The following is a 113273-nucleotide window of genomic DNA, read 5'->3' as shown; positions in this document are numbered from 1 at the left end:
TTCTTCTGGCCCGGGCCTATGATTGTTGTAGGACAAGATTTCTTTCACCCAAGAATGATTGCCAGCTCACTACAAGAAATTCACAAGATCGAGCGTAGAATCCATGACCCAAGCGTATGAACCGCTGCGTCTGCACGTCCCTGAACCCTCGGGCCGCCCAGGCTGCAAAACCGACTTCTCCTACCTGCATCTGACCGATGCCGGCACGGTGCGCAAACCTTCCATCGACGTCGAACCTGCCGACACCGCCGACCTGGCGCGTGGGCTGATTCGGGTGCTCGACGATCAGGGCAACGCCCTCGGCCCCTGGGCTGAAAACGTGCCGGTCGAGATCCTGCGCAAGGGCATGCGCGCCATGCTCAAGACGCGGATCTACGACAACCGCATGGTGGTCGCCCAGCGCCAGAAAAAAATGTCGTTCTACATGCAGAGCCTTGGCGAAGAAGCCATCGGCAGTGCTCAGGCCCTGGCCTTGAATATCGACGACATGTGCTTCCCGACCTACCGCCAGCAAAGCATCCTGATGGCCCGCGAAGTGCCGCTGGTCGACCTGATCTGCCAACTGCTGTCCAACGAGCGCGATCCGCTCAAGGGCCGGCAGTTGCCGATCATGTACTCGGTCAAGGACGCCGGTTTCTTCACCATCTCCGGCAACCTCGCGACTCAATTCATTCAGGCCGTCGGCTGGGGCATGGCCTCGGCGATCAAGGGCGACACGAAAATCGCCTCGGCCTGGATCGGTGACGGCGCCACCGCCGAATCGGACTTCCACACCGCCCTCACCTTCGCCCACGTTTACCGCGCGCCGGTGATCCTCAACGTGGTCAACAACCAGTGGGCGATCTCGACCTTCCAGGCCATCGCCGGGGGTGAAGCCACCACTTTCGCCGGACGCGGCGTCGGTTGCGGCATCGCCTCGCTGCGGGTCGATGGCAACGACTTCTACGCGGTCTACGCCGCTTCCGCCTGGGCTGCCGAGCGCGCCCGGCGCAACCTCGGCCCGACCATGATCGAATGGGTCACCTACCGCGCCGGCCCGCACTCGACCTCCGACGATCCATCCAAGTACCGTCCTGCCGACGACTGGAGCCACTTCCCGCTGGGCGACCCGATTGCCCGCCTGAAGCAGCACCTGATCAAGGTCGGCCACTGGTCGGAAGAAGAGCACGCCGCCGTCAGCGCCGAGCTCGAAGCCGAAGTGATTGCCGCGCAGAAACAGGCCGAACAGTACGGCACCCTCGCCGGCGGCCAGATTCCAAGCGCCGCGACCATGTTCGAAGACGTCTACAAAGAGATGCCGGAGCACTTGAAGCGCCAGCGTCAGCAGTTGGGGATCTGACATGAACGATCACAACAACAATATTCAGTTGGAAACCGCCATGACCACGACCACCATGACCATGATCCAGGCCCTGCGCTCGGCCATGGATGTGATGCTTGAGCGTGACGACAATGTGGTGGTGTTCGGTCAGGACGTCGGCTACTTCGGCGGCGTGTTCCGTTGCACCGAAGGCCTGCAGACCAAGTACGGCACCTCGCGGGTATTCGACGCGCCGATCTCCGAAAGCGGCATTGTCGGTGTTGCGGTGGGCATGGGCGCTTACGGCCTGCGCCCGGTGGCAGAGATTCAGTTCGCCGACTACGTCTACCCGGCTTCCGACCAGATCATTTCCGAAGCGGCGCGCCTGCGTTATCGCTCGGCCGGCGAGTTCACCGCGCCGATGACCCTGCGCATGCCGTGCGGCGGCGGGATCTATGGCGGCCAGACCCACAGCCAGAGCATTGAGGCGATGTTCACTCAGGTCTGCGGTCTGCGCACCGTCATGCCATCCAACCCTTACGATGCCAAAGGCCTGCTGATCGCCTCCATCGAAAACGATGACCCGGTGATCTTCCTTGAGCCGAAACGCCTGTACAACGGCCCGTTCGACGGCCACCACGACCGCCCCGTAACCCCGTGGTCGAAACACCCGCAAGCCCAGGTGCCGGACGGTTACTACACCGTGCCGCTGGACGTCGCCGCGATCACCCGTCCTGGCAAGGACGTGACCGTATTGACCTACGGCACCACCGTGTACGTGTCGCAAGTTGCCGCTGAAGAATCCGGCGTCGACGCCGAAGTCATCGACCTGCGCAGCCTGTGGCCGCTGGACCTGGAAACCATCGTCAAGTCGGTGAAGAAAACCGGCCGCTGCGTGGTGGTACACGAAGCCACCCGCACCTGCGGTTTCGGCGCCGAACTGGTGTCGCTGGTGCAAGAGCATTGCTTCCATCACCTGGAAGCGCCGATCGAACGCGTCACCGGTTGGGACACCCCCTACCCGCACGCGCAAGAGTGGGCGTATTTCCCAGGGCCGTCCCGAGTGGGCGCGGCGTTGAAACGGGTCATGGAGGTCTGAATGGGCACGCACGTTATCAAGATGCCGGACATCGGCGAAGGCATCGCAGAAGTCGAACTGTCGCAGTGGCACGTCAAGGTTGGCGATCTGGTGGTTGAAGACCAGGTGCTGGCGGACGTGATGACCGACAAGGCAATGGTCGATATTCCATCGCCGGTCCACGGCAAGGTGATTGCGCTCGGCGGTCAGCCGGGTGAAGTGATGGCGGTCGGCAGTGTGCTGATCAGCATCGAAGTTGAAGGCGCCGGGAACCTGAAAGAGTCCGCCGCGCCAGCACCGGTTGCTGCGCAAGAGCCGCCTGCTGCGCCGAAAGTTGAAGCCGCAGTCGAGAGCAAACCTGCCGCAGCTGCTGCACCGCGTTCCGCACCGGTTTGCCAAGGCCCGATGGTTGCCCGCGAGGCTGATGAACGTCCGCTGGCCTCGCCGGCCGTGCGCAAACATGCGCTGGATCTGGGCATTCAATTGCGTCTGGTACGTGGCACCGGCCCGGCCGGTCGTGTGCTGCACGAAGACCTCGACGCCTATCTGGCGCAAGGTCAGTCGAACGCTTCGGCGCCGGCAGCTGCCGCGTACGCCCAGCGTCACGATGAAGAACAGATTCAGGTTATCGGCATGCGCCGCAAGATTGCCCAGCGCATGCAGGACGCCACCCAGCGTGCCGCACACTTCAGCTACGTCGAGGAAATCGACGTTACCGCGATTGAAGAACTGCGCTCGCATCTGAATGAAAAACACGGCGCCAGCCGTGGCAAGTTGACCTTGCTGCCGTTCCTGGTCCGCGCATTGGTCGTCGCCCTGCGTGACTTCCCGCAGATGAACGCCCGTTACGACGACGAAGCCCAGGTCATCACCCGCCTCGGCGCAGTGCATGTCGGTGTCGCCACGCAAAGCGATGTCGGCCTGATGGTGCCGGTGGTGCGTCACGCCGAAGCGCGCAGCCTGTGGGACAGCGCCGCGGAAATCTCGCGTCTGGCCAATGCCGCACGCAATGGCAAGGCCAGCCGCGACGAATTGTCCGGCTCGACCATCACCCTGACCAGCCTCGGTGCGCTGGGCGGCATCGTCAGCACGCCGGTGCTGAACCTGCCGGAAGTGGCGATCGTCGGCGTGAACAAAATCGTCGAACGGCCAATGGTCGTCAAAGGCCAAGTGGTGATCCGCAAGATGATGAACCTCTCCAGCTCCTTCGATCACCGCGTGGTCGACGGCATGGACGCGGCGCTCTTCATCCAGGCCATTCGTGGCTTGATCGAACAACCCGCAACCCTGTTTGTGGAGTGACGCCATGCAAACCTTGAACACCACGCTGCTGATTATCGGCGGCGGCCCCGGCGGCTACGTCACGGCGATTCGCGCCGGGCAACTGGGCATTTCGACGATTCTGGTCGAAGGCCAATCGCTGGGTGGCACTTGCCTGAACATCGGCTGCATTCCGTCCAAAGCGTTGATTCACGTGGCCGAGCAGTTCCACCAGACACAACATCACAGTCAGCATTCGGCGCTGGGTATCAGTGTCTCGGCGCCGACCCTCGACATCAGCAAAAGCGTAGAGTGGAAGGACGGCATCGTCGATCGCCTGACCACCGGCGTCGCCGCACTGCTGAAAAAGAACAAGGTCCAGGTCATCAATGGCTGGGCCAAAGTCATCGACGGCAAAACCGTGGAAGTCGGCGATACGCGGATCCAGTGCGAACATCTGGTGCTGGCCACCGGTTCGACCAGCGTCAACCTGCCGATCCTGCCAATCGGCGGGCCGATCATCTCCTCCACCGAAGCGCTGGCACCGAAGTCCGTGCCCAAACGTCTGGTGGTGGTCGGCGGCGGTTACATCGGACTGGAGCTGGGCATTGCTTACCGCAAGCTCGGCGCCGAGGTCAGCGTGGTCGAGGCGCAGGATCGTATCCTGCCGGCCTACGATGCCGAGCTGACCCAACCGGTCCACGAAGCACTGAAGCAACTGGGCGTGAAGCTTTATCTCAAGCACAGCGTGCTGGGTTTCGATGGCACCTTGCAGGTGCGTGACCCGAACGGCGACACCCTCAATCTGGAAACCGATCAGGTGCTGGTGGCAGTCGGGCGCAAGCCAAATACTCACGGCTGGAATCTCGAAGCGCTGAACCTGGACATGAACGGCTCGGCGATCAAGATCGACAGCCGCTGCCAGACCAGCATGCGCAACGTCTACGCCATCGGCGACCTGAGCGGCGAGCCGATGCTCGCGCATCGCGCCATGGCTCAGGGCGAAATGGTTGCCGAGCTGATCAGCGGCAAACCCCGCGAATTCAACCCGACCGCCATCGCCGCCGTGTGCTTTACCGACCCGGAACTGGTGGTGGTCGGCCAGACCCCGGACGAAGCCAAGGCTGCCGGGCTGGACTGCATCGTTTCCAGCTTCCCGTTCGCTGCCAATGGCCGGGCGATGACCCTGGAATCAAAAAGCGGCTTCGTGCGGGTGGTAGCGCGGCGCGACAATCATCTGATTGTCGGCTGGCAGGCGGTCGGGGCAGGCGTTTCCGAGTTGTCGACCGCATTCGCGCAAAGCCTGGAAATGGGTGCGCGCCTCGAAGACATCGGCGGCACCATTCATGCGCATCCGACCCTGGGTGAAGCGGTGCAGGAAGCGGCGTTGCGGGCGTTGGGGCATGCGTTGCACCTGTGATGGTGGGTGGCTGTAATGGCCCCTTCGCGAGCAGGCTCGCTCCCACAATGGGAATGCATTTCAAATGTGGGAGCGAGCCTGCTCGCGAATTCTCAGGCGCAACCGGAATTATCTGTCTGTCATCCGATAGTCCGGGCTGCGAAACCGCTCAAGAATGAAGTATTGTTGTGCCCATCCAAAAAAACGTCAGAAGCCTTGAACCGTTTCGACGGTTGTTCAGTGATAGAGGGTGTCATGGGTAACGAAAGCATCAATTGGGACAAGCTGGGTTTTGACTACATCAAGACCGACAAACGCTATCTGTCGTACTTTCGCAATGGCGAGTGGGACAAAGGCACCCTGACCGAAGACAACGTGCTGCACATCAGCGAAGGCTCGACTGCCCTTCACTATGGCCAGCAGTGCTTCGAAGGCCTGAAGGCTTATCGTTGCAAGGACGGCTCGATCAACCTGTTCCGTCCTGACCAGAACGCCGCGCGCATGCAGCGCAGCTGCGCCCGCCTGCTGATGCCGCACGTGTCGACCGAGCAGTTCATCGAAGCGTGCAAGGAAGTGGTTCGCGCCAACGAGCGCTTCATCCCGCCATACGGCACCGGCGGCGCGCTGTACCTGCGTCCGTTCGTGATCGGCGTGGGTGACAACATCGGCGTGCGTACCGCGCCGGAGTTCATCTTCTCGGTATTCGCGATCCCGGTCGGCGCCTACTTCAAGGGCGGCCTGACTCCGCACAACTTCCAGATCTCCAGCTTCGACCGCGCCGCCCCACAAGGCACCGGTGCGGCCAAGGTCGGTGGCAACTACGCCGCCAGCCTGATGCCGGGCTCGCAGGCCAAGAAAGCGCACTTCGCTGACGCCATCTACCTGGATCCGCTGACTCACAAGAAGATCGAGGAAGTCGGTTCGGCCAACTTCTTCGGGATCACCCACGACAACAAGTTCATCACCCCGAACTCGCCATCCGTGCTGCCAGGCATCACCCGTCTGTCGCTGATCGAACTGGCGAAAACCCGTCTGGGTCTGGAAGTGATTGAAGGCGACGTGCTGATCGACAAACTGTCGGACTTCAAGGAAGCCGGCGCCTGCGGTACCGCGGCTGTGATCACCCCGATCGGCGGGATCAGTTACAACGACCACCTGCACGTGTTCCACAGCGAAACCGAAGTCGGCCCGGTCACCCAGAAGCTCTACAAAGAGCTGACTGGCGTGCAGACCGGCGACATCGAAGCGCCAGCGGGCTGGATCGTCAAGGTTTGATCTGACGGCTGCTTAGGCACAAAAGCCCCCATCGAGTGATCGATGGGGGCTTTTTCATGGGCGCTGTTGCTGTAGCCACTCAATCAACACTTCGGTGTGCGCCGACGCTTGCGGGGCAACACCGTAGTAATAGCGTGGCAGCGGCATGCGCAGATCCGGCAACGGACAGATCAGGCGACCACTCGACAAATGCGTGCCGAGCAAAGTGGTTGGACACAGCGCGATGCCCTCGCCCGCCACGGCCGCTTCCAGCACCCGGTGCATGTAATCAAACTGACGGATCACCTGGCTACTGCTCTGGCTCTGGCCGAAATGCATGGCCCAGTGGTGCCAGTCTTCACGCCGCGCCCTGACGGTCAGCAAGGTATGCGCACTGAGGCCGGCGAGATTTGTCAGCGGCAGTCGCTCAATCAATGCCGGCGCCGCGACCATGACCAATTCATCTTCGAACAACGCGTGCGCCTCCAGCGTCGGCGCCCAATCGTCACGGCCCCGGCGGATGACAATGTCGAAATCGTCGCGGGCCGGATCCGGCGATTGGGTCTGCGTGACGACCTGGGTGTCGATGTGCGGATGCTGCACCGAAAAGTCCGCCAAACGAGGCGTCAGCCATAACAGGGCGAAGGACGGCCGGACATTGATCGTGATCGTCGGCCGCGCTGCCTGTCGCCTCAACTCGGCAGCGGCGTCGGCAATCTGCGCCAGACCGGCGCTGACTTGCTGATAAAAAAGCTCACCCGCCGGCGTCAGCAGCGACTGCCTGATGCGCCGTTCAAACAACAAAACGCCCAGATGTTCTTCAAGCAATTTGACGTGGCGGCTGACCGCACTATGGCTGACATGCAGCTCGTCGGCCGCCAGGCTGAAACTCTGATGACGAGCAGCCACAGCGAAGGCGCGAACCGCATTGAGCGGGGGAAGTGAATTTTTCATGGGTCTAATTTAGTCACATATGCACTGCATTTAAAGCGTTTGTCAGCGCGTTGCCGCCACGCCAATCTGCCCGCACGCAGATACGCGATTCGACGGAGCAACATCATGCACAGCTACGGACTCTTTGTATTGTTCGCCGCCCTGACCATTTTGAGCCCCGGCCCGGGCGTGGTGCTGACCCTGTCCAACGCCGTGCGCCTGGGCTGGACCGGCGCAGTACCCGGCATTCTAGGGATCGCCTCGGGCGCGTTCGTGGTGGCTGCCCTCAGCGCCACCAGCGTCGGCTTGATCCTCAGCGCCTCGGCCGAGGCGTTTACCGTGCTGAAATACGCCGGAGCTGCATACCTGTTGTACTTGGGCTTCAAGAGCTGGCGTTCAGATCGTTTCCGTAGCCTGCAGCAGGTTCGCCCTTCTCGTCCGGGCTACCGTTTTCTCGAAGCCGCGTCCCTGCAGTTTCTCAATCCGAAAGCGATCTTCTTCTTTCTGGCCGTATTCCCGCAGTTCATCGACACTGAACAGGCTTTTTACCCGCAGTTCTTCAAACTGGTGGCCTCTTACGCGGTGCTGGTAATTCTGGTGCACGGCAGCTACGCCCTGCTCGCCAATGCGGCCAAAGGCTGGCTGTCGAGCCCGAAAGGATCCTGGCTGGCGGCAAAAGTCTCGGGGGCGACCTTTGCCGGTTTTGGTCTGCTGATGGCGTCGGCAACCCGCTGATCGACCTGCTCAGGCTCATCCTGTTTCAAGGCAATTCGCTTGCCGGCTCGCGCGGCAATCCCGCTGGCCTGACCATTTTGCTGTTTGCCCATCCGTGCCTGAGTGATCAACCCGGGGATCAACTCCCCTTCCGGCAGATTCTTCCAGAACCGCACCGGCAAATGCCCTTGCATGACCTTCTCGTTCAATCGCGCCGGGTTGAAGATGTGGCTGTAGTACGTCAGCCATAACACGCCGTGCGGATCATCGACGTTCTGCGCCAGTTGCTGCCATTCCACCGGGCACTGGCGCTGATGAATCAACTGTTCGCCATCGTAATAAACCCCGTCACGCGGCGTGGCGATCAACCAGCGATGCCGGCCCATGCGCCTGACGAAATGTTCGCTGGCGCTGCGCAGGATGTCGTGGGCCGGTTCGTGCCACGCGACGTATTGCGGGCCTGGCTGATCCTGCGGGCGTTCGATGAAACGCACGAACGCATGCAAATGGTGGGCTTCGCGCTGCACCTGCTTAATCCGCCGCTGCAACTCGCTGCCGAGCTTGTCGCCGGCCATCATCGCCGTGCGATCGCCATGGCTGACTCGCCACAGCACTTCATACAACAGACTCCAGCGCTGGTCGCCCCGGTAGCGCGCGGCTTGCTCCAGGGTGTCGAGCAGTGCACGGGGGATGCGTGCCTGAAACGGCCCCTGCCCTTCGGGTACCGAGACGTCACTGGCAAACAGATCGCTCACCCCTTCCGACGCCCAGCTCACCAGACTCGGGTCGACTTCATGGCTGAGCAGCCAGCGTGCCTGCTGGCGCCAGGTGTCGAACAGGTCGTCGCAATCGAGATTGATCATCCCCACAACCCCATCTGCTGCGGCTGCGGCCGGTCGCGCAGTTGCTGATAGAGCATGTGGCTGGTGACTTCGGCCTGTTGCGGGTGGTAGTCGCTGGTGATGATGAACGGCTTGGCCTTGGCCAGCACACAACGCATGCGCGCCACATCTTCGTAGCGAATGCGCCGTTGCTGGCGCAATTGCACCAGACGTTCGGTGGTGCGCAGACCGATGCCGGGGATTCGTGCGATCAGCGACGGCTCGGCGCGATTCAGGTCCAGCGGAAACACTTCGCGATTCTGCAGCGCCCAAGCCAGTTTCGGGTCGATGTCCAGCGCCAGATTACCCGGGCCCTTGAGCAACTCATCGGCGCTGTAGCCGTAACTGCGCAAGAGGAAATCGGCCTGATACAAACGGTGTTCACGCATCAGCGGTGGCGCGGCCAATGGCACGCTTTTCGGGCTATCGGGAATCGGGCTGAAGGCCGAATAGTAAACCCGCCGCAAGCGGTAGTTGCCATACAGCGACTGGGCGCTGTGCAGGATCGTGCTGTCGTCGGTGTCATCGGCGCCGACGATCATTTGCGTACTTTGCCCGGCCGGGGCGAACTTCGCCGAACGCGGTTCGTTGAGCACCGTTTGCACGCCGGTGTAAATGGTGTTCATCGCCTGCTTGATCGAACCGATCTGCTTCTCCGGCGCCAGGGTTTGCAGGCTGGCGTCGGTGGGCAGTTCAATGTTGACGCTGAGGCGGTCGGCGTAACGCCCGGCCTCTTCGATCAATGCCGGATCGGCCTCGGGAATGGTCTTGAGGTGAATGTAGCCGCGAAACTCGTGCTCTTCGCGCAACAGCTTTGCCACGCGTACCAGTTGCTCCATGGTGTAATCCGCCGAGCGGATGATCCCGGAGCTGAGAAACAGCCCGCTGACGCAGTTGCGCCGGTAGAAATCCAGAGTCAGCGTGACCACTTCCTCGGGGGTGAAACGTGCACGCGGCACATCGCTGGAGCGGCGGTTGACGCAGTACTGGCAGTCGTAGAGACAGAAATTGGTCAGGAGGATTTTCAGCAGCGACACGCAACGGCCGTCCGGCGTGTAGCTATGGCAGATACCCATGCCATCGGTCGAGCCCAACCCGCTCTTGCCTTCGGAGCTGCGCTTGGGCGCACCGCTGCTGGCGCAGGAGGCGTCGTACTTGGCGGCGTCGGCGAGAATGCTGAGCTTGTCGATGATTTGCATGGCGCGGGCTCTTTACTGTGTGGATATACAGTATAGGTCCGAGCACGGGGTTACAAGGTGGTAGAAGCGCACCTCGTCGGGCAGAAGCTCAAGATCAAAGAATCGCAGCCTTCGGCAGCTCCTACAGGGATTGGGCAGGGTCGAGAATTAGCGGGTGTACGCGATTACTGTAGGAGCTGCCGCAGGCTGCGATCTTTTGATCTTTGCGTCTAAAGGCAACTCAAGACCAAACCGCTTACCCATTTCCTTTCGCCCCGCCACGGTGAGCGCCAACGCCCGACTATCAAGATCCTGCGTCACCCACTTGCGTTTCAACGCCATCTGCAACAACGCCGCGCCCAGCGAACCGCCCAGATGCGGCCGGCGCATGCTCCAGTCCAGGCACGGGCAGGCAAACTTGCGGCGCAAGGTACTCAAGTCCTGCACCTCAATCCCCAAGCTCGCAAACAACGCGTCGCCGGTGCCGCTCAAGCGATAAGCGCGCTCATCGGTTTCCACCAGCCACCCCGCCTCGAGCAAACGGTCGTGGAGCAACACCGCCAGCGTGCCGGCCATGTGGTCGTAGCAGGTGCGGGCGAATTGCAGGCGATCCGGGGTGTGCGGCTTGAAGCTAGGTGCGGCGTTCTGGCCGATCACCATCAGCGCTTCCAGCGCCTGAGCCACGCGCTGATCGGCGAGGCTGTAATAACGATGGCGGCCCTGCACGTGCAGGCGCACCAGTGCCAGATCCTTGAGCTTGGCCAGATGTGCACTGGCGGTGGAGGCGCTGACTTCCGCCACGGCCGCTAATTCAGTGCTGGTGCGGGCGTGGCCGTCCATCAGCGAGCAGAGAATTTTCGTGCGTGCCGGTTCGGCGATGGCGGCCGCCACCTGCGAAACGCCGATGTCTTGATGTTCTGCGTGCATATTTCGTTCCCCGACGAATCGTCGTCGCTGCGGACTGAAGATACTCGCATCACTTTCCCGACCACAAGGCTGTGCACCATGGACCCGATCATCGCTGCGACGCATGCCGATCCCTACCCCTACTACGCCAAACTGCGCGCCGAGGGCGGACTGACCTTTGATCATGGATTGAAGCTGTGGGTCGCCAGCAGCGCCCGAGCGGTGCGTGGGGTGCTGACGCATGCCGATTGTCGGGTGCGACCGTTGCAGGAACCGGTGCCCAAGGCGATTGCCTCGGGGCTGGCCGGCAAGGTGTTCGGGCAGTTGATGCGGATGAACGATGGCGAACGTCAGCGCTGTCCGCGTGCGGCAATCGAGCCGTCACTGCAGTTGATAGATGACGAGCAAGTACGCGCACTGGTGGCCGCGCGTCTGATTACAGCGGACGCCGACGGCTTGTATAAGGCGATGTTTCGCGGCCCGGTGTGCGTGGTCGCGGCGCTGCTCGGCTTCACCCCGGCGCAAGGCCGGGCGATCAGTGAACTGACCGCGGATTTCGTCGCCTGCCTGTCGCCGCTGAGCAATGACCTGCAACTGGCGGCGGCGCATGCGGCGGCGGAGCAATTGCACGGCTATTTCATCGAGTTGCTGGCCGAAGCCGATAGCGAGTTGCTCAAGGCTATCGAGCAGCGATTTACAGGAGACGAAGAAACCCTGATCGCCAACCTGATCGGTCTCTGTTCGCAGACGTTCGAGGCCAGTGCGGGACTGATCGGCAATGCACTGATTGCGCTGCGACGTCAGCCCGAATTGCGCCATGCCTCAGTGGACGCACTGCTGGCCGAGGTTCAGCGATTTGATCCATCGGTACAGAACACTCGGCGCTTTGTCGCACAGACTTGCGAGATCGATGGCGTGCGGCTCGAGGCTGGCGAGGTGATTCTGGTGCTGCTGGCCTCGGCCAACCGCGATCCTTCGTTAAATGCAGAGCCCGAGCGGTTTCTGCTGGATCGTCCTGACCGGCGCAGTTTCAGCTTTGGCAGCGGCCGGCATCAGTGTCCGGGGGCAGACGCTGGCGTTGAACATTGCCGCTGCGACTGTCAGAGAAACCCTTGATCAGGGTATGAATCTGCAACAACTGACGTGGCATTACCGCCCATCGCTCAATGGGCGGATTCCACTGTTCAGCGCGGCACAGCCTTAGTCGCTGTGGCTCAGCGCTTGGGGTTGAGGCTCATGATGCGCGTGCCCTGCTCTAATCCCCTGTAGGAGCAAACTGGCGATGTCGATACCGAATATCAGATAAAGAAAATCAAGCTTGATTTATATCGGTTTCGATATAGCCTGCTGATAGGTGACCTCTGCCACTCTTTGCAACACACCGCCGCAACGCATTTTCGTCGGAGCCATTACGCTTATCCTTTCAACAAAGGAGAAGTCGATGCCAAGACACAAGGATGTGGTGTTTGTCGCAAGTGCACTCAAGGATCTGAGAGCTTTTCCTTTGGATGCTCGCAGAGCTGCGGGATTTCAATTGGATCTGTTGCAACAGGGCGACGAGCCTTTTGATTGGCGCCCCATGAAAACCGTAGGACGGGGTGTCAATGAAATCAGAATCACCGAAGACTCAGGAGCGTTTCGAGTGTTTTATGTGGTCAATCGGCCTGACGCGATTTATGTGCTGCACGCCATGCAAAAGACCACTCGCAAAACTGAAACGCGAGATATAGAACTGGCACGCGCCAGATACCAGGAAATAGGTTAAGCCATGAAGGATCATCAACACCCTTCCCAGCATTTCTCAAGCATCTGGGACGCGCTGGAAGACACGCCGCAGGACGCGGCCAACATGCGCCTGCGGGCCAAACTCATGCGCACGCTTTGCGAGACGGTTCGTGCCTGGGAGCTTCCTCAGAAGGAAGCCGCCAAGCGCTTGGGGATTACTCAGCCACGCCTCAATGACGTACTCAACGGTAAAATCGACAAATTTTCTCTGGATGCGCTGGTCAATCTGTCGGCCGCAGCGAAACTGGAAGTAGACATCTGTTTCCCCCAGGCCGCACCGCTGCACTGGGCTTGAAGGCAGCTCGGATTCTTAGGCCAAGAGGCGATGTCGTTACTGCATCCGCCTCAATCCTCCCGCGTCAAAACCTCCAACAATTCAATCTCAAACACCAGATTCGAATTCGGCGGAATCTTGCCCATCGTCCGCTCGCCGTACCCCAAATGCGCCGGCACCAGCAGTCTGCGCTTGCCGCCCACTTGCATGCCCATCAGCCCCTGATCCCAACCCTTGATCACCCGGCCCGTGCCAATCACGCACTGGAAAGGTTTGCCACGGCTGTGAGAAGAATCGAACTCGCTGCCGTCTTCCAGCCAGCCGGTGTAATGGGTGGTAATCAGCGCGCCTTTGACGGCAGCCTTGCCCTCGCCCACCCGGAGATCGATTACCTGCAGTTCATCATTCATGACATCCACTCAATCGCTTAACTGGCGGCCGTTTTCCCAGAATTGCCGGTGATTGGCAAGCCGATTGCGCAGAGCAACGCTATCACTCCTCGGATTGTGGATCTGGCGATGCAGGAGGTCAGACGCAGCAGGATTTTGAGGTGGGAAGCCCTGCACGAGTGCATGCGCAGGGCCTTTGAGTCGGGGGGTATTAACGCTCGACAGGTTGCATTTCGACAATGGTGCCGTTGGTGATCATGACCATCACGTACTTGTCATTGATCTGCACCCACTGCGCCTGATCGACCGGTGCTTTCAAGCCTTTCTGTTTCCAGTTTTTCAACGCTTTGTCGCTGCGCTGATAAATGTCTGGAGCCCGGTCGTTGACCTTCAATTCGCGGTCGCTGGTCGGCGACTGGACCGTGGGTTCGCTTGAGGTTTGCGCCGCTTGAACAAGTGGGCTGATCCCGGCAATGCCGGCGACCAGGGCCAGGCTGGCGATTAGGGTTTTGCTGTTCATCGGTGAACCTCCTTCAGATGTGTGATACCTGAACTCCGACTGCGGAGGACTGGAATCATTCCTTGTTTTTGCGTGGACTGGCCAGGGATTGTAGTTGCCTGTGAGGCCGCTATCGCTGGCAAGTCAGCTCCCACAGGTTTGCTTGGTGTTGCAGGGACAGCGGGTACACCGCAAAAACTGTGGGAGCTGGCTTGCCAGCGATGACATCGGTACATGCAGCATCTTCATTACCTGAACCACCGCTTTCGCGAGCAGGCTCGCTCCCACAGGAAGTGGTGTTTCAGGGAATTGATCCGTTTTGCACATCAATCCATGCCAACAATGCAATTAACATCCTGTTACAGCTGCGCGACCATCCGCCGCAATAACAACCGTGCGCCGCTTCCACGTCGCGCACGTCATAAAAGCGGTGGAGATTTTTCTATGACAGCCTCAATCCCACACGGCGGCTCGCGGGCCGGCGCCATTTTCCGGGTCACCTCGGGCAACTTCCTCGAACAGTTCGACTTCTTTCTGTTCGGCTTCTACGCCACGCAGATCGCGGCGGTGTTCTTCCCGGCGAGCAGTGAGTTCGCTTCCCTGATGATGACCTTTGCCGTATTCGGCGCAGGCTTTCTGATGCGTCCACTGGGCGCCATCGTGCTGGGTGCGTACATCGATGACGTCGGTCGGCGCAAAGGGTTGATCGTCACCCTGTCGATCATGGCCAGCGGCACGATCCTGATTGTGCTGGTGCCCGGATACGAGACCATCGGTCTGTTTGCGCCAGCGCTGGTGTTGATCGGACGGCTGTTGCAGGGCTTCTCCGCCGGTGCGGAACTGGGCGGTGTTTCGGTGTACTTGTCGGAAATCGCCACCCCTGGCCGCAAGGGCTTTTTCACCGCTTGGCAGTCCGCCAGTCAGCAAGTGGCGATCATCGTCGCGGCAGCCTTGGGCTATGCGCTGAACGCGTGGATGGCGCCGGATGTGGTTGCCGATTGGGGCTGGCGCATTCCGTTTTTCGTCGGTTGCATGATCGTGCCCTTCATCTTTTTCCTGCGGCGTAACCTGGCGGAAACTGAAGAGTTCGCCGCACGCAAACACCGCCCGAGCATGAAGGAAGTGTTCCGCACGCTTGGCCAGAACTGGGGCGTGGTGCTCGGTGGCATGTTGATGGTCGCGCTGACCACCACCGCGTTCTACCTGATCACCGTGTACGCGCCGACCTTCGGCAAGACCGTGCTGCACCTGAGCACTTCCGATGCGTTGCTGGTGACCTTGCTGGTTGGCGTGTCGAACTTCTTCTGGCTGCCGATTGGCGGCATGTTGTCCGACCGTGTCGGCCGGCGCCCGGTGCTGATCGCCATGGCGCTGCTGGCACTGGCCACCACCTATCCGGCCCTGTCGTACCTGGTGCAGGCGCCGAGCTTCAGTCACATGTTGCTGTCGCTGCTGTGGCTGTCGTTCATCTACGGCATGTACAACGGCGCGATGATTCCGGCGCTGACCGAGATCATGCCGGTGGAAGTGCGAGTAGCCGGTTTCTCCCTCGCCTACAGCCTGGCGACCGCGATTTTTGGCGGTTTCACCCCGGCGATGTCGACCTTCCTGATCCAGTACACCGGCGACAAAGCGGCGCCGGGTTACTGGATGAGCGTCGGCGCACTGTGCGCGTTGTGCGCCACGTTGTACCTCTATCGCCGCGCAGGCGGCCGTTTGCAACCGGTTGCCGCATAAGGAGCAATCACCTTGAAAAAACTGATCAATCTCAGCGCCATCGCCCTCTTCGCTTTCAGCGCCCTGGCCCATGCTGAACAGCTGAATGTGATGACGTCGGGCGGCTTCACCGCCGCCTACAAAATCCTCGGCCCGAAATTCGCGGCCGCCACCGGCAACACCCTCGACACCCAACTCGGCCCGTCTATGGGCAAGGCGCCGGAAGCCATCCCTAATCGCCTCGCTCGCGGTGAGCACGCCGACGTGGTGATCATGGTCGGCTACGCCCTCGATGACCTGATCAAACAGGGCAAGGTCGACCCGGCCTCGCGGGTCGAACTGGCGGATTCACGGATCGGTCTGGTGGTGCGTGAAGGCGCGCCGAAGCCGGACATCAGCAGCGTCGAAAGCCTGAAGAAAACCCTCCTCGACGCAAAATCGGTGGCCTACTCCGACAGCGCCAGCGGCGTGTACATCGAGAAGGAGTTGTTCAACAAACTCGGTGTCGAGGATCAACTGAAACCGAAAGCGAAAATGGTCCCGAAAGTCCCGGTCGGCTCGGTGGTTGCCACCGGCGATTACCAACTGGGCTTCCAGCAGGTCAGCGAATTGCTGCCGGTGCCGGGGGTGACGTTTGTCGGGAAGATTCCGGAGTCGGTGCAGTCGGTGACGCGCTTCGCCGCCGGCATCCCGGTCGGCGCACAGCATCCAAAAGAGGCCAAGGCCCTGCTCGACTATCTTGCCGCGCCTGCCGCCCAGGCTGACGTGCAAGCCACCGGGCTGGATTCGGTCAAGCGCTAAGCGTTGGTGGCTGGACTTTCATTTCCACTACCAGCCGCTCCAGTTCCAATGCCGCCGGGGTCAACGTGCGACCCCGGCGCTTGAGGATGCCGACACTGCGCATCACTTGCGGATCTGTCAGCGGCACCCGCGTCAGGATCGGATGATCCGGCCCGGGCATCGCCATCAGCGGCACCGCCGCCACCCCCAGCCCCGCCTCCACCAGACCAATCATGGTCGTCACATGCCGCGTCTCGCAGATGCTCGGGCGCTGCGGCACCACGCTGCTCAAGGCCTGATCGAGCAGAAAACGGTTGCCCGACGTCTTGTCCAGCGAGATGTAATCCTGCTGATAGAACTCGTCCCAGGTCACGCTGCTGCGTCCGGCCAACGGGTGATCGCGCCGGCAAGCGACGACATAGCACTCCTGCACAAGCGGTTCGAAATCGACCTTGGCATCCTGCGTGCCCAGAAAACTCAACCCGAAATCCGCCTCGCCGTTGACCACTGCGCTCAACACGTCGTGGGCGCTGGAGTCGAGGACTTTGACCTTGATTCGCGGAAACTGCTGGTGATAGCGAGCGACCACCCGCGGCATGAAGTAGTACGCCGCCGAGGGTACGCAAGCCACGGTGACATGACCGAGTCGGGTCGATGCGACTTCACTGATGCCCAGCAGCGCCACGTCCAGATCATCCAGCAAACGCTCGACGCTGGGCATGAAGCCACGCCCGGCCTGGGTCAGGCTGACTTTGCGCGTGGTGCGCTCGAACAGCTTTACGCCGAGGGCGTCTTCAAGCTTCTCGATGCGTCGGCTCAGGGCCGGTTGTGACAGGCGCACGATGTCGGCGGCCTTGCGGAAACTGCCCTGCTCGACCACGGCGCGAAAGGCTTGCAGGTCGTTGAGGTCGAAGTTGATGGCCATGGCGGACTCGAAAAGATTGATTCGTGAAGGCTATCAATGTAACCAAATGATGCAATTTATTACAGATTTGATGATATCGCCCTTGCGGGAGCGGGCTTGCTCGCGAATGCGGTGTCACAGTCGCCATCAACATGGACTGAACCAGCGCTTTCGCGAGCAAGCCCGCTCCCACAGGGTTTTGTGGTGGATTGACGAGCGGCGCAGCCCTTATCCTTGTCACCCCCCGCCGTACCGCTGTCAGGAGTCAACCCATGCCCCACGAAGGCAACCTGTTACAAGCCGCTGTCGTGTTTCTCTTCGCAGCCGTGCTCACCGTGCCACTGGCCAAGCGTCTGCAACTGGGTGCGGTGCTCGGTTATCTGTTGGCGGGGGTGATCATCGGCCCGTCGGTGCTCGGCCTGATCGGCAATCCGCAGAGCGTTGCGCATATCTCGGAACTGGGCGTGGTGTTGCTGTTGTTCATCATCGGCCTTGAGCTGTCACCCCGTCGCTTGTGGGTGATGCGCAAGTCGGTGTTCGGCGTAGGTCTGGCGCAGGTGCTGCTGACGGCGGCGGTGATCGGCGTGCTGGCGTTGTACGTGTTCGGACAGCCGCTGAACAGTGCGATTGTGCTCGGCCTTGGTCTGGCGCTGTCGTCCACCGCATTCGGCCTGCAAAGCCTGGCCGAGCGCAAGGAGCTGACCAGCCCCCACGGGCGACTGGCGTTTGCGATTCTGCTGTTTCAGGACATCGCCGCGATCCCGTTGATCGCGCTGGTGCCGATGCTCGCCGGCAGCGCCCACGCCAGCAGCAACGCGGAAAGCCTGAACCACGGTCTGCAGGTACTCGGCGGAATCGCCGTGGTGGTAGTCGGTGGACGTTATCTGCTACGCCCGGTGTTTCGCGTGGTGGCGAAAACCGGTCTGCCGGAGGTCTCCACCGCCACCGCATTGCTGGTGGTGATCGGTACGGCGTGGCTGATGGATCTGGTCGGCGTGTCGATGGCGCTCGGGGCTTTCCTCGCCGGCCTGCTGCTGGCGGACTCGGAGTATCGCCATGAACTGGAAGCGCAGATCGAGCCGTTCAAAGGCCTGCTGCTCGGGCTGTTTTTCATCAGCGTCGGCATGGGCGCCAACCTGAGTCTGCTGCTGAGTGCGCCGATCACCGTGCTGGGCCTGACGCTGCTGCTGATCGGCTTGAAGTTGCCGCTGCTGTTTGTGGTCGGGCGTCTGGCCGGTGGGCTGACCAAAGTCAGTGCGATTCGCTTGGGTATCGTGCTCGCCGCCGGCGGTGAATTTGCCTTTGTGGTGTTCAAGATCGGGCGCGATCAGGGCCTGTTCGAACCGCGCCTGTATGACTTGCTGGTGCTGACCATCACCTTGTCGATGGCCTTGACGCCGTTGCTGCTGTTGATCTGTGCGCGACTGGTCAGCCCGAAAGTGCAGCCGGTGGAGGTGCCGGAGAAATTCCGCGAAATCGACACCGAGGCACCGCGCGTGGTGATTGCCGGCATGGGGCGAATGGGCCAGATCGTGGCGCGGATTCTGCGTGCGCAGAACATCAAGTTCGTGGCGCTGGACACCTCGGTGGAAACCATCGAACTGTCGCGCAGTTTTGGCGGCGTGCCGGTGTTCTACGGCGACCCGATGCGCCCGGAAATCCTCAATGCGGCGAAGGTTGGCGAGGCGGAGTATTTCGTGATTGCCACGGATGATCCGGAGACCAACATCAAGACCGCCGAGATCGTGCGCAAGCTGTATCCGCACATGAAGATCATCGCTCGCGCACGTAACCGTCAGCACGTGCACCGCCTGGTCGATGTCGGCGCCGAAGCGATTCGCGAGACCTATTACTCCAGCCTGGAAATGAGCCGCCGTACCCTGGTCGGCCTCGGTCTGACCCAGGCCCAGGCCGATGCGCGGATCAAGCGTTTCAAACACCATGACGAACAGGTGCTGGAAGCCCAGCACGCGGTCTACGACGACGCCGCCAAAGTCCTGCAAACCGCCCAGGAAGCCCGAGCGGAACTGGCGCGGTTGTTCGAGTCGGATCAACTGGAAGAGGAAGCGCGCAAGGTCTGAATTCACCACAATTCCAATTGTAGGAGTGAGCCTGCTCGCGATTGCAATCTATCAGTAGCCATCTCTGTTACTGACACACCGCCATCGCGAGCAGGCTCACTCCTACAGGAATTGTGGATGGACTTAGGCCATTTCCAATTCACGTTCTTGCTTGACCGGCGCCACCTCAAACCGATCCGCCAGGAACGGTGTGATATCCAGCGGCAGCGCCTCCTGATTGACCAGTTTGTCCAGCAGCACGCCAGTGATCGCTGAGGTCAGAATACCGGTGCGGAAATGTCCGCAGGCATTCAGGTAACCCTCCACCCCACGCATCGGCCCGAGGATCGGCAGCTCATCCGGCGAGCCCGGACGCAATCCGGCCCAGGTGCGCTTTAGATTGACGTCCTTGAGTTCCGGCAGGCACCGCACCGCGCCCTGCACCAGTCCGGCGATTTCCGGGTAGGTGGTGGTGACGTCGAAGCCTTTGTCTTCGGTGGTGCTGCCGATCAGGATTTCGCCGTTGTCCTTCTGCGCCACATAACAATCGCTGGTAGTCAGGCAACCGTTGAGGATTTTCGGCATGCGTTCGGTCAGCAGGATCTGGCCTTTCACCGGTTTCACCGGAATCCGCACACCGGTGGCCCACTCACTCAAGTCCGCCGCCCAGGCACCAGCGGCGTTGATCAGGGTCTTGCAGTGGAACACGCCCTCCTCGGCCGTCTGCACGCCAGTCACGCGGCTGCCGTGGTGCAACACACCGGTGACGTTGGTGTTGACGAAGATGTCGACGCCATTCTGCCGCGCGCCTTCCATGTAGGCGTCGGCGAGACGGAACGGGCTGACCTGGTGATCGCAAAGAAACTCCAGCGCGCCACGGGCCTCATGGCTGACGCTCGGTTCCGCTTCACGCAGCGCCGCCTGATCGAGCCAGCGTACCTGATCGGCCAGATGCGGAATGCAACTGACGATGTGCTCGGCGTAGAGGCGGTCTTCGTCGTCATAGATGACGAACTTCAGCCCGGTCTTTTCGAACTTGAAATCCATCCCGTGCCTGTCCTTCAGCTCGCGATGCAGCGCCGGGTACAGCGCATTGGACTGCAAGGCGAAATCGAAGAACGACTCCGGCAGGATGTGCGGCGTAGTGGCGTCCACCGCGACCGCCGCGCCCTGGGTTTCGCGCTTGCGGTTGGCCGACATCATGCGGAAGAAAATCACCCCGCAGCCCAGCCCCACCGACTCACCGATGGCCCACAAGCCTCCGGCCGAAGCGCGGGTCGCGTTGCCCGGGCGCTTGGCGTCGATCACCGCCACCTTGAGGCCCTGGCGCTTGGACAATTGATAGGCGCAGGACGCCCCGATCACGCCGCCACCGGCAATGATCACGTCATAGAACTTACTCATGGGATGCGGCCTCCGTGCCGACGGACTGGAACGCGGAAAAAGGGATCGGATCAATCGGGAAGCGCGGACGCAGCCAGCCGACGTCCTTGCGCCCGGTGGCCTGACGCAAGCGGTCGCTGCAGTAGCCGACACACATCCGCCCCTGACAATCGCCCATGCTGACGCGGGTGCGCATTTTCAGGCTGGCGATGTCTTGCACGCCCTGCTCCAGCGCCAGATCGATGTCCGCGCGGGTGGCGTGTTCGCAGCGGCAGATCACGGTGTCGGCGGCCGGCAAAGCGGTCTGGCCGACACCGCGTTCGGTGTAGCGATCAACAGCCGCGCGGAAGCGCACGATGGATTTGAGTTTGCCCAGATAACGATCGCGGCGAACCCGCGCCAGCTCTTCTTCGATCACCCCGCGTTGCAGGAGGATCGAGGTGGCGGCGATCTTGCCGGCAAGCATCGCCGCTTCACCGCCGCGAATCCCGCCCATGTCACCGGCCAGATGCACGTGCGGCTCGTTGCTTTGCTGCCAGTTGTTCGAATTGGCGCGCAGGTAACCGTCGTCGCTGAAACCGTGATCGAGGCCCATCTGCTGACTGAGCTGGGTGCGCGGAATGAAGCCGTAACCGACCGCCAGGGTCTGCGCTTCGAAGCGCTCGATGCGCGTCAGGTCCGGCTCCCAGCTGGCCGAGTAAGGTGCCACGGTGACGCTTTTCAGCTCGCCGTCGCCGTGGGCTTCGACCACGCCCCAGCCGTAGTTCATCGGGATGCCGTGCAGTTTAAGGTAAGCAAGCATGCTCAAACCGTCGAGGAACAGCTGCGGCTTGTTCAGCAACGCCAGGCTTTCGCGGGCGATCTTGCCGAAGGCGCAGGCTTCGTACACGCCCGCGACCTTGACGCCGGACGCGTGCAGCTGCGTTGCCACCAGTGGCAGCAACGGCCCGGTACCGGCGATGACCACCGGCCCCTGCGGCTTGACCACGCCACTTTTGATTTGCAGTTGCAGGCCGCCGAGCATGATCACCCCCGGCAGGGTCCAGCCGGGAAACGGCACGCTGCGTTCGTGGCAGCCGGCGGCCAGCAGCAATTGCGGATATTCGATCTCGTGCAGCTGCTCGTCGCCGTCGAGCACCACCAGCGCGCGGGTGCCTTCGGCGCCGACCACGCGATGATTGAGGCGCACGTCGATCAACCCGGACTGTTCCTGGAAATCACCGTGCAGTTTGCTCAGGGCTTCGGAATAGCGCGGCCCCAGATAATCCAGTTGCACGCCGTCGCGCAGCGGCCCGCGATAGACCACGCCACCAAGACGCGAGGCCTCTTCGAGCAAGGTGCAGCGCACCCCATGACGCGCCAGCTCGATGGCCGCCGCCATTCCCGCCGGACCACCGCCGACGATCACCGGTTGCAGGCTCATACGACCTCCTGCTCGTTGATGCGGTTGACCTGGGTTTCGATCTGCATGCCGTCGCGCACCACGGTCTGACAGGCACGGCGCTTGTGGCGGCCGTTGATCTTCACCAGGCAGCACTGGCACACACCCATGCCGCAGTAGGCGCCGCTGATCTGGCCATGGTCGTTGCGTGCGACCTGGCGCACGCCAAGGGACTGGATAACGCTCAGGACGGTTTCGCCAATGGCCGCCGTCACCGGTTGACCATTGATGTGGACGGTCATATCCGCCTGGGTCAGGGGCTGGATATCGAAAGTGCGTTCTAGGCAGTGCATTACGAAGTTCATCCGTGAAAAGGTTCAGGGGGAAGGTATTGCGTCAGCTCCTTGCTGCTCTACACCGTGCGGCCCGTTTAATTGTTCGATTACAGGCGGGCTCGCGGGTACTTCGTCAGCGCAGCAAAGTGCGCGTGAAGCACTGTAGTTCAAACCTCAGCGAAGGCCTGGAACATTTACGTTAGGGGAAGTTACAAACGCGAATATTGATCCAGGCCAGTGAAAGCGGTCGGATTGTTCAACGATTCGGTTGAAGAAGACGAATGGTGCACGCCAGAAAGCAAAAAGCCGCTTTCACCGTGAAGTGAAAGCGGCCGAGGCATGGGCCTCAATGGAGCATTGGAATCAGTGTACGAACAGGGCGATCAGGATGATGATCGGGATTGGCACACCGAGGAAAAACAGTAATAGAGAGCGCATGGTGATTCTCCTTGTTAACGGACTGGAGGCAGAGTGGTCGTGGTGGCGTAGGTCTCGACTTCAACGTACTCGACCGCATCCCGGCGACGACCGCCGAAGGTGGCTGCGAGACTGGCGAAGAACGCACCGGCCAGCAACGCGATGAACATCCACAGCGAGGTCCAGGCAGCAACTTTCGCAGCGGTGTCGGCAGCCTGTTGGGCTTTGACTTTGGCGTTGGCGATGGCCTTCTGAGTGCGGGCATACACTTCATCGACACGCTTCTCGGCGTCGGCCTGGCTCAGATTGGTTCGTTGTGCGACCAGTTGCGCGAGGTAGGTACGGTCTTCCGGACTGAGTTGGCCGTTGGCCAGGCTCTGGGCGAAGATCCGCGCTACGGCGCCATGGGCGGCATCATCACTGACCGATGCTGGACGGTCATCGCGGAACAGATTGTCGATGTAGTAACCGTACTGATTGCTGTCGGTGTTGGCCGCTGCGCTACCGGCAGCCTGAGTCGCGGCTGCCGCTGCGCCACCGGCGACACTGGCACCGGCCTGCACACCGCCACTGATCACACTGCTGACCGAGCCGACTACCAATACTGCGGTGACCAGCGTGGCCACACACCAGGCGAGGAAGCCATGGGCAGTATCACGAAAATACACTTCATCCCCGTGCATGTTGGCCCACTTCACCCGCAGCCGACCGGCGATGTAGCCACCCAGACCGGAGGCGATGATTTGCGTCGCCGCCAGCCAGACAATCGTCGAAATTCCCAGACCCTTGGCGCTGATGCCCTCCCCGGCCCAAGGTGAAACGGCAGAGAATCCCAAACCGAAGCCAAGCAGCACTAAAATCATCGACAGTGCTGCGGCCGCCGCTGCGCCCGCGAAAATCGCGCCCCAGGACACGCCTGACACGTTGCTCGACTCTCCTTCGAAGGCAGGATAAAACCCATCAGAGGATCTATTCATTGTTGTAGTGCTCCAGGCATGAAAAATGGTGTTACAACTCGTCACGAGATGAATTGCAGCGACCGTGCCAGTCGAGAGCACGAAATAAATCTTTCAATTTCAACGATTTAAAAAGACTGAACTTCTACATTCATTGCAATTTGCAACAATGGACGGAAAGCAGCGGGTTTTATGCATTGACGCCAACGCCGCAAAGCGCCCCGAATTGACGTTTGTGACAGGCTATACATGAAAGTTAATTTAAAGCGCGACGCAAAATACTTGGCAAAATGCAGCCATTCCGTTTGAACCGATCAAGGCCTGCCCTATGACGCGTATTTTGACCATCGAAGACGACGCCGTGACTGCTCGTGAAATCGTCGCCGAACTCAGCAGCCACGGCCTGCAAGTGGATTGGGTCGACAATGGCCGCGAAGGCCTCGACCGCGCCGTCAGCGGCAACTACGACCTGATCACCCTCGACCGCATGCTGCCGGAACTCGATGGCCTGGCGATCGTCACCACTCTGCGCACCATGGGCGTGGCCACGCCGATTCTGATGATCAGCGCCCTCTCCGATGTCGATGAGCGCGTGCGCGGCTTGCGCGCCGGCGGCGATGATTACCTGACCAAACCGTTCGCCACCGACGAGATGGCCGCACGTGTGGAAGTGCTGCTGCGCCGGCAGAACAGCGTCGCCACCCAGGCCACCACGTTGCAGGTCGCCGACCTCGAACTGGATTTGATCAGCCACGAAGCACGCCGCGCCGGGCAGGTCCTGACGCTGCTCCCCACCGAATACAAGCTGCTGGAATTTCTCATGCGCAACAGCGGGCAGATCCTGTCGCGGATGATGATTTTCGAAGAAGTCTGGGGCTATCACTTTGACCCGGGCACCAACTTGATCGACGTACACATCGGTCGTCTGCGCAAGAAGATCGACGCGGCGGGCAATGTTCCGCTGATTCGCACGGTACGGGGCTCGGGTTATGTCATTGCCGAACCCGTCTGACGGCTGGCGCTCCTCCAGCAGTCGACTGCTGGCGCTGTACAGTTCACTGTTCGTGGCCTGGAGCGCGATCCTCATGGGGGTCATGTATTTCGAGGTCTCCAGCTATCTCGATAACCTCGCCAAACATTCGCTGATGCAACGTCAGCATCTGTTTTCGCACTTTCGCGGTGAGCAGCTGGAAGAAGCGCTCGCCGCCAGCATGACCTTTGATATACGCGGCATCGACGCCTATGGCCTGTTCGACGCCCAGGGAGTTTACCTCGGCGGTGCTTTGCAGCAACTGCCCGAAGGCCTGCCGCTGGATGGCAAGATCCACACCCTGGATGACTGCGCCGATTCCGATGACCCAACCCTGCCCGCCGACAGCTGCGACGCGGTGGCGACTCAGACCCGCGACGGCCGCTGGCTGGTGTTGTTGCGCGATAACGGTTCGTTGTTCGCTGTGACGCGGATCATTCTGCACGCGTTGTTCTGGGGGGTATCACTGACGATTCTGCCGGGGATTGCCGGTTGGCATCTGCTGCGCCGCCGACCAATGCGCCGCATCCGCGCGATTCAAGACAGCGCCCAGGCGATTGTTGCCGGCGACCTGACCCACCGTTTGCCGCTGTCCAACCGCCGCGACGAACTGGACATGCTCGCCGCCATCGTCAACGCCATGCTCGATCGCATCGAACGGCTGATGCATGAAGTCAAAGGTGTGTGCGACAACATCGCCCACGATTTGCGCACGCCGCTGACGCGTTTGCGCGCGCAGTTGTATCGCATGCAACAGCAGGCTGGTGAGGGTTCGCAGGAAGCGGCGCAACTGGATCTGGTGCTGGCCGAGGCCGATACGCTGATGGCGCGGTTCCGTGGGTTGCTGCGGATTTCCGAGCTGGAAGACCGTCAGCGGCGCTCAGGTTTTGTCGAGCTCGATCCGGTGCAATTGCTCGAAGAACTGCATGAGTTTTACCTGCCGCTGGCCGAGGAAGGCGAGCTGCTGTTCGTGCTGAACATGCCGGAAACCCTGCCGCCGCTCAATGGCGACCGAGCGTTGCTGTTCGAGGCGCTGGCGAATCTGTTGAGCAACTCGATCAAGTTCACCCCGGCAGGCGGTACGGTGATTTTGCGCGGAGTGAATGACGGTGGGCATACGCGGATCGAAGTCCACGACTCCGGCCCCGGGATTCCCGAAGCCGAGCGTGAGGCGGTGTTCCAGCGTTTCTATCGTGCCGAGGGCGGGCAACCGCAGAGTGGCTTTGGCCTGGGTCTATCGATTGTCGCGGCGATTGTCAGCCTGCATGGCTTCAATCTTGAGGTGGGCAGCAGTGAGCTGGGGGGCGCGAAGCTGGTGCTGGATTGTCGACAGAGTTTGATCGCCAACTCCTGATCCCCTGTGGGAGCGAGCCTGCTCGCGAATGCGGTGTGACAGTCAATGCAGATGTTGACCGATCCGACGCCTTCGCGAGCAGGCTCGCTCCCACAGTTTTTGCGTTTTGCCTGTCAGGTCGGGTAATTGGCCCGCAGCGCCTCAAGGCCACCCTGATAGATGCCGGTGAACAGCGCCACCACTTCTTCCTCGCTCACGCCTTTGGCGTTGAAGCGTCCCGACCACGTTACCCGGGCGCCCTGCCCCTGAGCTTCAACCTTGATCGTCGCCAAATAGTCAGTCGCCGGGAACGGTGCCTGTTCGATCGAGTAGCTGTAGGTCCTGGCAGCGTTGTCGAACGCTTGCAGACGCTCGATCACCACCGCGCCGTCGGCGGTTTGCAGGGTGCGCACGCGTCCGCCTTCGCTCAGCTCACTCTTGGGAATCAACGGCAGCCAGTCCGGCAGCGTGTTGAAGCCGCCGATCAATTGCCAGACCTGATCGGCCGAAGCCGGGATGTCGATCGTTGCTGATGCAGTTGCCATAAATAAACGCTTCTCCAGAGTGTTCGCGGTTCAGATCGCCATACTGTCGACTACACCGCCATCCACGCGCAAGGCCGCGCCAGTGGTGGCGGAGGAAAACGGCGAAGCGATGTACGTGACCAGATGCGCCACCTCGGCAACATCGGCCACTCGCTGGATGATCGACGTCGGCCGCGCTCGGCGCACAAACACATCAGCCTCTTCACGCAGATTACGGCCGGACTCGGCCGCAGCATCCTTGAGCATGTGTTCCACGCCACCGGTAAAGGTCGGCCCCGGAAGGACTGCATTGACCGTCACGCCAGTGCCCGCCAGACGTTTGGCCAGGCCATGGGACACCGCAAGGTTGGCGCTTTTGGTCACGCCGTAATTAAGCATGTCGGCCGGGGTCGCCACACCGGATTCCGAGGACAGGAAAATCACCCGTCCCCAGCCCTGCTCGACCATCGCCGGCACGTAATGCCGCGACAGGCGCACGCCGGAAATCACGTTGACCTCGTAGAAACGCGTCCACTCGCTGTCCGGGGTGTCAAAGAAATCCACGGCGTCGAAGATGCCGAGGTTGTTCACCAGAATGTCTGCGCGCGGTTCAGCGGCGAACAGTTTTTCCGCACCTTCGGCAGTGCCCAGGTCGGCCGTCAGTCCGCGCAGTTGCGCACCCGGCACCTGCTTGCGAATGCTCGCCAGCGCTTGCTCGACCTTGGCCGTTTCACGCCCGATCACCACAACCGTGGCTCCGGCCTCGGCCAGTGACTGACTGATGCCCAGACCAATGCCACCCGTGCTGCCGCTGACGATGGCCAGTTTTCCACTCAAGTCGATTTTCATGGGTTCACCTCTTCGATGGGCAATACACGGACAAATAGAAGGAATGGATCAGCGTAGACGCGATGTTGGCCGGATGAAGGCGTTGCCGACCAAAGACTGGTCACGACCGATCCGACGCCTCTGCGAGCAAGCCCGCTCCCACTTGGGATTGTCGGTGGATGGAGATTCTCGGGCTGGCGGGCATCAAGGGTGGGAGGGGGCTTGCTCACGACGGGGCCGGGACATCCGGCATCAATGGTCACTGACCCGACACCTTCACGGGTTCAGCGGCGTCCTACACTGAAAGGATCAGCCGCTTTTCAAGAGATGACCATGAAAATGTCTGCGCAAATGACCGTGGTTGCGGTGCTCGCCACCCTCGCCTACCTGGGCCTGGCGGTGTGGGGCATTGGCGGGCCGGCGGTGTTCTTTTCGCATGGGGCGCTGGTGCTGGTGGCGCTGGCCACGGTGCTGATGGTGGTGGCCTCGCTGTTCACCGATGTAAACATGAGTTCGGGCGAGCGCGAGGACCGCGCCAATCGCTGGGTGATTCCGGCGTTCGGCGTGATCGGTCTGGTCAGCGGATTTCTCCCGGCGTACTGCGATCGCATCGACTTCTGGACCTTCGGCGCTGAAGACGTGCGCTGGCTCGGCGCGCTGTTGTTTATCGTCGGTGGCACGCTGCGACTGTGGCCGGTGTTTGTGCTGGGCCGACGGTTCAGCGGCCTGGTGGCGATTCAGCCGGGGCATCGGCTGGTCACCGACGGCATTTACACACGCCTGCGCAATCCGAGCTATCTGGGGTTGGTGGTCAACGCGATGGGCTGGGCGCTGGCGTTTCGTTCCAGTGTCGGTTTGATTCTGGCGGCGCTGACGCTGATTCCACTGATCGCGCGTATTCACTCGGAAGAGGCGCTGCTGCGCGGGCAGTTTGGTGCAGAGTACGAGGCTTATTGCGCGCGTAGCTGGCGATTGTTGCCGGGGGTTTACTGACGCCATCGCCAGCAGACTGAACTGGCTCCTGCAGTGTTGGATAGCGGGCAACATTTACGGCCCGACATTGATCGAATGTGGGAGCGGGCTTGCTCGCGAATGCGCTGAATCAGTCGACATCGCATGCAACTGAAAGACCGCATTCGCGAGCAAGCCCGCTGCCACAGGGGACTTTGTAGTGTCAGGCCTTTTGCAGGTGCAGTTGACCTTGGCTATCGACGACAACGCTCAGCGGCTCATAACTGTCGATAGTCGCGTGGCGGGTTTCGAGGGGATGCTGGTGCGTCGTGGTGATGATCATCAGCGCTGCACCTGCCGCTTCAGCAGCCTGGATGCCGACGGTGGCATCTTCGAAAATCAGGCAGTCGCCAACCTCAAGCCCCAGGCGCTTTGCGGCCAGAAGATAACCCGCCGGATCAGGTTTGCCAGCCGTCACATCCTCCGCCGTGATCATCACTGCAGGCTCGCAAATCCCCGCCGCAGCCATCCGCCGCAACGCCAGAGCCCGTGGCGCCGAGGTCACCATGGCCCAGCGTTCGACAGGCAGGCTGGCGAGAAACGCCGCGGCCCCAGGTATCTGCACAATCCCTTCGACATCATCGATTTCCGCCTGCGCGATAAACGCCGCTTGCGCCTCGGCGTCCACTTCCGGCAGGTTCAGCCGGCGGATGGTGTCGATGGCACGAGCACCGTGGATGGTCGGCAGGAAACTCTCGACATCAACCCCGTGGCGCTCAGCCCACGCTGCCCAGACTCGCTCGGCAGCAGCGATGGAATTGAGGACGGTGCCGTCCATGTCGAACAGGAACGCGCCGAACGCGCGATCAAAGACGTTATCGTGAGCAGACAAAAGGTCGCATCCTTTGACAGAACTGGGCGGATTGGCCGGGCAATGTAGCATTTTTACCCGGCAGTTCGACCCGCCACCTCAGTGCAGACGTGGCGCCTTGGACTTGAAAGCGCTGTCGACACAGTCAAGCAACTGGCCGATCGCCCAGGGCTTTTTGATGAACGCCACCGGATGCTTGACCCCGGAAGTTTCCGGGGTTTCATAACCGGACATGACCATCACCGGCTTTTCCGGCCAGCGGTCGCCAACCAGATTGGCCAGCCCGGCGCCGTTGATTTCACCGGGCATGGTGATGTCGGTCAGCAGCAACGCGACATCCGACGCGTGCTTTTCCAGATACAGCTTGGCGGCATCCGCGCTGGTTTGCGGCTCGACCTTGAAACCTTCCTCCTGAAGAATTTCGCAGAGAAACTCCAGAATCAACGGGTCGTCCTCAACCACCAGAATCAACCCGCCAGGAAGGAGCGCGCTCGGTGTCGGTGTTGGACTCATGAACTGGCACTCCCTGAATTGCATTAACGACTTAGCGGCTCGAATCCGCTGCTTATCTGGTATGAGCAGCGCGCCCTGCATAAATTCATTTTTGATACAGGTCTTTTCTTAACAGTGGTCAATCGCCTTGGCTGACCGGCGTTCGCCAAGCGGTTTTTGTGGTTAAAATGCCGGCCCTTTTGCTTGCCGACCGTGACTGATGAACCCTGAAGCCCTCGCCACCCTCCGCGCCCATCTGCTGCCTGCACTCGCCACGGCGCCGAGCGAAACCCGCCGCCTGTTCCATGGCCGTGGGCGTTGCTGGCCGGGGCTGGAACAGTTGACGGTGGACTGGCTGCAAGGCGTGGTGCTGGTGTCGCTGTTCAAGGAGCCGCAGCCCGAACAGCTCGAAGCGCTCAAGCAATCGCTGCTCGACCTCAGCACCTCGGCCGAGTGGCAACAGTCCGGCGCCCACACCTTGCTGGTACAACATCGTTACCTGCCGCAGAGCACCGCCGAATGGCTGCTGGGCAATGAAATCGACGAGATGAGCATCGTCGAGGGCGGCTTGCAGTACCGCGTCGACCTGGGCCGCAAGCAAAACGCCGGGCTATTTCTCGACATGCGCTACGGGCGCAACTGGGTGCGTGAGCAGGCCGCAGACAAACGCGTGCTGAACCTGTTCGCCTACACCTGCGGGTTTTCCGTGGCAGCAATCGAAGGCGGCGCCAGCCATGTGGTCAACCTCGACATGTCCCGCGCCGCACTGAGCCGCGGTCGTGACAATCACCGGCTGAACGGGCATGACCTGAGCAAGGTGAGTTTCCTTGGCCACGACCTGTTCAAGTCGTGGGGCAAGGTGATCAACAGCGGCCCGTACGACCTGGTCATCATCGACCCGCCATCGTTCCAGAAAGGCAGTTTTCTGCTGACCAAGGATTACCAGCGCGTATTGCGTCGTTTACCGGAATTGCTCACGGCAGACGGCACGGTGCTGGCGTGCATGAATGATCCGTCATTTGGTTCGGACTTTCTGATTGATGGCGTGACGCAAGAGGCGCCAAGCTTGCGCTTTGAGCAGCGGCTGGAGAATCCGCCGGAGTTTCCGGATATTGATCCTGAGAGCGGTCTGAAGGCGCTCGTCTTCAAACGCCTCGACTGACCCGACATCCCGCGAACCCCGCTCATCCCTGTAGGAGTGAGCCTGCTCGCGAAGACTGACTCACCGGCAACCCATTTCTTCAGAAGGACAAAACCCGCCGCCCCGATCAACCGGGGCGGCGGGTTTTGTCGTTCAGGCCGAGATCAACCGTCCCCACCTACAATGCGTGCTCACTGAGCATGCCGCTGACGACTTTCGCCCTGTCCTGCCCGCGAACAATCACCCCGGCGCCTCACGACCGTTCATCGCAAATACCTCCTCACCTGTAATTTCTGACAGTAGCCAACCCTCAGTCACCCGCCTTAAATGACTCCGTCACTCAAACTCGTGCCGGAGTACCTGCCATGCTGACCCACCCCGTTAACGGCATTGCCCCACAGGCCTTGCGAGCTCCGGACATCCCCGGACGTACCGAGCCGCCATTGCCATCCGGTGAATGGGGCATCAATCGTGCAGCCGCACTGGACAACTTCCCGCTCAAGGGCCTGAAAGTTTTCATCCTGCCATGGGCCGACATGAGGAAGAGCGACTGGGTCGAGTTGTACTACGATGGCGCCAGCGTCGATCAGCACACGATCACCGAGGACATCGAGATCGACGAGCGCGTGACCTTGTGGGTGCAACCGGGTCGCATCAACAGCGGCCCTCATACACTGGGCTATACCGTGCATCGCGCCAACCAGGTCGCTGAACCTTACGAGCCGCCAGTCAGGATCTATATCAAGCTCGAACTGCCCGGTGGCCAGGATGTGAACCCCAGGCCCGGTGAGCATTCGGAGCTGTACCAATACATCGATCCGCAAATCGTCGCCGACGGCGTGGACAGTGACAGCGCCAAAAATGGCGTGCAGGTCATCATCCAGGCCAAACCCGGCAGCCCTTCGAAACTGCCTTATCCGAACTGCGCAGCCGGTGATGTGATCACGCTCAGTTGGGGCGGCGTGCGGGTTTACTCCATACCGGTCACGCAGCCCCAGGTCGACGACCCGGACGCCCATCCCATCGTTGTCCTGGTCACTGAAGCGGACATTCTCGAGGCTGGGGACTCAGGTCCCGACGGACTGGCCGTGACCTTCACCGTCCACGACCTTGTAAACAACGCGGCCGAAGACTGGTGCACGGAAACCCGCATCGTCGTCGACACCGGCAACTCGCGACTGGATGCACCGATCCTTGATCAGGCCAACGGTCACGTCCTGGACCTCGATTTGCTCAATGACGAGGAACTGCTGCTGAAGGTCTGGGCTGACCCAGAGGGGGTGTACCAGGAAAACGATGTGATCATCATGTACATCAAGGGCACTTCCGAAAGCGGCGAGCCAGTGAAGCGCCAGTCTCGTCAAACCATCAGCAAACGACCGCCGGTGGTGGTCGAAATCCTTTTGCCCAACAGCGCCGCTCGGGCACTGGCCAACACCCAGGCGCTGTTCTTCTACGAGCTGGAACGGGGCGGCGCGGTCATTCAGCACTCCAGAGGTCGCTTCATCAGCATCATCGGTGAACCTTATCGTCTCGCAGCGCCGATCGCCGTGGATGCCGTCGGTGGTGCGCTCCACCCAGACCTGGCGCCGATTCGCGTCCGTATCCCTAACGACGAGCGTATCGAAGAAGGCATGGCCATTGAACTCAAATGGCTGGGCACCCGGGCCGACCTGAGCACCTATGAGCCGGAGCTGCCGTGGCATTTCCCCGACGCGGACGAGGCCACACATCCGGCAGGGTTCATCGTCAGCGTAGATGATAACCGGCACCTCAAGACCCTCGAGGGCGGTACTCTGGATCTGTCCTACAACGTGCTCAGCGACGAGGACGATGAGATCGTCATTCGGGCATCCTTGCATGCGCCACTGCTGACGGTGGGCGAAGCAAAACCGGAACTGGTGCCACCGATCGTCCTTGGTGAACAGGACGGCGCACTGGAACCCAAGGACCTGCCCAACGGCACGAGCAAAATCACCTGTCCGAACCCGATCGCCAACCCGACCAAAGCCAAAGATGTGGTCATCTGGCAATTGCGTGATGCCTATAACGTGCTGCTTGACGAAGGCAGCAAAATCCTCAACGCCCTCAATGCCGGCAAACCTGTGGATTTCACCCTTGATGCGGCATTTGTCCAGCAGTATTTCGAAGCCCGACGAGGGGAAACACTCAGTGTCAGCTACAGCATTCTGCGGTTCGAAACAGGCAATACCAGTCATTCGAACCCGTTGGTTTTTGTGGTGGGTAATTCACACTCCGGAAAGCTCACTGTTGTAGGCAACCGGTCACAGACCTCCCCACGCTACCATTCGAACTTGAGCCGTCTGACCGCCTCTTTTCTAATAAATGGAAGAATCAATACCCCAACTGAAGCTGTATGGATGTACGCGGGCGATACCGAAGGTGCCCTAGCCCAGTCGTTTCTTGATACCGAACCAGAGAAACCCTTGATCGTTTCCCTGCTGGACGGTGAGAACATCATTGCTCGCACAGTGCTGCGTCCCGGCAACGTCAGCGGGATATTCAATCTCGCAAACCGTCACAGCGGCTGCATTATCAAAGACGACGGAAGTGTTTTTGGATGGAGTGATAACACTGAAATGTTGCCGCCATCCGAGTTGAAAGATGTGCGTTATGTGGCAGCTGGCGGCCACGCATTTGCTGCACTGAAAAAAGACGACACCGTCGTTGCCTGGGGAGCTACTTCTCTTGGAGGCTACATTGCGCCAGAAATCGAGAAAGAACTTACGAATGTAGGAAAACTGGCAGCGACCGATGGCGCTTTCGTCGCCCTCCGTAAAGACGGCCAACTTGTCGCATGGGGCAACCCTGAATATGGAGGCTCGATCCCTGTATCTGCTATCTCTGAGCTCGGTCCTGCCAAAAAAGTCATCGGCAACACCGCAGACTTCACAGTGCTATTAATTGACGGTCGCGTATTCAGTTGGGGAGCCAGTTGGCCTGAGGGATTTTGGGTATCCGGTGCGCGCGGAGCTATCCAACTGTCTGCAAGTGACCGCGCCTTTTGTGCGCTGAACGCTGATCGCAGTGTCGTCGCATGGGGATCGCCCGAGCACGGGGGCGTGATGCCTGGCAGAACACATAATTGTGCAGAAGAAGTCGTTCTTGTCACCTCCACCAGTGCCGCATTCGCCGCCCTGAGATCTGACGGGACGGTCATCGCGTGGGGAAACCAACGGTTTGGTGGCGAGACGCCCAGCGGTCTTCAAAGCGTGTCACATCTATCGGGGTCGACGACGGCTTTTTGTGCGCTCAAAACCGACGGTTCATTATTCGCATGGGGGGTGTCCGAGGAGGGTGGACAGATTCCCGAAGGACTTGCCCCTGCCCTTTCAATCGCCAGTTCCTATGGCTCATTCAGTGCAGTGCTCACCACACATCGCGCCGTTTCCTGGGGCGTAAACACCTCATCTACGCAACTTCAAGCCGTTGCTTGTGCCTACGCAGCCGGCCCGCATCTGGTGCTACTGAGCGCGGACAGGCAACTGCAGTCGGCAGGCCCGAACGCGCCTGATCTGAAGGCATTGTCAGGGCTGGTTTCTTACACCGAGTGAGTTCATCTCGCTCACATTGCCTGCCCGCGAACAGGGCACTCGTCGAATGGAGTTACAGGTATGAACACCAACACCAAAGCAATTCCGATCGTCAAACAAGTAGCAATCATGGGGGAACCTGAAATAGGTGGAACCCTGACTGGCAGCTACATATATGAAAACCCAGATGAAAATCCCGAAGGGAAATCCACCTTTTGCTGGTATGACGAGGCAAGCGGCGGAACCGTTATCGCGACCTCAATCGACCTGACCTTGGTCACTGCGCATGCAGGGATGAAACTTACGTTTTCGGTGACTCCCGTTGCGGCATCGGGAGAAACAGGCATCGAATCATTTTCCAGTCCCGTTCAAGTAGTCCAGGATGGTTTTCAAAACATTTCAGATGAAGAAAGTGAAAACAGTTTTTTGAAACAGAGAGGCCAGTTCGCTTTTCATGCGAACGGACCAAAGGACGGAGTATTCACCTCCACCGCAGGAGCATTTGCCCTGAAGAGCAGAGTCACACAAAACGTCACTGTTGTAGGCACGCAGAGCTTTGGTGGCGTAGTCCCTCCAGAGATTGCGACATACCTGAGAAACAACCCTGCTATCAGAATGTTCACCACCACAACGAATTTTGGTGCCCTGGTGCCCATAGGTGAACACAATCAGTTGCTCGTCTGGGGGCCTGGAATACCGGCGACGTTACCTAACCTTCAAGACATCAAGTCGGTCTACAGCAACGGCTCCTCGCTAGCGTTCATATATGAAAATCCGCCCTCCGGGGAAAACACCATCGGCGCTGTCGGTACGGCAGCAACGGGCGGTGTGGTGCCGGTCGAAGTACAAAACAAACTGATGTTTGATCGCCCGAAAGCCATCTACGCCACTCTCGATGCTTTCACCGTGCTCACAAACAGTGGACGCGTATATGCCTGGGGTAACGCAGCGAATGGCGGGACAATTCCGATCGATGTACAGACTCAATTGAATTCCATGACAGTCGATCGCATTGTTGCTTCCCGAACAGCATTTTGTGCCCTGACGGAATCCGGAGAAATTATTGCCTGGGGCGCTAACGGCGCTATTCCCGCAGCAACTCTTGAGAAAATTTATGACGATGGCGGAGCGCTGAATGTCATTGCCAATGACAGCGCATTCATCGCCATAACCAGAGGCCGCAGAAAAGCCGCTACATGGGGATTGGCTGCATACGGCGGAACCATGTCAGAGGCCGCCGCCAGCCTTGCAGCCAGAGGAAATCTCGCGCTTTGCGCAGCTGCGCCTTGGGCCATGTGCTTCATCAACGAAAGCGGACAAGCGGCTGCATGGGGATCGGCAGGCCACGGTGGTGGAGCCATTCCGGCCCAAGGCGCCGGGGAAGAAACCTCGACTTTGCCCTTGAATGCACAGCCGTTATTGGAGCAAGGCGAAACCCAGGCGCAGATCGAGAGCATGTTCAGCAATGCCAGATTCTCAAAAAGCCTAAATAGTCGCGTGTCTGCCAGTGTCACCCTGACCAACGGTGAGGCGATCGAACTGACGCGCAACGATGGCAGCTTTGTCTTGCTCAACCGGCATCCCGACGGACGCACAAAGAATCTGGTCTCTTGGGGTTTGGCTGCGACGGGAGGCACGATACCCAGCGATATCAAGCAAACACTGATGGCCAGTCGCATTAGAAAAATCTACTGCAGCAATGGTGCTTACGCAGCTCTGGTTGACCAAGGCACAACCGAAGGTGTGGTCGTCACCTGGGGACGTGCCTCACAGGATGGCGGAACAATTCCGGCCGCTCTTCGAGACGCATTGAGTAGCGGTGTTGTCGAAATTTATACCATCCAGGGCGCTCCAGCACCTTCGACCGCGACGGTTCCAGCCGCCTTCGCGGCACGCAAATCTAACAACAATTATGTGACGTGGGGTGCCCACGTCAAACAAGAAGAATTCGAACCAGGGCGCAACTGAGTTAGCGACTACAGCAGTTCACCTGAACGCAAAGGAGCATCGCAATGAGTACGATAGCCGAACCGATTGCGCGGGACGTGATCATCATCGGGGAACCAGTCATTGGTGGTTTTGTACGCGGCAGTTATCGCTATGACAATGCTGATGAAAATCCTGAAGGAGTTTCCCGCTATCAGTGGTATCTCGATAACGTAAAAATCGAAGCGCCGGAAGGTGTAGCCATCGATTTGCGGATAAAGTCTGAGTACAGCGGACGAGCAATCATATTCGCTGTCACTCCGGTGGCCGCTAATGGTGAGACCGGTAAGGAAACCCGCTCTGTCGCCAAAACTGTAGACCCTGATTTTCAAGGCATCACCCGGGAGGAAAATGAGAACAGTTTTTTAAAGCAATGGGGAAATTTCTCCGCCCATGTTCCTGAGCCGCCTGATCGAGTATTTGTCTCGACGGGAGGCGCTTTTGGCCTGATTGATCCGGATACGCAGGATATTTACTTCGAGGGGCAGACGGGTTGGGGATTGCCGGTTCCACCCGACATCATCAATTTTCTGAAAAACAATCCGGCTACTCGATTGTTTTCAACTGAAAAGGATTTTGCCGCACTGGTAACCAACGGTTCGAGCAATCAGCTACTGGTCTGGGGAGCCAATATTCCGGCCGGCCACTCCGTGAAGCTGACTGATATCGAGTCGGTTTACAGCAACCGAGTGTGTTTCGCTTTCATCTATAAAGATCCGACAGGTGATCAAAACAGAATAGGCGCTATTGGTTTGAAAGGCTCCGGCGGTACCATTCCGGAACTGATCCAGCGAGCCCTCTGGTTTGATGCACCGGTCGCCATCCACGCGACGGAAAACGCGTTCGCCGTTCGTACGCAAAAAGGCAAAGTCTATGCGTGGGGCAATACTAATAATGGCGGAGCAATTAACGCCGATGCACAAGTGCAACTCGACAATATATTCGTCGAACGAATTATTGCAGCGGCGGCGGCGTTTTGTGCAATTGGGCGTAATGGCGAAATCGTGACGTGGGGAAAGGCAGCCGATGGCGGTGCAATTCCGTCTGGCAAGCTGGAGACGATCATCAATGACGGTGGCGTTAATTCAGTCACGGCATCTACCACAGCATTTTGCGCAATCACCCGTGACAGACGTAAGGCTGTCAGTTGGGGGCTCAATGGTGAGGGCGGATTGATGTCTGAATCGGCTTCCCTGATCGCAGCGCGTGGCGGTGTACTGTTATGCAAGGCAACTCGTTGGGCGTTTTGCATTATCACCGAACGCGGAGAGGCAGAAGCTTGGGGAGCGCAGCGTTATGGAGGAGCCTCCATCACTGCAGCCACTCGTAACGAGATTGAAGCAGCCATCAAGGATATGCAGCCAAAGCCCGAAGATGCTCACGGTCATGTTGGTAGTCGAGCCATTACAGTTCCAGGAATACTCAGCCTTTATTCCAATGATTTGAGCTTCTTTCTTTTGAGTCAGCACGACGACGGCAGGACCCGAGCCGTGGTGGTCTGGGGAATGAATACTCACGGGGGAGCAATCTCGCTAGGCGTTCGCCAGGCACTGATGGCCAGCAGGATTACTGGCGTTTACTGTACAAATGGCGCGTATGGCGTTGTGGCGACTCAAGGGAGTGTGTACGGCGCGGTCATCGTCTGGGGAGCAACTTTGGCGATGGAAGATGCTGGGGAAATTCCACCAGAATTGGCCCAGTACCTCAGCGATGAGGTCGTGGAGCTCTACTCAATCAAACGTTATCCGTTTTACCAGGCACCGCCTCCCAATCCACCGCCTATTGATCCATCTTTCGCGGCAAGACGTCGAGACGGGAGTTACGTGCTTTGGGGTGGGAATGTTAAGAATCAGTACTATAAGCCGCAACCTGGGCTGAGAAATGGGACGCTGAAGTAGATATACCGTAATGAAAGAAACTTCCCGACATCGTGCCTGTTCAATCACTGATCCGGCACGATGTAGCTCATGGATGTTTAAGCGATCTCTAAACAAACAAGAACACTTGCGTCATTGCCTTCAGACACCAAAAGTCGCTGACTTTCGTGCCTCGAAGGCGGGATCTATTGTGGGGCTGTCGCTATCAGTGATCGGGATAAGGGTCGGTTATTTATTTGATGGCAATTGCGAGCAGGCTCACGCCTACAAGGCATCTTTGCCGGGCACTTAACCAGTGACCAACGCAGATCCACTGTAGGAGCGAGCCTGCTCGCGATGATGCCGTTACTGCTGTCGACTATTCCTATGGCACCACATTATCCAGCGCCTGACTCACCGCCAACTCCCCCAGCATCACCACCTGCGCAATGCCCAACACCGTATTACGACTCGGCCCCTCCAGCGTGCCGGCGAAATCGCCGAGCATGACCGTGGCTGAGGCCAGGGATTCGCGGGCTTCGACGAGCAAGGTTTCTTCGTCCACGGTGGGGTCGATGAGGAAGATTCTGTTCGCTCTGCATGACGAGGTTGAAGGGATCGAGATCTTCAGGGCGCCGGGGTTGAGGTAGAAGTTGATGGCGCGGTCGGTCGCCGCTTTTATCTTCTGCGGGTCGAGGGCTGGGTCGTACGGGATCGAAGTGTCCGGGGGATTGGGTGTGGCTTTGAACATCGATGTACTCCTATTGCAGTTATTCAGGAGCCATCACTCTCGCTACCAAACGAGGGGTGGTGGCCATACGCGGGTTGGTAGACCGGCTGCAATAGGAACCCGGCGCTCACGAGTGAGCCCCACGCATGACCACCATAAAAACGAGCCCCACAAAGGGACTGCAAAGGTGTTGCCATACAGCTATTACAGACGGGCTACCAAACCCGATCACTGATTTTCAGTGACAGGGAAACGATAAGCCCGTCGCACAGCCGTGTAAGCCCGCGGATTCTGGCGTACGCGTCGGTAACGGCGCAAGGCGTTGTAGCCGGTATGGCGTAACGGTTCATGTACTTTAAACGTGGTTGCGGGGTTATGTTTATTTGCGGGGTTTGCTCTGTTGTTTTGATTTTGTCTGATAGGCCGCTTTCGCGAGCAAGCCCGCTCCCACAGTTGGAATGAGTGCATTCAGGTGGGAGGTTGGTCGGTTGGCAGGCCGCCATCGCTGGCAAGCCAGCTCCCAAAATTTGACTGAGTGCATTCAGTTTGGGATTGGTTGGCTGGTGAGCCGCCTTCGCCAGCAGGCTGGCCCTTACAGTTGTATTGGGTGTATTCATTTGGGGATTGGTTGGCTGTAAGGGCGTCATTGCTGACAAGCCAGTTCCCACAGGTTCAGGCAGTGGGTGGGCGCAGCACCAGTGCGAACAGTTCGCCATGCCCGGTCACATTGAGCTTGTGATAGAGATTGCGCCGATGCACCTTCACCGTCTCCGGCGAGATGCCCATCTGCTGGGCGATGGCCTTGCTGGAGAAGCCCTGCAGAATCAGCCGCGCGGTGTCGACTTCGCGGGTGGTCAGGCGCGCATCGAAGCGATCGAGCAGCGTTGCCAGATCCCCCGCCACCGGCTCGCTGCCGGTCCCTTGTGGCGGCAACAGCTGCACGTGTCGGCGCATCGCCGCCAACACCCAGTCGCGCACACACAGCAGACGGCCCTGCTCGGCCAGATCGAAAGCCGTCGAGCGCCCGAGTGACAGGCCAAGCACCCCGCCCTCGACGTTGATCATGAACTGCAACTCGTCCTCACCGACCACCGAACGAAAGTAGCTCTGGTAATACTCGCTGTGCAGAAACTGGTCCGGCGCCACCGAAGCCAGGCTGTGCAGGCCGTCGGCGATGCCGGTCGAGGCGGTTTGGTAGAACGGATCGAGCAGGTACATGCCAGCGGTGTAGCTGGCCAGTTCTTCCTGCTCGTCGGCGCGGCCCTTGCTGTCGAAGTCGATCAGCAATTGCGGTGCCTGCCCCGCCTTCATCAGCGCCACCAGCGCGTTGTCCAGCGGCACCAGCAGGCGCAGCGTGTCGACCAGCGCGCGCCAGAAAGCGTCCTGGCCGACGGCGGCAAATACCCGCGCCAGACTTTGGTGCACCGGCAACTCCTGCAACAACGCGTCCACGCACTACCCCTTTTGTGTAACCCATGATGGGAATGGGTCAGGCGCGCCCGCCCCGATAGGCTGAGCACTCCTGTCAATCACCGGCCTGCCGCAGGCCAGGAGTGCCGCATCATGCGTTGTCGTCGTGGCTATATCAACCGGGGCATCAACCTTGGCCTGCTCGCCTGTTTTGGCGTCACATTCGCCGCCAGTGCCGCGGATGCGCCGAGCGTGCACGTCTACAACTGGTACGACTACATCGGCCCCACGACCCTGGCTGACTTCAAGCGCGACAGCGGCATTCAGCCGGTTTACGACACGTTCGACAGCGCCGAAGTGCTCGAAGGCAAACTGCTGACCAGCCGCAGCGGTTACGACGTGGTGGTGGCGAGCAACTTCAGCCTGCCGACGCTGATCAAGGCCGGCGCCCTCGCCCCGCTGCCTCGCGATCAACTGGCGGGCTGGAACAATCTGGACAGCGATCTGCTGAGCAAACTGGCCAACAACGATCCCGGCAATCAATACGCCGTGCCTTATCTGTGGGGCACCAACGGCATCGGCTACAACGTCGACAAAGTGCGCGCCGCGCTCGGCGACAACGCGCCGCTGGATTCGTGGGATCTGGTGTTCAAGGAAGAGAACCTCGCCAAGCTCGGCCAGTGCGGGGTGGCGATGCTCGACTCGCCGTCGGAGATGCTCCCGGTGGCCCTGCACTACCTGGGATTGCCGCCCAACAGCACCAACCCCGAGGACTATCAGAAAGCCGAAGCGCTGCTGCTCAAATTGCGCCCGCACATCGCGTACTTCAACTCGTCGAAATTCATCAGTGACCTGTCCAACGGCAACATTTGTGTGGCGGTGGGCTGGTCCGGGGCGATGCTCGAAGCCAAGACCAACGCCGAGCAGGCGCACAACGGCGTGAAGATCGCCTACAGCCTGCCCAAGGAAGGCGCGCCGGTGTGGTTCGACACGCTGGTGCTGCTCAAGGACGCGCCGAACCGCGCTCAGGGTCTGGCGTTCATCGACTACCTGCTGCGCCCGGAAGTGATCGCTCCGGTCAGTGATCACCTGTCGTACCCCAACGGCAACCGCGCCGCGACGCCACTGGTGGCTGCGGCCACGCGGGATAACCCGGCGGTGTATCCGTCGGCCGCGGCGATGGCCACGTTGTACACCCTGGAACCGCTGCCCAAAGCCACCGAACGCGTGCGCACGCGGGTGTGGAGCAAGGTCAAGAACGGCCAGTAACCCCAACACATTTCCCTGTGGGAGCGAGCTTGCTCGCGAATGCGTCGGGTCAGTCAACATCTCCTTTGAATGACACACCGCCTTCGCGGGCAAGCCGCGCTCCCACAGGGTTTCGCGTTCAGTCCCGCTCATTCATTTCTGCCTTTTTATAGAGAGACATCCCATGAAACCCCGTGCCCGTGACCTCAACATCCGTATCGGCCAACTGCAACCCGGCCCGCTCAACGCCATCACCGACGTCCCCGGCGTGCGCGTCGGCCACAGTAACGCGCGTGGCCGCAGCGACAGCGGACGTGACATCTGCACCGGCGTCACAGTGATCGAACCGCGCCGCGGCTCGACCAACCAGCAACCGTGCTTCGCCGGGGTGCATGTGCTCAACGGCAATGGCGATGCCACCGGCCTTGAGTGGATTCGCGAGGCCGGGCTGCTGACCAGTCCCATCGCCTTCACCAACACCCACAGCCTCGGCGTGGTGCGCGATGCGTTGATTGCGCTGGATCGCCAACAGCAACCTGACGACGGGCGCCTCTACTGGAACATGCCGGTGGTGCTGGAAACCTTCGATGGCTTGCTCAACGACATCAATGGTTTTCACGTCAAACCCGAACATGTCGCCGAGGCGCTGAATTGCGCGCATGCCGGTGCCGTTGAAGAAGGCGCCGTTGGTGGCGGCAGCGGCATGATCTGCCATGAATTCAAGGGCGGCATCGGCAGCGCGTCACGCCGTTTGAGCAGCGCTCAGGGCGGCTGGACGGTGGGCGCGATCGTCCAGGCCAACCACGGCATTCGCAGCGAGTTGCGGGTCGACGGTTATCCGGTGGGTCGCTACATGGAGCAGGTGGATTCGCCGTTCCTGCGGGCTTCGCTGCCGCATCCTGGCATGGGTTCGATCGTGGTCTGCCTGGCCACCGACGCACCGCTGCTGCCGCATCAATGCACGCGCCTGGCACAGCGCGCCAGCCTCGGTCTGGCGCGCAGCGGCGGCGGTAACGAAGACCACAGCGGCGACATTTTCATTGCCTTTGCCACCGGCAACGAGCAGGTGCCATCCGCCGCTTACGAGGGTAAAGGCGCGCCAACCTGCGACGGCTTGCGCATGGTCAACAACGACCACATCAGCGAGCTGTTCCTCGCGGCTACCGAGGCGGTCGAAGAAGCGATCATCAACGCCCTGCTCGCCAGCGAGAGCACTGCGGGCAACGGGCATGCGGTACCGGGGCTGGATAAGGAAACACTGCTCGCCGCCCTCGCCAAGGCTGGCTGGCCCGGCGCCCGCTGACCTGTAGGAGCTGCGGCACGCTGCGATCTTTTGACCTTGCTTTCATAAATCAAAAGATCGCAGCCTTCGGCAGCTGCTGCAGGAGGTGAGATTCAGATGAACATCTGGGCGCCGATATGTCGCGCCGTTTGCAGATGCTCCTGCGGATCACGCACCTCCGACTCCACCATCAGCGTCGAGCTGACCACCGTCGCCCCGCTGTAATCGAAAATCCCGTGTTCGATCTGCGCCTTCATCGCCGGGCCATAACCGTGACGTTCGTAGGCGCGTTCATCGGCCCCCGCAAGGCCGACCAGATGCACGCGCAGGCGCTGCAGCTTCTTCACATGCTTGAGGTCGCCAGCGAAATCGAACGCCCAGCCATTGCTGAACACCCGATCAATCCAACCCTTGAGCAACGCCGGGATCGACCACCAGTACACCGGGAACACCAGCACCAGAGCGTCGGCCCGATCAATCCGTGCCTGTTCCGCCAATACGTCGGCTGGCGGCCGCGCCTCACGGTGATGCACGGCGAAATCCGCTGCGCCGAACACCGGCTGAAATCCCTCGGCGTAAAGATCGGCGATTTCCCGGGTATTGGCGGGGTTGGCGCGGGTCAAGCTCTCGGCAATCTGCGTTGCCACGCTGTGGGTCAGCGAACGCGGTTCGTGATGCGCCACAACAATCAATGCGTGCATGGTCATTCTCCTGTAAGTTTGCGCTGACCAAGGGCTATATACTCTTGGTAAGTTACGAACAGTAAGTTACGTTTGGTATATAAACAATGTCAACCACAGAAATGACCGAAGCCGATTCCCCTGCCCAGCCGCGACGTCGCCTGTCGCGCGAAGATCGCAACCGCCAGTTGCTCGACGTCGCCTGGCAGATCATTCGGGCCGAGGGCACCGATGCCCTGACCCTGGGTTATCTGGCGGACAAGGCCGGGGTGACCAAACCGGTGGTCTACGACCACTTCACCACTCGCTCGGGCTTGCTCGCGGCGCTGTATCGCGACTTCGATACTCGCCAGACTGCGGTGATGGATGCAGCGATCGACCAGTGTCCGCCAACGCTGATCGACACCGCGACGGTGATCGCCACGGCGTACGTCGATTGCGTGTTATTGCAGGGCAATGAGATTCCTGGAGTGATTGCCGCGCTGGGCAGCACGCCGGAGCTGGAAAAGATCAAGCGCGACTACGAGGCAATCTTCCTCGAAAAGTGCCGCAGTGTGCTGCAACCGCTGGCTGCTGGCGGGGAAATCACCCAGGCCGGTTTGCGCGCGATGCTCGGTGCCGCCGAGGCGTTGTCGAATGCTGCCGCCAGTGCTGAAATCAGTGCCGGGCAAGCGAAGGACGAGTTGTTCGCGACCATCATCGCGATGGTGGAACGGGCCGCCGCCCGTGCGACTAGCGGTACTTGAGTCGGCCCCCGCGCGTTCCCATGATGAAGGTACGCAGGCGCTTGACTCCTGAGCGACTGCGTAGGGAACGGGTGTTCTGAACCCCAAATCAAGCCTGTTCCCTGTTTCATGCGCAGCTTGAGCCTCATGGGCTCTACTTCTCCCCATCAAAGAGCCTTGAGGCTCTTTTTTTGTCCGTTTTTTGCGCCGGACTCAGGACTCAGTGCAGCGTCAGGCGCTGACGGACAAATTCTTCGACGTGACGGGTAGTTTGATCCAGATGCCGGTCGCGCTGTTTTTCGGCATCGAGCATTGCGCGCTTGCCGTTTTTCTGCAGCAGGTAGGTGTGGATCTGCTGCACTTCCAGCGAACGATAGATCGGTGTGGTGTCGATGAAACCGCGCAGGCCATTGCTGCGGTAATGCCGGGTGCTCATCAGCACCTGGGTTTCGCGCGCGCCGATCACCTCGAAACCCAGCGCCTCGAAGTACGGCACTTTGCCGACACTGCAGGTCAGCTCGGCGTGCGGATAACGGCTGACCATCTCGCCGATCATCGCTCGCGCCACGCCCTGGCGCCGATAGCCTTCGCGCACGGCCATGTAGGCGACGCTGCACGCTTCCCAATCGCCTTGCACCGGCAGGTACAAGAGGAAACCTATGACCCGCTCCGGGTCGTCCTCGGCCGTCGCCACCAGCAATTCCACCTCGGTGCCCTTCTCGCCATTCAGCGCCTCCAGATACAGATGCACCTCATAGCCGACCGCGTACTGATAGACGTTGTACAGCAGATTGCTCGGGCCAAGACCGACCGCGCTGATGTCGGTCAGGTAATCGACCACCAGTTGCAGAATCTGGCTGTTGACGCTTTCGGGGCATGGGGATTTGTAGTGGGTGATGCGTGGCATGACAACTGAACTCCGGCGGAAAACCGCGACATCATACCGTGTCCCGCCACCTGCTTTATGTAGGAGCTCGCGGTTGACCTGAAGAAAATTTCATCCTCCGTGGAGCGGATCTTTCGTCGATTTGGCGTCCAATTCTTCAGCTGCGTTCACTTTTTTCACGCAGGCCTTGAGGAGTTGTCATGAGCGTTTTGCGTTCACTGTTCAAATGGCGAAAAACCCTGTTGCTGGTGCCTGTGACACTGGCGGCGCTGGCCAGTGCGCCAGCGTTTGCCCAGCAGGTGGTGATCGTTCAGCAAGCCCCGCCGCCGATGCGCATGGAAGTGATGCCCGGCCCGCGCCCCGGTTATGTCTGGGATCAGGGCCATTGGCGCTGGGAAGGACGCGGCTACGTGTGGATGCCCGGTCATTGGCAACCGGTGAGGTACGGCGCGCACTGGCGACCAGGCCACTGGCAGGCGCGCGGTCCTAACTGGTACTGGGTCGAAGGCCACTGGGCCCGTTGAGCCCGCTCGGCAACAACAACTTATCTACCGGGAAGACCACCATGTCGCGAAACCTGAAAACCCTGCTCGCCGCCTCACTGGTCGCGATCACCCTGTCGGGCTGCATTGTCGAACCGGTACGGCCGCATCGGCCACCGCCGCCGGTGGAAGTCGTGCCGGTCATGCCAGCGCCCGGTTATCACTGGGTCGCCGGTCACTATCGTTGGGATGGACGTGAGTGGCGCTGGGCACCGGGACACTGGCGCGCCTATTGACCTGAGCGGCTGGCGTCACTGCTGTGGCGCCACCACCTTGAACTTGATCGCGATGTCGTTGGACACCACAGTGTCCGCCCACTCCCCCGCCCCGAGTCCGAACTGGTCACGCTTGAGCACCAGCTCACCGTCGAAAATGCCGATCGAACTGTCCGGTTTCAGCTCGACCGGCACCTGCACCTCGCGGGTGATGCCCTTGAGGGTGAGCTGGCCGGCGATCAGATAATGATTGCCCGTGACCCGGGTAAAACGGCTGGACTCGAACACCGCCACGGGAAAGCGCTGCGTATCGAACCACGCCGGTTTCACCAGTTCGGTGTTGGCGTCGGTGCTGCCGGCGTCGATGCTGTTGAGGTCGATGTGCAATGTGGTGTGGGCGCCGGCGAGGTTGTCGCTGTCGAACTGCAGTGTCGCGTCGAACTTGCCGAAGGTGCCGTACATCAGCGAGCCCATCTGGTTGTAGGTAAAGCTGATCTGGCTGGCGGTGGTGTTGACGCGGTTGTATTCAGCGGCCTGCGCCGCGCTCGTGACGCACAGGCAGGCAAACAGTGCCACAGCGGTGAATCGGGCACGCATGGGATTCTCCGGACAGGGCAAACCTTCGAGGCCTCGACTGACTTAAGCAAACAACCGGCGAATGCGCCATGTCATTTGTCTGCAGATGTGGCTCGGGCTCAGACCAGCCGCTCGATCTTCTGATGCTGCCAGACCAGTTTGTAATACAGCGTCTGCAACACCAGCATGCCCAGATACGCCACCGGGAACGCCATCCAAACGCCCTGCAAACCGTACTGACCGTCCAGCCAGTAAGCCGCCGGCAACTGCACGCCGACCACACAGACAATCGCAATAATCACCGGCACCAGCACCGTTCCGCTGGCGCGCATGATGCCGCCGATGATCGCCTGGAAGCCGAACACCAACAGGCTCCACAACATGATGTGCAGCAAGTGCTCAGCCATCGCCCGGGTCGAATCTTCGGTCAGGAACAGTCCCAGCAACCAGTGCGACAACAGGTAACCGAGCACAATCAAACCGCCGGTCAGGCACACGTTGATCAACAGCCCGGTGCGCAGGATCGCTGCCAGGCGTTGCAGTTGCCCGGCACCAATGGCCTGGGCGCCAAGGATCGAGGCGGTGATGGCAATCGACAGCGCCGGAAACTGTACGTAGTTGACGATCTGCGTCACCGCGCCATAGGCCGCTGTCGCCTGCGAGCCGTGCTGGTTGACCAGCGCCAGAATCACCAGCTCCGACAGCGACAACACGATCATCTGCACCCCGGTCGGCAGGCCGATGCGCAGCACCTTGCCGAGAATCGCCGCGTCCAGCCGCAGTGCCGCGAAGAACTCGCGGTCCGGCGCCAGCGGATGGTCCTTGCGAATCAGCCGCCACGCCAGCCACGTCATGGCCGACAGGTTACCGGCCAGGCCGGCGAAGGCGGCACTTTGAATGCCCAACTGTGGCAGACCGAACCAGCCACGAATCAACGCCGGGGTCAGCGCCAGCCCGACCGAGGTCGACACGATCAGCGCCAACAATGGCGACACGGTGTCGCTGACTCCGCGCAGCAATTGCGTGAACAGCACAAACACCAGCATCGACGGCAGAATCCACATCATCACATGCGCATACGCCACTGCGTCGTCCAGTACATCCGCCGGCGTCCCCAGCCCCTGCAAGGCCTGCCGCGCAAACACGCTGCCGAGTACCGCCGCCAGCAAACCGATCAACACCCCCAGCAACAGCGTTGCCCCGGCGATCGCCTTGACCATGTGTGCCTCGCGCGCGCCCCACGCCTGGCCAATCAACACCCCGGCGCCCGCGCCCAGGCCGATCACCAGCGCGATAAAGAAAAAGATCACCGGAAACATCCCCGACACCGCCGCCAGCGCTTGCGTACCGAGCATCTGCCCAATGTAAATGCTGTTGACCGTGCCCGACATCGATTGCAGGAAGTTGGACAACACCATCGGCGCAAGGAACAGCAGGTAGGTTTGCCAGAGCGGTTTGATGGTGCTGGGGGTTTGCATTGAGGATCGTTCTCGGGGTGGGAGATGCGAGGGATATTACGCTAGATGGGCGGGATAAAGTCGGTCGACATCGCCGCTGCTCAAGGCTTAAATGTCGGCACTATTTTTTGTGGAACGCGCCTGCCCATGACTCCGTTGCGAAATGCTCTGACCTGTTCCCTGCTGGTTCTGTTCAGCCACGCTGCCGGCGCCGCCGAGCCCCCGGTTTCCTCCGAATCGTTGCGTCCGTTGCTGACAACCTTGAACGAACGCCTGAACATCGGCGACCTCGTCGCCCTGACCAAATGGGACAGTGGCAAGCCGATTCAGGACAGCCCGCGCGAAGCCCAGGTGATCGCCAATGCCCGCACCCTGGCGACCGAACACCAGCTCGACCCCGAAGAAGTCGCCCAGTTGATCGCTGCACAAATGGAGGCAAACAAACTGGTGCAGTACGGATTGCTCGCGCAATGGCAGGCGGCTGGTGCGGCGCCGGACACGCCGCGACCGGATCTGGCCGGGCAGATTCGTCCGCGCCTGGACGAGCTGCAAACCCGCCTGCTGCGCCAGTACGCCGACTTCGCGCCGCATCGCCGCGACCCGGATTGCCCGGTCTGGCTGGCCAAGGCCCGGCAGGGCCTGACACACGACGCACTGCATGATCTGGCCCTGACCCGCGCCACCGGAGAACTATGCATTCGGGCGCAGAAGCTCTGAATCCGGACTTGCGGCATACATCGCTGGCGTCGATAGTCACCATCACGCCAATGAAGTTCTCATAAAAAATCCGCGGCGTAACATCAGCTCCATACCAACCCAATACACCCCGGAGCACACGATCATGAAACACCAAACCATCCTCGGCATCGCTTTCTCGGTTCTTGCAGTTAACGCTTTTGCAGCAACACCCGTTCAAACCTTGGTCGCTGAAGGCGGCTCGGACAAGTTGATTGAAAGCCGTCTGGCTGAAGGTGGTTCTGATCGTTTGCTGGAGCGCCGTGTTGCCGAAGGTGGCTCGGATCGTCTGCTGGAGCGCCGCGTCGCTGAAGGTGGTTCGGATCGTCTGCTGGAGCGCCGTGTCGCTGAAGGTGGCTCGGATCGTCTGCAAGAACGCCGTGTCGCTGAAGGCGGTTCGGATCGTCTGCAGGAACGCCGCGTCGCTGAAGGTGGCTCGGATCGTCTGCAGGAACGCCGTGTCGCTGAAGGTGGCTCGGATCGTCTGATCGAAAGCCGAAATGCATAAAACAACGGCTCTAAAGCAGTCAAAGAAGCCCGGCCTGATCAGCCGGGCTTTTGCATTTCGTCGTTTGCTGGCGTGGTTCTTTTCAACAACCCGCGTCAGAAAGGATCTTGCCTTGTAGGGCATTGGCGAAACTTCCGACGGTGCTTATCCGAAGCGACCGACTGGCAGCCCGACGCTTAATGCGCATACCATGCGGCCACAACGTCCAAACAGAATTTGCCTGCCCATGCTCAAAGCCAGTCTGCGAAGTCACCTGACCCTCTGGTTCGCCGGTTTGTCCCTGCTGACCCTGGCGAGCGTCGGCTTCTATGTCGGGCATATCGCCACCGAACAGATGAAACAGGTCAGCGGCAATTCACTGCTCAATACCGCGCGTTCTGCGGCAACGTTGCTCGGTGACCAATTACGCGAGCGCCAGCTGGAGGTCTACCTGCTCAGCCGTGCGCCGCATCTGGAACGCGGCGACCTCGACAACCCGGCGATTCTCAAATCGATGCAACTGCGCACCCAGGCCCGGGCCGAGTATGCGTGGATGGGCGTGACCGATGCCGATGGCCATGTGCATCAAGCGGTGAATAATTTGCTGGTCGGGCAATCGGTGCAGCAACGGCCATGGTTCCAGGCTGGCCTGCGCGGTGAGTACACCGGTGACCCGCACGAAGCGGTGTTGCTGGCCAAACTGCTGCCGGGAACGCCCAACGGCGAACCGCTGCGTTTCATCGACTTCGCCGCCCCGATCCGCAACGCCGACGGCCAGGTGATTGGCGTGCTGGGCGCGCACGCGCACTGGAGCTGGGTGACGCGTATCGTCGAATCGGCAGCGTTCTCGCATAAAAATGCGTCGCCAGATATCGAAGCGCTGATCATCGATCACGACGGCAAGGTGCTGTACCCGGAAGCCCTGATGGGCCAGCAACTGGCGGTGAATGATTCGAAGTCGCCGGGCTGGTCGGTCGGCAACGGTTACCTGACCAGCATGGTCACCGTACCGACGCCTTCGAGTACGGCGTTGTCCTGGTCGATTGCCGTGCGCCAGCCACTGGACACCGCTCTGGAGCCGGCGCGCCTGCTGCTCTATAAATTGTTGCTGCTGGGTGTGGCCGCCGCCGTGGCATTCGGGCTGGTGGCGTACTATCTGGCGCAGTATCTGAGCCGGCCGATCGAGCAACTCGCGCACTCGGCCAAACAGGTGCAGAACCAGCAGCCCGGCGCACACTTCCCGCTGCAGCACCCGGTGCGGGAGATCGCCCAGCTTGGGCAGTCGATCGACGCCATGACCCGGTCGCTGCTGGCCAAGGAGCGCGAACTGCAGGAAGCCAACGCCTCGCTGGAAGCCACCGTCGCCCAGCGCACCGCGGCACTGATGCAGGCCAATGCCGACCTGTTGAACCTGGCGACCCACGACGCCCTGACCGGCGTCTACAACCGTCGCCGCTTCGATGAAAAACTCAGCGAATACAGTCTGCTGTTCCGCCGCACCGGGCGACCGTTTGCCCTGCTGCTGATCGACGCCGATCACTTCAAGCGCATCAACGACACCTACGGCCACGCGATTGGCGACGACGTGTTGCAGCAATTGGCGCAACTCATTCAGGTCAGCGTGCGTGCCACCGATTTCGTCGCCCGTTACGGCGGCGAGGAGTTCGCCGTACTGCTGCCGGAAGTCGCCCAGCCTGATACTCCAGAGGTGGTCGCCGAAAAGATCCGTGTCGCCGTGGCCCAGGCGCACTTTCCCGAGATCGGACAGGTCACGGTGAGCATTGGCGTCGCGCTGGCCGACCCGGCGGACAACAGCCACACGATGCTGATCAAACGTGCCGACCAGCAGCTGTATCAGGCGAAAGCGGCGGGCCGTAATCAGGTGGCTTGATCAGCCCTCTTTGACTTCGCAAATGCCGTTGGCCTGGTTTGCCGGGCCGGCCGAGCAAAATCTTTAATTGGAGAACTGCTGCAGATACGCCAGCAAATTATCGATCTTCTCCTCGTCACTCAGCCCCCAGAAAATCATTCGTGTGCCCGGCACCACGCCCTTTGGATCTTTCAGATACGCAGTCAGCGTTTCGCGGTCCCAGGTCTTGCCCGAATTTTTCATCGCCTCGGAATACACGTAATTGGCCGAGGTTCCGGCCGCTCGACCGATGATGCCGTTGAGTTGCGGGCCGAACCCCGGGCGCGCATCCGGGCCAACCTGGTGGCAGCCGCCGCACAGGCGCGGGAAGATCTTTTCGCCGGCCTGCGGATCGCCTGCGGCGCGGGTGGTCGAGCTGAACAGTACGGCGGTGGCGGTCAGGGCAAGCAAGAGTGCAACAGTGTTTTTCATCGAAGGTTCCGGAACGGCTTGAATCTGGCTGCGCAAGGGTAACATCTGTCCCCCGGGCCTTGTTTTACAGGTAAGCGGCGATGACCTTCCTGACGGTGGTCAAGGCCTGCCGCAACACATCCATTTCCACCGAACCCAGGGCCAGTCGAATCGCATGCGGCACATGGGCCGACACTGCAAACGGCTCGGCAGTGGTGACCGAAATCTGCTTCTGCATCAGCTCCACCACAATCTGATCGGCACGCACGTCTTCCGGCAAGGGCAGCCACAGGAAATACGAGTTCGGATGGGCGACGCATGGCAACCCTTTGAGCAACTCGGCAGCCAGTGCCTGGCGCGCCTGGGCATCGTGGCGTTTTTGCGCTTCCAGTTCGATCACGGTGCCGTCGTCGAGCCAGCCGCAGACGATCGCGGTCATCAGTCCCGGGGTGTTCCAGGTGGTTGCGCGAATCACCCGCTCCAGTGCCGGAACGTGGGCCGCAGGCGCAGCAATGAAACCGACGCGCAGGCCGGTGGCGATGTTCTTCGAAAGGCCCGAAACGTAGACCGTGCGCTCAGGCGCCAGGTCGATCAGAGGACGCGGCGGGTCTTCCACCAGAAAAGCGTAGGCCGCATCTTCGATAAGGGTCAGATCATGCCGTCGCGCGATGGCAGCCAATTCTTCGCGCTGCTCGATTGGCATCACCCAACCAAGCGGGTTATGCAGGGTCGGCATGCTGTACACCGCACGCACCGAGCGACTGCGGCAGAGTTTTTCCAGCGCGGCCAGATCCGGCCCCTGCTCGTTGACCGGGATCGCCACCACTTCCAGATGCAACGCCTCGGCCAGCACTTTGAACCCGGAATAGGTCAACGCATCGGCGGCGATCACATCGCCGGGCTTGAGCAACGCCATCAGCGTCACCGCCAGCCCCTGCTGGGCGCCGTTGACCAGCAGCACTTGTTCGGCGTCGACGCTGACACCGCGACTGAGCAAATGGCGCGCGACCGAAGCCCGTTCGTGGGCCCGGCCGGCATGTGGCTGATAGCGCAACAACGCTTCCAGATCTCCCGACAACGCCAACTGGCGTAGTGCGGTGCGCAACAATTGCGTCTGACCGGGCAAGGACGGGTAGTTGAAATTCAGGTCGATCATGCCGACGGCCACGTCTTTCTGGTCGATGCCCTGCCCCGGCGACAACGAGGTTTCGCGCACGAAGGTGCCGCGCCCGGTTTCGCCGCTGACCAGCCCCATGGCTTCGAGTTCGGCGTACACCCGCGAGGCCGTGACCAGCGCCAGGCCTTCCTGCGTGGCCAGTTGCCGGTGCGTCGGCAGACGGGTGCCGGGCGCCAGACGTCCGGTGCGAATGTCGGCGGCGTAAGTGTCGACGAGGGTCTTGTAGCGAGAGCGGGACATGTCGGGATGTATCCATGACAATTTTTTGATTGTCCTGATTCTCAATCATAGGATTCTCTCAAAGCAACCCACAATGAGTGTGAATCGTATGGAACGGACTTCAAACGTGAGCAACCCGGCACTGGAAAAAACCAGCGGCTGGATCAACGGCTTTATTGGCGTGGTGTGCTTCAGCGGCTCGCTGCCGGCGACGCGCCTGGCCGTGCTGGAGTTTGACCCGGTGTTTCTCACCGTCGCGCGCGCCGCCATTGCCGGCGTCCTGGCCGTTGCCCTGTTGTGGTTGTTCCGTGAGCGGCGACCGTCCAGGGATCAGTGGTTTTCGTTGCTGATCGTGGCATTGGGCGTCGTGCTCGGCTTCCCGCTGCTGACGGCGTTAGCATTGCAGCACGTGACATCGGCGCATTCGATCGTCTTTGTCGGCTTGCTGCCATTGGCCACTGCGCTGTTTGGCGTCTTGCGCGGTGGCGAGCGTCCGCGCCCGGTATTCTGGTTCTTCTCGATCCTCGGCAGTGCTCTGGTGGTGGGGTTCGCCTTGTCACAGGGATTGTCCGCCTCGCCCACCGGTGACCTGCTGATGCTGGCCTCGATTCTGGTCTGTGGTCTGGGTTATGCCGAAGGCGCAAAACTGTCGCGCACCCTGGGTGGCTGGCAGGTGATCTGTTGGGCGCTGGTCTTGTCGCTGCCCCCGATGGCAATCGCGAGCCTGTGGCTAGCCCCGCCGTCCTTCAGCGGCATCAGCGTGTCGGCATGGGTCTGTCTGGGCTACGTTTCGCTGTTCAGCATGCTGATCGCGTTCGTGTTCTGGTATCGCGGCCTGGCCCAAGGCGGGATTGCCGCGGTCGGTCAACTGCAGTTGCTGCAACCGTTTTTCGGCCTGGCGCTGGCAGCGACGTTGCTGCATGAGCAAGTCAGCATCGGCATGCTGGTGGTGACGGTGGGCGTGATTCTTTGTGTGGCCGGGGCGAAGAAATTTTCCCGATAGTGATCTTTGGCATCGCCGCTGTGGGAGCGGGCTTGCTCGCGAAGGCGTAATGGCAGTCGATACCGTTTCATCGACATATCGCCTTCGCGAGCAAACCGCGCCCACAACTGCACTCAGTGGTGTTCGACGCCGGCGCGTTTCAACAGCTTCTTGCAGCGCTCGGACAGATGAAACACCTGCAGCTCCTTGCCCGCCTTTTCGTAACGCTCGCGCAGGGTCTTCAACGCGGCAATCGCCGAGTAATCGACGAAGCTCAAATGCCGGCAATCGAGGGTCACTCGTACTGGGTCATTGGCCGGGTCGAACTGGTTGAGGAACGGCGTGGTCGAGGCGAAAAACAGCGTGCCGTGCAGGCGGTAGAGTTTGCTGCCGTCGGCTTCCAGATGCTCATCGGCGTACAACTCGCGGGCCTGCTGCCAGGCGAAATTCAGCGCGGCGATGATGATCCCGCAGAGCACGGCAGTGGCCAGGTCGGTGAACACGGTGATAGTGGTCACGGCGATGATCACCAGTACATCGTTGAGCGGTACTTTGTTCAACACCCGCAACGAAGCCCAGGCGAAGGTCTGCTGCGAGACCACGAACATCACCCCTACCAGTGCCGCCAGCGGAATACGCTCGATCAGCGGCGACAGAAACAGGATGAACAGCAGAATCAGCACCCCCGCCACCACCCCGGACAAACGCCCGCGGCCGCCGGAGCTGAGGTTGATCACGGTCTGGCCGATCATCGCGCAACCGCCCATGCCACCGAATGCGCCGGAGACCACGTTCGCCGCGCCCAGCGCCACGCACTCGCGATCCGGGTAGCCGCGGGTTTCGGTGATTTCGTCGGTAAGGTTCAGGGTCAGCAGGGTTTCCAGCAGACCGACCAGCGCCATCAGAATCGCGTACGGGGCGATGATGCGCAGGGTTTCCAGCGTCCACGGGATGTCCGGCAGCGCGAAGCTCGGCAGACCGCCGGCGATGTGCGCCATGTCGCCAAGGGTGCGCGTCGGCAGACCGAACAGGTAGACCAGCAGGCCCACGCCGAGGATCGCCACCAATGCTGGCGGCACCGCGCGGGTCAGGCGCGGCAGGATGTAGACGATGGCCATGGTCAGCAGCACCAGCCCGGTCATCAGGTACAGCGGCGTGCCGCTGAGCCAATGTTCACCGCTCTTGAAATGCTCCAGTTGCGCCAGTGCAATGATGATCGCCAGGCCGTTGACGAAACCGAGCATCACCGGATGCGGCACCATGCGCACCAGTTTGCCCAGGCGCAACAAGCCGAACGCCATCATGATCAAACCGCCGAGCAACACCGTCGCCAGCAAGTACTGCACGCCGTGCTGCACCACCAGCGCGACGATCACCACCGCCATCGAACCCGCCGCCCCGGAGACCATTCCCGGCCGGCCACCGAACAACGCGGTCAGCGTACAAATGATGAAGGCGCCGTACAGGCCCATCAGCGGATTGAGATGCGCCACCAGCGCGAACGCAATGCATTCGGGCAACAGGGCAAATGAGGTGGTGAGTCCGGCCAGGACATCGGCGCGCAGACGTTTCGGTTTCATGGCTTACCTGACTGAGCGGCCCACGAGGGTGGCCGCGGATGTTCGCGAAAATGAGGGGTGCGGATGTTACGGAATAGTTCGGAATCGGGCCAGTGATCGCTGACACCCGTCGACGCGCGATTTATCCTGACGCGCTTCTGCCCCCATCGAGTACGACAATGACTGCATTACTGACCGCCCGCGACGTTTGCCAGCGCTTGCGCGAGGCTGCGCTGGGTGTGCTGATGTTCAACAGATCCAAGACACCCAGTGATGCCGGACTGATCGCGGTCGATATCGAGGGCTGGCGCCTGTTGCTTGATTTTGAGGGTGGGCACTTGCATCACTGTGAACAGTGCCGCTGCCCGGATGGCCGCGAATGGCAATTCAACAGCCGTTACGGCACCGACCCGGTGAATCTGCTCAGTACCTGGGAACTGGCGCAGATCGAGAATCTGTTGAAGCACTGAGCGCTTCACGGGTGAAGTCGGTTGCTCAATGATGGCACTCTGCCCATAATTCGCCCCCCCCCTTATTCCTCACGCAAGGAAACGCCGTGAACAAGTCTCTGTTGTTGATCCCGATGCTGGCCGTGCTGCTGCAAGGTTGTGGCATGACCATGACCCGCTATGAGCCGAGCTACGAGAACGTCCAGAAGCTCAAGCAGACCCCGCCCCTGCAGGCGATCAGCAATCCTCAGGTAACTGCCGAGTCCGGCGAAGGTTCGCTGACTGTGCGGGCCAATCCGGTGCGCTCGCCATCCGGCAGCATCCCGGCGCACATCCAGGACGCGATCACCGAAGAACTGCGCAAGGCCGGTCTGCTTGATCCGCAGGCTCAGCGTCAGTTGAAAGTGCTGGTGGTGAAGAACAACCTGTCGGCCGGCATGGGCACGGGCGATGGCGAACTCGCTGCACGCTTCACCCTGCTTAATGGGCAGAACGTGGTTTACGACGCGACCAAGCATGTCAGCAGCCAGTGGAGCAGCAGCTTCTTTGGTTTCATTGCCATTCCGAACGCGGTCAACGCCTATAACCCGATGCTGCGCGATCTGCTGAAGGAACTGTACAGCGATCCTCAGTTCATCCAGGCCTTGAAGTAAGGGCGAAAAAAAGAGCCGCGATTGCGGCTCTTTTTTTTTGCTTCAGGCCCGTGGAGTAAGGGGCTCGAGTGCCGAGTATTTCAGGTTGTTGTTGTCGATCATCTGCTTGAGCAGCGCGTTGACCTGACGGGCGAACGTGTCGTTGACCGCCGCCTTCGGGGTGTTGCCCATCAGCGGAATGAACCAGATACCGATCCAGGTACCGACCGCATCATGGTTGCTCGCGGTGGTCAGGGCCTGACCTGTGCCGTCCACGGCTTCGAGGCTCATGGTGTACTGATCGGTACCGTATGCCGGGATCACCCCCAGGCTGAAACCACTAATGAAGCCCAGTACCATCGAACCGGCATTCGGCGGATGGTTGTACATTTTCAGACGCAGGCTGTAATCGCCCGGTTGCTTCTGGAACTCGTCCAGAGTGACACGGCCGAACAGACCCGAATCGCTCAGAATCTTTTGCAGCTCAGGCTTGAGCTGGTCACGCGCCTGCGGCACTTCTACGGCCGAAGCGCTTTTCGGCTCGCCCTGATAGAAGTCGAAGTCCACATAAACATTGGGTTTGTTGGCGTAGCTGGCCATCGATGGCAGTTTGACCGGCGCCACTTCGTCTTTGGTGAAACTGGCACAACCACCGAGCGCAAGCACCAGGCCCAGCGCCAGGATTTTCCCGAATTGCATGTTGTCTTCCCTATGTGAACCGAGCCCAATGATAGCAATGAGCCTCCATTGCGGAGGCGGGGCGGATTCTAGAGAGAGCGCTCGCTTGAGGAAAGACTGAATCGGGAAATTTACACAAAAATATCCGCTCAGCCCTGTCGCAAGTGGAACAGTTAGCTGGCTTCGCCGCTATATAGTTTTGTATATTGCGAAACCGAACTTGCCCGTATCTGCCCATGCCTTCTATTCACACCGTGTTCCCATGAGCGCCATCCGCGTACGCAACGAGCAACTGATCCTCGCCGCCGCCAGCGAAGAGTTCGCCGCCAACGGCTTCGACGCCACCCAGACCCGCGACATCGCCGCCCGCGCCGGTGTGCCCAAAGCCAACCTGTATTACTACTTCCAGACCAAGGAAAACCTCTATTCCAAGGTTCTGCTGGAGTTTGTCGAACCGCTGCTGGAAGCCTCAGCGGCGTTGCGCGAAAGCGACGATCCCATGATCGGCCTGCGCGCCTACATCGCCGCGCGCATCCGCATCGCCCGTGAACACCCGGCGATTGCCAAGGTATTCAGCGGCGAGCTGCTGCTCGGCGGGCGCCAGTTGCCAGACGAATGCCGCGACCTGCTGCACGCCGAAGCCCGACGCAACGTCGACTGCCTGCGCAGCTGGATCGAACGCGGCCTGCTGGCCCCGGTGGACCCGGAACACCTGATGCTGTTCATCTGGTCGGCAACCCGCACCTACACCAATATTGGCTGGCAAATGGGCTGCATCACCGGGCGCGCAGTGCCGCAGGATGAGGATTACGCGACGGCAGCCGAGACCATTACGCGGCTGGTGCTGGAGGGCGTCGTGGCCCCGCAGGTTGGGGCGATTCGTGGAGTTCTGTTTGCGACTTGAAATGTGAGGGCTGCTACGCAGCCGGCGCGAGCAAGCTCGCTCGCCACAGGGAACTCATGCTGGACATGGGAATTGGTGAACACCATCAATCATTGTGGGAGCGGGCTTGCTCGCGAAGGCGTCGGGTCAGCCAACACATGCGTCACAGACCTACCGCTTTCGCGAGCAAGCTCGCTCCCACTGGGGATTTGTGCTGGACGTGGGAATCTGTGAACACCACCAATCATTGTGGGAGTGGGCTTGCTCGCGAAGGTGTCGGGTCAGCCAACGCATGCACAGGCCCACCGCTTTCGCGAGCAAGCTCGCTCCCACAGGGGTATGCGCTGGTTTTAGAAAGTGATCTCGGCTGCGGGTTTGACGTCGACCCGGGCCGTCGCGCCGGTCAGGTGCGCCAGGTCCTTGTTGTGTTCGGCGATGATGTCTTCGGCGCTCATGGTGCCGTTGTCGAGGGTGGAATGGGCGTCCGCCACGAGCACCACGTCGTAACCCCGCTGATGGGCCTGGCGCACGGTGGCGTTGACGCAGTAGTCGGTCTGCAGGCCGCAAATGATCAGGCGTTCGAAGTCTTCGCTGGGCAGCAGTTTGCCCAGCTCGGTCTGATAGAACGAATCCGGGGTGGTTTTACCTACGCGCAGGTCTTCGGCGGTCGTCAGCAATCCGGCGGCGAGTTGCCAGCCTTCGGCCCCATGGGCCAGCGGGCTGTCCTTTTCCTCATGCTGAATCAGCACTACCGGCACACCCGCCTCACGCGCACGCGTGCTGAGCTGGTTAATGGTGTCGATCACACGGTGGATGTCGAAGCACTGATACTCGCCCGAACAGAGAGCCTGTTGGACGTCGATGATCAACAATGCGCTGGACATGATGGGCCTTCCTTGATCGATCCTTGAGACAGGGGGCGGAGCTGAGCCCCGCCGCCTGTTTTACGCCTCTCAGTAACCCAATGACAACCCGGTATTGCGCCGTGGATCGTTGGCCCCGTAGAAACGGTTTTTGCCCACCGGTTTACCGCCCAGCGACGGCGCGCCGACCAGGATCGCGGCGATGTGGTTGGCATCCTGCGGCCCGGCGAACTTGTGGCCCCAGCTCTCGAGGATCTTCTTCGTATCCGGGCTGGCGGCGAAGTCTTCGAGGTTGGTTTCTTCCGGCATCCATTGCTGGTGGAAACGCGGCGCGTCGACCGCTTCCTGCAGGCCCATGCCGTAGTCGATGACGTTGAGCATGGTCAGCAAGGTCGCGGTGATGATCCGACTGCCACCCGGCGTACCAACCACCATCACCACTTTGCCGTCCTTGGTGACGATGGTCGGGCTCATCGACGACAGCGGGGTTTTGCCCGGAGCGATGGCATTGGCCTCGCCCTGCACCAGACCGTACATGTTCGGCACGCCGACCTTGGAGGTGAAGTCGTCCATCTCGTCGTTGAGGATCACCCCGGTCTTGCTCGCCATCACGCCGGCGCCGAACCAGTCGTTGAGGGTGTAGGTCACCGACACTGCGTTGCCCCACTTGTCGACAATCGAATAGTGCGTGGTGTTGTTGCCTTCATGCGGAGCGACGCCGGGCTTCAGCTCGGCGGAGATCCCGGCCTTCTGCGGCTGGATCGCGTTGCGCAGCTTGGTGGCGTAGTTCTTGTCCAGCAGATGCTCGATTGGATTCTTCACAAAATCCGGGTCGCCCAGATAGCTGTTGCGGTCCACGTAGGCGTGGCGCATCGCCTCGATCTGGTAGTGCATGCCTTGGGCCGAATGGAAGCCCAGATCCTTCATCGGATAGCCTTCGAGGATGTTCATGATCTCGCAGATCACCACCCCGCCGGAGCTTGGCGGTGGCGCCGAAACCACATGGTAGCCACGGTAATCGCACTCCACCGGGGCCAGTTCGCGGGTCTTGTATTTGTCGAGGTCGGCCTGGGTGATGATGCCCTTGTTGGCCTGACTGGACGTGACGATGGCGTCGGCCACCCAGCCTTTATAGAAACCGTCAGCGCCTTTTTCGGAAATGGTGCGCAGGGTTTTCGCCAGATCCTTCTGCACCAGCTTCTGCCCGACCTGCATCGGCTCGCCGTTGTGCAGGAAGATCGAGCCGGAATCACGCATGTCCTTCTTGAACACATCGGTGGCGTAGTCCAACAGATCGACGTCGCCCTGCTCCAGCTCGAAGCCGTCTTCCGCCAGTTTGATCGCCGGGGCGATCATGTCCTTGCGCGGTTTGGTGCCGTACTTGCTCAGCGCCAGCTCCATGCCCGACACGGTGCCCGGCACCGCCACGGCGAGGTGACCACGGGTGCTCAGATCCGGGACGACGTTGCCGTCCTTGTCCAGGTACATGTTGGCAGTCGCCGCCAGCGGAGCTTTTTCACGGAAGTCGAGGAACGTCTTGCGCCCGTCCGCCAGTTGAATGGTCATGAAACCGCCACCGCCGAGGTTGCCTGCGGCGGGATACACCACCGCCAGCGCATAGCCCACAGCGACCGCCGCATCCACCGCGTTACCGCCGTTTTTCAACACATCGACACCGACATGCGAGGCCAGGTGTTGAGCGGTGACCACCATGCCGTTTTCAGCGGCAACCGGTGCTACGGAAGCGGCGTGGGCCATGAGGCAGCTCAGTGCCAGTGACGTCGCAATCAGCGTTTTGGCCAAAGGTTCGTACTTCATGAGTCGATCTCTTTTTTGTTTTCGGGTTCTGTGCAGAACAGAGGGGAACACAGCAAAAGCACCAAGCAGTATGGTCGCTATTGCGATTTGCGCCTCCCCGCTCAGGCAGTATGCTGGGCGCTCTCGACGTACCGATCCGGAGTTCTGCCCATGTCGTACACGTTCATCACCCTGCCCTCACCGGTCGGCGAATTGAAGCTGGTTGCGAACGGCGCACGACTGGCGGCCATTCTCTGGGAAAACGACAAACCGGGCCGGGTGCGCCTCGGGCCGATGACGGAAGCGCCGGACAATCCGCTGCTGCAGCGAACCGCGCAGCAGCTTGAGGAATATTTTGCCGGCAAGCGTGATCGCTTCGACCTGGAACTGGATTTTGTCGGCACCGATTTTCAGAAGAAGGTCTGGGCGGCGCTGCTGACCATCCCCTTTGGCGAAACCCGCACCTACAGCCAGATCGCCGAGCAGATCGGCAACCCGACGGCGGTGCGTGCGGTGGGCGCGGCGAACGGGCGCAACCCTATTTCGATTGTGGCGCCGTGTCATCGGGTGATCGGCGCGTCGGGGAAGTTGACCGGGTTTGCGGGTGGGCTTGAGGCAAAAGAGCGGTTGCTGGTGCTGGAGGGCGGGGACTGGTCTGATGTCGGTAGAACAGGGGACCTGTTTTAACCCCGTAAATGCCATTGGGTGGCGAGGGCGCTTGCTCCCGCTCCAGTGCGCAGCACGGGCAAAAACCTGGGGCCGCTGCGCAGCCCAGCGGGAGCAAGCTCCCTCGCCACAATGGATTGGCGTTGAATCAGCTGTCGAAAAGGTTATTCATCGCCGCATACTGCAACAGCATGATGGTCTTGGCATCGCAGATCTCGCCACGGTGAAATGCAGCCAGTGCTTCATCGAAGCCCCATTCGAGCACTTCCAGCTCTTCGGTTTCTTCTTCCAGGCCGCCGCCCTCGCTGACCTTCGACTTCGCGTCGTATTCGGCGATAAAAAAGTGCAGCTTCTCGGTCACCGAGCCGGGGCTCATGTAGGCCTCGAAGACCTTCTTCACCTCATGCACGCGGTAACCGGTTTCCTCTTCGGCCTCGTCGCGGATCCGCTGTTCCGGCGCCGCACCTTCCAGCAGCCCCGCCGCCACTTCGATCAACAAGCCGTCGTGGCCGTTGACGAACACCGGCAAGCGAAATTGGCGGGTCAGCACCACCGTGCGCTTTTCGCGGTTGAACAACAGAATCGCCGCGCCATTGCCACGGTCGTAGACTTCGCGAGTCTGCCGCTGCCAGTCACCGTTGTTGCGTAGATAGTCGAAGGTGATTTTCTGCAACAGATACCAATCGTGGGACAACACCTGAGTATCGACAATGTTGACCCGCTCGGCTGTCTTGGTCATGACGCCTGTTCCTTGTGCCATCGGAAAACGCCCATAGTCGAATAATCGCGCGCACAAAAAAAGCCCGGCAATGCTGTCGGGCTTGTTTACTGGCGTTCGCGGAGGTTGTCAGAGATCGACCAGGTGCCGGTCGATGCGCTTGAGCACGCCCTTGATCAGGTTCAGCGCACTGTCGGCGCGAAACGGCAGGTTAAGCGAAGGCTCGCAGATCTCCATTTCCATGATCATCGGCCGACCGTCATAGTCGCGGATCACATCGACCCGGCCGTAGAGCAACGGCAGCTCAAGCCCGAGCACCTCGGCAGAAGCCACCAGCGCCGATAGCGCCACCGCCTGCTCCTCGGCATCCGCCTCGCGCGGCTGGCGAAATTCGGGGGTTGGCACGTTCACCGTACCGTCCGCCATGAGCATGGCGCCCTTGCGGATGGAATGGCTGAAGGTGTTATCGAAGAAGGTCAGGTCCGTCTCGCCGTAAGTGTCGATGGTGGTGATGTACGGCTGAATGATCACGTGCGAACCGCGCTTTTGCAGCGCGCGAATGTGTGCCAGCGCGGCCTCGGAACCGCCACGGACAAACCGTTTCACTCCGCGCGAATACGAGCCGATCGTCGGTTTGACGACAAATTCGTGGCTGTCGGTGTTCGCGTCGAGGAAGTCAGCCAGATAACCCTCGGGAGCGTCGTCGGGCGCCAGGAATACACTGGGAATAATCGGCACACCGCGCGCAGCAATGTCCTTCAGGTACAACTTGTTCAAGCCCCATCGGGCCACGGACGGCACGTTCAACAGGCAGGTCAGTGCATGCACCTTGTCGCACCAGGCAAAGAATTCGTCGAGGTTTTCAATGCAGTCCCACGGTGAACGGATCAATACGGCGGTATACGCCGCCCAATCGATTGACGGATCGTCCCAGAAACACACATCGGCGTTGATCGACAGTTGCTTGCAGGCTTCAAGCAATGGCGGCATGTCGTAGTCAATGTGCAGGTTCGGCTTATCGGTGACGAGTGCAAGCTTAATCATGAAGAATCCTTTCTACTGAGCAGTTGGAAGCAGAAAAACAGCAACGACTCACCAGGGAATCACGCGGTCCTGATGGCGGTAAGTGCCCGTGGGGCCATCGGCACCAATCAATGCCAGCGCGACACTGGTCCGCGCGCCTTCCTGCACATCGAGATCACCGGCGCCGTCATTCATGCCGGTTTTGGTGTAACCGGGGTGCACGGCATTGACCTTGACGGGCGTGTCGCGAAGCTCGTAAGCCAGATGAACCGTCCACGAATTCACCCCGCTTTTACTGGCGCTGTAGCCCGGCAAGGATTTGAACATCGGTGAATAGGCGTAGGAATCGACGTCCGTATGGGTGGTGAGCGATGCCAGCAGACTGGATACGTTGACGATGCGCCCAGCCGCAGACTGGCGAATCAGCGGCAGACAATGCTGGGTCACCGCGACCATGCCGAACAGGTTGGTTTCAAACGTCTGGCGCCACTGTTGAAGTGGTTGTTGCGAAGGGTTCAACCCGTAGGATTCGATACGGATCGCAGCATTATTGATCAGAATATCCAGTCGACCGAACTTCGCCTCCAGCAATTTGACCGCCGAGGCGATGCTGTCTTCATCCGTGACATCCAGCAGGCACGGGAACGCCTTCAGGCCCATGCCGACCAACTCGTCGGCCGCCTGAGCGACAGCCTGATAATTCCTGCCACTGAGCACCACCGTCACGCCCTCGGCGGCCAGTTGTCGCGCCACCTCGAAACCGATGCCACGGTTGGCACCGGTCACCAATGCAACCTTGTCAAAATCGTTCATCGTGCAACTCCAGACAACGCTCCGCCCTGCCCGCAGGAAGGACGGAACCAATACGATTCATGAAATGTTCCAGCAGCGGCCCGAACGCCCGCAGATCGGTCAGAAAGGCGTCGTGGCCGTCCGGGCAATCGAGCCGGACAAAGGTCACCTCGGCACCATCCTGCTCGAGCCCTTGAGCGATGTGCTGCTGTTGCGCAACAGGAAACAGCGTGTCGCTCTCGACGCCGACCACCAGAACCTGCTCCAGCCCGACAGTCTGAAAACCGCCCTGCGGCGGCGTCAGACAGGCATAAAGATCAATCGCACGGCTTAACTGCAGATAACTGTTAGGGTCGAAATCCCGTGCGAATCGCCAGGCATTGGCCTGCAGATAATCCTCGACTTCAAAGTCGTGGGTCATGCCGGCGGATTTACCGGCCGCCTGATCGCTGCGGCTGAAACGGCGATTCAATTGCGCGCCGGAGCGATAACTCAACAGGCCGATCTTGCGGGCCAGCGTCATGCCGTGAATCGGGCGCGCATCCGGCGAATACTCGCCACCGGCCCACAGCGGATCACTGCGAATGGCTTCCCGCTGCAATGAACGCAAGGCCGTGGACACGGGAAGCGAACTGGCCGCGCCGCACAGGTTGATGTGATGCCGGACAAACCCCGGATACCGGGTCAACAGGGCCAGCGCACACATGCCACCCATCGAAGCGCCGATCAGGCAGGTCACTTGCGCCATGCCCAGCGCTTTCACGGCCATGACGATCGTGTCGACGATGTCTTCGATGCTCAGCTCGGGAAAGCGCGACTGGTAAGGCCTGCCACTCGCCCGCTCGGTGGACAGCGGCCCCGTCGAGCCCTTGCACCCCCCCAGATAGTTGAAACAGATCACATACCAGCGGTCTGTATCGATCGGCTTGCCTGAACCGGCAAAGTCCTCCCACCAGCCCGCCTCAGGATCGCGGGCGACACTGCAGACGTGGCTGTTGGCGGACATGCCGGGCAGCACCAGGACGATGTTGTCGCGACGATCATTCAGTTGCCCGAACGTCTCATACGTCAGCCTGAAATCTTCCAGTACACCTCCACGATGCATTGGAAACGGGCGCGCGAACTCGATGTAATCTGCTGCCGGAAGAGTTTCCACCATGATGCTAATCCCTTAGAGCGCCTGCTTCGCCAAGTAACCGGTTGCCTGTTACGGCTCGAGCGACTGCAACCAGTCATCGTCGGAACCTTCGGCGATGCCGTCCATCAGGAACGTCGAGAGATAACGTTCACCGGTATCCGGCAACATGGCCAGCAGCACCGAACCGGCCGCTGCGGTCTCGGCAACCTTCAACGCTGCGGCGACCGAGGCGCCCGAAGAAATGCCGACGAAGATCCCCTCCTCCCTGGCCAGGCGCTGCGAAGTGTCGCGCGCCTCGTACTCGTTCACGGTCAGGACTTTATCGATGACGGTCTTGTCCATGATGGTCGGCGTGAAGTTGGGCGCGAGTCCCTGAATCTGGTGCACGCCCCAGGTGCCGCCCGACAGCAACGCAGCATTTTCCGGTTCTGCGGCAACGATCTGCACGGCGGGTCGCGCGACTCGCAGCATCTGGCCAACGCCGGTCAGTGTGCCGCTGGTGCCGAAACCGGTGACAAAGTAGTCCAGGCGTTTACCGGCGAAATCACCGAGGATTTCGGTGGCGGTGGTTTCGCGGTGATAGGAAGGGTTGGCCGGGTTATCGAATTGTCGCGATCTGAACCAGCCAAACTTCTGCGCCAGTTCATCGGCAATCTGGTTGCCGCCGCTGCTGCCCAGGTGAGCAGGAAACAGCAGAACCTTGCCGCCATAGGCGCGAATCAGCTTGCGCCGTTCGATCGAGTAACTGTCGGACATGATCGCCACGAAGTTATAGCCGCGCGCCGCGGCAACCATCGCCAACGCAATGCCGACGTTGCCGGAGGTGCATTCGGCGATCGTATCGCCAGGCTTCAACAGGCCTCTGGCTTCGGCGTCGAGTACCACAGCCAGCGCCAGCCGGTCCTTGACCGAACCACCTGGGTTGAACGACTCGACCTTCACATAAATGCTGACGTGTTCCGGGGCGAGCCTTTGCAGCTTGACGATTGGCGTACGGCCGATCGTGTCCAGAATGCTTTCATACAACGGCATGAGCGAGTTCTCCATCAAATACGAATTCAGCAGGGCCGGAGAGGTACATCGCGGACAAGTCACTCTCCCATGTCACTTCAAGGGTTCCGCCGGGCAGTTCGACATCGACCGAGCGGTCGACCCGCCCGGCCCGCGCCAGCACCGCGACCGCCGCGCAGGCACCGCTGCCGCAGGCCAGCGTCTCGCCTGCGCCGAATTCGTAGACCTTGAGTTTTATCCTGTTGCGCGATTGCAGCTGTACAAACCCGACGTTGACGTCAGGGGAGAAATACCCGGAGTTTTGCAGGGCGCTGCCGACAGCTGGAATCTCATACTGATCACGTTCGGCTTCGATCACCGCATGCGGGTTGCCCATCGATACCGCCGAACACGCCAGGTGTTGCCCGGCGAGTTCGAATTGATAAGCCGACTGCGCCTGGTCGAAGCCGAACACCGGGATGGCGGCGGGCGAGAAATTCGGTGCGCCCATGCTGATCTGATAGTTGCCGTCCTCCATGACCCGGACCCGGTGGGTACCGGAGGGACTGTCGAGGGTGAACTCGGACGCCTCCGTCAAACCTGCCCGAACCAGCCATGCGGCGACACACCGCGCACCGTTGCCGCATTGGCGGGAGGACTCGCCCTGCGCCGTCCAGATATCGAACGAGGCCACGGACGATGGATTGCGCGCAGCCTTGACGCCCAGAACCATATCGGCGCCGATACCTTTATGGCGGTTAGCCAGGTACTTGCACAATTCGCGCGACGGATCCTGCGCATCACGCAGATCGAGAATGATCATGTCATTGCCCGCACCGTGCATCTTGCTGAAACGCAGCCGGGCAGCAGCAGGCGGTTTATGCATGGCACACACTCGCCTCAAGACACGCTTTGGACAGGAGCGGGTCAACGATATCGATGATGCACTGGGTCGCACGCTGTGCCGTCGCCGCATCGCAGGAGGCGTTGAACTCGGCGATTTCCAGGCCGACGATCTGCTCCAGCGGAATTGCTCCCAGGATCGCCGCGAGCTGTTGCGGCAGCAGACCGTCAGGCACTGCGTAGTCGGCGGGCACATAGCCAGGCTCAAGAGAGTCCCAATCGATGTGCACCCAGACCTTCGATTGGCCGATCGCGCTACGCACCGCTTCGGCGGTTGCCTGCTGCGGGGAAAGCGTGCGCACATTATTGGCGCTAAGCAGACGCTGCTCTTGCCCGTCGATGTCACGCGCGCCGACCAGAATGACGTTCTCTGCACGCACGCCGGCGCCACAGCCGCTGTCCCAGAGGCCACATAATGCCGACACCACCATCCCGCCCAGGTAGCCCGTGTCAGTGGTCGTCGGAATATTGAAGTCACCATGGGCATCGACCCACACCAGACAAAGGTCCGGGTAATGTCTGGCAACCGCAGGTACGCTGCCCAGGCTGGCCGGGCAGGTGCCGTTGATGACCACTGTGAGTTGCTGCTCCTCTACCGCACAGGCCACGGCGCGATGCAGCGAATCGATCTGCTCACGTCCTGCCGGCAGACTGACTGTCCAGTCATCGGCCGCCGGCTCGCAGCTGCCGTCACCGATATACAGCGGCGCTACACCGTACTTTGCTTCAAGTGCCGACGCGGCCTTCAACGCACCGATACGGGTAAATGCCGTGCGGTCTGCCACTCTGCCGTTGGATACAATCAACTTGAACATCAGGCTTCCTCTTTATTTTCATGGCTGGAATGTTTGAACGGGCAAACATCCGTGCGCTCTGCATTTTCTTCAATCAAACCGTATTGCCACCACTCTTTGGCGTCAGAGCCGAAGCCGCCCAATTGCAAGGCGTGGGGCACCGAATCATATTTAAGGATGCGTTTGCGAATATTGGCGCGAACATTACGTCCGCCCACGGTATCGCCGGCAAATACATCGAAGCGTTCACGCGGATTAATCACCAGCGCAAATCTCGACCCGAGGTTTCTGCTCTTGCGAAGTTTGTGTGCGGGAGAACTCATATTCACAAACAGTTGCATTCCCGCGAAGCACATCGACCAGAACGGGGACTCCGGGTCGACATCGACGCTGTCCGGCCACGGGCTCTCATCCAGCCAGTGCAGGCTCTGCAGCACGCCCCACCCGGCGGCCTGATAATCCTGCGCGGTACTCGCCGATATCGCATCGGTTGAAAAGAACACGATGAGCGGATAAGCGTCCTCGATTGAACCACTCCATGTTCTGGAAAGCGTCACATACTCTTTCAAGCCTTCAGCCAGCTTCGCCAGTCCTTGAGCATCCAAAGTGTCGACAAATACAAACTTGATCGAAGACTTCTTGAATGCATTCTTGGAAAAAATGCAGGGAAAGTCGGACCCTGCTCCAAGTCGCTCTTCCAGTTCATTCAAGGCCTCTTTCTCCCAATCGGACCCACGATGATTAATCTCATTCTGAGAAAGCATGACCCGATAAGAAACCTGCGCATCAAAGTTCCGCATACTCATTCCTTTATGCTGCACAACTTAGAGAGATGGCCGAGTGTGGCATCCAGCCGTCTGGCACTTTGCGCTGTCACACCTGCCACGAACTTACGTCAGGCATGACAACTTGCTTACTTGATCTGCGTCTGGAATCAGAAGACCGGCCACAGGTCCCGGGCGTTATTCGCCACTCGACGAACGCTCAGGTTGTTGACTGACCTGCTGCTGATGAATCGATGAATCCGCGCCATGGCGTCTTCGATGTCCGGCAATGCCGGCAACGTGACCACGCGAAAATGGTCGGGTGCGGGCCAGTTGAACGCGGTTCCCTGAACCACCAGCAGCCTTTCCGACATCAGCAGTTCGAGGACAAACTTTTCGTCATCCTTGATCGGGCAAATTTTCGGATCGATCCTTGGAAATGCGTACAGCGCGCCCATCGGCTTGACGCAACTGACGCCAGGAATAGCGTTGAGCAGTTCATGCACCCGGTTACGCTGCTCGAGCAGACGCCCCTGAGGCAAGACCAGGTCATTGATACTCTGGTAACCCCCCAGCGCGGTCTGGATCGCATGCTGGGCCGGAACGTTGGCGCACAGGCGCATGTTCGCCAGCATGTCGATGCCTTCGATGTAGCCGGCGGCATGCTGCTTCGGCCCGGAAATCACCAGCCAGCCGGAACGAAACCCGGCCACCCGGTACGACTTGGACAACCCGTTGAAGGTCAGGCACAGCAGGTCCGGCGCCAGCGAGGCGGTGCTGATGTGCACCGCCTCGTCGTAGAGAATCTTGTCGTAGATCTCGTCGGAGAACACCACCAGATTGTGCTGGCGCGCGATCTCCAGCATTCCCAGCAGCACGTCTCGCGGATACACCGCACCGGTGGGATTGTTGGGGTTGATGATCACCAGCGCTCGGGTGTTGGGGGTGATTTTGGCCCGTATGTCATCGAGGTCCGGCCACCAGTCCTGATGCTCGTCGCACATGTAGTGCACCGCATTGCCCCCGGCAAGACTCACCGCGGCGGTCCACAACGGATAATCTGGAGCAGGCACCAGCACTTCGTCGCGGTTGTTCAGCAGCGCCTGCAGTGACATCACAATGAGCTCGGAGACGCCATTGCCCAGGTAGATATCGTCGACGCCGACGCCCTCGATCTGCTTCTGCTGACAGTACTGCATGACGGCCTTGCGGGCGCTGAATAAGCCTTTGGAGTCACTGTAACCTTGCGCCGTCGGCAAATTACGGATCACATCCTGGAGTATCTCGTCGGGCGCCTCGAAACCGAAGGGCGCGGGATTGCCGATATTCAACTTGAGAATGCGCTGGCCGTCCTCCTCCATCTTTCTGGCCTGCTCCAGTGCCGGGCCACGAATGTCATAACACACACTGTTCAACTTCAGCGATTTCAGATACTGCACGACTACACATCCTTGTTTTTTTTATCAGGGTCGCAGCAACAGCAAACTCAGGTCCGAGAGACTGCCTTCAACTGTTCTTCCGGGGACTTCGACAGTGCCCGCGACATATTCAGGAAAACGAACAACACGACCATCGGAATGGCGATAAACAGTGCCAGGCCACGAACGCCCAGTTCGGAAAAGGAACTGACCAGCAAACCGTAACCGGCCCCCGCCGCCATCTGGAAAAAGAAAAACTGCCCGGAGGAAATACCGATATCGCGACTGACACTCTTCAATAGCCCGGCCTGAGTCGCGGGAATCACCATCCCGACCGACAACAGAATGAACACCATCGGAATCAGCAGCGCCGGCAGCACACTGCCAAACACCGACAGCAGAATGCCCAGCAACATGCACCCGGCCATGCCTACCCTGCTTCCAAGCAGCAGGATCTCGTTCAACGCCCACCTGGCGCTCAATGCTCGCGCCAACGTACTGCCAATCACATAACCGACGGCGCACAGGGAGATCACCGCGCCGTAACCCAGGCTGGACATGCCCAGTTCCGTCTGCAACGCATAAGTCGAACAGGACAGGAACACGAAGTAACTCATCCACACCAGACTGATGCCGGCGGCATAAGCCAGATAATCCGCATTTCTGAAGTTGGCGGCATAAACGGCAATGATGCTGCGCCCCGTCGAATCCGATGCCCCCGGGGAGGTGTCGACCTGCCAGAAAAGCACCAATGCCGCGAGATTGAACATCCCCACGCCGCCCATCATCCAGCGCCATCCCAGCGAAGGTAACAACATGCCGCCGAGCAACGGTGCGATACACGGCGTGAGCGCTATCGCCGAGGCAAGGGTGGTGAGAATTCGCAGGCGTTTGCTTTCCGGATAATCGGATTTCACGATCAGCCTGGTGGTTACGGTCCCTACACAACCTCCGAGGGCCTGCATGAAACGCGCAACCGCAAACAGGTAAAAGGAGTCCGAGAACGCTGCAAGCAGGCACCCGGCAGCACAAATCAGCAACCCCGAAATCTGTACGCGACGGGCTCCGATACGATCGGCAAGAATCCCCGCCAATACCACGGACAACGCATACCCGATCATGTAAACAACAAACGTTTCCTGAATCGCCTCATGGGGGACTCGAAACTCCTCCGCCAGTTTTGCAACGGTGGGCGTCATCAGACCGAGTCCGAGCTGCGGCACGATTACGGCCGACAACAACGCTGCAGGTAACAGGATTCCGGGGCGGCTGGATTTCACGCAGAAAGCTCCTTGAGGTATTGATCAGTCGTCAGCAAATGCGGCAGAACCCGATCGATCTGACGTGTGATCATGGCCAGTGAACTGGTGTAGTAATGGTTACCGGCAGCCAGTTGGCCCAAGGCATAAATAGCGTCGCTGGCCTTGCCACTGCGGTCGATGACCTTGTGCGAACCGAATGACACGTGCAGGCCACCAAACGGATGGTGCTGAGCGACGCCATTGTTGACCATCGAAGACACCAGCTCGGTACCGGTCTGCCCGACACCACCGGTTTCAGATCGCGTGGCGTTGATGACCCAGTCGGCATGACAGGCGCCTGCCTGGTAATTCAGGACGAAACCGCCACCGGGACTCAGTTCCACGCCCTTCAGGCCAGGACGAATCACGAGGTGTCCGGATTCGAGCATGTTGCGCAACTTGTTGGCCGTTGCCGGAGGCATCGGGTTGCACAGGCTCATGAAAATCGAGTGATAGTTGGCCATGTAATAACTGCGATCGCCCGCACTCAGGCTGTCCCAGGCCAGCTCGACGTAGTCGTTGGCAATATCAATCAGGATGGACAGCCACTTTTCGCCACGGGCCGATGCTTGAAGATGGCGCTCCAGCCGCTCGAACGGCAGTTGACCTGGCGCCAGTTCAGCCTTGAGCTTCTCCAGATCCACGCCTTGGGCTGTCAGTTCGAAGGTGATCAGGCCAAGCCATTTCGACCAGGAGATCATCCCCGCTTCATCACGCAGCTCTTCGATGCGTTCGCGGGTGATGACCTTGTAAGTGAAGTCGTGATGCGGCATGCGCACCGCTGGCAGCAGCGCATTGCGCGACAGCATGACGATCTTGCCGCGGTGTCCCTGGGCATTCAGGGCCAGGACTGCATCGACAGCGGAGAGGCTGGAACCAATGATCGCCACCTGATCGTCGCCGCCAATCGCGGAAAACTTGGTCCACATCGGATACGGATTGCCGATGTAGTTTTGGGAGCAGGCCAACGAGAAGATATCCGCCGGCTCTGCGGTACCGATGCACAGAATCACCCGGTCGAACACTTGTTGCGGCCCGTTTTCGACACCGACGACCGCTTTGTCATCGTGCATTGTCAGGCTGGTGACCTTTTGCCCGATCACCCGAATCGGCCGCTTGAGGTCGCGCGCCAGCGCCACTTGCTCGGCAAAACAATCGGACAGGTACTCACCAAAATAGTGACGGGGCAAGAAATCAAGTTGCGCCAGTGCACTTCCATATTTATGAGTGACCCATCCTACAAAGTGCCGGGGATCGTCACTTTTCACGGACATGAATCGGGCCTGGCGATTAATCAATCCATAATCACCATCGTTTTGATAAGCGCGACCTGGACCTATTTTCTTGTCAGGCTCATAGAGAGTAATTGCAACATCCATATTTTTCAGCTTAACGTCGCGCTGCAACGCATCAATTACACTAATCGCTGTTGCACCCCCTCCGACTATCGCAATCTTTAGTTGCGGCTCGCGATGATTAGTCTTATTGAGTGTTGACAGTTTTTCAAAAGCAGTCATTGCCGACGATATCCCTATACCAATCCAGTTTCTCTTGACCCCAATGACTCGCGCGCCACCCCTCAACGCGTTAGCTTGAGCGGCGTTGAGCGTATTTGTATGCCGCGCTAAGATGAAGATCCATTAAATGGATTTTGGTGTGTACCACTATGACCAGAGGTAAGCGGCCAGTTGGCCTCGACCTAGTCTTGCCGTTCGAATTGACCGAACATTCGCTGTCCACCAAACATCAGCTTCTGTGCCGTTTCCTTGAACACCTGATCAGTTCCGGTCGGCTCCAATCCGGCGAAGCGCTGCCCTCCACGCGTACGCTTGCGCAAAGATGGGGAGTTTCCCGAGGGACCCTGGAAACTGTTTTCGATCAATTGCGCGAAGAAGGTTTCATCATTCGCAAGCGAGGTGCCGGCTCGATAGTCTGCGCAACATTGCCGGATAATCTGATCGCCGCCGCCAGAACTAAGGAACTGCAAGTCGAACTTGATACTCACCGGTCATCCGATTCACCTGCTCCCATTACTTATTTACAGCCGTATGTACCGTTTATTGCCAGACTGGCCGATCCGGGATTGCTCGAAGAAAAAGATGTAAAGTCGTTATGCACACCTTCCGCCAAAGACCTCGCCACCGCAGTATCGGCCTCGTCACTCGGCGGTGACGAGAACTTGCGCAAGTCCATTTGCGACCATATCCAGATCTACCGGGGAATTGACTGCTCACCTCAGGACATCGTGATTACCCACGGCATCAGGCACTGTCTCGACCTTATCAGCCGGGTATTGGGAAAAGAGGCCGTCGTTGCCATGGAAGATCCCGGCTATTACTGGGCCCGGCGGATATTCAATTGTTCCGGCAACACAATCATCGATATTCCAGTGGACGATGCAGGTCTGATCGTTGAAGCGCTGTCACCCGCCAGTCCGGTTCAGGCCATTTATGTCACGCCCTCTCACCAGGCTCCTTTGGGTGTCTGCATGAGCATGGCACGCCGCAAGGCCCTGCTGGCCTCGGCGACCGCAGCCAATGCGATCATCATCGAGGACGACTACGACAGCGAGTACAACTATGGCAGTGCTCCCCTGCCCGCCATCAAATCAATAGATACAAACGACCGGGTGATTTTCTGCGGCAGCTTCAATAAAACCCTGTTCAGCAACTTTCGTCTGGGCTTCATGGTCATTCCCAAACATTTACAGAAGAAAGTCATCAACCTCATCGAAGACACCGGCCAGACGCCCGGCATACTGGGTCAGCTCGCACTCAACCAGTTTCTCTGCACCGGAAAATATGTACGGCATTTGCGCATCTCGCGACAGACGTATCAACATCGACGCGATTTGCTGATCTCACAGCTGCGAGAAAACCCTGATCTGCAGATTTCCGGCGAGCAATCCGGATTACATTTTGTGCTCTGGTTACCCGCAGACATTGATGAAAGAGAATTCTGCGCACGGGCTGCCCTCTTCAATCTTTGCCTGCAACCGGTATCCGCATTCACCAGCAGTCACGCGGTCAAACCCGGCGTGCTGATTGGTTACGCGGCGCTTACCGATACGCAGATCAATCAGGCGGCTGCCTGCTTGCTGGATCTCGTCAAGTCATTCACTCAATGTATCGAGCGCGTCCCGATCGGATAAACAACCCGCTCCGCTATGACTCACATCCGGGCATTGTTTGCCTGGCCCACGCAAAAAAGCCCGGCAGCGCTACCGGGCTCTTTAATTGCTGCTAACGGGCGACGCGCGACAACGTGTCATCCGTTTCCTGTGCCGCTGTTTTCGCTCCGTGAATCAGCGGTCCATAACGCCGACTGAATTCCCAGCCATACGGCACGCGATCCTTGCTGACGCCGTTGTCCCAGTTTACCGACCAGGTCATCAGGCCCTTGATCGGCAGCCCTTTGATCGCCAGACGTTTGAGCGCATTGCCGACGGCGGTGCTGTCGATCACGTAACCGGTGGCCGCCGCATCGACGTTGGCCGGCAGGCCGATGACGAATTTGTCCGCCGGGATTTTGGTGAAGCCCCGGGTGCCGGTCACCAGACTTTCGGTCAGGTAATAGAGGAAGTCCTCTTTCAGCGCATCATTGTTCTGCGCGATCCACGCACCATTGCCATTATTGGCTTCCGGTACCCAGACCCCGTCGCCGCCCTGGTTGTAGAACTGCGGCGCGATGAAGTCGTAATAGCCTTCCAGTGCCTGCAGGTATCCGACGTATTTGCCGTTGGTGGTCAGGTACGGAAACTCCGGGGCCATGCTGATGATGAAGTGCTTGCCCTGGCCTGCGTAGTGATCCTTGACCAGTTTCAGCGCGGCCGGCAGCACGGTCTTGTTGGCGGCGAAATCAATCGCGCTCTGTTCAAGATCGATGTCCAGCCCATCGAAGCCGTAGGTTTCCACCAGACGGATAATCTCATTGGCCAGTGGTTGTTCCTGTCCGGCCCGCAACTCGATGTGCGCATCGGCGCCACCCAGGGACAAGAGCACCGCCCGCCCCTGGCTGTTGAGCACGCCGACCTGACGCCGGAACTCGGCATCGGAGACGTTGTACGGCTTGAAGGTTGGAATCCCGCTGCCCTTCATGAACGCCACCGCGACCACGTTGTACTCCTTGGGCACCGCTTCCAGAGCGATTTCGGCGAAGCGGCCCTGACGATAGCCGTCACTTGGACCCGCCGGCCAGTTGTGCCAGAAGCCCATGAGTATTTTTTTGCCGGCGATGCTCGGCATCAGCGCGGCCGCGTCGGCCGCCTGGTTTTGCACTAGCGTGAAGTCGATATTTGACATGTTCTAATCCTTCAGAACCTGTGGGTTGAGCGTAACGCCGTTATTTGAAGTCGACGTCGAACGCCTGATAGAACGCGTTGCCGGTGTTGGCGACGATCCACATCAGCACGATAACGTGACGGCCCTTTTTGGTGGCCGGCAATTTCACCGAATGATTGACCTTGGCCTTCAATTCCCCCGGATAGCTGTAATACGGCACTTGAGTGTAGAAGTCTTCGGCGAAAGGCTGCGCTTCGAGTTGTGCACGGGAAATACGCTGTTTCGGATCCCAGCCATCCTTGGTGATCAGCCAGCGATAACCACGGGTGGTGTGTGGCGCGGTGTATTCCCACTTCACTTCCAGCGTCTGGCCCGGGGTCACACTGAGCAGTGGCCAGCTGAACGGACGATTGAGCTTTTTGCTCATTTCCTCGTCGGTGAAGTTCACGCAGTCACGGGCATCGGTCTTGCCACCGCTGAGGATGTAACCGTCGGCGGGCGGCGTGACACTGTCACTGTCGCTGCCATAGGGAGCAGGAAAAGGTCCTGCCGTCAGCGCCGGGAAGTTCTTGCCGCCTTCCATTTCGTTGACCTGCCAGGCACCGAGCAATCCTTGCTCGATGGCTACCGCACCGCGGCTGGCTGGAGAGGTGACGCGACCGTGTCGCAGTTGGGTTTGAGCTTGTGGTTGATTCATGTTTTTCACTCCGTTGATTTAAGAACTCTCCTGTCCGAGGAGAGGCCTTCAAGCTAACGGAGGTGGTTTTTTTGTCCATCGGCGGTTTTGTCGCAGTCAATCGGCGTCTCAAGTCAAAAACGCCGAAAACACTGGATGAATATACAGCCTATTACGACAAGACCCACCCAACGCATGGCCAAAGGCCTACACGCCGACACTGCAAAAACTGGCATTCAGTACTCATGGCAGTTGCGCCTGGTACTCCTTTTCGTACTGGCCAGCGAGTTGTTCCTTTTGCTTGTCATCGAGCAATTTGCCGGCCATCTGGAAGAACTTCTGCTCTTCTTCCTTGAGATGGTGATGGACTTTGTCGGAGAGCTTCTTCGCCGTTGCCAGCCACGCCGGGCTGGACATCTCGGTCTCGTCCAGCTCTTCCATCATCTCGTCCATTTCATGGTGCTCGGAGATGGCGTGGCGACTGAGGTCAACACCGTTGTCGAACTCCATCAGCGGGATGTAGAAGTGGCGCTCTTCGGCGGTTTCGTGGGCCTGCAGCTCGGCTTTCAGCTGTTTATAGGCTTCAACCCGCTCCGGGGTGTCGCCGCTGGTTTCGACCAGGGCTTTGGCGTAACTGCGCTGGCGGTCGTGGCTTTCGCGAAGGGCTTCGAAAATATTCATGGGGGATCCTCATCAACCGCGTTCGGAATGACGCTGTAAAAGCTAGACCCCGGCGCGACAGCGGCGGTTCCAAAGGGATGAGGAAGGACTTGGAAGACGCTCCCCGGGCAGGATAGGCTGGCGGTTCATCTCACAAGGAAGTTGCACATGACGTTGCGAATCGAGCTGTCGCAGAACCCTACGGAAGAACAGCGCAAAGCCATTCTCGAGCCTTTGATTGCGTATAACGACGCCCGGACCGGTGGTTCCACCTCTGAACCTTTCGCCCTGCTGGTGCGCGATGAACACGACGCGATTCTCGGCGGTTTGTACGGCCGGGTGATCTTCCAGTGGATGTACATCGAGTTGCTGTGCGTCCCGGAACAGGGTCGCGGCCAACGCATCGGCTCGGAACTGATGGCCATGGCGGAAAATCTGGCCAAGGAGAAGAACTGCCTGGGCATCTGGCTGGACACCTTCGATTTTCAGGCGCCGGCGTTCTACCAGAAGCTGGGATTCAGCCAGTTTGGCGAGATCGTTGATTACCCGCCGGGGCATAGCAGGCACTATTTCCAGAAGCGCTTGAAGGGTTGAACCTCAAGGGCCCTTCGCGAGCAGGCTCGCTCCCACAATGGAATGCATTTCAAAAGTGGGAGCGAGCCTGCTGGCGATAACGGCAGCCGCTTCCAACGCATGATCAGAGGCAGGTCGCCAACGCCGCCAACCGGCGCTTGGCAACAAAATCGTCCTTCTGCGCGTAGTAGTTGAGCACGGTTCCCGACGCATCGCTGGTCACGTCGACAAATGACTCTGCGGAACGGGTGTACACCGTCGAGCCACCCTTCTTGCCCGGTTGCAGATACGCTCCGGCGTCCACGCCAAACACTGCTTCGTCCTGCCAGCCGAACTGTACGCACTGAGCGACAACTTTCTCCGGCTTGTCCGAGGTCAGAACCTTGTACGGGGCTTTGGTGCGAGAATCGTCCATCACCGAACCCGCGCAGCCAGCCAGCAGGGTCGCGGCCAGCGCTACCATCAGAATTCGCATTGCATTCGCTCATTCAGAAAAAAGCGGACTGTATCACCGCTACAGGCAAAATCGTTCTGCTTTACTGCATTTATAGCGCGACATGCGGCAGCCGCTCCGGCACCCTAGGGTCATCAGCCTCACAAGGAACACACATGGCGCCCACCGACCAGCGACATGAACAAGCCCTGAAATTGTTTCTCGACGCGCGCCCCGAATTGCGCGAAACCCTCGATCATCTCAATCCGCTGCTGGCCCAGGCCAAGGGTGAAACCGCTGCGCAGTATCGTGAAGAACGCCTGCACGAAGCCTTCGAGGCCGAAGCGGAGAATCAAGGCCTGTTCGCCTGGGAACTGACCTTGCTCCTGACGGCCGCAACGCCCGAGGACTATCAGGCCCAGCGCATGGAGGTGCATCGCGAGGTAGCGGAAATGGCCCACATGCGCTGGGAAGATTACTGCGAATTGTATGGGCTGGAACCGTAACCGCCGCTGAAGGATATCGTCGCCGATGCTGCCCTCCACTTCGACTCACCGCGCCACTTCCGGGCATCTGCATCGGCAGAAATGGCGCGGGCGCATCGGTCTGGCGCTGGTGGCCAGCCTGTCAGTGCTGGCGGGCATGACCGACGCGATCGGCTTCATGGCCAGCGGCGATTTCGTTTCGTTCATGAGCGGCAACACCACGCGGCTGGCGGTGGCGATCAGTGACGGCGACCTCGGACTGACTTTGCGCCTGATCATCCTCGTCGTCACCTTCGTGATCGGTAATGCCTTGGGGATCGTGATCGGGCGCCTCGGTGGCCGGCGCACATTGCCCTTGTTGCTGTGCATCGCCACCCTGCTCTGTCTGGCGGCGGCCTGGCCGTATGACACGCAACTGCCGGCGTTGCTGGCGGCGATCATCGCGATGGGCATGCTCAACGCGGCGGTCGAGGAAGTGAATGGCCTGCCGGTGGGCCTGACATACGTGACCGGAGCGCTGTCGCGGTTCGGCCGTGGACTGGGGCGCTGGATGCTCGGCGAGCGGCGTAATGGCTGGCGGGTGCAACTGGTGCCGTGGAGCGGGATGTTCATCGGCGCGATACTCGGCGCAGTGCTGGAACATCATTTCGGACTTCGGGCATTGTTCGCCAGCGGCTTGCTGGCGGCGGTGCTGGGCGTGCTGTCCCTGAGCATTCCGCGGCGTTGGCAACTGGGCTATATGCCGCGCTGAAATACGATCCTGTGGGAGCGGGCTTGCTCGCGAAAGCGGTGCATCAGTCAAAGATGTGTCGAATGACCCAACGCCTTCGCGAGCAAGCCCGCTCCCACAGAGGGCATGTGCTTCACTTGGTTTCGCGGCTGCCTTCATAAAGCTTTATCATGGCCGCAGTTTTGCTGATCGAGTCCGTCATGAAGTTCGCCATCGCGCTGTTTTCCGCCGCCCATGCGCCCTCCTCGCGCCGTGCCCTGCTGTTTGCGCAGGCTGCGCTGGCCGGCGGGCATGAGATTGTCCGGCTGTTTTTTTATCAGGACGGCGTCTACAACGCCTCCGACGCGGTGGTCACCCCGCAGGACGAACTGGACCTGCCCAAACAGTGGCGCGCGTTCATCAGCGAGCAGCAACTGGACGGTGTGGTGTGTATCGCCGCCGCCCTGCGCCGTGGCGTGCTGAATGACGAAGAAGCCAAACGCTACCAGCGTGATGCCGTCGCGGTCAGCGCGCCATGGGAATTGTCCGGCCTCGGCCAGTTGCACGACGCGGTGCAGGACGCCGATCGACTGATCTGTTTCGGAGGCGCGTGAAATGGCCAAATCCCTGTTGATCATCAGCCGCCAGTCGCCATGGTCCGGCCCCGGCGCCCGCGAAGCGCTGGACGTCGTGCTGGCCGGCGGCGCGTTCGATTTGCCGATCGGCCTGCTGTTTCTCGACGATGGCGTGTTGCAACTGGCCGCCGGGCAGAACGCCAAGGCCCTGCAACAGAAAGACCTCAGTGCCAATCTGCAGGCGCTGCCGATGTTCGGCGTTGAAGAACTGTTCTACTGCACCGACAGCGCCAGCGCCCGTGGCCTGAGCACGCTGTCGCTGGACGAAGCGCAGCCGCTCGGCGCCAGCGAAATCACCACCCTTATTGACCGTTACGACCAGGTGATCACCCTCTGATGTCGACTTTGCATGTGTTGTCTCATTCCCCGTTCGGCGATGATCGCCTGAGCAGTTGCCTGCGCGTGATCGGCGCTGCCGACGCCTTACTGTTATCCGGTGATGCGGTTTACGCCCTGCAACCGGGCACTGCGCCATTCGCCACGCTGAACGAGCGCCGGGTCAAGCTGTTCGCCCTCGCCGAAGACCTGCAGGCCCGTGCCATCGTTGCTCCCGACTGGGCCGAAGCCATCGATTACCCGGCCTTCGTCGAACTGTCGATCCACCACGACAAGGTCAACAGTTGGCTATGAACTCGATGACTGTCGGCGCCCGCGCCATCGAACTGGATAAGGACGGCTTTCTGGTCGACCTCGACGACTGGTCCCATGACGTTGCCAGCGCCCTCGCCGCCGCTGAAGACATCGAACTGACTACGGAACACTGGGAAGTCCTCGAACTGCTGCGCAGCTTTTACGCAGAATTCCAGTTGTCGCCAGCCACCCGCCCGTTGATCAAGTACACCGCACTCAAACTCGGCCCGGACAAAGGCAACAGCCTGCACCTGAACCGACTGTTCAAAGGCACCCCTGCCAAACTCGCCGCGAAACTGGCGGGCCTGCCCAAACCGACGAATTGCTTATGACCGATTTTCCAGCGTTGACCCTTGAAACGCCCGCCGAGCACCCGTTCGCGCAGTTCGTGCGGATCCTCGGCAAGGGCAAACGTGGCGCACGCGACCTGACCCGTGAAGAAGCGCGGGAAGCCATGGGCATGGTGCTCGACGACAAAGTCGAAGACACCCAGCTCGGGGCCTTTCTGATGCTGCTACGGCACAAGGAAGAAAGCGCGGAAGAAATGGCCGGTTTCACCGAAGCCTTGCGCGAGCGCCTGTCAGCGCCAACGCTGAATGTCGATCTGGACTGGCCGACCTATGCCGGCAAGAAACGCCATCTGCCGTGGTACCTGCTGTCGGCCAAGTGCCTGGCGCAAAACGGCGTGCGGATTTTCATGCACGGCGGCGGCGCGCACACCGCCGGACGTCTGTACACCGAACAACTGCTTGGCGAGCTGAACATCCAGCTCTGCCGCACCTGGGCGCAGGTCGGCAGCGCGCTGGACCACGGCGGTCTGGCGTTCATGCCGCTGATCGACTGGGCGCCACAGTTGCAGAAGATGATCGACCTGCGCAACACCATGGGCCTGCGCTCGCCGATTCACTCGCTGGCACGCATCCTCAATCCGCTGCGCGCCCGTTGTGGCCTGCAAAGCATTTTCCACCCGGGCTATCAGGCGGTGCATCGCGAGGCCAGCGGTCTGCTCGGCGACACGGCGATCGTGGTCAAGGGCGATGGCGGCGAAATCGAGATCAACCCGGATGCCGACAGCCATCTGTACGGCACGAAGGGCGGCGAGAGCTGGGACGAGGAATGGCCGCAACTGTCGAGCCAGCGCCACGTCAAACCGGCCACGCTGGACGTTGAACATCTGAAAGCGGTGTGGCGTGGCGAGGTGGTCGACAGCTATCCGCAAATGGCCCTGATCTCGACCATGGCCTTGGCCCTGCGCGGTCTCGGTCAAAGTCGCGAGCAAGCGTTCGAAACCGCCGAGCAATACTGGGCGGCGCGCAACAAATCGATTTAACCGATCATAGACGCCCGATCTTTGCGCTTTTTGTTCGAACTCATCGGAATAGACTCGGCTCCAACGCTTATTGGAATCAGGAGTCTTGATCATGGGTTTACTCGTCGACGGCCACTGGCAGGACAAGTGGTACGAAAGCAGCAAAGACGGCGCCTTTCAGCGCGAACAGGCGCAACGGCGCAATTGGGTCACCACTGACGGCCAGCCCGGGCCGAGCGGTGAAGGCGATTTCGCCGCCGAAGCCGGGCGCTATCACCTTTATGTGTCGCTCGCCTGCCCGTGGGCGCACCGCACGCTGATTCTGCGCAAGCTCAAAGGTCTGGAAAGCCTGATCGACGTGTCCGTGGTCAGCTGGCTGATGCTGGAAAACGGCTGGACCTTCGACAAGGCCCTTGGCTCGACTGGCGACAAGCTCGATCACTTCGACTTCATGCACCAGCGCTACACCGCCGACACGCCGGACTACACCGGCCGTGTCACTGTGCCGGTGCTGTGGGACAAAAAGCTCAAGCGCATTGTCAGCAATGAGTCGGCGGAAATCATCCGCATGTTCAACAGCGCGTTCGATGGCCTGACCGGTAACGAACTGGACTTCTACCCGGCACCGTTACGCGGCGAGATCGATGCACTGAACGAACGGATTTATCCGGCGGTGAACAACGGTGTGTATCGCGCCGGCTTTGCCACCTCGCAACAGGCTTATGAAGAGGCGTTCGATGAGGTGTTTGCCGAGCTGGATCACTTGGAACGGGTGCTGGGCGCCAATCGCTATCTGACGGGCGAATACCTGACTGAAGCAGACGTGCGTTTGTTCACCACGCTGATTCGCTTCGATGCGGTGTACCACGGGCACTTCAAGTGTAATTTGCGGAGAATTACCGATTATCCGAACCTGTCGAACTGGCTGCGTGAGTTGTATCAGTGGCCGGGGATTGGCGAGACGGTGGATTTTCAGCACATCAAAAACCACTACTACGGTAGCCACAAGACCATCAATCCGACGGGGATTGTGCCGAAGGGGCCGAAGCAGGACTTCAGTGTGGCGCATGATCGGGCGCGGCTCAACGGGAAAGGGGTTTGGCGTAGAGGCCGATTGATTCGGTGTGTTTGAGGGCCTCTTCGCGAGCAAGCCCGCTCCCACACTGGATTTGTGCATGACACAGATCCAATGTGGGAGCGGGCTTGCTCGCGAATGAGGGCAACTCGATTTTCAGACCTGCGCCTGAGCACCCTCGAACCACGCCAGCTTCTCGCGCAGCTGCACCACTTCACCGACGATCACCAGCGTCGGCGCATGCACTTCATGCTCCGCTACCAGACGTGGCAGGTCGGCCAGCGTGCCAGTAAAGACCCGCTGATTTACCGTGGTCCCCTGCTGGATCAACGCCGCCGGGGTATCTGCAGAACGACCGTGCTTGATCAACTGTTCGCAGATCACCGGCAAGCCCACCAGGCCCATGTAGAACACCAGCGTCTGCGCCGGGGCGACGAGGTCGGCCCACGGCAGATCGGTGGAACCGTCCTTCAGGTGCCCGGTGACGAAGCGCACCGACTGCGCGTAATCGCGGTGGGTCAGCGGAATCCCGGCATACGCCGCGCAACCGCTGGCCGCCGTGATCCCCGGCACCACCTGAAACGGAATCCCGTGGGCCGCCAGCTCTTCGATTTCTTCACCACCGCGACCGAAGATGAACGGGTCACCGCCCTTCAAGCGCACCACGCGTTTGCCTGCCTTGGCCAGATCCACCAATTGCTGGTTGATCTGATCCTGTGGCACCGCATGATCAGAGCGACGCTTGCCGACATAGACGCGCTCGGCATCGCGACGGCACAGCTCAAGAATCGCCGGAGCGACCAAGCGGTCGTACAGCACTACGTCGGCTTGCTGCATCAGGCGCAAGGCGCGGAAGGTCAGCAGATCCGGATCACCCGGCCCTGCCCCCACCAGATACACTTCGCCGGTAGTAACAGTCGCTTCGCCATCAATCTTGGCCTGCAACAGCCGCTCGGCCTCAGTGCCCTGCCCGGCCAGTTGCCGGTCGGCAATCGGGCCCTGAAACACGTCTTCCCAGAAACCACGGCGCTGCTGCACATCCGGAAACAGGTTTTTCACCTGATTGCGGAAACGCGCGGCAAGACCAGCCAGTTGGCCGTAGGTCGAAGGAATCCAGGTTTCGATCTTGGCGCGAATCAGCCGCGCCAGCACTGGCGCATCGCCGCCGCTGGACACCGCGATGATCAGCGGCGAGCGGTCAACGATTGCCGGGAAGATCACGCTGCATAGCTGCGGCGCATCGACCACGTTGACCGGCACGCAACGCCGATGGGCATCGCTGGAGACCTGCGCATTCAGCGTTTCATCGTCGGTGGCGGCAATGATCAGCCCGCAACCGTCCAGATCCGCTTCCACGTAACCACGCAGCAGACATTCGCCACCGCTGGCGCTGACCAGTTCGCGCAGTTGCGCTTCGATTTCAGGTGCGACCACCCGCAGCAGCGCACCGGCATCGGCCAACAGGCGGGATTTGCGCAAGGCAATTTCCCCCCCACCGACCACCAACACACGACTGCCGCGCAGGTTGTGAAACAGCGGCAGATATTTCATTTAACCGATGACCTCAAGGCCACCCATGTACGGCTTCAGCACGTTCGGCACGCGGATCGAACCGTCGGCCTGCTGGTAGTTTTCCAGCACCGCCACCAACGTACGACCGACCGCCAGGCCGGAACCATTCAGGGTGTGTACCAGCTCAGGCTTGCCGGTTTCCGGGTTGCGGAAACGCGCTTGCATGCGGCGGGCCTGGAAGTCGCCGCAGTTGGAGCACGACGAAATTTCGCGGTACTTGTCCTGGCTCGGAATCCACACTTCGAGATCGTAGGTTTTCACGGCGCTGAAGCCCATGTCGCCGGTGCACAGCGCCAGGGTGCGGTAAGGCAGACCCAGCAGTTGCAGGACTTTTTCGGCGTTGGCGGTCAGGCCTTCCAGCGCTTCCATCGAAGTCGACGGCTCGACGATCTGGACCATTTCAACCTTGTCGAACTGGTGCTGACGGATCATGCCGCGAGTGTCACGGCCCGACGCACCGGCTTCGCTGCGGAAGCACGGGGTGTGCGCGACGAACTTGATCGGCAGCAGTTTCGAGTCGACGATTTCACCGGCGACGATGTTGGTCAGGGACACTTCGGCGGTCGGGATCAGGTACAGATCGGCTTCGCCTTCGCGAGCGATCTTGAACAGGTCTTCTTCGAACTTCGGCAGCTGACCGGTGCCTTGCAGCGCCGGGGCCTGGACCAGATAAGGCGTGTAGGCCTCTTCGTAGCCGTGCTCGTTGACGTGCAGGTTGATCATGAACTGCGCCAGGGCACGGTGCAGACGGGCGATCGGGCCGCGCAGCAGAGCGAAACGGGCGCCGGACAGCTTGGCCGCGGTTTCAAAGTCCAGCCAGCCGAACTTCTCGCCCAGTGCAACGTGGTCTTTCACTTCGAAATCGAACTGCGTCGGCGTGCCCCAGCGGCGCACTTCAACGTTATCGTCTTCGTCTTTGCCGACCGGTACCGATTCGTGCGGCAGGTTGGGGATACCCAGCAGAATCGAGTCCAGCTCGGTCTGGATCGCGTCCAGCTCGACTTTACCGGCACTCAGCTCGCCCGCCATGCGCTCGACGTCCGCCATCAGCGGCGCGATGTCTTCGCCGCGCTGCTTGGCCTGACCGATGGATTTGGAACGCGCGTTACGCTCAGCCTGCAGTGCTTCGGTGCGGGTCTGGACGGTCTTGCGCTGTTCTTCCAGCGCTTCGATGCGCGCGGTATCCAGGGCAAAGCCACGGGAAGCCAGGCGGTCCGCTACGTCCTGAAGGTTGCTACGTAACAGTTTGGAATCGAGCATGTCGGTTTCTCGTTATCAAAGTTTGGTCAGGGACAGGCCGGCCCACGTCGCGAGCAGCCCGCCGAATACGCTGATCGCCGCATAGCCCAGGGCCAGCGGCACTTGCCCGCTTTCCAGCAGGCGCACCGTATCCAGTGAAAAGGATGAAAAAGTCGTCAGCCCCCCGAGGAAGCCGACCATCAACCCGGCACGCACCTCGATCGGCACCTCCGGGCGTATCAAAAACAGGCCGTACAACACGCCAATCAGCAGACAGCCCACGATATTAACGGCCAGCGTCGCGGTATAGAAGTGCCGCGGCCAATTGGCGTTGACCCAATCGCCGGTGGCGAAGCGCAACAGGGTGCCGGCAATCCCGCCGACGGAGACCGCAACGATCAATGGAAGCACTATTTTCTCCGCTGTCTTGGGCTTAAACGGTCGAGTTGGGCGAGGTGGTTGAGCTTCTCGCCGATCTTCAATTCCAGGCCACGGGGCACCGGTTGATAGAACGGGATCGGCTCGAGCTCTTCCGGGAAATAATCTTCGCCGGCGGCATAGGCATCCGGTTCGTCGTGGGCGTAGCGGTATTCGTCGCCATAGCCCAATTGCTTCATCAGCTTGGTCGGTGCATTGCGCAAGTGCAGCGGCACTTCCAGCGAACCGTACTCGGCAGCGGCGCGCAGCGCGGTCTTGAAGCCCATGTACACCGCGTTGCTTTTCGGTGCACAGGCCAGATAGGTGATGGCCTGAGCCACCGCCAATTCGCCTTCGGGGCTGCCGAGGCGCTCCTGCACCTCCCACGCCGCCAGGCACAGGCTCAGGGCGCGCGGGTCGGCGTTGCCAATGTCTTCGCTGGCCATGCGCACCACGCGCCGCGCCAGGTACAACGGATCGCAGCCGCCGTCGATCATCCGCGCGAACCAGTACAGCGCGCCGTCGGGGTTGGAGCCGCGTACCGATTTGTGCAGCGCGGAGATCTGGTCGTAGAACGCTTCGCCGCCCTTGTCGAAGCGCCGTCGGGTATCGCCGAGCAGGCTTTGCAGCAGCTCGGTGCCCATCTCGCTGTTGTCTTCGGCCAGATCCGAGGCGTTCTCCAGCAGATTGAGCAGGCGCCGGCCATCGCCATCGGCGGCCGACAACAGCATCTGGAAGCCTTCATCGCTGAGGGTCAGGTTGCGCTTGCCCAGCCCGCGCTCTTCGGTGAGCGCGCGATGTACCAGTTTGCGCAGCGCGGTCTCGTCGAGGCTTTTCAGCACATAGACGCGGGCCCGCGACAACAGCGCGTTGTTCAATTCAAACGAAGGGTTTTCGGTGGTGGCGCCGATGAAAATCAGCGTGCCGTCTTCGACGTACGGCAGGAACGCATCCTGCTGCGATTTGTTGAAGCGGTGCACTTCATCGACGAACAGAATGGTGCGCTTGCCGTATTGGCCGGCCTGCTGTTTGGCGATTTCAACGGCCTGACGGATCTCCTTGACCCCGGCAAGCACCGCCGAGACCGTTTCGAAGTGCGCATCCGAGACTTCCGCGAGCAATCGCGCCAGGGTGGTCTTGCCCACGCCCGGCGGCCCCCAGAAGATCATCGAATGCAGGGCACCCTGCTCCAGCGCCTCACGCAGAGGCTTGCCGCGAGCGAGCACGTGCTCCTGACCGACATACTCATCCAGATTGGTCGCACGCAAACGCGCGGCCAGTGGCTGGGCAATCGGTGCACTGCGAAACAGATCCATCACGTAGCGTTGAAACCTCTATTTGATCAGGTCGATCACTTGCCCTTGTGGGAGCGAGCCTGCTCGCGAATGCGGTGCACCAGTCACCGTCAATGTTGAGTGAACCATTGCATTCGCGAGCAGGCTCGCTCCCACAGGGTTTTGGATTTATTCCTGGATAACGTCAGCACCCTTCGGGATGTCGAACTTGAACTTCGACGCCGACACCGCTTCGTTGGCCTTAACCCCGGTGAACAGGATGTTGGTGCGCTGACCAACGCTGTCGATCAGTTGCATGTCATTGACCAGGCCGTTGCGGAACGACAGGCGCAGGCTGTCGAACAGGGTGTCTTTGGTCTTCGGCTTGAGGGTGAAGTCGATCACGCCGCCCGCCTCTTTCGCGCTGATCTCGAAGCTCTGGCTGATCTTCGACACGTCACCGGACAGCAGCAGCGCCGGGGTCTGGGTCAGGCGCTCGTCGAGCTTCTTGATGGTGGCTTGTTCCAGGTCCGGGTCCCACAGGGTGACCTTCTTGCCGTCGGAGACCATGGTCTGCTCGTTTGGCGCTTCGGTGTGCCAGTAGAACAGGCCCGGACGCTGCAGGACCATATCACCGCGAGTTTCCTGCAACTGCGTGCCGCTGCCGTCGAGGGTCAGCTGCGAGAAGTTCGCGGTCAGGGTTTTCGATGTTTCCAGCAATTGGGTCAGACGCGCCACGTCCTTGTCATCGGCGTGGGCCGTGAACGTGGTCAGCGCCAGTACTGGCAACAGCATGCGGATAAGACGCATGGGAGTCCTCTTGAATACTCGTTGGGAGAGCGGCGGCACATCATTGTCCCGCCCTTTGCTTTTGCAATCAGTCGCGAACCGGGCCCGGGGCCAGAACTTCACGCGAACCGTTGGTGTTCATTGAGGTGACGACCCCGGCCATTTCCATGGCTTCGATCATGCGCGCAGCGCGGTTGTAACCAATCTTCAGCTTGCGCTGTACCGCGGAAATCGACGCCCGGCGGCTTTCCAGGACGAACTGTACGGCTTCGTCATACAGCGCGTCGGCTTCCGGATCATCACCGTCACCACCACCGCTGCTGCCTTCGAAACCGCTGCCCGCCTCTTCAACACCGTTGAGGATGTCATCGTTGTATTCCGGTGCGCCACGCAGTTTCCAGGCTTCGACCACGCGGTGCACTTCATCGTCGGAAACGAACGCGCCGTGCACCCGGATCGGCAGGCTGGTGCCCGGTGGCATGTAGAGCATGTCACCGTGACCGAGCAGTTGTTCGGCGCCACCCTGGTCGATGATGGTCCGCGAGTCGATCTTGCTCGACACCTGGAACGCCATACGCGTCGGAATGTTGGCCTTGATCAGACCGGTGATCACGTCCACCGAAGGTCGCTGGGTCGCGAGGATCAGGTGAATACCGGCGGCACGCGCTTTCTGTGCGATACGCGCAATCAGTTCTTCAACCTTCTTGCCGACGATCATCATCATGTCGGCGAATTCGTCGACCACCACGACGATGGTCGGCAGCTTCTGCAGTAGCGGCGCTTCGTCGTGAATGCTTTCGCGCTTGTACAGCGGATCGCTCAACGGCTCGCCGGCATCCTGCGCTTCCTTGACCTTGGCGTTGAAGCCGGACAGGTTACGCACGCCCATCTTCGCCATCAGCTTGTAACGACGTTCCATCTCGGCAACGCTCCAGCGCAGGGCGTTGGCCGCGTCCTTCATGTCGGTCACTACCGGGCACAGCAGGTGCGGAATGCCTTCATAGATCGACAGCTCAAGCATTTTCGGGTCGATCATGATCAGTTTGGCGTCGTCCGGGCCGGATTTGAACAGGATCGACAGGATCATCGCGTTCACGCCCACCGATTTACCGGAACCGGTGGTACCGGCAACCAGCAGGTGCGGCATCTTCGCCAGGTCGGTGATGACCGGTTTGCCACCAATGTCGTGACCCAGGGCCAGGGTGACCGGCGATTTGAAGTTGTCGTACTCGGGGGTCGACAGCACTTCGGAAAAACGCACGATCTGCCGGTCTTCGTTGGGGATCTCGATACCGACCGTGGTCTTGCCCGGAATCACCTCGACCACCCGCACACTGGTCACGGCCAGCGAACGTGCAAGGTCTTTCGCCAGGTTGGCGATGCGGCTGACTTTGACGCCGGCTGCAGGCTGGATTTCGTAACGGGTAATCACCGGGCCCGGGTGGATCGAGTCCACGGTGACTTCGACACCGAACTCCTTGAGCTTGATCTCCAGCAAGTGGCCGACCGCTGCCAGGGATTCCGGCGAATAGTTGAGTTGTTTCTTTTCCGCAGGATCGAGGATCGAGATCGGCGGCAAGGTGCCTTCCACGGCGCTGTCGACGAACAACGGCACCTGTTTCTCTTTCTGCACTCGCTTGCTTGGCTCCGGCGCCTTGGCCGGGGCCGGGGCGATGACCGGCGGTACCTGCTTCTCGCGATCGGACATGTGCTTGCTCAGGGCCTGCTCGCGCTCAATCAGACGTTCCTTGACCTTGGCCTGTTCACGTTTGTCGGTGACGGTCGGCGCCACCACGTCGTGGACGCGGTCATCGACTTCACGCAGTTGCGCAACCAGTTGCTTACGCTCGGTACGGGCCGACCACCAGCGGTTGATCGCGCCCTGAAAAAGTTCGAACAGATCGAGGGTGATCTTGCCGGTGACGTCCATCACCTTGAACCACGACAGGTCGGTGAACACCGTGAGGCCGAACAGGAACAGCGCAATGAACAACAGCGTGCTGCCCTGAATATTCAGGGCATTGCGCGCCAGATCGCCGAGACTTTCGCCCAGCGCCCCGCCCGCGCCCGCCGGCAGGCCGGTGGCCGCATGAAAATGGATATGCGCCAGCGCAGCGCCGGACAGCACCAGAAACACCAGACCGATCAGGCGCCAGGAGAACAGCCAGCCGCTCCACTGCCACGGCTCGTGACGTTGACGGAAGATCTGATACGCCTTGACCGCCAGCAGCAGCGGGAAGATGTACGCGAAGTAACCCAGCACCATGAACAGGATGTCGGCGCTGTAAGAACCGGCGGGGCCGCCGAAATTCTGCACGTCGTCGATCTTGCTGTTGTGGCTCCAGCCCGGATCGTCTTTGCCGTAGGTCAGCAAGGCCATCATCAGGAACAGGCACAAGGCTCCGATGGCGATCAATGCACCTTCCTTGAGCCGGTAGTGCAATTGCTGGCGCCAGAGCGGAACGACTGTTTTTGGTGCTGCGGTGGATTTCTTCAAAACGCTTCTTTTCCTGCGCCCGGGGCGCGTCCATCTATTGAATGTCGATAAAAAACTGCCCAATCCAGGCAGGTAAAAAAGTGAACCGGCGCATCTGAGACTACTTTTAACACTGTGCCGCAGCTTTTATAAACACAGCCATAAACACAGCGCTCTACAAATATTCTGTAACAGCCCGGCATTGTACGGGTTTGTGCGGCTGATGCCATGCTTCAAACCCCATAGCTGAGCATAGCCAAGCGCACAAATCCTGCGGTTCAATTTGAGCATGCATTGCCTTTTGTGACAAAGGCTTATGAGGTGTATTTGATGAACGCAGCGAAGCATTCACGCCTGATCATTCTCGGTTCCGGCCCCGCCGGTTACAGCGCCGCCGTGTACGCCGCCCGCGCCAACCTCAAACCGGTGGTAATTACCGGGCTGCAGGCCGGTGGTCAGCTCACCACCACCGTCGAAGTCGACAACTGGCCTGGCGACGTCGAAGGCCTGACCGGTCCGGCGCTGATGGAGCGCATGCAAAAACACGCCGAGCGCTTTGCCACAGAGATCGTTTACGACCACATCCACACCGCCAAGTTGCAGCAGCGCCCGTTCGAACTCATTGGCGACAGCGGCACTTACACCTGCGACGCGTTGATCATCGCCACCGGCGCCTCGGCGCAGTATCTGGGCCTGCCCTCGGAAGAAGCGTTCGCCGGCAAAGGGGTTTCGGCTTGCGCGACCTGTGACGGCTTTTTCTATCGCAATCAGCTGGTCGCGGTGGTGGGCGGCGGCAATACCGCTGTCGAGGAGGCGCTGTACCTGTCGAACATCGCCAGAGAGGTGCATTTGATCCATCGCCGCGACAAATTGCGCTCGGAGAAAATCCTTCAGGACAAACTGTTCGAAAAAGCCGCCAACGGCAACGTTCGCCTGCACTGGAACCAGAATCTGGACGAAGTGCTGGGCGATGCCAGCGGCGTGACCGGTGCGCGCCTGCGTGACAGCCACAGCGGACAGACCCACGAACTGACACTGGCCGGCGTGTTCATCGCCATCGGCCACAAACCCAACACCGACCTGTTTCAGGGCCAATTACCAATGCGCGACGGCTACCTGCTGGTCAAGGGCGGCAGCGACGGCGACGCCACCTCCACGGAGATCCCCGGCGTCTTCGCTGCCGGCGATGTGGCCGACCACGTCTACCGCCAGGCCGTGACCTCGGCCGGCGCCGGCTGCATGGCGGCACTGGACGCGGAGAAGTATCTGGACGACATTCCTGTCATTTAACGGCACACTTTAGCGCGGGCCTGATGCCCGCACTGCCCTCCCCCTTCTGCAAGCCTGGACGCCATGCTGACTTGGTTACAACGCAATTCCCTGACCTTCCCGCCCCTGGAAAAGGCCATGCGCGATCCCAATGGATTGCTGGCTGCCGGTGGCGATCTGTCCGCCGATCGGCTGGTGCAGGCTTACCGGCACGGCTGTTTTCCGTGGTTCTCCGAAGGCCAGCCGATCCTCTGGTGGTCACCGGATCCGCGCACCGTTCTGTTTCCCGACGAACTGCATGTCTCGCGCAGCCTCGGCAAATTGCTGCGCAAGCAACGCTACCAGGTGACCTTCGATCAGGATTTCGGCGCCGTGATTCGTGCCTGCGCCGCCCCCAGGGATTACGCCGACGGCACCTGGATCACCGAAGCCATGCAGGACGCCTACCTCGAACTGCACCGCCGCGGCTTCGCCCACTCGGTAGAGGTCTGGGATCAAGGCCAACTGGTCGGCGGCCTGTATGGCCTGGCGATGGGTCAGCTGTTTTTCGGCGAATCGATGTTCAGCCGCGCCGACAATGCCTCGAAATATGGCTTTGCCACGCTGGTGCAGCATTTGAAAGACGCTGGATTCGTTCTGATTGACTGCCAGATGCCGACCGATCATCTGCACAGCCTCGGCGCCCGCGCGATCCCCCGCCAGGAATTCGCCGACTATCTGGCTCGCCACCTCGATCAACCGAGTCGTGCCACCTGGGTTTGCTGAGCGACTTTTGCGCGCGTGGCTTACACTTAATTCACCAGCTTATCCCGAGGGTTGATCATGACCGAGTTGGCGCGCTTGAAGTTCTATGCCACTCAGCCTCATTCCTGCAGTTATCTGCCCGAGGAGCAGGCGACGACGCTGTTTCTCGATCCGAGTCAGCCCATGGATGTGCACGTCTACGCAGACCTGTCGGAAATGGGTTTTCGTCGCAGCGGCGATCATCTGTATCGGCCCCATTGCCAGAATTGCAATGCGTGCGTGCCTGCGCGCATCCCGGTGGCGCAGTTCCTGCCCAACCGCCAGCAGAAACGCATTTTCAAACGCAATGCCGATCTGCAGGTACGCCCGGTAAAACCGCACTTCAGCGAAGAATATTTCGATCTGTACCAGCGCTACATCGAGCAGCGCCATGCCGACGGCGACATGTACCCGCCAAGTCGTGACCAGTTCTCGACCTTTCTGGTGCGCGATCTGCCCTTTTCGCGCTTCTATGAATTTCGTCTCGACGGACGGTTACTCGCCGTCGCGGTAACCGATCTTCTGCCCAACGGCCTGTCGGCGGTCTACACCTTTTACGAACCTGACGAGGAGCGCCGTAGCCTGGGCCGTTTCGCAATCCTGTGGCAAATCACCGAAAGCCAGCGCCTGGGGCTGGAAGCGGTGTATCTCGGTTACTGGATCAAGAACTGCAAAAAGATGAACTACAAGACCCAGTATCGCCCCATTGAATTGCTGATTAATCAGCGCTGGGTGATTCTTAACTGATCGCAAGCCGTAAACCCCTTGGCTTAAACCCCCTTTTTCGGGCACAATGCACGCCGCTTTTGCCTGGCGCAGTTGCACCGGGCCATTCATTGGACACCGAGGGCTTTACTGCATGTCGAAAGAAGACAGCTTCGAAATGGAAGGCACTGTCGTCGACACCCTGCCCAACACCATGTTTCGTGTGGAGTTGGAAAATGGGCACGTCGTAACCGCGCATATTTCCGGCAAGATGCGCAAGAACTACATTCGTATTCTTACCGGTGACAAAGTGCGCGTCGAGCTGACGCCCTATGACTTGAGCAAAGGGCGCATTACTTACCGCGCTCGTTAATCAAGTCAATACAAGACGCCCGGCTTTGCCGGGCGTTTTTGTTTGTCTGCGATTTGGGTTTGGGTTTGGGTTTGGGTTTGGGTTTGGGTTTGGGTTTTGGGTGTATATCCGTTGCTGCGGTAACGGCCTCCTATGGTTTCGCTCTTACAGCGAGTCACCTTTTCCAAACGCCGAAAAGGTAACCCAAAAGGCTTTGCCCCGGCGTACGGCACTTCGCTGAGGCTCAGTGTTCCCTCGCTACGGTGCCCATCAGGGCGCATCGCCTCCGGTTTGCTTCGCTGCACCTCCTCTCGATGTATGCGGCTTCGCCGCATGGCGCTGCGCGCCTACCCCCTGATGGACACCTTCGCTCGGCCTGCCGAAGGGGCTGAAGATCAAAAGCCACATCAAAAGCCACATCAAAAGCCAAAGCCAAAGCAGATCAAAAAATCACAGCCTTCGGCAGTTCCTGCATGGCACTGGATACATTCAGTTAGAAATTGGTCGGCTGGCAGGCCGCCTTCGCGAGCAAGCCCGCTCCCACAGTGGATTGGGGTAGGCAGTTGGAGATTGGTAGGCTGGTCGGCCGCCATCGCTGGCAGGCCAGCTCCCACAATTGGGCCGAGTGCATCAGCAAGAGATTGGTCGGCTGTCAGGCCGCCATCGCCAGCAGGCTGGCTCCTACAGTTTAGAGAGCGTGCACCCCTTGCGGCGAAGCCGCCCCACTCAACACAATGAGCGTTAGCTCGAGTACCGCTTTTGATTTTGATCTGAGGGCCCGTCGGCAGGCTGAGTGGAGGGATTTATCCGGGGGTGGGAGCGCAGCGACCGTTTGGCGCAGCCAAACACAGCGAGAGGAGGTGCAGCGAAGCAAACCGTAGGCGCTGCCCCCGGATGAATACCGGAGCGAAGGAACCCGAGCCCAGGCGAGGGCCGAACGTCAGGGTAAAGCCTTTTTGGTTACTTTTTCGGCGTCTGGAAAAAGTGACCCGCCGTAAGGGCGGAACCCTAAGTGGCCGTTACCGCAGCAACGGATATACACCCAAAAACATCAGCCAACAAAAAGGCGCCCGAAGGCGCCCTCTAAACCAACAACCAAGCAGTCAGGCCATCTCCGCCGTAGTCTCAAAGTCAAACGTCAACTCACCATCCTTGATGTCGATGTGCACTACACCGCCATGCTCGGCCAGCTCGCCAAACAGAATCTCCTCCGCCAGCGGACGCTTGATCTTGTCCTGGATCAGACGCGCCATCGGACGTGCGCCCATCGCCGAGTCATACCCACCGGCCGCCAGCCAACTGCGCGCCGCATCGGTAACCTCCAGCAACACACGCTTGTCTTCCAGCTGCGCCTGCAGTTCGGTAAGGAACTTGTCCACCACGCTTTTGATGACCTCATGGCTGAGGCGACCAAACTGGATAATGGTGTCCAGACGGTTACGGAACTCCGGCGTGAAGCTCTTCTTGATCACTTCCATCGCATCAGACGAGTGGTCCTGATGGGTGAAACCGATCGAAGCACGCGCCGCGGTTTCGGCGCCGGCGTTGGTGGTCATGATCACGATCACGTTGCGGAAATCCGCCTTGCGCCCGTTGTTGTCGGTGAGCGTGCCGTGGTCCATCACCTGCAGCAGCAGGTTGAAGACTTCCGGATGCGCCTTCTCGATTTCATCGAGCAGCAATACGCAGTGCGGCTGCTTGGTGATCGCTTCGGTCAACAGACCGCCCTGATCAAAGCCGACATAGCCCGGAGGCGCACCGATCAGACGCGATACGGTGTGGCGCTCCATGTACTCGGACATGTCGAAGCGCACCAGTTCGATACCCAACGCCTTGGCCAGTTGCCGCGCGGCCTCGGTTTTACCGACACCGGTAGGACCGGCGAACAGGAACGAGCCGACTGGCTTGTCAGGCGACTTGAGGCCGGCACGGGACAGTTTGATCGCGGTCGACAGCGAATCGATCGCCGCATCCTGACCAAACACCGTCAGCTTCAGGTCGCGCTCCAGGTTACGCAGCAGTTCCTTGTCGGAGCTGGTGACGTGTTTCGGCGGAATCCGCGCGATCTTCGCCACAATATCTTCAACCTGCGGCACTTCGATGCGTTTGACGCGCATCTCGACCGGCTGCAGGCGCTGATAGGCACCCGCCTCGTCGATCACGTCGATGGCCTTGTCCGGCATATGCCGGTCATTGATGTAGCGCGAGGCCAGTTCAGCAGCGGCGCGCAACGACTCATCGCTGTATTCGATGTTGTGGTGCTGCTCGAAACGCCCTTTCAGGCCGCGCAGGATACCGATGGTGTCTTCCACCGACGGTTCGACGACATCGACCTTCTGGAAGCGTCGTGCCAGCGCACGATCCTTCTCGAAGATGCCGCGAAATTCCTGGAACGTGGTCGAGCCGATGCAGCGAATGTCGCCAGACGACAGCAGCGGCTTGAGCAGGTTCGAGGCATCCATTACGCCACCGGACGCAGCGCCCGCACCGATTATGGTGTGGATCTCGTCGATGAACAGGATCGCCTGCGGACGTTTTTTCAGTTCATTGAGCAGCGCCTTGAAGCGCTTCTCGAAATCACCGCGATACTTGGTGCCCGCGAGCAGAGCACCGAGATCGAGCGAATAGACGACGCTGTTGGCCAGCAGATCCGGCACCTGGTTGTCGACAATACGCTTGGCCAGGCCTTCGGCGATCGCGGTTTTACCCACACCAGCCTCGCCGACCAGCAACGGATTGTTCTTGCGCCGACGCGCGAGAATCTGCGCGACACGCTCGACTTCCGATTCGCGGCCGACCAGCGGATCAATGCGACCCTGGCGCGCGAGTTCGTTGAGATTGCTGGCATAAGCATCCAGCGGATTGCCTGAAGAAGAAGACTCACCGCCCTCGTCGTCCTGCATATCTTGTTCACCTTCAGAGTGATCGCCGTGCCCTGGCACTTTGGAAATGCCGTGGGCGATGTAATTGACGACATCAATGCGCGCAACGCTCTGCTGTTTCAGCAGGAATACGGCCTGACTCTCTTGCTCACTGAAGATTGCAACCAGCACGTTGGCGCCGGTTACTTCGCGTTTGCCCGAGCTCTGCACATGGAAGACAGCACGTTGCAGTACACGCTGGAAGCCCAGGGTTGGCTGGGTTTCGCGATCTTCGTCATGGACGGGGATCAGTGGCGTGGTGGAGTCGATGAACTCCTGCAGGTCGTGCTTGAGTTTGTCGAGGTTTGCGCCGCAGGCACGCAATACGGTGGCGGCAGCCTCATTGTCCAATAGGGCCAGCAGCAGGTGTTCGACGGTCATGAATTCATGACGCTTCGAACGAGCCTCCTTGAAGGCAAGATTGAGGGTGACTTCGAGCTCGCGGTTTAACATAGCTTCACCTCATACCCAAGTGGTCGGCGATTAACCGTCCTTCTCGATTTCACAGAGTAGCGGATGCTGGCTTTCCCTGGCGTACTGGTTGACCTGCATGGCCTTTGTCTCGGCGATGTCGCGGGTAAACACTCCACATACTGCCCGTCCTTCTGTGTGAACGGCCAGCATGACCTTGGTCGCCAGCTCGCGATTCAGGTTAAAAAACACCTCGAGCACTTCGACGACGAAATCCATCGGTGTGTAGTCATCATTGAACAAAACCACCTTGTACATCGGCGGCGCCTGTAACGCAGGCTTTGCTTCCTGAACAGCAACGCCTGCCGAATCGTCGTCGTGCTCCTCTGGATGATCCTTTTGGAGAAGCGGGCGATCCTGATTGAATGTTAGTCGAATCTGGCTGATTGCATGCATGGAAAGAAAGGTTCGTCAGTTGTGCAAATACAGTGGTGGGGGCGGCTGTACACCTTTTCAACTCCGACTGCCCGGTCACCTTGACTATCGGGAAAACGGTGTTACAACCAATAGAGCCCACAGTGGGTAAAAAAGATCCGCGGAGTCAATCCTTTTAACGGATTAGATTGCGGATGTCCTGGATGATACTCCAGCGATGGAGTCTGTTGCAGAGGGATTTGAGCATGGCTGTCGGCAAGGTCAAGTGGTTCAACAATGCCAAGGGATTCGGCTTCATCAATACCGATGCCCGCGAGGGGAAGGACGAGGATGGCAAAGAGGTCGATTTCTTTGCGCACTATTCGGCCATTGAGATGGACGGGTATAAAACTCTCAAGGCCGGGCAGATCGTCAGTTTCGACATCGTCCAGGGGCCCAAAGGCCTGCACGCGGTAAAGATCAAAGCGGCAACCGTGGCAGGCGAAACGGCTATGCATGCCCCTCATACAGAAACGGTGTCGGGCTGACATAACCGTCACCCGGTCATGAAAAAACCGCCCGAAGGCGGTTTTTTTGTACCTGCACGACTTACATGTGCTTGATGATCGCCTCACCGAAGCCCGAAGAAGACACCAGCGTGGCACCTTCCATCAGACGTTCGAAGTCATAGGTCACGGTCTTGGCCTTGATGGCGCCGTTGGTGCCCTTGATGATCAGGTCAGCCGCTTCGGTCCAGCCCAGGTGACGCAACATCATCTCGGCCGACAGAATTACCGAACCCGGGTTGACCTGGTCTTTGCCGGCGTACTTCGGCGCGGTACCGTGGGTCGCCTCGAACATGGCCACGGTGTCGGACAGATTGGCGCCCGGCGCGATACCGATACCGCCCACTTCAGCCGCCAGGGCGTCGGAGAGGTAGTCACCGTTGAGGTTCAGCGTGGCGATCACGTCGTACTCGGCCGGACGCAGCAGGATCTGCTGGAGCATGGCGTCGGCAATGGCGTCCTTGACGATGACTTCACGGCCGGTTTTCGGGTTCTTGAACTTCATCCATGGGCCGCCATCGAGCAGCTCGGCGCCGAATTCTTCCTTCGCCACCTCGTAGCCCCAGTCCTTGAAGGCACCTTCGGTGAATTTCATGATGTTGCCCTTGTGCACGATGGTCAGCGACTTGCGGTCGTTGTCCACCACGTATTGCAGGGCCTTGCGCACCAGACGTTTGGTGCCTTCCTTGGAAACAGGCTTGATGCCGATACCGCAATCCTGGTCGAAACGGATCTTGGTGACGCCCATTTCTTCTTTCAGAAACTTGATGACCTTGGTGGCCTCAGGGGAGCCGGCCTTCCATTCGATACCGGCATAAATGTCTTCGGAGTTCTCGCGGAAAATCACCATGTCGACGTCGCCAGGCTTTTTCACCGGGCTTGGCACACCTTCGAACCACACCACGGGACGCAGGCACACATACAGATCGAGTTGCTGGCGCAGGGCTACGTTGAGGGAGCGGATGCCACCACCGACCGGGGTGGTCAGCGGGCCCTTGATGGAGACCACGTAATCCTTGACGGCGTCCAGGGTTTCCTGGGGCAGCCAAGTGTCCTGGTCGTAGACCTGGGTCGCTTTTTCGCCAGCATAAACCTCCATCCAGGAAATCTTGCGCTTGCCCCCATAGGCCTTGGCCACGGCAGCATCAACCACTTTGATCATCACCGGGCTGACGTCGACGCCAATGCCGTCACCTTCAATGAAGGGGATGATCGGGTTATCAGGAACATTGAGAGAATGGTCTGCATTGACGGTGATTTTGTCGCCGACGGCTGGAACCTGAATCTTCTTGTAACCCATGCTGAACTCCATTGTTTGGATTGAACATCTGGCTTGGTTCGAGCGTAACCCAGTTAAATCAACACGCAAACCCTCTGTTCACGGCGCGGGCACATCTGGTCTCGTACAAGCCTGAAAGCAAAGGGAAAAGCGCCAAACTCAAGCATTCGCAGCGACTCTACGCCCCACCCGCCCCTGCGACCTTTAGACCAATGGACGAGAATCGTTGCATATGAACCATCGGCAGATTGCCAGCTACCTATGTATAATGCCGCCCGCTGACCAAAGGGTCACGACGGCTGGCCTCTCTAGCACGAGACTTTCCGCCTGATTGGTCGGGTTGTTACCGCAGTCCGACTGCTTGACGCTCTACTGATGCACCCAACATCACCGCGAAGAATCTCGACATTCGGTTCATGGATGACTTTGAACGAACGCGCTTACCCGGCGCCCCTCGAGTTTCTGCGCACGCTTTAGCAAAGAAGAGAGAGTTAATCCGAATATGCCCACCCGCTCGAAGATCATCTATACCTTCACCGACGAAGCTCCAGCCCTCGCCACCTATTCCCTGCTGCCGATCATCGAGGCTTACACCGCCTCGGCCGATATCGCCGTGGAAACCCGCGATATCTCTCTTGCAGCACGCATCCTGGCCAGCTTCCCCGAGCAACTGGGCGACAAAGCCGTAGCCGACCACCTCGCCGAACTGGGCGACCTGGCCGTTACGCCTGAAGCCAACATCATCAAGCTGCCGAACATCAGTGCTTCGGTGCCTCAGCTGCAAGCGGCGATCAAAGAGCTGCAAGCCCAGGGTTACAACCTGCCGGACTACCCGGAAACCGTGACCAACGACGCCGAAAAAGAAGCCAAGGCGCGTTACGACAAGGTCAAGGGCAGCGCCGTGAACCCGGTTCTGCGTGAAGGCAACTCCGACCGCCGCGCTCCGCTGTCGGTAAAAAACTACGCTCGCAAGCACCCGCACAAAATGGGCGCCTGGGCCAAAGACTCCAAGTCCCACGTCGCTCACATGAGCACCGGCGATTTCTACGGCAGCGAAAAAGCTGCCCTGATCGACGCCGCTGACGCTGTGAAAATCGAGCTGATCGCCAAAGACGGCACCGCGACCGTCCTGAAAGAAAAAACCAGCGTTCAGGCTGGCGAGATCCTCGACTGCGCCGTGATGAGCAAAAACGCCCTGCGCGCGTTCATCGCCGCTGAAATCGAAAGCGCCAAGGCCCAGGGCGTGCTGCTCTCGGTTCACCTGAAAGCGACCATGATGAAGGTCTCCGACCCGATCATGTTCGGCCAGATCGTTGCCGAGTTCTATAAAGACGCCCTGACCAAGCACGCTGACGTGCTGGCCCAGATCGGCTTCAACCTGAACAACGGCATTGGCGATCTGTACGCGCGCATCAAGGCCCTGCCGGCCGAGCAGCAAGCACAGATCGAAGCTGACATCGCAGCGGTCTACGCTGCTCGCCCATCGCTGGCGATGGTCAACTCCGACAAGGGCATCACCAACCTGCACGTGCCGAGCGACGTCATCGTCGACGCCTCGATGCCAGCGATGATCCGTGACTCCGGCAAGATGTGGGGCACCGATGGTCAGCTGCACGACACCAAGGCTGTGATCCCGGATCGTTGCTACGCAACCATCTACCAGGCTGTGATCGAAGATTGCAAAGCCAATGGCGCGTTCGATCCGACCACCATGGGCAGCGTGCCAAACGTTGGCCTGATGGCGAAGAAAGCCGAAGAGTACGGCTCGCACGACAAGACCTTCCAGATCAAGGCTGACGGCGTGGTTCGCGTTACCGACAGCAAGGGCAAGCTGCTGATGGAGCAGGCTGTTGAAGCCGGCGACATCTTCCGCATGTGCCAGACCAAAGATGCGCCGATCCAGGACTGGGTCAAACTGGCCGTCAACCGTGCTCGCGCCAGCAGCACCCCGGCGATCTTCTGGCTGGACCCGATGCGCGCCCACGACGGCGTAGTGATCGAGAAGGTTCAGGCTTACCTGAAGGATCACGACACCAGCGGCCTGGACATCCAGATCATGGCGCCGGTCGATGCCATGAAGTACACCCTGCAGCGCACCCGCGAAGGCAAGGACACCATCTCGGTGACCGGCAACGTACTGCGCGACTACCTGACCGACCTGTTCCCGATCATGGAACTGGGCACTAGCGCCAAGATGCTGTCGATCGTGCCGCTGATGAACGGCGGTGGTCTGTTCGAAACCGGCGCCGGTGGTTCGGCTCCGAAGCACGTGCAGCAATTGGTTGAAGAGAACTTCCTGCGCTGGGATTCGCTGGGCGAATTCCTGGCTCTGGCAGCCTCCCTCGAGCATTTGGGTGTGAACTACAACAACCCGAAAGCGCTGGTTCTGTCGAAAACCCTGGATCAGGCCACCGGCCAGTTCCTCGACAACAACAAGTCGCCATCGCGCAAGGTCGGCAACATCGACAACCGCGGCAGCCACTTCTACCTGGCGCTGTACTGGGCTCAGGCCCTGGCCGCCCAGACCGAAGACGCTGCACTGCAAGCGCAGTTCGCGACCCTGGCCAAAACCCTGACCGAGAACGAGGCGACCATCGTTGCCGAGCTCAACGCCGTGCAGGGCAAGCCAGTGGACATCGGTGGTTACTACCACGCCGACGCCGAGCTGATCAGCAAGGCCATGCGCCCAAGCGCAACCTTCAACGCGGCGATTGCTGCGCTGGTTTAAGCTTGTAATGCCGCAAAGAAGCCCCGGCCCAGTGCCGGGGTTTCTGTTTCCGAATACAACACGAAACCCTGTGGGAGCTGGCTTGCCAGCGATGGCGGCTTATCATTCAACATTGAAGGTGCCTGATCCACCGCTATCGCTGGCAAGCCAGCTCCCACAGGGAATCGGGTTTAACCTGGATTTTGAGGAAGATTTATGGAATGGCTCCCCCACATCACCGTCGCCACCATCGTCGAAGACAACGGCCGCTTCCTGATGGTCGAAGAGCACAAGGGCGGGCGTAATGTGCTCAACCAGCCCGCCGGCCACCTGGATCCGGACGAAACCCTGATCGAAGCCGCCATCCGCGAAACCCTTGAGGAAACCGGCTGGGACGTCGAACCCACCGGCGTGATCGGCATTTATCTGTATACCGCGCCGAGCAACGGCGTGACGTATCAACGCGTGTGCTTCAGCGCCAAAGCGGTGAAACACCACCCCGACTATCAACTGGACGACGGCATCGTCGGCGCCAAGTGGTTGACCCGTAGCGAATTAATCGCTCAGCGCGACAACTGGCGCAGCGAGCTGATCATCCGCTGCATCGACGACTATCTGGCCGGCCATCACTTCAGTCTCGAACTGATCCGCCCTTCTCTTTAGCCTTGAGGCCGTGAGCCTGCTAGAATCGCGTCCTTTTTCAAGACACTCATTGAATCCCTATGCGTGATCCAGCCCCTTCTGACACATCCAAGAAGCGCGTCATTGTCGGCATGTCCGGCGGCGTGGACTCTTCCGTTTCCGCTCTCCTGCTGATCGAGCAGGGTTACGAGGTGGAAGGCCTGTTCATGAAGAACTGGGAAGAAGACGACGGAACGGAATACTGCACCGCCATGGACGACCTGGCGGATGCCCAGGCCGTGTGCGACAAGATCGGCATCAAGCTGCACACCGCCAACTTCGCCGCCGAGTACTGGGACAACGTGTTCGAGCACTTCCTGGCCGAATACAAGGCCGGTCGCACGCCGAACCCGGACATCCTGTGCAACCGCGAGATCAAGTTCAAGGCGTTCCTCGACTACGCCATGATGCTTGGCGCCGACCTGATCGCCACCGGCCACTACGTGCGCCGTCGCGACATCGATGGCCGCACCGAACTGCTCAAAGGCCTCGATCCAAACAAGGATCAGAGCTACTTCCTGCACGCCGTTGGCGGCGAACAGATCGCCAAGACCCTGTTCCCGGTCGGTGAACTGGAAAAGCCGGAAGTTCGCGCCATTGCCGAGAAATACGAGCTGGCGACCGCCAAGAAGAAGGATTCCACCGGGATCTGCTTCATCGGTGAGCGACGTTTCAGCGATTTCCTCAAGCAATACTTGCCGGCGCAACCGGGCGAGATCAAGACCACCGAAGGCGAAGTCATCGGCCGTCACCACGGCTTGATGTACCACACCATCGGTCAGCGCCAGGGCCTCGGCATCGGCGGTTTGAAAGACGCCGGCGATGAGCCGTGGTACGTGCTGCGCAAGGATCTGGACACCAACGAGCTGATCGTCGGCCAGGGCAACAACCATCCGTGGCTGTTCTCCAGCGCCCTGCTCGCTTCGGAAATCTACTGGGTCAATCCGATCGACCTGAGCCAGCCGCTGCGCCTGACCGCCAAAGTGCGTTATCGCCAGAGCGATCAGGCTTGCACCCTGGAAAAAACCGCAAACGGCTACCGCGCCGTGTTCGACGAACCGCAACGCGCGGTAACCCCGGGTCAGTCCGTGGTGTTCTATGACGGTGAAATCTGCCTCGGTGGCGGCGTGATCGAAGTGGCCGAGCCGTGGAGCGGCCAGGCATGAGCCCGACTCAGGAGCAACTGACGGCGCTGGGCGGGGTGTTTCTCGCCGCGGTGCTGGTCGACCGCATCGCCAAGACCGGCCAGACCAGCGAGGCCGGCCTGAGCTGCATGCTCGGCAGCCTGCTGGTACGCGACCCGAAGGACACACTGGACGTGTACGGCGGCGACGACCTCAATCTGCGCGAGGGTTATCGGGCATTGATCGGCGCCCTCGAGCGCGACCCGAGCACCCTGCAGCGCGAACCGCTGCGCTACGCCCTGTCGATGCTCGGCCTCGAACGCCAACTGGCCAAACGTGACGACATGCTCGACACCATTGGCAAGCGCTTGCCGCAGATCCAGTCACAGGTCGAACATTTCGGCCCGGCCCACGAAAACGTGATCGCCGCTTGCGGTGCGCTGTATCAGGACACCTTGAGCACCCTGCGCCAGCGGATTCAGGTGCATGGCGACATGCGCAACCTGCAACAACCGAGCAATGCCTCGAAGATCCGCGCCCTGCTGCTGGCTGGCATCCGTTCGGCACGCCTGTGGCGACAGCTCGGCGGCCACCGCTGGCAGTTGGTGATCAGCCGGCGCAAGCTGCTCAAAGAGCTGTATCCGTTGATGCGCAGCGAGTAAATCGTCGCGCAATAAAAGTTTTGTAGTCTGTAGCGCGTAATACGCCGGTCAGTTGGCAACGGACCGGCGGATTTTTTCATGTATGATACGCGCCCCATTTCGTTGCCCGACTGTCCGAGAACACCCCATGCAGCTCTCTTCGCTCACTGCGGTTTCCCCTGTTGACGGCCGCTACGCCGGCAAAACCCAGGCCCTGCGCCCGATTTTCAGCGAGTACGGCCTGATCCGTGCCCGCGTCCTGGTTGAAGTGCGCTGGCTCCAGCGCCTGGCCGCCCACGCCGGTATCCCGGAAGTGCCAGCCTTCTCCGCCGAGGCCAACGCCGTTCTCAATGAACTGGCTGAAAACTTCTCGCTGGAGCACGCTGAGCGCGTCAAAGAGATCGAGCGCACCACCAACCACGACGTCAAGGCGATCGAATACCTGCTCAAGGAGCAGGCGGCCAAGCTGCCGGAGCTGGCCAAGGTCAGCGAGTTCATCCACTTTGCCTGCACCAGTGAAGACATCAACAACCTGTCCCACGCCCTGATGCTGCGCGAAGGCCGTGACGACGTGATGCTGCCGCTGATGCGCCAGACTGCCAACGCCATCCGCGAACTGGCGATCCGTTTCGCCGACGTGCCGATGCTGTCGCGCACCCACGGCCAACCGGCCTCCCCGACTACTCTGGGTAAAGAGCTGGCGAACGTGGTTTACCGTCTCGAGCGTCAGATCGCTCAAGTCGCTGCCGTGCCGCTGCTGGGCAAGATCAATGGCGCCGTAGGCAACTACAACGCGCACCTGTCGGCCTACCCGCAGATCGACTGGGAAGCCAACGCCCGCGCCTTCATCGAAGACGAACTGGGCCTGGGCTTCAACCCGTACACCACGCAGATCGAACCGCATGACTACATCGCCGAGCTGTTCGACGCGATCGCGCGCTTCAACACCATCCTGATCGACTTCGACCGTGACATCTGGGGCTACATTTCCCTGGGTTATTTCAAGCAGCGCACCATCGCTGGCGAAATCGGTTCGTCGACCATGCCGCACAAGGTCAACCCGATCGACTTCGAAAACTCCGAAGGCAACCTGGGCATCGCCAATGCACTGTTCCAGCACCTGGCGAGCAAACTGCCGATCTCCCGCTGGCAGCGCGACCTGACCGACTCCACCGTACTGCGCAACCTCGGTGTGGGCTTTGCTCACAGCGTGATCGCCTACGAAGCCAGCCTCAAAGGCATCAGCAAGCTTGAGCTGAACGCTGACAAGATCGCTGCCGATCTGGACGCTTGCTGGGAAGTATTGGCCGAGCCGATCCAGACCGTGATGCGCCGCTACAACATCGAAAACCCTTACGAAAAGCTCAAAGAACTGACCCGCGGTAAGGGCATCAGCCCGGAAGCGCTGCAGACTTTCATCGACGGCCTGGACATGCCAGCCGAAGCGAAAGCCGAGCTGAAACAGCTGACCCCGGCCAACTACATCGGCAACGCTGTGGCGCAAGCCAAACGCATCTGATTCACCGCTTGACCCGTTTGAGACGCCCGGCCGCGCCGGGCGTTTTTATTCCCGTCTGAAAAATGCTTTTTTTCAATAGGTTACACATGAATCCTGATACTCCTCTTCAACTTCTGGGCGGTCTCACGGCGCGCGAATTCATGCGCGATTACTGGCAGAAAAAGCCGCTGCTGATCCGTCAGGCCATCCCTGACTTCGAAAGCCCGATCGACGCCGACGAGCTGGCCGGCCTGGCCCTGGAAGAAGAGGTCGAGTCGCGCCTGGTGATCGAGCACGGCGAGCGCCCGTGGGAGCTGCGTCGCGGCCCGTTCGCCGAAGACGAATTCAGCAAGCTGCCGGAAAAAGAGTGGACCCTGCTCGTTCAGGCCGTTGATCAATTCGTCCCGGAAGTCAGCGAGCTGCTGGAAAACTTCCGCTTCCTGCCGAGCTGGCGCGTCGATGACGTGATGATCAGCTTCGCCGCCCCGGGTGGCAGCGTTGGCCCGCACTTCGACAACTACGACGTGTTCCTGCTGCAAGGTCATGGCCAGCGCAACTGGAAGATCGGCCAGATGTGCGACTCCGAAAGCCCGCTGCTACAACACGCGGATCTGCGCATCCTCGCCGAATTCCACGAGACCGAAGAGTGGGTGCTGGAACCGGGCGACATGCTCTACCTGCCGCCGCGCCTGGCCCACTGCGGTGTCGCCGTGGACAACTGCATGACCTACTCGGTTGGCTTCCGCGCCCCGAGCGCCTCGGAGGTACTGACCCACTTCACCGACTTCCTCAGCCAGTTCCTGACTGACGAAGAACGCTACACCGACGCCGATGCGAAACCGGTCAGCGATGATCCGCATCAGATCCAGCACGATGCACTCGGTCGCCTGAAAAGCCTGCTCGCCGAGCACATGAGCGACGAGCGCCTGCTGCTGACCTGGTTCGGCCAGTACATGACCGAGCCGCGCTACCCGGAACTGGTGGTCGGCCCGGAAGACGTTGAAGAAGACGACTTCCTCAACGCCCTGCAAGACGGCGCCGTGCTGATCCGCAACCCGAGCGCGCGCCTGGCCTGGTCGGAAGTCGATGACGATCTGCTGCTGTTCGCCAGCGGCCAGAGCCGTTACCTGCCGGGCAAGCTGCGCGAGCTGCTGAAGATGATCTGCGCTGCCGATGCGCTGCATGTCGACAACCTCGGCGAGTGGCTCAACGACGAAGACGGTCGCGGCCTGCTGTGCGAACTGGTCAAACAAGGCAGCCTGGGATTTGCCGATGAATAAGATTCGCGTACGTGTCGCAGACTGGCAAAAGGACAACGCCGAGATCCGGCGCATTCGTGAAACGGTGTTCATCGCCGAACAATCGGTGCCACCCGAGCTGGAATGGGACGCCGATGACGCGACCGCCGTGCATTTTCTGGCGTTCGAAGGCGACTTTCCGATCGGCACCGCCCGCCTGCTGCCCGACGGGCACATTGGCCGGGTTTCGGTACTGAAGGACTGGCGCGGGATGAAGGTGGGCGACGCGCTGATGCAAGCGGTCATCGCCGAAGCCGAAGCCCGCGGCCTGCAGCAGCAGATGCTCAGCGCCCAGGTACAGGCCACGGCGTTCTATGAGCGCCTGGGCTTCAGCCTGGTCAGCGAGGAATTCCTCGAAGCCGGGATTCCGCATGTCGATATGGTTCGGCATTCGGCCTGACCTGAAGTGATCCTGTAATTTCTGGAGATTTTGTGATCTCTGGAGATCCTGTGGTGAGGGGATTTATCCCCGATGGGTCGCGGAGCGGCCCCAAAATTTCAGGTCTGCTTCGCAGCCCATCGGGGATAAATCCCCTCACCACAAAGGCTCTTGAGCCCCCCTCAAAACGCCCCGCCATTTTCCGATGCCGGGGCGTTTTGCTGTCTACGATTCAACTTGCCCCACCCCGGGCCGACAAACTGGCAATATCAAGCCTTTCGAAAGCGGAGATAACGGACATGTCCCTACGCACCCTGCTCACCACCCTGCTGCTCGGTTGCAGTTTTTCGGTGATGGCAGCCACAGAAATCGTGCCCCTCAACTACCGCACCAGCGCCGACATGCTGCCGATGGCGCAAGACTTTATCGGCAAGGACGGTCAGGTCAGCGCCTATGGCAACCAACTGATCATCAAGGCCGAGCCGGACAAGATTCAGGAACTCAAGGCGCTGATTACCCAGCTCGATACTGCGCCCAAACGCCTGTTGATCACGGTTGATACCAATGAAAACAACGGTCGCGGCGATGAAGGCTACTCGGTCAACGGCGCGCAGCCGAATCAGACCCGCATTATCAGCCGCAGCACCGCCAGCCGTGACGGCGGCGTGCAGCAAGTACAGGCTACCGACGGCATGCCGGCGCTGATTCAGGTCGGCCAAAGTGTGCCGATCACCAGCAGCCAGACCAACTCCTACGGCGACTACAGCAGCCAGACCCAATACCGTAACGTCACCCAAGGCTTCTACGTCACCGCCAGCGTCACCGGCGACATCGTTCACCTGGCAATCAGTACCAACCGTGACCGCATGAGCCAGGAACGTCCCGATGTAGTGAACGTGCAAAGTACCGACACAACGGTCAGCGGACGCCTGGGCGAATGGATCACCCTCGCCGGCGTAAACCGTGAAACCCAGGCCGACAAACAGGGCCTGACCCGCAGCTACTCGACTCAAGGCCGGGATGACATGACCTTACGGGTCAAAGTCGACGCCCTGGACTAAACCACCGAAAACTGACTGATTAGTCGTATTAGACGAAAGATGTAGTGCTTGAAAAAAAGCACTACAAAACGTTTGACGAGCCAAAAAAGCGAAGGCATGATGGCCTCGCTCCCGCTAATCAGAGGCCCTGGCAAGGGCCTTCGAAGCGACGTTCGCACCTACCCCGCGAACCGCTTCGTGTCTGTACCGCCCACAAGGTGTGTTTGACGAGGTTGCCGACTGGAACGAAGTTGTCCCGAGGGACGGAAGCGTAATTAGGTAACCCGGCTTCACGCTGTAGTCCGTATAAAGGCCCACGACGCCCGAATGCGCCCGCAGTCCGCCACTACCTGCTCACTTCCCCTCGAGCCCATCGTTCATCCCGTCGCCTACCCCGCCGAACCCGACTTGACCACCTAAGCTTCTGGTCAGCGAGCGCAGGAATTTTCCACCGCAGAACAACTTTTCATAAAGACGCGACGAGGTTTATCTCCATGGCACTGACACGCGAACAGCAAATTGCAGCCCTTGAAAAAGACTGGGCTGAAAACCCGCGCTGGAAAGGCGTGACTCGCACTTACTCCGCTGCTGACGTCGTCCGTCTGCGTGGCTCGGTTCAGCCTGAGCACACCTTTGCGAAAATGGGCGCCGAGAAGCTTTGGAACCTGGTGACCCAGGGTGCCAAGCCGTCCTTCCGCCCAGAGAAAGATTTCGTCAACTGCATGGGCGCCCTGACCGGCGGCCAGGCTGTTCAGCAGGTCAAGGCCGGTATCCAGGCGATCTACCTGTCGGGCTGGCAAGTGGCTGCGGACAACAACTCCGCAGAATCCATGTACCCGGACCAGTCGCTGTACCCGGTGGACTCGGTGCCAACCGTGGTCAAGCGCATCAACAACTCGTTCCGTCGTGCTGACCAGATCCAGTGGAAAGCCGGCAAGAACCCGGGCGACGAAGGCTACATCGACTACTTCGCGCCAATCGTGGCTGACGCTGAAGCCGGTTTCGGCGGCGTACTGAACGCCTACGAACTGATGAAGAGCATGATCGAAGCAGGCGCCGCCGGCGTTCACTTCGAAGACCAACTGGCTTCCGTGAAGAAATGCGGTCACATGGGCGGCAAGGTACTGGTTCCGACTCAGGAAGCGGTACAGAAGCTGACCGCTGCACGTCTGGCGGCTGACGTTGCCGGTACGCCGACCATCATCCTGGCGCGTACCGACGCCAACGCGGCTGACCTGCTGACTTCGGACTGCGATCCGTACGACCAGCCGTTCGTGACTGGCGAGCGTACTCAGGAAGGTTTCTACAAGGTTCGTGCCGGCCTGGATCAAGCCATCGCCCGTGGCCTGGCCTACGCACCGTACGCCGACCTGATCTGGTGCGAAACCGCCAAACCGGATCTGGAAGAAGCCCGTCGCTTCGCTGAAGCGATCAAGAAGGAATACCCGGACCAACTGCTGTCGTACAACTGCTCGCCTTCCTTCAACTGGAAGAAAAACCTGGACGACGCGACCATCGCCAAGTTCCAGCGCGAACTGTCCGCCATGGGTTACAAGCACCAGTTCATCACCCTGGCCGGCATTCACAACATGTGGCACAGCATGTTCAACCTGGCGCACGACTACGCCCGCAACGACATGACTGCCTACGTGAAGCTGCAGGAGCAGGAATTCGCTGACGCCGCCAAGGGTTACACCTTCGTGGCTCACCAGCAGGAAGTGGGCACCGGCTACTTCGACGACATGACCACCGTGATTCAGGGTGGCTCGTCCTCGGTGACCGCGCTGACCGGTTCGACCGAAGAAGAACAGTTCCACTGATTCGGCTTCGCTGAGCAAACGGCCCTTGCGGATCGTATAGAAAACTAACCGCAAAGCCGCAAGACTGACGCCCCGACTGGTTCGGGCGTTTTTTTTGCGCGCCGATTCGCCAAATACCACAACCCCCCCCTGTGGGAGCCGGCTTGCTCGCGAAAGCGTAGTGTCAGCTTGCACATGCGCGACTGACCCACCGCATTCGCGAGCAAGCCCGCTCCCACAGGTTTAGCGCCCGCCGCGCGACAAAACATTGATCCAGACCAGTACTCAGGTCAGAAAAATCAGCTAAAACGGGCGCCACCGCTACTTGCAGTAACAGGCATATAAGACAACTTTCTGTTTACTGCACCGCTAAACAGTTACAAAACCCCTGCAAACGATATCAATTATCATTTAGCCGCAACTATGTTCGTTACATTCCCTACAAAACATTATTTGCATAAACCCGGCTAATGCCCGCAACGCATGGGCTGCAGGGCATTGGAGGTACGCTATGTCCTTATTCCAATAAATAATTTCGCTATAGGAATTTTACTTGCCGGGTGTTTAGCCATAAAATCAGCGCGATTGATTGCTGCGACATATCGTCACTGCCTATTTCTTTATCAAGCTCAGAGACCTTTGCTCTCTGTTAAGGATTACCAGCATGCCCGAAGCGACAGGACTCATGGCCCACAACTGGGGCTTTGCCATTTTCCTTCTGGGTGTCGTCGGCCTGTGTGCCTTCATGCTTGGCGTCTCCAGCCTCCTCGGGTCAAAAGCCTGGGGCCGCAGCAAAAACGAACCGTTCGAGTCCGGCATGCTACCTACAGGTGGCGCCCGCTTGCGGCTCTCAGCCAAATTCTATCTGGTCGCGATGCTGTTCGTGATCTTCGATATCGAAGCCCTCTTTCTCTTTGCATGGTCTGTGTCCGTCCGCGAAAGCGGCTGGACCGGATTCGTCGAAGCTCTCGTTTTCATAGCAATTCTGTTGGCAGGTCTTGTCTACCTGTTCCGAGTGGGCGCCCTTGACTGGGCTCCGGAAGCTCGTCGCAAGCGGCAGGCGAAGCTGAAACAATGAGGCTTTGGCAATGCAATACAATCTCACCAGAATCGACCCCGATGCTCCTAACGAGCAGTATCCGATCGGCGAACGGGAAACCGTTTCCGATCCGTTAGAGGATCAAGTTCACAAAAACATTTTCATGGGCAAGCTCGAAGACGTGCTGAGTGGCGCGGTCAACTGGGGGCGTAAAAACTCCCTGTGGCCGTACAACTTCGGCCTTTCGTGCTGCTACGTGGAAATGACCACCGCCTTCACGGCGCCCCACGACATCGCGCGCTTTGGCGCCGAAGTTATCCGGGCATCACCGCGTCAGGCCGACTTCATGGTTATCGCCGGTACCTGCTTCATCAAGATGGCGCCGATCATTCAGCGTCTCTACGAGCAGATGCTCGAGCCTAAGTGGGTTATCTCCATGGGTTCGTGCGCCAACTCCGGTGGCATGTACGACATCTACTCCGTGGTTCAAGGGGTGGACAAGTTCCTGCCCGTGGACGTCTACGTACCTGGCTGCCCGCCTCGTCCAGAAGCATTCCTTCAAGGCTTGATGCTGTTGCAGGAATCGATTGGACAGGAGCGTCGTCCGCTTTCCTGGGTCGTTGGCGACCAAGGCGTTTATCGCGCCGACATGCCTTCGCAAAAGGAACAGCGCCGCGAACAGCGAATCGCAGTCACCAATCTGCGCAGCCCTGACGAAGTCTGATCCAGTCTGTTTCAAAGAAACGAGAAGCTGGCTTCATTCTTTACGTTGACCGAAAGCGAAAAAATAACCATGACTACAGGCAGCGCTCTGTACATCCCGCCTTATAAGGCAGACGACCAGGATGTGGTCGTCGAATTGAACAACCGTTTTGGCGCCGAAGCGTTCACCGCTCAGTCGACGCGCACCGGCATGCCGGTGCTGTGGGTGGCGCGCGCCAGACTCGTCGAAGTCCTGACCTTCCTGCGTAACCTGCCCAAGCCGTACGTCATGCTGTATGACCTGCACGGCGTGGACGAGCGTCTGCGCACCAAGCGTCAAGGGCTGCCATCGGGCGCCGACTTCACCGTGTTCTATCACCTCATGTCGCTTGAGCGTAATAGTGACGTGATGATCAAAGTCGCCTTGTCCGAAAGCGACCTGAGCTTGCCGACCGTCACCAGCATCTGGCCGAACGCCAACTGGTACGAGCGTGAAGTCTGGGACATGTACGGCATCGACTTCAAAGGCCACCCGCACCTGTCGCGCATCATGATGCCGCCGACCTGGGAAGGTCACCCGCTGCGCAAGGACTTCCCGGCGCGCGCCACCGAATTCGATCCGTTCAGCCTCAACCTCGCCAAGCAGCAGCTTGAGGAAGAAGCCGCGCGCTTCCATCCTGAAGACTGGGGCATGAAGCGTTCCGGGGCCAACGAGGACTACATGTTCCTCAACCTCGGTCCGAACCACCCTTCGGCGCACGGTGCGTTCCGCATCATTCTGCAACTCGATGGCGAAGAGATCGTCGACTGCGTACCGGACATCGGTTACCACCACCGTGGTGCCGAGAAGATGGCCGAGCGTCAGTCCTGGCACAGTTTCATCCCGTACACCGACCGTATCGACTACCTCGGCGGCGTGATGAACAACCTGCCGTACGTGCTCTCGGTCGAGAAGCTGGCCGGCATCAAGGTGCCGGAGAAGGTCGACGTCATCCGCATCATGATGGCCGAGTTCTTCCGGATCACCAGCCACCTGCTGTTCCTGG

The 113273-nt window shown here is 59.9% G+C and carries 106 protein-coding genes and 4 pseudogenes (1 of these 110 cut by a window edge); 59 read left to right on the top strand and 51 right to left on the bottom strand.

Features of this window, described 5'->3' with window-relative positions:
• Positions 1 to 103 precede the first annotated feature (103 nt).
• The 5 genes from AC3WMV_RS10920 to AC3WMV_RS10900 all read left to right on the top strand — a co-directional run bounded on the left by AC3WMV_RS10920 (position 104) and on the right by AC3WMV_RS10900 (position 6312).
• Positions 104 to 1339, top strand: a complete 1236-nt coding sequence (locus AC3WMV_RS10920; RefSeq protein ID WP_003224001.1) for a 3-methyl-2-oxobutanoate dehydrogenase (2-methylpropanoyl-transferring) subunit alpha — start codon at positions 104 to 106, stop codon at positions 1337 to 1339.
• Position 1340: 1 nt separating this feature from the next.
• Positions 1341 to 2399: an alpha-ketoacid dehydrogenase subunit beta gene (locus tag AC3WMV_RS10915; RefSeq protein WP_003224000.1), complete on the top strand. Its 1059-nt coding sequence runs from the start codon at positions 1341 to 1343 to the stop codon at positions 2397 to 2399.
• Positions 2400 to 3680, top strand: a complete 1281-nt coding sequence (locus AC3WMV_RS10910; RefSeq protein ID WP_103369167.1) for a dihydrolipoamide acetyltransferase family protein — start codon at positions 2400 to 2402, stop codon at positions 3678 to 3680.
• 4 nt (positions 3681 to 3684) lie between these two features.
• Positions 3685 to 5058: a dihydrolipoyl dehydrogenase gene (gene lpdA, locus AC3WMV_RS10905; protein ID WP_103369168.1), complete on the top strand. Its 1374-nt coding sequence runs from the start codon at positions 3685 to 3687 to the stop codon at positions 5056 to 5058.
• 234 nt (positions 5059 to 5292) lie between these two features.
• Complete coding sequence (locus tag AC3WMV_RS10900) at positions 5293 to 6312, top strand: branched-chain amino acid aminotransferase (RefSeq protein WP_027613221.1); 1020 nt, start codon at positions 5293 to 5295, stop codon at positions 6310 to 6312.
• Positions 6313 to 6366: 54 nt separating this feature from the next.
• Here AC3WMV_RS10900 and AC3WMV_RS10895 read toward each other — a convergent pair whose 3' ends face one another.
• Entirely contained in the window at positions 6367 to 7245 is an 879-nt protein-coding gene (locus tag AC3WMV_RS10895; RefSeq protein ID WP_103369169.1) for a LysR substrate-binding domain-containing protein, read from the bottom strand.
• 105 nt (positions 7246 to 7350) lie between these two features.
• On the opposite strand from AC3WMV_RS10895, the gene AC3WMV_RS10890 reads away from it, so the two are divergent.
• Positions 7351 to 7959 carry a LysE family translocator gene (locus tag AC3WMV_RS10890; RefSeq protein ID WP_103369170.1) on the top strand — a complete coding sequence of 203 codons (609 nt, stop codon included), beginning with the start codon at positions 7351 to 7353 and terminating at the stop codon, positions 7957 to 7959.
• A 23-nt stretch (positions 7960 to 7982) separates the two neighbouring features.
• Here AC3WMV_RS10890 and AC3WMV_RS10885 read toward each other — a convergent pair.
• The 3 genes and pseudogenes from AC3WMV_RS10885 to AC3WMV_RS10875 form a co-directional block, all read right to left on the bottom strand.
• Positions 7983 to 8801 (bottom strand): annotated as a pseudogene (locus AC3WMV_RS10885) (TIGR03915 family putative DNA repair protein); the annotation flags it as partial.
• Positions 8798 to 10018 (bottom strand): putative DNA modification/repair radical SAM protein, encoded by a 1221-nt coding sequence (locus tag AC3WMV_RS10880; protein ID WP_027613224.1) that lies wholly within the window; start codon positions 10016 to 10018, stop codon positions 8798 to 8800. The gene AC3WMV_RS10880 and the pseudogene AC3WMV_RS10885, both read right to left, overlap by 4 nt.
• Positions 10019 to 10165: 147 nt before the next feature.
• Positions 10166 to 10924 (bottom strand): ArsR/SmtB family transcription factor, encoded by a 759-nt coding sequence (locus AC3WMV_RS10875; protein ID WP_103369171.1) that lies wholly within the window; start codon positions 10922 to 10924, stop codon positions 10166 to 10168.
• Between the two features lie 78 nt (positions 10925 to 11002).
• Between AC3WMV_RS10875 and AC3WMV_RS10870 the strand changes: the two are divergent.
• The 3 genes and pseudogenes from AC3WMV_RS10870 (at position 11003) to AC3WMV_RS10860 (ending at position 12983) form a co-directional block, all read left to right on the top strand.
• Positions 11003 to 12107 (top strand): annotated as a pseudogene (locus tag AC3WMV_RS10870) (cytochrome P450).
• Between the two features lie 237 nt (positions 12108 to 12344).
• The gene (locus AC3WMV_RS10865) at positions 12345 to 12668 is read left to right on the top strand and encodes a type II toxin-antitoxin system RelE/ParE family toxin (protein WP_027613227.1); all 324 of its coding nucleotides are present in this window, start codon (positions 12345 to 12347) and stop codon (positions 12666 to 12668) included.
• Positions 12669 to 12671: 3 nt separating this feature from the next.
• Positions 12672 to 12983: a helix-turn-helix domain-containing protein gene (locus AC3WMV_RS10860; RefSeq protein WP_095139682.1), complete on the top strand. Its 312-nt coding sequence runs from the start codon at positions 12672 to 12674 to the stop codon at positions 12981 to 12983.
• 50 nt (positions 12984 to 13033) lie between these two features.
• On the opposite strand, the gene AC3WMV_RS10855 is transcribed toward AC3WMV_RS10860, so the two are convergent.
• Complete coding sequence (locus tag AC3WMV_RS10855) at positions 13034 to 13372, bottom strand: FKBP-type peptidyl-prolyl cis-trans isomerase (RefSeq protein ID WP_103369172.1); 339 nt, start codon at positions 13370 to 13372, stop codon at positions 13034 to 13036.
• Positions 13373 to 13562: 190 nt separating this feature from the next.
• Positions 13563 to 13871 (bottom strand): RcnB family protein, encoded by a 309-nt coding sequence (locus tag AC3WMV_RS10850; RefSeq protein WP_027613230.1) that lies wholly within the window; start codon positions 13869 to 13871, stop codon positions 13563 to 13565.
• 423 nt (positions 13872 to 14294) lie between these two features.
• Here AC3WMV_RS10850 and AC3WMV_RS10845 point away from each other — a divergent pair, with 423 nt between their 5' ends.
• Both AC3WMV_RS10845 and AC3WMV_RS10840 read left to right on the top strand, forming a co-directional pair.
• The gene (locus AC3WMV_RS10845) at positions 14295 to 15587 is read left to right on the top strand and encodes an MFS transporter (RefSeq protein ID WP_027613231.1); all 1293 of its coding nucleotides are present in this window, start codon (positions 14295 to 14297) and stop codon (positions 15585 to 15587) included.
• Between the two features lie 12 nt (positions 15588 to 15599).
• Positions 15600 to 16367 carry a substrate-binding domain-containing protein gene (locus AC3WMV_RS10840; protein ID WP_098968203.1) on the top strand — a complete coding sequence of 256 codons (768 nt, stop codon included), beginning with the start codon at positions 15600 to 15602 and terminating at the stop codon, positions 16365 to 16367.
• Here AC3WMV_RS10840 and AC3WMV_RS10835 read toward each other — a convergent pair.
• The gene (locus AC3WMV_RS10835; protein ID WP_414888560.1) at positions 16357 to 17271 is read right to left on the bottom strand and encodes a LysR family transcriptional regulator; all 915 of its coding nucleotides are present in this window, start codon (positions 17269 to 17271) and stop codon (positions 16357 to 16359) included. The genes AC3WMV_RS10840 and AC3WMV_RS10835 overlap by 11 nt on opposite strands.
• A gap of 251 nt (positions 17272 to 17522) precedes the next feature.
• Between AC3WMV_RS10835 and AC3WMV_RS10830 the strand changes: the two genes are divergently transcribed.
• Complete coding sequence (locus tag AC3WMV_RS10830; protein WP_096795893.1) at positions 17523 to 19331, top strand: monovalent cation:proton antiporter-2 (CPA2) family protein; 1809 nt, start codon at positions 17523 to 17525, stop codon at positions 19329 to 19331.
• Between the two features lie 123 nt (positions 19332 to 19454).
• On the opposite strand, the gene hcnC is transcribed toward AC3WMV_RS10830, so the two are convergent.
• The 4 genes from hcnC to AC3WMV_RS10810 all read right to left on the bottom strand — a co-directional run bounded on the left by hcnC (position 19455) and on the right by AC3WMV_RS10810 (position 23803).
• Positions 19455 to 20714 (bottom strand): cyanide-forming glycine dehydrogenase subunit HcnC, encoded by a 1260-nt coding sequence (gene hcnC / locus AC3WMV_RS10825; protein WP_103369800.1) that lies wholly within the window; start codon positions 20712 to 20714, stop codon positions 19455 to 19457.
• On the bottom strand, positions 20707 to 22116 hold the full coding sequence (gene hcnB, locus AC3WMV_RS10820; RefSeq protein ID WP_098968199.1) for a cyanide-forming glycine dehydrogenase subunit HcnB: 1410 nt from the start codon (positions 22114 to 22116) through the stop codon (positions 20707 to 20709). Before hcnB ends, hcnC begins: the two co-directional genes overlap by 8 nt.
• Positions 22113 to 22427, bottom strand: coding sequence for a cyanide-forming glycine dehydrogenase subunit HcnA (gene hcnA / locus AC3WMV_RS10815; RefSeq protein WP_027613237.1), 315 nt, complete (start codon positions 22425 to 22427; stop codon positions 22113 to 22115). Before hcnA ends, hcnB begins: the two co-directional genes overlap by 4 nt.
• Positions 22428 to 22861: 434 nt before the next feature.
• Complete coding sequence (locus AC3WMV_RS10810) at positions 22862 to 23803, bottom strand: hypothetical protein (RefSeq protein ID WP_103369799.1); 942 nt, start codon at positions 23801 to 23803, stop codon at positions 22862 to 22864.
• Positions 23804 to 24110: 307 nt separating this feature from the next.
• On the opposite strand from AC3WMV_RS10810, the gene AC3WMV_RS10805 reads away from it, so the two are divergent.
• Together AC3WMV_RS10805 and AC3WMV_RS10800 are read left to right on the top strand one after the other, a co-directional pair.
• On the top strand, positions 24111 to 24794 hold the full coding sequence (locus AC3WMV_RS10805; RefSeq protein ID WP_027613239.1) for a response regulator transcription factor: 684 nt from the start codon (positions 24111 to 24113) through the stop codon (positions 24792 to 24794).
• The gene (locus tag AC3WMV_RS10800) at positions 24772 to 26166 is read left to right on the top strand and encodes a sensor histidine kinase (RefSeq protein ID WP_097088039.1); all 1395 of its coding nucleotides are present in this window, start codon (positions 24772 to 24774) and stop codon (positions 26164 to 26166) included. Before AC3WMV_RS10805 ends, AC3WMV_RS10800 begins: the two co-directional genes overlap by 23 nt.
• A gap of 113 nt (positions 26167 to 26279) precedes the next feature.
• Here the strand turns inward: AC3WMV_RS10800 and AC3WMV_RS10795 are convergent, their stop codons facing one another.
• Both AC3WMV_RS10795 and AC3WMV_RS10790 read right to left on the bottom strand, forming a co-directional pair.
• Positions 26280 to 26690, bottom strand: coding sequence for an SRPBCC family protein (locus AC3WMV_RS10795; RefSeq protein ID WP_103369798.1), 411 nt, complete (start codon positions 26688 to 26690; stop codon positions 26280 to 26282).
• Between the two features lie 30 nt (positions 26691 to 26720).
• Entirely contained in the window at positions 26721 to 27518 is a 798-nt protein-coding gene (locus tag AC3WMV_RS10790) for an SDR family NAD(P)-dependent oxidoreductase (protein ID WP_103369797.1), read from the bottom strand.
• A 312-nt stretch (positions 27519 to 27830) separates the two neighbouring features.
• Here AC3WMV_RS10790 and AC3WMV_RS10785 point away from each other — a divergent pair, with 312 nt between their 5' ends.
• Positions 27831 to 28490 (top strand): methyltransferase family protein, encoded by a 660-nt coding sequence (locus tag AC3WMV_RS10785; RefSeq protein WP_103369595.1) that lies wholly within the window; start codon positions 27831 to 27833, stop codon positions 28488 to 28490.
• Positions 28491 to 28671: 181 nt separating this feature from the next.
• On the opposite strand, the gene AC3WMV_RS10780 is transcribed toward AC3WMV_RS10785, so the two are convergent.
• Complete coding sequence (locus AC3WMV_RS10780; protein ID WP_103369594.1) at positions 28672 to 29340, bottom strand: HAD-IA family hydrolase; 669 nt, start codon at positions 29338 to 29340, stop codon at positions 28672 to 28674.
• Between the two features lie 78 nt (positions 29341 to 29418).
• Positions 29419 to 29832 (bottom strand): response regulator, encoded by a 414-nt coding sequence (locus AC3WMV_RS10775; protein ID WP_027613245.1) that lies wholly within the window; start codon positions 29830 to 29832, stop codon positions 29419 to 29421.
• 199 nt (positions 29833 to 30031) lie between these two features.
• Here AC3WMV_RS10775 and AC3WMV_RS10770 point away from each other — a divergent pair, with 199 nt between their 5' ends.
• The 4 genes from AC3WMV_RS10770 to AC3WMV_RS10755 all read left to right on the top strand — a co-directional run bounded on the left by AC3WMV_RS10770 (position 30032) and on the right by AC3WMV_RS10755 (position 38390).
• Positions 30032 to 30973, top strand: a complete 942-nt coding sequence (locus tag AC3WMV_RS10770) for a class I SAM-dependent methyltransferase (protein ID WP_103369593.1) — start codon at positions 30032 to 30034, stop codon at positions 30971 to 30973.
• Between the two features lie 344 nt (positions 30974 to 31317).
• On the top strand, positions 31318 to 34527 hold the full coding sequence (locus tag AC3WMV_RS10765) for an RCC1 domain-containing protein (RefSeq protein WP_103369592.1): 3210 nt from the start codon (positions 31318 to 31320) through the stop codon (positions 34525 to 34527).
• Between the two features lie 60 nt (positions 34528 to 34587).
• The gene (locus AC3WMV_RS10760) at positions 34588 to 36474 is read left to right on the top strand and encodes an RCC1 domain-containing protein (RefSeq protein WP_103369591.1); all 1887 of its coding nucleotides are present in this window, start codon (positions 34588 to 34590) and stop codon (positions 36472 to 36474) included.
• A gap of 44 nt (positions 36475 to 36518) precedes the next feature.
• Entirely contained in the window at positions 36519 to 38390 is a 1872-nt protein-coding gene (locus tag AC3WMV_RS10755) for an RCC1 domain-containing protein (protein ID WP_103369590.1), read from the top strand.
• Between the two features lie 343 nt (positions 38391 to 38733).
• Here AC3WMV_RS10755 and AC3WMV_RS10750 read toward each other — a convergent pair whose 3' ends face one another.
• Positions 38734 to 39099: a DUF6124 family protein gene (locus tag AC3WMV_RS10750; RefSeq protein WP_097088048.1), complete on the bottom strand. Its 366-nt coding sequence runs from the start codon at positions 39097 to 39099 to the stop codon at positions 38734 to 38736.
• A gap of 651 nt (positions 39100 to 39750) precedes the next feature.
• Positions 39751 to 40530 (bottom strand): helix-turn-helix transcriptional regulator, encoded by a 780-nt coding sequence (locus AC3WMV_RS10745; RefSeq protein ID WP_103369589.1) that lies wholly within the window; start codon positions 40528 to 40530, stop codon positions 39751 to 39753.
• 111 nt (positions 40531 to 40641) lie between these two features.
• Here AC3WMV_RS10745 and AC3WMV_RS10740 point away from each other — a divergent pair, with 111 nt between their 5' ends.
• Entirely contained in the window at positions 40642 to 41757 is a 1116-nt protein-coding gene (locus AC3WMV_RS10740) for a polyamine ABC transporter substrate-binding protein (RefSeq protein ID WP_103369588.1), read from the top strand.
• Positions 41758 to 41920: 163 nt separating this feature from the next.
• Positions 41921 to 43039, top strand: coding sequence for a DmpA family aminopeptidase (locus tag AC3WMV_RS10735; protein ID WP_103369586.1), 1119 nt, complete (start codon positions 41921 to 41923; stop codon positions 43037 to 43039).
• 92 nt (positions 43040 to 43131) lie between these two features.
• Here the strand turns inward: AC3WMV_RS10735 and AC3WMV_RS10730 are convergent, their stop codons facing one another.
• A complete protein-coding gene (locus AC3WMV_RS10730; RefSeq protein ID WP_103369585.1) occupies positions 43132 to 43719 on the bottom strand; it encodes an NAD(P)H-dependent oxidoreductase in 588 nt (195 codons plus the stop codon).
• Between the two features lie 86 nt (positions 43720 to 43805).
• Between AC3WMV_RS10730 and AC3WMV_RS10725 the strand changes: the two genes are divergently transcribed.
• Positions 43806 to 44444 carry a TetR/AcrR family transcriptional regulator gene (locus tag AC3WMV_RS10725; protein ID WP_096795609.1) on the top strand — a complete coding sequence of 213 codons (639 nt, stop codon included), beginning with the start codon at positions 43806 to 43808 and terminating at the stop codon, positions 44442 to 44444.
• A 199-nt stretch (positions 44445 to 44643) separates the two neighbouring features.
• On the opposite strand, the gene AC3WMV_RS10720 is transcribed toward AC3WMV_RS10725, so the two are convergent.
• Positions 44644 to 45330, bottom strand: coding sequence for a GNAT family N-acetyltransferase (locus AC3WMV_RS10720; protein WP_103369584.1), 687 nt, complete (start codon positions 45328 to 45330; stop codon positions 44644 to 44646).
• A gap of 179 nt (positions 45331 to 45509) precedes the next feature.
• Between AC3WMV_RS10720 and AC3WMV_RS10715 the strand changes: the two genes are divergently transcribed.
• Together AC3WMV_RS10715 and AC3WMV_RS10710 are read left to right on the top strand one after the other, a co-directional pair.
• Positions 45510 to 45833: a YXWGXW repeat-containing protein gene (locus tag AC3WMV_RS10715; protein WP_096795611.1), complete on the top strand. Its 324-nt coding sequence runs from the start codon at positions 45510 to 45512 to the stop codon at positions 45831 to 45833.
• Positions 45834 to 45874: 41 nt separating this feature from the next.
• The gene (locus tag AC3WMV_RS10710) at positions 45875 to 46087 is read left to right on the top strand and encodes a YXWGXW repeat-containing protein (RefSeq protein WP_027614713.1); all 213 of its coding nucleotides are present in this window, start codon (positions 45875 to 45877) and stop codon (positions 46085 to 46087) included.
• Positions 46088 to 46102: 15 nt separating this feature from the next.
• Here AC3WMV_RS10710 and AC3WMV_RS10705 read toward each other — a convergent pair whose 3' ends face one another.
• Together AC3WMV_RS10705 and AC3WMV_RS10700 are read right to left on the bottom strand one after the other, a co-directional pair.
• A complete protein-coding gene (locus AC3WMV_RS10705; RefSeq protein WP_096795612.1) occupies positions 46103 to 46663 on the bottom strand; it encodes a YceI family protein in 561 nt (186 codons plus the stop codon).
• A 98-nt stretch (positions 46664 to 46761) separates the two neighbouring features.
• Positions 46762 to 48120: an MATE family efflux transporter gene (locus AC3WMV_RS10700; protein ID WP_027614711.1), complete on the bottom strand. Its 1359-nt coding sequence runs from the start codon at positions 48118 to 48120 to the stop codon at positions 46762 to 46764.
• 126 nt (positions 48121 to 48246) lie between these two features.
• On the opposite strand from AC3WMV_RS10700, the gene AC3WMV_RS10695 reads away from it, so the two are divergent.
• The 3 genes from AC3WMV_RS10695 to AC3WMV_RS10685 all read left to right on the top strand — a co-directional run bounded on the left by AC3WMV_RS10695 (position 48247) and on the right by AC3WMV_RS10685 (position 51212).
• Positions 48247 to 48816 (top strand): chorismate mutase, encoded by a 570-nt coding sequence (locus tag AC3WMV_RS10695; RefSeq protein ID WP_103369583.1) that lies wholly within the window; start codon positions 48247 to 48249, stop codon positions 48814 to 48816.
• Between the two features lie 124 nt (positions 48817 to 48940).
• A complete protein-coding gene (locus tag AC3WMV_RS10690; protein ID WP_103369582.1) occupies positions 48941 to 49342 on the top strand; it encodes a hypothetical protein in 402 nt (133 codons plus the stop codon).
• Positions 49343 to 49568: 226 nt separating this feature from the next.
• Complete coding sequence (locus AC3WMV_RS10685) at positions 49569 to 51212, top strand: sensor domain-containing diguanylate cyclase (RefSeq protein ID WP_103369581.1); 1644 nt, start codon at positions 49569 to 49571, stop codon at positions 51210 to 51212.
• 63 nt (positions 51213 to 51275) lie between these two features.
• On the opposite strand, the gene AC3WMV_RS10680 is transcribed toward AC3WMV_RS10685, so the two are convergent.
• Both AC3WMV_RS10680 and AC3WMV_RS10675 read right to left on the bottom strand, forming a co-directional pair.
• The gene (locus AC3WMV_RS10680) at positions 51276 to 51662 is read right to left on the bottom strand and encodes a c-type cytochrome (RefSeq protein WP_027614707.1); all 387 of its coding nucleotides are present in this window, start codon (positions 51660 to 51662) and stop codon (positions 51276 to 51278) included.
• A 64-nt stretch (positions 51663 to 51726) separates the two neighbouring features.
• The gene (locus tag AC3WMV_RS10675) at positions 51727 to 53058 is read right to left on the bottom strand and encodes an aminotransferase-like domain-containing protein (protein ID WP_098968180.1); all 1332 of its coding nucleotides are present in this window, start codon (positions 53056 to 53058) and stop codon (positions 51727 to 51729) included.
• Positions 53059 to 53146: 88 nt separating this feature from the next.
• Between AC3WMV_RS10675 and AC3WMV_RS10670 the strand changes: the two genes are divergently transcribed.
• Positions 53147 to 54040 carry a DMT family transporter gene (locus AC3WMV_RS10670; protein ID WP_096795618.1) on the top strand — a complete coding sequence of 298 codons (894 nt, stop codon included), beginning with the start codon at positions 53147 to 53149 and terminating at the stop codon, positions 54038 to 54040.
• A 113-nt stretch (positions 54041 to 54153) separates the two neighbouring features.
• Here AC3WMV_RS10670 and AC3WMV_RS10665 read toward each other — a convergent pair whose 3' ends face one another.
• The gene (locus AC3WMV_RS10665) at positions 54154 to 55599 is read right to left on the bottom strand and encodes a SulP family inorganic anion transporter (RefSeq protein ID WP_027614704.1); all 1446 of its coding nucleotides are present in this window, start codon (positions 55597 to 55599) and stop codon (positions 54154 to 54156) included.
• A gap of 158 nt (positions 55600 to 55757) precedes the next feature.
• Between AC3WMV_RS10665 and AC3WMV_RS10660 the strand changes: the two genes are divergently transcribed.
• Both AC3WMV_RS10660 and AC3WMV_RS10655 read left to right on the top strand, forming a co-directional pair.
• Positions 55758 to 56048 (top strand): DUF7693 family protein, encoded by a 291-nt coding sequence (locus AC3WMV_RS10660; protein WP_103369580.1) that lies wholly within the window; start codon positions 55758 to 55760, stop codon positions 56046 to 56048.
• Positions 56049 to 56134: 86 nt separating this feature from the next.
• Positions 56135 to 56680 carry a hypothetical protein gene (locus AC3WMV_RS10655; RefSeq protein ID WP_103369579.1) on the top strand — a complete coding sequence of 182 codons (546 nt, stop codon included), beginning with the start codon at positions 56135 to 56137 and terminating at the stop codon, positions 56678 to 56680.
• Positions 56681 to 56722: 42 nt separating this feature from the next.
• Here AC3WMV_RS10655 and AC3WMV_RS10650 read toward each other — a convergent pair whose 3' ends face one another.
• Positions 56723 to 57358, bottom strand: a complete 636-nt coding sequence (locus AC3WMV_RS10650; protein ID WP_103369578.1) for a hypothetical protein — start codon at positions 57356 to 57358, stop codon at positions 56723 to 56725.
• A gap of 241 nt (positions 57359 to 57599) precedes the next feature.
• Between AC3WMV_RS10650 and AC3WMV_RS10645 the strand changes: the two genes are divergently transcribed.
• On the top strand, positions 57600 to 58241 hold the full coding sequence (locus tag AC3WMV_RS10645) for a TetR/AcrR family transcriptional regulator (RefSeq protein ID WP_103369577.1): 642 nt from the start codon (positions 57600 to 57602) through the stop codon (positions 58239 to 58241).
• A gap of 329 nt (positions 58242 to 58570) precedes the next feature.
• Here AC3WMV_RS10645 and AC3WMV_RS10640 read toward each other — a convergent pair whose 3' ends face one another.
• The gene (locus AC3WMV_RS10640; protein ID WP_103369461.1) at positions 58571 to 59104 is read right to left on the bottom strand and encodes a cysteine hydrolase family protein; all 534 of its coding nucleotides are present in this window, start codon (positions 59102 to 59104) and stop codon (positions 58571 to 58573) included.
• A 69-nt stretch (positions 59105 to 59173) separates the two neighbouring features.
• Positions 59174 to 60901 carry a gamma-glutamyltransferase gene (gene ggt, locus AC3WMV_RS10635; protein WP_027614698.1) on the bottom strand — a complete coding sequence of 576 codons (1728 nt, stop codon included), beginning with the start codon at positions 60899 to 60901 and terminating at the stop codon, positions 59174 to 59176.
• A 150-nt stretch (positions 60902 to 61051) separates the two neighbouring features.
• Here ggt and AC3WMV_RS10630 point away from each other — a divergent pair, with 150 nt between their 5' ends.
• Positions 61052 to 61567, top strand: a complete 516-nt coding sequence (locus AC3WMV_RS10630) for a methylated-DNA--[protein]-cysteine S-methyltransferase (RefSeq protein ID WP_103369459.1) — start codon at positions 61052 to 61054, stop codon at positions 61565 to 61567.
• 127 nt (positions 61568 to 61694) lie between these two features.
• On the opposite strand, the gene AC3WMV_RS10625 is transcribed toward AC3WMV_RS10630, so the two are convergent.
• The 11 genes and pseudogenes from AC3WMV_RS10625 to AC3WMV_RS10575 all read right to left on the bottom strand — a co-directional run bounded on the left by AC3WMV_RS10625 (position 61695) and on the right by AC3WMV_RS10575 (position 72904).
• Positions 61695 to 62285 (bottom strand): NUDIX domain-containing protein, encoded by a 591-nt coding sequence (locus AC3WMV_RS10625; protein WP_103369457.1) that lies wholly within the window; start codon positions 62283 to 62285, stop codon positions 61695 to 61697.
• Between the two features lie 108 nt (positions 62286 to 62393).
• Positions 62394 to 63308, bottom strand: coding sequence for a D-cycloserine synthetase (gene dcsG / locus AC3WMV_RS10620; RefSeq protein WP_103369456.1), 915 nt, complete (start codon positions 63306 to 63308; stop codon positions 62394 to 62396).
• Between the two features lie 48 nt (positions 63309 to 63356).
• Positions 63357 to 64100 (bottom strand): SDR family oxidoreductase, encoded by a 744-nt coding sequence (locus AC3WMV_RS10615; RefSeq protein WP_027614694.1) that lies wholly within the window; start codon positions 64098 to 64100, stop codon positions 63357 to 63359.
• On the bottom strand, positions 64087 to 65238 hold the full coding sequence (metX, locus tag AC3WMV_RS10610; protein WP_103369454.1) for a homoserine O-acetyltransferase MetX: 1152 nt from the start codon (positions 65236 to 65238) through the stop codon (positions 64087 to 64089). The genes AC3WMV_RS10615 and metX overlap by 14 nt, the downstream gene beginning before the upstream one ends.
• A gap of 48 nt (positions 65239 to 65286) precedes the next feature.
• Positions 65287 to 66249 (bottom strand): cysteine synthase A, encoded by a 963-nt coding sequence (gene cysK / locus AC3WMV_RS10605; RefSeq protein WP_027614693.1) that lies wholly within the window; start codon positions 66247 to 66249, stop codon positions 65287 to 65289.
• Complete coding sequence (gene dapF / locus AC3WMV_RS10600) at positions 66236 to 67093, bottom strand: diaminopimelate epimerase (RefSeq protein WP_178085271.1); 858 nt, start codon at positions 67091 to 67093, stop codon at positions 66236 to 66238. The genes cysK and dapF overlap by 14 nt, the downstream gene beginning before the upstream one ends.
• Complete coding sequence (locus AC3WMV_RS10595; protein WP_049827968.1) at positions 67086 to 67925, bottom strand: arginase family protein; 840 nt, start codon at positions 67923 to 67925, stop codon at positions 67086 to 67088. Before AC3WMV_RS10595 ends, dapF begins: the two co-directional genes overlap by 8 nt.
• On the bottom strand, positions 67925 to 68704 hold the full coding sequence (locus AC3WMV_RS10590; protein ID WP_103369452.1) for a YqcI/YcgG family protein: 780 nt from the start codon (positions 68702 to 68704) through the stop codon (positions 67925 to 67927). The genes AC3WMV_RS10595 and AC3WMV_RS10590 overlap by 1 nt, the downstream gene beginning before the upstream one ends.
• A 209-nt stretch (positions 68705 to 68913) precedes the next feature.
• Positions 68914 to 70107 (bottom strand): annotated as a pseudogene (locus AC3WMV_RS10585) (pyridoxal phosphate-dependent aminotransferase); the annotation flags it as partial.
• A gap of 47 nt (positions 70108 to 70154) precedes the next feature.
• Positions 70155 to 71366, bottom strand: coding sequence for an MFS transporter (locus AC3WMV_RS10580; RefSeq protein WP_103369449.1), 1212 nt, complete (start codon positions 71364 to 71366; stop codon positions 70155 to 70157).
• Entirely contained in the window at positions 71363 to 72904 is a 1542-nt protein-coding gene (locus tag AC3WMV_RS10575) for an FAD/NAD(P)-binding protein (RefSeq protein WP_081730309.1), read from the bottom strand. The genes AC3WMV_RS10580 and AC3WMV_RS10575 overlap by 4 nt, the downstream gene beginning before the upstream one ends.
• Positions 72905 to 73092: 188 nt before the next feature.
• Between AC3WMV_RS10575 and pdxR the strand changes: the two genes are divergently transcribed.
• Positions 73093 to 74538, top strand: a complete 1446-nt coding sequence (gene pdxR / locus AC3WMV_RS10570) for a MocR-like pyridoxine biosynthesis transcription factor PdxR (protein WP_158248895.1) — start codon at positions 73093 to 73095, stop codon at positions 74536 to 74538.
• A 127-nt stretch (positions 74539 to 74665) separates the two neighbouring features.
• On the opposite strand, the pseudogene AC3WMV_RS10565 reads toward pdxR, so the two are convergent.
• From AC3WMV_RS10565 to AC3WMV_RS10555, 3 genes and pseudogenes are all read right to left on the bottom strand, one after another.
• Positions 74666 to 75688, bottom strand: a pseudogene (locus AC3WMV_RS10565) (chitinase); the annotation flags it as partial.
• 40 nt (positions 75689 to 75728) lie between these two features.
• Positions 75729 to 76364, bottom strand: coding sequence for a lytic polysaccharide monooxygenase auxiliary activity family 9 protein (locus tag AC3WMV_RS10560; RefSeq protein ID WP_027614688.1), 636 nt, complete (start codon positions 76362 to 76364; stop codon positions 75729 to 75731).
• A 222-nt stretch (positions 76365 to 76586) separates the two neighbouring features.
• On the bottom strand, positions 76587 to 77024 hold the full coding sequence (locus AC3WMV_RS10555) for a hemerythrin domain-containing protein (protein ID WP_027614687.1): 438 nt from the start codon (positions 77022 to 77024) through the stop codon (positions 76587 to 76589).
• Positions 77025 to 77171: 147 nt separating this feature from the next.
• Between AC3WMV_RS10555 and AC3WMV_RS10550 the strand changes: the two genes are divergently transcribed.
• Entirely contained in the window at positions 77172 to 77597 is a 426-nt protein-coding gene (locus AC3WMV_RS10550; protein WP_103369444.1) for a GNAT family N-acetyltransferase, read from the top strand.
• Positions 77598 to 77700: 103 nt separating this feature from the next.
• On the opposite strand, the gene AC3WMV_RS10545 is transcribed toward AC3WMV_RS10550, so the two are convergent.
• Entirely contained in the window at positions 77701 to 78051 is a 351-nt protein-coding gene (locus tag AC3WMV_RS10545; RefSeq protein WP_097088098.1) for a hypothetical protein, read from the bottom strand.
• Positions 78052 to 78185: 134 nt separating this feature from the next.
• Here AC3WMV_RS10545 and AC3WMV_RS10540 point away from each other — a divergent pair, with 134 nt between their 5' ends.
• The 8 genes from AC3WMV_RS10540 to AC3WMV_RS10505 all read left to right on the top strand — a co-directional run bounded on the left by AC3WMV_RS10540 (position 78186) and on the right by AC3WMV_RS10505 (position 82909).
• Complete coding sequence (locus AC3WMV_RS10540) at positions 78186 to 78515, top strand: DUF6388 family protein (protein WP_027614684.1); 330 nt, start codon at positions 78186 to 78188, stop codon at positions 78513 to 78515.
• A 25-nt stretch (positions 78516 to 78540) separates the two neighbouring features.
• Positions 78541 to 79245 (top strand): YoaK family protein, encoded by a 705-nt coding sequence (locus AC3WMV_RS10535; RefSeq protein ID WP_027614683.1) that lies wholly within the window; start codon positions 78541 to 78543, stop codon positions 79243 to 79245.
• Positions 79246 to 79424: 179 nt separating this feature from the next.
• Complete coding sequence (tusD, locus tag AC3WMV_RS10530) at positions 79425 to 79817, top strand: sulfurtransferase complex subunit TusD (RefSeq protein WP_027614682.1); 393 nt, start codon at positions 79425 to 79427, stop codon at positions 79815 to 79817.
• 1 nt (position 79818) lies between these two features.
• Positions 79819 to 80175 carry a sulfurtransferase complex subunit TusC gene (gene tusC, locus AC3WMV_RS10525; RefSeq protein ID WP_103369442.1) on the top strand — a complete coding sequence of 119 codons (357 nt, stop codon included), beginning with the start codon at positions 79819 to 79821 and terminating at the stop codon, positions 80173 to 80175.
• A complete protein-coding gene (gene tusB, locus AC3WMV_RS10520) occupies positions 80175 to 80468 on the top strand; it encodes a sulfurtransferase complex subunit TusB (protein WP_027614680.1) in 294 nt (97 codons plus the stop codon). Before tusC ends, tusB begins: the two co-directional genes overlap by 1 nt.
• Positions 80465 to 80800 carry a TusE/DsrC/DsvC family sulfur relay protein gene (locus AC3WMV_RS10515; RefSeq protein WP_103369440.1) on the top strand — a complete coding sequence of 112 codons (336 nt, stop codon included), beginning with the start codon at positions 80465 to 80467 and terminating at the stop codon, positions 80798 to 80800. Before tusB ends, AC3WMV_RS10515 begins: the two co-directional genes overlap by 4 nt.
• Positions 80797 to 81798 carry a glycosyl transferase family protein gene (locus tag AC3WMV_RS10510; protein WP_103369439.1) on the top strand — a complete coding sequence of 334 codons (1002 nt, stop codon included), beginning with the start codon at positions 80797 to 80799 and terminating at the stop codon, positions 81796 to 81798. The genes AC3WMV_RS10515 and AC3WMV_RS10510 overlap by 4 nt, the downstream gene beginning before the upstream one ends.
• A gap of 91 nt (positions 81799 to 81889) precedes the next feature.
• Positions 81890 to 82909 carry a glutathione S-transferase family protein gene (locus AC3WMV_RS10505; protein ID WP_103369437.1) on the top strand — a complete coding sequence of 340 codons (1020 nt, stop codon included), beginning with the start codon at positions 81890 to 81892 and terminating at the stop codon, positions 82907 to 82909.
• A gap of 99 nt (positions 82910 to 83008) precedes the next feature.
• Here the strand turns inward: AC3WMV_RS10505 and cysG are convergent, their stop codons facing one another.
• The 6 genes from cysG to AC3WMV_RS10475 form a co-directional block, all read right to left on the bottom strand.
• Entirely contained in the window at positions 83009 to 84403 is a 1395-nt protein-coding gene (gene cysG, locus AC3WMV_RS10500; protein WP_027614676.1) for a siroheme synthase CysG, read from the bottom strand.
• Positions 84404 to 85684 (bottom strand): serine--tRNA ligase, encoded by a 1281-nt coding sequence (gene serS / locus AC3WMV_RS10495; protein WP_103369436.1) that lies wholly within the window; start codon positions 85682 to 85684, stop codon positions 84404 to 84406. It abuts the gene before it with no gap.
• Between the two features lie 15 nt (positions 85685 to 85699).
• Complete coding sequence (gene crcB / locus AC3WMV_RS10490) at positions 85700 to 86074, bottom strand: fluoride efflux transporter CrcB (RefSeq protein WP_103369434.1); 375 nt, start codon at positions 86072 to 86074, stop codon at positions 85700 to 85702.
• On the bottom strand, positions 86074 to 87396 hold the full coding sequence (locus tag AC3WMV_RS10485; RefSeq protein ID WP_003223849.1) for a replication-associated recombination protein A: 1323 nt from the start codon (positions 87394 to 87396) through the stop codon (positions 86074 to 86076). Before AC3WMV_RS10485 ends, crcB begins: the two co-directional genes overlap by 1 nt.
• A 147-nt stretch (positions 87397 to 87543) precedes the next feature.
• The gene (gene lolA, locus AC3WMV_RS10480; protein ID WP_007966612.1) at positions 87544 to 88164 is read right to left on the bottom strand and encodes an outer membrane lipoprotein periplasmic chaperone LolA; all 621 of its coding nucleotides are present in this window, start codon (positions 88162 to 88164) and stop codon (positions 87544 to 87546) included.
• A gap of 67 nt (positions 88165 to 88231) precedes the next feature.
• A complete protein-coding gene (locus AC3WMV_RS10475; protein ID WP_095138945.1) occupies positions 88232 to 90640 on the bottom strand; it encodes a DNA translocase FtsK in 2409 nt (802 codons plus the stop codon).
• A gap of 309 nt (positions 90641 to 90949) precedes the next feature.
• Here AC3WMV_RS10475 and trxB point away from each other — a divergent pair, with 309 nt between their 5' ends.
• The 4 genes from trxB (at position 90950) to infA (ending at position 93749) form a co-directional block, all read left to right on the top strand.
• On the top strand, positions 90950 to 91909 hold the full coding sequence (gene trxB / locus AC3WMV_RS10470; protein WP_103369431.1) for a thioredoxin-disulfide reductase: 960 nt from the start codon (positions 90950 to 90952) through the stop codon (positions 91907 to 91909).
• A 63-nt stretch (positions 91910 to 91972) separates the two neighbouring features.
• Entirely contained in the window at positions 91973 to 92653 is a 681-nt protein-coding gene (gene aat / locus AC3WMV_RS10465; protein ID WP_103369430.1) for a leucyl/phenylalanyl-tRNA--protein transferase, read from the top strand.
• A 57-nt stretch (positions 92654 to 92710) separates the two neighbouring features.
• Positions 92711 to 93418 carry an arginyltransferase gene (locus tag AC3WMV_RS10460; RefSeq protein ID WP_027614671.1) on the top strand — a complete coding sequence of 236 codons (708 nt, stop codon included), beginning with the start codon at positions 92711 to 92713 and terminating at the stop codon, positions 93416 to 93418.
• A 112-nt stretch (positions 93419 to 93530) separates the two neighbouring features.
• A complete protein-coding gene (infA, locus tag AC3WMV_RS10455) occupies positions 93531 to 93749 on the top strand; it encodes a translation initiation factor IF-1 (protein ID WP_002553999.1) in 219 nt (72 codons plus the stop codon).
• Positions 93750 to 94831: 1082 nt separating this feature from the next.
• Here the strand turns inward: infA and clpA are convergent.
• Entirely contained in the window at positions 94832 to 97102 is a 2271-nt protein-coding gene (clpA, locus tag AC3WMV_RS10450; RefSeq protein ID WP_007964841.1) for an ATP-dependent Clp protease ATP-binding subunit ClpA, read from the bottom strand.
• A gap of 30 nt (positions 97103 to 97132) precedes the next feature.
• A complete protein-coding gene (gene clpS / locus AC3WMV_RS10445; RefSeq protein WP_027614670.1) occupies positions 97133 to 97516 on the bottom strand; it encodes an ATP-dependent Clp protease adapter ClpS in 384 nt (127 codons plus the stop codon).
• A 224-nt stretch (positions 97517 to 97740) separates the two neighbouring features.
• Between clpS and AC3WMV_RS10440 the strand changes: the two genes are divergently transcribed.
• A complete protein-coding gene (locus tag AC3WMV_RS10440; RefSeq protein ID WP_103369331.1) occupies positions 97741 to 98022 on the top strand; it encodes a cold shock domain-containing protein in 282 nt (93 codons plus the stop codon).
• Positions 98023 to 98083: 61 nt separating this feature from the next.
• Here AC3WMV_RS10440 and icd read toward each other — a convergent pair whose 3' ends face one another.
• The gene (icd, locus tag AC3WMV_RS10435) at positions 98084 to 99340 is read right to left on the bottom strand and encodes an NADP-dependent isocitrate dehydrogenase (protein WP_003223831.1); all 1257 of its coding nucleotides are present in this window, start codon (positions 99338 to 99340) and stop codon (positions 98084 to 98086) included.
• 481 nt (positions 99341 to 99821) lie between these two features.
• Between icd and AC3WMV_RS10430 the strand changes: the two genes are divergently transcribed.
• The 12 genes from AC3WMV_RS10430 to nuoC form a co-directional block, all read left to right on the top strand.
• Positions 99822 to 102047, top strand: a complete 2226-nt coding sequence (locus tag AC3WMV_RS10430) for an NADP-dependent isocitrate dehydrogenase (protein ID WP_103369315.1) — start codon at positions 99822 to 99824, stop codon at positions 102045 to 102047.
• A gap of 195 nt (positions 102048 to 102242) precedes the next feature.
• The gene (locus AC3WMV_RS10425) at positions 102243 to 102689 is read left to right on the top strand and encodes an NUDIX hydrolase (RefSeq protein WP_103369316.1); all 447 of its coding nucleotides are present in this window, start codon (positions 102243 to 102245) and stop codon (positions 102687 to 102689) included.
• Positions 102690 to 102748: 59 nt separating this feature from the next.
• Complete coding sequence (gene mnmA, locus AC3WMV_RS10420; protein ID WP_103369317.1) at positions 102749 to 103873, top strand: tRNA 2-thiouridine(34) synthase MnmA; 1125 nt, start codon at positions 102749 to 102751, stop codon at positions 103871 to 103873.
• Positions 103870 to 104493, top strand: a complete 624-nt coding sequence (hflD, locus tag AC3WMV_RS10415) for a high frequency lysogenization protein HflD (protein WP_003223824.1) — start codon at positions 103870 to 103872, stop codon at positions 104491 to 104493. Before mnmA ends, hflD begins: the two co-directional genes overlap by 4 nt.
• A 127-nt stretch (positions 104494 to 104620) precedes the next feature.
• On the top strand, positions 104621 to 105991 hold the full coding sequence (gene purB, locus AC3WMV_RS10410) for an adenylosuccinate lyase (protein WP_027614666.1): 1371 nt from the start codon (positions 104621 to 104623) through the stop codon (positions 105989 to 105991).
• Positions 105992 to 106077: 86 nt separating this feature from the next.
• The gene (locus tag AC3WMV_RS10405; protein ID WP_003223820.1) at positions 106078 to 107250 is read left to right on the top strand and encodes a ribosomal protein uL16 3-hydroxylase; all 1173 of its coding nucleotides are present in this window, start codon (positions 106078 to 106080) and stop codon (positions 107248 to 107250) included.
• Entirely contained in the window at positions 107243 to 107668 is a 426-nt protein-coding gene (locus tag AC3WMV_RS10400; protein ID WP_003223818.1) for a GNAT family N-acetyltransferase, read from the top strand. The genes AC3WMV_RS10405 and AC3WMV_RS10400 overlap by 8 nt, the downstream gene beginning before the upstream one ends.
• A 278-nt stretch (positions 107669 to 107946) precedes the next feature.
• Positions 107947 to 108708 (top strand): secretin N-terminal domain-containing protein, encoded by a 762-nt coding sequence (locus tag AC3WMV_RS10395; RefSeq protein WP_103369318.1) that lies wholly within the window; start codon positions 107947 to 107949, stop codon positions 108706 to 108708.
• Positions 108709 to 109181: 473 nt separating this feature from the next.
• A complete protein-coding gene (gene aceA / locus AC3WMV_RS10390) occupies positions 109182 to 110507 on the top strand; it encodes an isocitrate lyase (RefSeq protein WP_003223815.1) in 1326 nt (441 codons plus the stop codon).
• A 643-nt stretch (positions 110508 to 111150) separates the two neighbouring features.
• Positions 111151 to 111564, top strand: a complete 414-nt coding sequence (locus tag AC3WMV_RS10385) for an NADH-quinone oxidoreductase subunit A (protein WP_003223812.1) — start codon at positions 111151 to 111153, stop codon at positions 111562 to 111564.
• 10 nt (positions 111565 to 111574) lie between these two features.
• Positions 111575 to 112249, top strand: coding sequence for a NuoB/complex I 20 kDa subunit family protein (locus AC3WMV_RS10380; RefSeq protein ID WP_003223809.1), 675 nt, complete (start codon positions 111575 to 111577; stop codon positions 112247 to 112249).
• 69 nt (positions 112250 to 112318) lie between these two features.
• Positions 112319 to 113273 carry the 5' portion of an NADH-quinone oxidoreductase subunit C/D gene (gene nuoC, locus AC3WMV_RS10375; protein ID WP_103369319.1) on the top strand. The gene runs 830 nt beyond the window's last position, so the window shows 955 of its 1785 coding nt (coding positions 1-955); it begins with the start codon at positions 112319 to 112321; the stop codon falls past the right edge of the window.

This window comes from Pseudomonas sp. FW305-3-2-15-E-TSA4, from assembly GCF_058787295.1.
The sequence above is the reverse complement of the archived record's forward strand: the minus strand, read 5'-3'. Positions and strand labels throughout refer to the sequence as shown.

Coding starts and splice junctions, on each gene's coding strand:
- AC3WMV_RS10695 (WP_103369583.1), top strand. CDS start 48,247: ATGACTCCGTTGCGAAATGCTCTGACCTGTTCCCTGCTGGTTCTGTTC.
- tusD (WP_027614682.1), top strand. CDS start 79,425: ATGAAGTTCGCCATCGCGCTGTTTTCCGCCGCCCATGCGCCCTCCTCG.
- AC3WMV_RS10850 (WP_027613230.1), bottom strand. CDS start 13,871: ATGAACAGCAAAACCCTAATCGCCAGCCTGGCCCTGGTCGCCGGCATT.
- AC3WMV_RS10690 (WP_103369582.1), top strand. CDS start 48,941: ATGAAACACCAAACCATCCTCGGCATCGCTTTCTCGGTTCTTGCAGTT.
- AC3WMV_RS10895 (WP_103369169.1), bottom strand. CDS start 7,245: ATGAAAAATTCACTTCCCCCGCTCAATGCGGTTCGCGCCTTCGCTGTG.
- AC3WMV_RS10865 (WP_027613227.1), top strand. CDS start 12,345: ATGCCAAGACACAAGGATGTGGTGTTTGTCGCAAGTGCACTCAAGGAT.
- AC3WMV_RS10560 (WP_027614688.1), bottom strand. CDS start 76,364: ATGAATCAACCACAAGCTCAAACCCAACTGCGACACGGTCGCGTCACC.
- AC3WMV_RS10645 (WP_103369577.1), top strand. CDS start 57,600: ATGAGCGCCATCCGCGTACGCAACGAGCAACTGATCCTCGCCGCCGCC.
- AC3WMV_RS10385 (WP_003223812.1), top strand. CDS start 111,151: ATGCCCGAAGCGACAGGACTCATGGCCCACAACTGGGGCTTTGCCATT.
- AC3WMV_RS10730 (WP_103369585.1), bottom strand. CDS start 43,719: ATGCACGCATTGATTGTTGTGGCGCATCACGAACCGCGTTCGCTGACC.
- AC3WMV_RS10700 (WP_027614711.1), bottom strand. CDS start 48,120: ATGCAAACCCCCAGCACCATCAAACCGCTCTGGCAAACCTACCTGCTG.
- AC3WMV_RS10630 (WP_103369459.1), top strand. CDS start 61,052: ATGTCGTACACGTTCATCACCCTGCCCTCACCGGTCGGCGAATTGAAG.
- lpdA (WP_103369168.1), top strand. CDS start 3,685: ATGCAAACCTTGAACACCACGCTGCTGATTATCGGCGGCGGCCCCGGC.
- clpA (WP_007964841.1), bottom strand. CDS start 97,102: ATGTTAAACCGCGAGCTCGAAGTCACCCTCAATCTTGCCTTCAAGGAG.
- metX (WP_103369454.1), bottom strand. CDS start 65,238: ATGGTGGAAACTCTTCCGGCAGCAGATTACATCGAGTTCGCGCGCCCG.
- AC3WMV_RS10900 (WP_027613221.1), top strand. CDS start 5,293: ATGGGTAACGAAAGCATCAATTGGGACAAGCTGGGTTTTGACTACATC.
- AC3WMV_RS10460 (WP_027614671.1), top strand. CDS start 92,711: ATGACCGAGTTGGCGCGCTTGAAGTTCTATGCCACTCAGCCTCATTCC.
- AC3WMV_RS10670 (WP_096795618.1), top strand. CDS start 53,147: ATGGAACGGACTTCAAACGTGAGCAACCCGGCACTGGAAAAAACCAGC.
- AC3WMV_RS10855 (WP_103369172.1), bottom strand. CDS start 13,372: ATGAATGATGAACTGCAGGTAATCGATCTCCGGGTGGGCGAGGGCAAG.
- AC3WMV_RS10425 (WP_103369316.1), top strand. CDS start 102,243: ATGGAATGGCTCCCCCACATCACCGTCGCCACCATCGTCGAAGACAAC.
- hcnB (WP_098968199.1), bottom strand. CDS start 22,116: ATGAGCCTGCAACCGGTGATCGTCGGCGGTGGTCCGGCGGGAATGGCG.
- infA (WP_002553999.1), top strand. CDS start 93,531: ATGTCGAAAGAAGACAGCTTCGAAATGGAAGGCACTGTCGTCGACACC.
- AC3WMV_RS10575 (WP_081730309.1), bottom strand. CDS start 72,904: ATGACTGCTTTTGAAAAACTGTCAACACTCAATAAGACTAATCATCGC.
- lolA (WP_007966612.1), bottom strand. CDS start 88,164: ATGCGTCTTATCCGCATGCTGTTGCCAGTACTGGCGCTGACCACGTTC.
- AC3WMV_RS10800 (WP_097088039.1), top strand. CDS start 24,772: ATGTCATTGCCGAACCCGTCTGACGGCTGGCGCTCCTCCAGCAGTCGA.
- AC3WMV_RS10510 (WP_103369439.1), top strand. CDS start 80,797: ATGACCGATTTTCCAGCGTTGACCCTTGAAACGCCCGCCGAGCACCCG.
- AC3WMV_RS10400 (WP_003223818.1), top strand. CDS start 107,243: ATGAATAAGATTCGCGTACGTGTCGCAGACTGGCAAAAGGACAACGCC.
- AC3WMV_RS10505 (WP_103369437.1), top strand. CDS start 81,890: ATGGGTTTACTCGTCGACGGCCACTGGCAGGACAAGTGGTACGAAAGC.
- AC3WMV_RS10535 (WP_027614683.1), top strand. CDS start 78,541: ATGCTGCCCTCCACTTCGACTCACCGCGCCACTTCCGGGCATCTGCAT.
- AC3WMV_RS10395 (WP_103369318.1), top strand. CDS start 107,947: ATGTCCCTACGCACCCTGCTCACCACCCTGCTGCTCGGTTGCAGTTTT.
- AC3WMV_RS10625 (WP_103369457.1), bottom strand. CDS start 62,285: ATGACCAAGACAGCCGAGCGGGTCAACATTGTCGATACTCAGGTGTTG.
- AC3WMV_RS10405 (WP_003223820.1), top strand. CDS start 106,078: ATGAATCCTGATACTCCTCTTCAACTTCTGGGCGGTCTCACGGCGCGC.
- tusB (WP_027614680.1), top strand. CDS start 80,175: ATGTCGACTTTGCATGTGTTGTCTCATTCCCCGTTCGGCGATGATCGC.
- AC3WMV_RS10590 (WP_103369452.1), bottom strand. CDS start 68,704: ATGCGGAACTTTGATGCGCAGGTTTCTTATCGGGTCATGCTTTCTCAG.
- AC3WMV_RS10775 (WP_027613245.1), bottom strand. CDS start 29,832: ATGAGTCCAACACCGACACCGAGCGCGCTCCTTCCTGGCGGGTTGATT.
- AC3WMV_RS10595 (WP_049827968.1), bottom strand. CDS start 67,925: ATGTTCAAGTTGATTGTATCCAACGGCAGAGTGGCAGACCGCACGGCA.
- AC3WMV_RS10545 (WP_097088098.1), bottom strand. CDS start 78,051: ATGCGAATTCTGATGGTAGCGCTGGCCGCGACCCTGCTGGCTGGCTGC.
- AC3WMV_RS10845 (WP_027613231.1), top strand. CDS start 14,295: ATGACAGCCTCAATCCCACACGGCGGCTCGCGGGCCGGCGCCATTTTC.
- AC3WMV_RS10515 (WP_103369440.1), top strand. CDS start 80,465: ATGAACTCGATGACTGTCGGCGCCCGCGCCATCGAACTGGATAAGGAC.
- cysK (WP_027614693.1), bottom strand. CDS start 66,249: ATGCCGTTGTATGAAAGCATTCTGGACACGATCGGCCGTACGCCAATC.
- cysG (WP_027614676.1), bottom strand. CDS start 84,403: ATGAAATATCTGCCGCTGTTTCACAACCTGCGCGGCAGTCGTGTGTTG.
- AC3WMV_RS10830 (WP_096795893.1), top strand. CDS start 17,523: ATGCCCCACGAAGGCAACCTGTTACAAGCCGCTGTCGTGTTTCTCTTC.
- AC3WMV_RS10770 (WP_103369593.1), top strand. CDS start 30,032: ATGAACCCTGAAGCCCTCGCCACCCTCCGCGCCCATCTGCTGCCTGCA.
- ggt (WP_027614698.1), bottom strand. CDS start 60,901: ATGAAGTACGAACCTTTGGCCAAAACGCTGATTGCGACGTCACTGGCA.
- AC3WMV_RS10735 (WP_103369586.1), top strand. CDS start 41,921: ATGAAACCCCGTGCCCGTGACCTCAACATCCGTATCGGCCAACTGCAA.
- AC3WMV_RS10715 (WP_096795611.1), top strand. CDS start 45,510: ATGAGCGTTTTGCGTTCACTGTTCAAATGGCGAAAAACCCTGTTGCTG.
- aat (WP_103369430.1), top strand. CDS start 91,973: ATGCTGACTTGGTTACAACGCAATTCCCTGACCTTCCCGCCCCTGGAA.
- AC3WMV_RS10760 (WP_103369591.1), top strand. CDS start 34,588: ATGAACACCAACACCAAAGCAATTCCGATCGTCAAACAAGTAGCAATC.
- hcnA (WP_027613237.1), bottom strand. CDS start 22,427: ATGCACTGCCTAGAACGCACTTTCGATATCCAGCCCCTGACCCAGGCG.
- mnmA (WP_103369317.1), top strand. CDS start 102,749: ATGCGTGATCCAGCCCCTTCTGACACATCCAAGAAGCGCGTCATTGTC.
- hflD (WP_003223824.1), top strand. CDS start 103,870: ATGAGCCCGACTCAGGAGCAACTGACGGCGCTGGGCGGGGTGTTTCTC.
- AC3WMV_RS10485 (WP_003223849.1), bottom strand. CDS start 87,396: ATGGATCTGTTTCGCAGTGCACCGATTGCCCAGCCACTGGCCGCGCGT.
- AC3WMV_RS10380 (WP_003223809.1), top strand. CDS start 111,575: ATGCAATACAATCTCACCAGAATCGACCCCGATGCTCCTAACGAGCAG.
- AC3WMV_RS10880 (WP_027613224.1), bottom strand. CDS start 10,018: ATGCAAATCATCGACAAGCTCAGCATTCTCGCCGACGCCGCCAAGTAC.
- AC3WMV_RS10890 (WP_103369170.1), top strand. CDS start 7,351: ATGCACAGCTACGGACTCTTTGTATTGTTCGCCGCCCTGACCATTTTG.
- AC3WMV_RS10875 (WP_103369171.1), bottom strand. CDS start 10,924: ATGCACGCAGAACATCAAGACATCGGCGTTTCGCAGGTGGCGGCCGCC.
- AC3WMV_RS10615 (WP_027614694.1), bottom strand. CDS start 64,100: ATGAACGATTTTGACAAGGTTGCATTGGTGACCGGTGCCAACCGTGGC.
- AC3WMV_RS10725 (WP_096795609.1), top strand. CDS start 43,806: ATGTCAACCACAGAAATGACCGAAGCCGATTCCCCTGCCCAGCCGCGA.
- trxB (WP_103369431.1), top strand. CDS start 90,950: ATGAACGCAGCGAAGCATTCACGCCTGATCATTCTCGGTTCCGGCCCC.
- icd (WP_003223831.1), bottom strand. CDS start 99,340: ATGGGTTACAAGAAGATTCAGGTTCCAGCCGTCGGCGACAAAATCACC.
- AC3WMV_RS10540 (WP_027614684.1), top strand. CDS start 78,186: ATGGCGCCCACCGACCAGCGACATGAACAAGCCCTGAAATTGTTTCTC.
- AC3WMV_RS10915 (WP_003224000.1), top strand. CDS start 1,341: ATGAACGATCACAACAACAATATTCAGTTGGAAACCGCCATGACCACG.
- AC3WMV_RS10790 (WP_103369797.1), bottom strand. CDS start 27,518: ATGAAAATCGACTTGAGTGGAAAACTGGCCATCGTCAGCGGCAGCACG.
- aceA (WP_003223815.1), top strand. CDS start 109,182: ATGGCACTGACACGCGAACAGCAAATTGCAGCCCTTGAAAAAGACTGG.
- AC3WMV_RS10550 (WP_103369444.1), top strand. CDS start 77,172: ATGACGTTGCGAATCGAGCTGTCGCAGAACCCTACGGAAGAACAGCGC.
- AC3WMV_RS10440 (WP_103369331.1), top strand. CDS start 97,741: ATGGCTGTCGGCAAGGTCAAGTGGTTCAACAATGCCAAGGGATTCGGC.
- AC3WMV_RS10705 (WP_096795612.1), bottom strand. CDS start 46,663: ATGCGTGCCCGATTCACCGCTGTGGCACTGTTTGCCTGCCTGTGCGTC.
- serS (WP_103369436.1), bottom strand. CDS start 85,684: ATGCTCGATTCCAAACTGTTACGTAGCAACCTTCAGGACGTAGCGGAC.
- AC3WMV_RS10810 (WP_103369799.1), bottom strand. CDS start 23,803: ATGAATAGATCCTCTGATGGGTTTTATCCTGCCTTCGAAGGAGAGTCG.
- AC3WMV_RS10665 (WP_027614704.1), bottom strand. CDS start 55,599: ATGAAACCGAAACGTCTGCGCGCCGATGTCCTGGCCGGACTCACCACC.
- dapF (WP_178085271.1), bottom strand. CDS start 67,093: ATGCATAAACCGCCTGCTGCTGCCCGGCTGCGTTTCAGCAAGATGCAC.
- AC3WMV_RS10910 (WP_103369167.1), top strand. CDS start 2,400: ATGGGCACGCACGTTATCAAGATGCCGGACATCGGCGAAGGCATCGCA.
- AC3WMV_RS10650 (WP_103369578.1), bottom strand. CDS start 57,358: ATGCAATTCGGGAAAATCCTGGCGCTGGGCCTGGTGCTTGCGCTCGGT.
- AC3WMV_RS10640 (WP_103369461.1), bottom strand. CDS start 59,104: ATGTCCAGCGCATTGTTGATCATCGACGTCCAACAGGCTCTCTGTTCG.
- AC3WMV_RS10680 (WP_027614707.1), bottom strand. CDS start 51,662: ATGAAAAACACTGTTGCACTCTTGCTTGCCCTGACCGCCACCGCCGTA.
- dcsG (WP_103369456.1), bottom strand. CDS start 63,308: ATGATTAAGCTTGCACTCGTCACCGATAAGCCGAACCTGCACATTGAC.
- AC3WMV_RS10750 (WP_097088048.1), bottom strand. CDS start 39,099: ATGTTCAAAGCCACACCCAATCCCCCGGACACTTCGATCCCGTACGAC.
- AC3WMV_RS10805 (WP_027613239.1), top strand. CDS start 24,111: ATGACGCGTATTTTGACCATCGAAGACGACGCCGTGACTGCTCGTGAA.
- AC3WMV_RS10675 (WP_098968180.1), bottom strand. CDS start 53,058: ATGTCCCGCTCTCGCTACAAGACCCTCGTCGACACTTACGCCGCCGAC.
- clpS (WP_027614670.1), bottom strand. CDS start 97,516: ATGCATGCAATCAGCCAGATTCGACTAACATTCAATCAGGATCGCCCG.
- AC3WMV_RS10795 (WP_103369798.1), bottom strand. CDS start 26,690: ATGGCAACTGCATCAGCAACGATCGACATCCCGGCTTCGGCCGATCAG.
- AC3WMV_RS10765 (WP_103369592.1), top strand. CDS start 31,318: ATGCTGACCCACCCCGTTAACGGCATTGCCCCACAGGCCTTGCGAGCT.
- AC3WMV_RS10660 (WP_103369580.1), top strand. CDS start 55,758: ATGACTGCATTACTGACCGCCCGCGACGTTTGCCAGCGCTTGCGCGAG.
- AC3WMV_RS10685 (WP_103369581.1), top strand. CDS start 49,569: ATGCTCAAAGCCAGTCTGCGAAGTCACCTGACCCTCTGGTTCGCCGGT.
- AC3WMV_RS10785 (WP_103369595.1), top strand. CDS start 27,831: ATGAAAATGTCTGCGCAAATGACCGTGGTTGCGGTGCTCGCCACCCTC.
- AC3WMV_RS10555 (WP_027614687.1), bottom strand. CDS start 77,024: ATGAATATTTTCGAAGCCCTTCGCGAAAGCCACGACCGCCAGCGCAGT.
- AC3WMV_RS10755 (WP_103369590.1), top strand. CDS start 36,519: ATGAGTACGATAGCCGAACCGATTGCGCGGGACGTGATCATCATCGGG.
- AC3WMV_RS10430 (WP_103369315.1), top strand. CDS start 99,822: ATGCCCACCCGCTCGAAGATCATCTATACCTTCACCGACGAAGCTCCA.
- hcnC (WP_103369800.1), bottom strand. CDS start 20,714: ATGAGTAAGTTCTATGACGTGATCATTGCCGGTGGCGGCGTGATCGGG.
- tusC (WP_103369442.1), top strand. CDS start 79,819: ATGGCCAAATCCCTGTTGATCATCAGCCGCCAGTCGCCATGGTCCGGC.
- purB (WP_027614666.1), top strand. CDS start 104,621: ATGCAGCTCTCTTCGCTCACTGCGGTTTCCCCTGTTGACGGCCGCTAC.
- AC3WMV_RS10835 (WP_414888560.1), bottom strand. CDS start 17,271: ATGGCCATCAACTTCGACCTCAACGACCTGCAAGCCTTTCGCGCCGTG.
- AC3WMV_RS10740 (WP_103369588.1), top strand. CDS start 40,642: ATGCGTTGTCGTCGTGGCTATATCAACCGGGGCATCAACCTTGGCCTG.
- AC3WMV_RS10720 (WP_103369584.1), bottom strand. CDS start 45,330: ATGCCACGCATCACCCACTACAAATCCCCATGCCCCGAAAGCGTCAAC.
- AC3WMV_RS10860 (WP_095139682.1), top strand. CDS start 12,672: ATGAAGGATCATCAACACCCTTCCCAGCATTTCTCAAGCATCTGGGAC.
- AC3WMV_RS10920 (WP_003224001.1), top strand. CDS start 104: ATGACCCAAGCGTATGAACCGCTGCGTCTGCACGTCCCTGAACCCTCG.
- AC3WMV_RS10710 (WP_027614713.1), top strand. CDS start 45,875: ATGTCGCGAAACCTGAAAACCCTGCTCGCCGCCTCACTGGTCGCGATC.